The 113,878-nt window shown below is 62.7% G+C and carries 108 protein-coding genes and 1 tRNA gene (2 of these 109 cut by a window edge); 61 read left to right on the top strand and 48 right to left on the bottom strand.

Annotation, left to right across the window (positions count from 1 at the left end):
• The 4 genes from DQ230_RS05505 to DQ230_RS05490 all read left to right on the top strand — a co-directional run.
• Positions 1-726, top strand: partial view of a molybdopterin-dependent oxidoreductase gene (locus tag DQ230_RS05505; protein ID WP_113911488.1) — the end only. The gene continues 1,944 nt to the left of window position 1, outside the view; only the last 726 of its 2,670 coding nucleotides appear in the window; the start codon falls outside the window, past its left edge; its stop codon occupies positions 724-726.
• 109 nt (positions 727-835) lie between these two features.
• The gene (locus tag DQ230_RS05500; protein WP_113911487.1) at positions 836-2,110 is read left to right on the top strand and encodes a molybdopterin molybdotransferase MoeA; all 1,275 of its coding nucleotides are present in this window, start codon (positions 836-838) and stop codon (positions 2,108-2,110) included.
• Positions 2,110-2,637: a DUF2478 domain-containing protein gene (locus tag DQ230_RS05495; protein ID WP_113911486.1), complete on the top strand. Its 528-nt coding sequence runs from the start codon at positions 2,110-2,112 to the stop codon at positions 2,635-2,637. The genes DQ230_RS05500 and DQ230_RS05495 overlap by 1 nt, the downstream gene beginning before the upstream one ends.
• A 132-nt stretch (positions 2,638-2,769) precedes the next feature.
• Positions 2,770-5,664, top strand: coding sequence for a PAS domain-containing protein (locus DQ230_RS05490; RefSeq protein ID WP_113911485.1), 2,895 nt, complete (start codon positions 2,770-2,772; stop codon positions 5,662-5,664).
• A gap of 69 nt (positions 5,665-5,733) precedes the next feature.
• On the opposite strand, the gene DQ230_RS05485 is transcribed toward DQ230_RS05490, so the two are convergent.
• The 4 genes from DQ230_RS05485 to DQ230_RS05470 form a co-directional block, all read right to left on the bottom strand.
• Positions 5,734-5,810 (bottom strand) — tRNA-Pro (locus DQ230_RS05485).
• An 88-nt stretch (positions 5,811-5,898) separates the two neighbouring features.
• Positions 5,899-7,005 carry a 3-isopropylmalate dehydrogenase gene (gene leuB / locus DQ230_RS05480; RefSeq protein ID WP_113911484.1) on the bottom strand — a complete coding sequence of 369 codons (1,107 nt, stop codon included), beginning with the start codon at positions 7,003-7,005 and terminating at the stop codon, positions 5,899-5,901.
• 150 nt (positions 7,006-7,155) lie between these two features.
• Complete coding sequence (locus tag DQ230_RS05475) at positions 7,156-7,824, bottom strand: YiaD family glycine zipper/OmpA-like lipoprotein (protein ID WP_113911483.1); 669 nt, start codon at positions 7,822-7,824, stop codon at positions 7,156-7,158.
• 165 nt (positions 7,825-7,989) lie between these two features.
• Positions 7,990-8,820, bottom strand: a complete 831-nt coding sequence (locus tag DQ230_RS05470) for a methylated-DNA--[protein]-cysteine S-methyltransferase (protein ID WP_113911482.1) — start codon at positions 8,818-8,820, stop codon at positions 7,990-7,992.
• 101 nt (positions 8,821-8,921) lie between these two features.
• On the opposite strand from DQ230_RS05470, the gene nth reads away from it, so the two are divergent.
• Positions 8,922-9,566 carry an endonuclease III gene (nth, locus tag DQ230_RS05465; RefSeq protein WP_113911481.1) on the top strand — a complete coding sequence of 215 codons (645 nt, stop codon included), beginning with the start codon at positions 8,922-8,924 and terminating at the stop codon, positions 9,564-9,566.
• Positions 9,563-10,549: an adenosine kinase gene (locus DQ230_RS05460; RefSeq protein ID WP_113911480.1), complete on the top strand. Its 987-nt coding sequence runs from the start codon at positions 9,563-9,565 to the stop codon at positions 10,547-10,549. Before nth ends, DQ230_RS05460 begins: the two co-directional genes overlap by 4 nt.
• A gap of 327 nt (positions 10,550-10,876) precedes the next feature.
• Here the strand turns inward: DQ230_RS05460 and DQ230_RS05455 are convergent, their stop codons facing one another.
• A complete protein-coding gene (locus DQ230_RS05455) occupies positions 10,877-11,695 on the bottom strand; it encodes a sulfotransferase family protein (RefSeq protein WP_113911479.1) in 819 nt (272 codons plus the stop codon).
• 148 nt (positions 11,696-11,843) lie between these two features.
• On the opposite strand from DQ230_RS05455, the gene DQ230_RS05450 reads away from it, so the two are divergent.
• From DQ230_RS05450 to DQ230_RS05400, 11 genes are all read left to right on the top strand, one after another.
• Positions 11,844-13,421: a DUF5928 domain-containing protein gene (locus DQ230_RS05450; protein WP_113911478.1), complete on the top strand. Its 1,578-nt coding sequence runs from the start codon at positions 11,844-11,846 to the stop codon at positions 13,419-13,421.
• Between the two features lie 9 nt (positions 13,422-13,430).
• Positions 13,431-13,811: an HIT domain-containing protein gene (locus DQ230_RS05445; RefSeq protein ID WP_113911477.1), complete on the top strand. Its 381-nt coding sequence runs from the start codon at positions 13,431-13,433 to the stop codon at positions 13,809-13,811.
• A gap of 108 nt (positions 13,812-13,919) precedes the next feature.
• Positions 13,920-14,588 (top strand): 50S ribosomal protein L25/general stress protein Ctc, encoded by a 669-nt coding sequence (locus DQ230_RS05440; RefSeq protein ID WP_113911476.1) that lies wholly within the window; start codon positions 13,920-13,922, stop codon positions 14,586-14,588.
• A 156-nt stretch (positions 14,589-14,744) separates the two neighbouring features.
• Complete coding sequence (pth, locus tag DQ230_RS05435; protein WP_113911475.1) at positions 14,745-15,437, top strand: aminoacyl-tRNA hydrolase; 693 nt, start codon at positions 14,745-14,747, stop codon at positions 15,435-15,437.
• 63 nt (positions 15,438-15,500) lie between these two features.
• Complete coding sequence (locus tag DQ230_RS05430) at positions 15,501-15,878, top strand: DUF2237 family protein (protein ID WP_113911474.1); 378 nt, start codon at positions 15,501-15,503, stop codon at positions 15,876-15,878.
• 182 nt (positions 15,879-16,060) lie between these two features.
• Positions 16,061-16,498 (top strand): pseudoazurin, encoded by a 438-nt coding sequence (locus DQ230_RS05425; protein ID WP_203228003.1) that lies wholly within the window; start codon positions 16,061-16,063, stop codon positions 16,496-16,498.
• A 186-nt stretch (positions 16,499-16,684) separates the two neighbouring features.
• The gene (locus DQ230_RS05420; RefSeq protein WP_113911473.1) at positions 16,685-17,869 is read left to right on the top strand and encodes an ABC transporter substrate-binding protein; all 1,185 of its coding nucleotides are present in this window, start codon (positions 16,685-16,687) and stop codon (positions 17,867-17,869) included.
• Positions 17,870-18,044: 175 nt separating this feature from the next.
• Positions 18,045-18,827 (top strand): ABC transporter ATP-binding protein, encoded by a 783-nt coding sequence (locus tag DQ230_RS05415; protein ID WP_113911472.1) that lies wholly within the window; start codon positions 18,045-18,047, stop codon positions 18,825-18,827.
• A 94-nt stretch (positions 18,828-18,921) separates the two neighbouring features.
• On the top strand, positions 18,922-19,746 hold the full coding sequence (locus tag DQ230_RS05410; protein ID WP_113911471.1) for an ABC transporter ATP-binding protein: 825 nt from the start codon (positions 18,922-18,924) through the stop codon (positions 19,744-19,746).
• A 52-nt stretch (positions 19,747-19,798) separates the two neighbouring features.
• The gene (locus tag DQ230_RS05405; protein WP_113911470.1) at positions 19,799-20,809 is read left to right on the top strand and encodes a branched-chain amino acid ABC transporter permease; all 1,011 of its coding nucleotides are present in this window, start codon (positions 19,799-19,801) and stop codon (positions 20,807-20,809) included.
• Positions 20,806-22,110 (top strand): branched-chain amino acid ABC transporter permease, encoded by a 1,305-nt coding sequence (locus tag DQ230_RS05400; protein WP_113911469.1) that lies wholly within the window; start codon positions 20,806-20,808, stop codon positions 22,108-22,110. The genes DQ230_RS05405 and DQ230_RS05400 overlap by 4 nt, the downstream gene beginning before the upstream one ends.
• A gap of 74 nt (positions 22,111-22,184) precedes the next feature.
• Here DQ230_RS05400 and DQ230_RS05395 read toward each other — a convergent pair whose 3' ends face one another.
• The 11 genes from DQ230_RS05395 to DQ230_RS05350 all read right to left on the bottom strand — a co-directional run bounded on the left by DQ230_RS05395 (position 22,185) and on the right by DQ230_RS05350 (position 32,918).
• On the bottom strand, positions 22,185-22,403 hold the full coding sequence (locus tag DQ230_RS05395; RefSeq protein WP_113911468.1) for a formate dehydrogenase subunit delta: 219 nt from the start codon (positions 22,401-22,403) through the stop codon (positions 22,185-22,187).
• Positions 22,393-23,217, bottom strand: a complete 825-nt coding sequence (gene fdhD / locus DQ230_RS05390; RefSeq protein WP_113911467.1) for a formate dehydrogenase accessory sulfurtransferase FdhD — start codon at positions 23,215-23,217, stop codon at positions 22,393-22,395. Before fdhD ends, DQ230_RS05395 begins: the two co-directional genes overlap by 11 nt.
• A 3-nt stretch (positions 23,218-23,220) precedes the next feature.
• Positions 23,221-26,154, bottom strand: coding sequence for a formate dehydrogenase subunit alpha (gene fdhF, locus DQ230_RS05385; protein WP_113911466.1), 2,934 nt, complete (start codon positions 26,152-26,154; stop codon positions 23,221-23,223).
• Positions 26,151-27,668 carry a formate dehydrogenase beta subunit gene (locus DQ230_RS05380; RefSeq protein WP_113911465.1) on the bottom strand — a complete coding sequence of 506 codons (1,518 nt, stop codon included), beginning with the start codon at positions 27,666-27,668 and terminating at the stop codon, positions 26,151-26,153. Before DQ230_RS05380 ends, fdhF begins: the two co-directional genes overlap by 4 nt.
• Positions 27,665-28,141 (bottom strand): formate dehydrogenase subunit gamma, encoded by a 477-nt coding sequence (locus tag DQ230_RS05375; RefSeq protein WP_113911464.1) that lies wholly within the window; start codon positions 28,139-28,141, stop codon positions 27,665-27,667. The genes DQ230_RS05380 and DQ230_RS05375 overlap by 4 nt, the downstream gene beginning before the upstream one ends.
• Before the next feature lie 92 nt (positions 28,142-28,233).
• A complete protein-coding gene (locus tag DQ230_RS05370; RefSeq protein ID WP_113911583.1) occupies positions 28,234-29,121 on the bottom strand; it encodes a LysR family transcriptional regulator in 888 nt (295 codons plus the stop codon).
• 133 nt (positions 29,122-29,254) lie between these two features.
• Positions 29,255-30,016 (bottom strand): amino acid ABC transporter ATP-binding protein, encoded by a 762-nt coding sequence (locus DQ230_RS05365; protein ID WP_113911581.1) that lies wholly within the window; start codon positions 30,014-30,016, stop codon positions 29,255-29,257.
• An 11-nt stretch (positions 30,017-30,027) separates the two neighbouring features.
• Entirely contained in the window at positions 30,028-30,696 is a 669-nt protein-coding gene (locus DQ230_RS05360) for an amino acid ABC transporter permease (protein WP_113911463.1), read from the bottom strand.
• 116 nt (positions 30,697-30,812) lie between these two features.
• Positions 30,813-31,571: a transporter substrate-binding domain-containing protein gene (locus tag DQ230_RS05355; protein WP_113911462.1), complete on the bottom strand. Its 759-nt coding sequence runs from the start codon at positions 31,569-31,571 to the stop codon at positions 30,813-30,815.
• Positions 31,572-31,793: 222 nt separating this feature from the next.
• A complete protein-coding gene (locus DQ230_RS17485) occupies positions 31,794-32,084 on the bottom strand; it encodes a hypothetical protein (RefSeq protein ID WP_338050496.1) in 291 nt (96 codons plus the stop codon).
• Between the two features lie 24 nt (positions 32,085-32,108).
• The gene (locus DQ230_RS05350; RefSeq protein ID WP_338050498.1) at positions 32,109-32,918 is read right to left on the bottom strand and encodes a polysaccharide biosynthesis/export family protein; all 810 of its coding nucleotides are present in this window, start codon (positions 32,916-32,918) and stop codon (positions 32,109-32,111) included.
• 273 nt (positions 32,919-33,191) lie between these two features.
• On the opposite strand from DQ230_RS05350, the gene DQ230_RS05345 reads away from it, so the two are divergent.
• The gene (locus DQ230_RS05345) at positions 33,192-34,172 is read left to right on the top strand and encodes an NAD(P)H-dependent glycerol-3-phosphate dehydrogenase (RefSeq protein ID WP_113911579.1); all 981 of its coding nucleotides are present in this window, start codon (positions 33,192-33,194) and stop codon (positions 34,170-34,172) included.
• Between the two features lie 4 nt (positions 34,173-34,176).
• Here DQ230_RS05345 and DQ230_RS05340 read toward each other — a convergent pair whose 3' ends face one another.
• The 11 genes from DQ230_RS05340 to DQ230_RS05290 all read right to left on the bottom strand — a co-directional run bounded on the left by DQ230_RS05340 (position 34,177) and on the right by DQ230_RS05290 (position 44,721).
• Positions 34,177-34,782, bottom strand: a complete 606-nt coding sequence (locus DQ230_RS05340) for a sugar transferase (RefSeq protein WP_113911461.1) — start codon at positions 34,780-34,782, stop codon at positions 34,177-34,179.
• Positions 34,779-35,633, bottom strand: a complete 855-nt coding sequence (locus tag DQ230_RS05335) for an NAD-dependent epimerase/dehydratase family protein (RefSeq protein WP_162497372.1) — start codon at positions 35,631-35,633, stop codon at positions 34,779-34,781. Before DQ230_RS05335 ends, DQ230_RS05340 begins: the two co-directional genes overlap by 4 nt.
• Before the next feature lie 69 nt (positions 35,634-35,702).
• Positions 35,703-36,311: a tetratricopeptide repeat-containing protein gene (locus tag DQ230_RS05330; protein WP_162497371.1), complete on the bottom strand. Its 609-nt coding sequence runs from the start codon at positions 36,309-36,311 to the stop codon at positions 35,703-35,705.
• Positions 36,262-36,969, bottom strand: a complete 708-nt coding sequence (locus DQ230_RS05325; RefSeq protein WP_113911458.1) for an ABC transporter ATP-binding protein — start codon at positions 36,967-36,969, stop codon at positions 36,262-36,264. Before DQ230_RS05325 ends, DQ230_RS05330 begins: the two co-directional genes overlap by 50 nt.
• Positions 36,959-37,726, bottom strand: coding sequence for an ABC transporter ATP-binding protein (locus DQ230_RS05320; protein WP_113911457.1), 768 nt, complete (start codon positions 37,724-37,726; stop codon positions 36,959-36,961). The genes DQ230_RS05325 and DQ230_RS05320 overlap by 11 nt, the downstream gene beginning before the upstream one ends.
• Positions 37,723-38,676: a branched-chain amino acid ABC transporter permease gene (locus tag DQ230_RS05315; RefSeq protein WP_113911577.1), complete on the bottom strand. Its 954-nt coding sequence runs from the start codon at positions 38,674-38,676 to the stop codon at positions 37,723-37,725. The genes DQ230_RS05320 and DQ230_RS05315 overlap by 4 nt, the downstream gene beginning before the upstream one ends.
• Positions 38,669-39,538, bottom strand: a complete 870-nt coding sequence (locus DQ230_RS05310; protein WP_113911456.1) for a branched-chain amino acid ABC transporter permease — start codon at positions 39,536-39,538, stop codon at positions 38,669-38,671. The genes DQ230_RS05315 and DQ230_RS05310 overlap by 8 nt, the downstream gene beginning before the upstream one ends.
• Before the next feature lie 69 nt (positions 39,539-39,607).
• Positions 39,608-40,900, bottom strand: coding sequence for an ABC transporter substrate-binding protein (locus tag DQ230_RS05305; protein WP_113911455.1), 1,293 nt, complete (start codon positions 40,898-40,900; stop codon positions 39,608-39,610).
• A 412-nt stretch (positions 40,901-41,312) separates the two neighbouring features.
• The gene (locus DQ230_RS05300; RefSeq protein ID WP_113911454.1) at positions 41,313-42,596 is read right to left on the bottom strand and encodes an ABC transporter substrate-binding protein; all 1,284 of its coding nucleotides are present in this window, start codon (positions 42,594-42,596) and stop codon (positions 41,313-41,315) included.
• 120 nt (positions 42,597-42,716) lie between these two features.
• Positions 42,717-44,267: an alanine/glycine:cation symporter family protein gene (locus DQ230_RS05295; protein ID WP_113911453.1), complete on the bottom strand. Its 1,551-nt coding sequence runs from the start codon at positions 44,265-44,267 to the stop codon at positions 42,717-42,719.
• Positions 44,268-44,283: 16 nt separating this feature from the next.
• Entirely contained in the window at positions 44,284-44,721 is a 438-nt protein-coding gene (locus DQ230_RS05290) for a universal stress protein (RefSeq protein WP_113911452.1), read from the bottom strand.
• A gap of 227 nt (positions 44,722-44,948) precedes the next feature.
• Between DQ230_RS05290 and DQ230_RS05285 the strand changes: the two genes are divergently transcribed.
• Positions 44,949-45,983, top strand: a complete 1,035-nt coding sequence (locus DQ230_RS05285; RefSeq protein ID WP_113911576.1) for a succinylglutamate desuccinylase/aspartoacylase family protein — start codon at positions 44,949-44,951, stop codon at positions 45,981-45,983.
• A gap of 18 nt (positions 45,984-46,001) precedes the next feature.
• Here the strand turns inward: DQ230_RS05285 and DQ230_RS05280 are convergent, their stop codons facing one another.
• Positions 46,002-46,664 (bottom strand): hypothetical protein, encoded by a 663-nt coding sequence (locus DQ230_RS05280; RefSeq protein WP_113911451.1) that lies wholly within the window; start codon positions 46,662-46,664, stop codon positions 46,002-46,004.
• 318 nt (positions 46,665-46,982) lie between these two features.
• Between DQ230_RS05280 and DQ230_RS05275 the strand changes: the two genes are divergently transcribed.
• From DQ230_RS05275 to dctP, 3 genes are read left to right on the top strand one after another with little or no spacing between them, the layout of a single operon-like run.
• Entirely contained in the window at positions 46,983-47,495 is a 513-nt protein-coding gene (locus DQ230_RS05275; protein WP_203228002.1) for a TRAP transporter small permease subunit, read from the top strand.
• Positions 47,492-48,817: a TRAP transporter large permease gene (locus DQ230_RS05270; RefSeq protein WP_203228001.1), complete on the top strand. Its 1,326-nt coding sequence runs from the start codon at positions 47,492-47,494 to the stop codon at positions 48,815-48,817. Before DQ230_RS05275 ends, DQ230_RS05270 begins: the two co-directional genes overlap by 4 nt.
• A 26-nt stretch (positions 48,818-48,843) precedes the next feature.
• The gene (gene dctP, locus DQ230_RS05265; protein ID WP_113911450.1) at positions 48,844-49,923 is read left to right on the top strand and encodes a TRAP transporter substrate-binding protein DctP; all 1,080 of its coding nucleotides are present in this window, start codon (positions 48,844-48,846) and stop codon (positions 49,921-49,923) included.
• Positions 49,924-50,003: 80 nt separating this feature from the next.
• On the opposite strand, the gene DQ230_RS05260 is transcribed toward dctP, so the two are convergent.
• The 3 genes from DQ230_RS05260 to rpsU all read right to left on the bottom strand — a co-directional run bounded on the left by DQ230_RS05260 (position 50,004) and on the right by rpsU (position 51,982).
• On the bottom strand, positions 50,004-50,519 hold the full coding sequence (locus DQ230_RS05260) for a cysteine--tRNA ligase (protein ID WP_203228000.1): 516 nt from the start codon (positions 50,517-50,519) through the stop codon (positions 50,004-50,006).
• Positions 50,512-51,579 (bottom strand): AAA family ATPase, encoded by a 1,068-nt coding sequence (locus tag DQ230_RS05255; RefSeq protein WP_113911449.1) that lies wholly within the window; start codon positions 51,577-51,579, stop codon positions 50,512-50,514. Before DQ230_RS05255 ends, DQ230_RS05260 begins: the two co-directional genes overlap by 8 nt.
• Before the next feature lie 196 nt (positions 51,580-51,775).
• Entirely contained in the window at positions 51,776-51,982 is a 207-nt protein-coding gene (gene rpsU, locus DQ230_RS05250; protein ID WP_113911448.1) for a 30S ribosomal protein S21, read from the bottom strand.
• Positions 51,983-52,087: 105 nt separating this feature from the next.
• Here rpsU and DQ230_RS05245 point away from each other — a divergent pair, with 105 nt between their 5' ends.
• From DQ230_RS05245 to DQ230_RS05230, 4 genes are read left to right on the top strand one after another with little or no spacing between them, the layout of a single operon-like run.
• Positions 52,088-52,765 (top strand): COQ9 family protein, encoded by a 678-nt coding sequence (locus DQ230_RS05245; RefSeq protein WP_113911447.1) that lies wholly within the window; start codon positions 52,088-52,090, stop codon positions 52,763-52,765.
• A gap of 9 nt (positions 52,766-52,774) precedes the next feature.
• Complete coding sequence (locus DQ230_RS05240; protein WP_113911446.1) at positions 52,775-53,758, top strand: NAD(P)H-quinone oxidoreductase; 984 nt, start codon at positions 52,775-52,777, stop codon at positions 53,756-53,758.
• Entirely contained in the window at positions 53,758-54,861 is a 1,104-nt protein-coding gene (locus DQ230_RS05235) for an exo-alpha-sialidase (protein WP_113911445.1), read from the top strand. Before DQ230_RS05240 ends, DQ230_RS05235 begins: the two co-directional genes overlap by 1 nt.
• Entirely contained in the window at positions 54,858-55,409 is a 552-nt protein-coding gene (locus DQ230_RS05230; protein ID WP_113911444.1) for a hypothetical protein, read from the top strand. Before DQ230_RS05235 ends, DQ230_RS05230 begins: the two co-directional genes overlap by 4 nt.
• Positions 55,410-56,458: 1,049 nt before the next feature.
• Here DQ230_RS05230 and rplT read toward each other — a convergent pair.
• The 4 genes from rplT to DQ230_RS17045 all read right to left on the bottom strand — a co-directional run bounded on the left by rplT (position 56,459) and on the right by DQ230_RS17045 (position 60,777).
• Positions 56,459-56,824 carry a 50S ribosomal protein L20 gene (rplT, locus tag DQ230_RS05225; protein WP_113911443.1) on the bottom strand — a complete coding sequence of 122 codons (366 nt, stop codon included), beginning with the start codon at positions 56,822-56,824 and terminating at the stop codon, positions 56,459-56,461.
• A 12-nt stretch (positions 56,825-56,836) separates the two neighbouring features.
• A complete protein-coding gene (rpmI, locus tag DQ230_RS05220; RefSeq protein ID WP_108692490.1) occupies positions 56,837-57,037 on the bottom strand; it encodes a 50S ribosomal protein L35 in 201 nt (66 codons plus the stop codon).
• Between the two features lie 564 nt (positions 57,038-57,601).
• Positions 57,602-60,058, bottom strand: a complete 2,457-nt coding sequence (locus tag DQ230_RS05215) for a DUF4214 domain-containing protein (protein ID WP_162497369.1) — start codon at positions 60,056-60,058, stop codon at positions 57,602-57,604.
• Positions 60,055-60,777: a hypothetical protein gene (locus DQ230_RS17045; RefSeq protein ID WP_162497368.1), complete on the bottom strand. Its 723-nt coding sequence runs from the start codon at positions 60,775-60,777 to the stop codon at positions 60,055-60,057. The genes DQ230_RS05215 and DQ230_RS17045 overlap by 4 nt, the downstream gene beginning before the upstream one ends.
• A 233-nt stretch (positions 60,778-61,010) precedes the next feature.
• On the opposite strand from DQ230_RS17045, the gene DQ230_RS05205 reads away from it, so the two are divergent.
• From DQ230_RS05205 to phoB, 7 genes are all read left to right on the top strand, one after another.
• Positions 61,011-62,069: a sensor histidine kinase gene (locus DQ230_RS05205; RefSeq protein WP_238987433.1), complete on the top strand. Its 1,059-nt coding sequence runs from the start codon at positions 61,011-61,013 to the stop codon at positions 62,067-62,069.
• Between the two features lie 168 nt (positions 62,070-62,237).
• Positions 62,238-63,275 carry a substrate-binding domain-containing protein gene (locus tag DQ230_RS05200; RefSeq protein ID WP_113911440.1) on the top strand — a complete coding sequence of 346 codons (1,038 nt, stop codon included), beginning with the start codon at positions 62,238-62,240 and terminating at the stop codon, positions 63,273-63,275.
• A 94-nt stretch (positions 63,276-63,369) separates the two neighbouring features.
• Positions 63,370-64,533, top strand: a complete 1,164-nt coding sequence (pstC, locus tag DQ230_RS05195) for a phosphate ABC transporter permease subunit PstC (protein WP_420820884.1) — start codon at positions 63,370-63,372, stop codon at positions 64,531-64,533.
• Positions 64,530-65,858 (top strand): phosphate ABC transporter permease PstA, encoded by a 1,329-nt coding sequence (gene pstA / locus DQ230_RS05190; protein ID WP_113911439.1) that lies wholly within the window; start codon positions 64,530-64,532, stop codon positions 65,856-65,858. The genes pstC and pstA overlap by 4 nt, the downstream gene beginning before the upstream one ends.
• Positions 65,859-65,872: 14 nt before the next feature.
• The gene (gene pstB / locus DQ230_RS05185) at positions 65,873-66,655 is read left to right on the top strand and encodes a phosphate ABC transporter ATP-binding protein PstB (RefSeq protein WP_113911438.1); all 783 of its coding nucleotides are present in this window, start codon (positions 65,873-65,875) and stop codon (positions 66,653-66,655) included.
• A gap of 3 nt (positions 66,656-66,658) precedes the next feature.
• Positions 66,659-67,366: a phosphate signaling complex protein PhoU gene (gene phoU / locus DQ230_RS05180; RefSeq protein WP_113911437.1), complete on the top strand. Its 708-nt coding sequence runs from the start codon at positions 66,659-66,661 to the stop codon at positions 67,364-67,366.
• A 1-nt stretch (position 67,367) separates the two neighbouring features.
• On the top strand, positions 67,368-68,057 hold the full coding sequence (gene phoB / locus DQ230_RS05175; RefSeq protein ID WP_113911436.1) for a phosphate regulon transcriptional regulator PhoB: 690 nt from the start codon (positions 67,368-67,370) through the stop codon (positions 68,055-68,057).
• Between the two features lie 6 nt (positions 68,058-68,063).
• Here the strand turns inward: phoB and DQ230_RS05170 are convergent, their stop codons facing one another.
• The 8 genes from DQ230_RS05170 to DQ230_RS05135 all read right to left on the bottom strand — a co-directional run bounded on the left by DQ230_RS05170 (position 68,064) and on the right by DQ230_RS05135 (position 76,423).
• Complete coding sequence (locus DQ230_RS05170) at positions 68,064-69,131, bottom strand: quaternary amine ABC transporter ATP-binding protein (RefSeq protein WP_113911435.1); 1,068 nt, start codon at positions 69,129-69,131, stop codon at positions 68,064-68,066.
• Positions 69,132-69,140: 9 nt separating this feature from the next.
• Positions 69,141-70,175 (bottom strand): ABC transporter permease, encoded by a 1,035-nt coding sequence (locus DQ230_RS05165; RefSeq protein ID WP_113911566.1) that lies wholly within the window; start codon positions 70,173-70,175, stop codon positions 69,141-69,143.
• 139 nt (positions 70,176-70,314) lie between these two features.
• Positions 70,315-71,286: an ABC transporter substrate-binding protein gene (locus tag DQ230_RS05160; protein ID WP_113911434.1), complete on the bottom strand. Its 972-nt coding sequence runs from the start codon at positions 71,284-71,286 to the stop codon at positions 70,315-70,317.
• 246 nt (positions 71,287-71,532) lie between these two features.
• On the bottom strand, positions 71,533-72,342 hold the full coding sequence (locus DQ230_RS05155) for an ABC transporter permease (protein ID WP_113911433.1): 810 nt from the start codon (positions 72,340-72,342) through the stop codon (positions 71,533-71,535).
• A complete protein-coding gene (locus DQ230_RS05150) occupies positions 72,339-73,160 on the bottom strand; it encodes an ABC transporter permease (protein WP_113911432.1) in 822 nt (273 codons plus the stop codon). The genes DQ230_RS05155 and DQ230_RS05150 overlap by 4 nt, the downstream gene beginning before the upstream one ends.
• A 53-nt stretch (positions 73,161-73,213) precedes the next feature.
• Entirely contained in the window at positions 73,214-74,335 is a 1,122-nt protein-coding gene (locus DQ230_RS05145) for an ABC transporter substrate-binding protein (protein ID WP_113911431.1), read from the bottom strand.
• A 29-nt stretch (positions 74,336-74,364) separates the two neighbouring features.
• The gene (locus DQ230_RS05140) at positions 74,365-75,432 is read right to left on the bottom strand and encodes an ABC transporter ATP-binding protein (RefSeq protein WP_113911564.1); all 1,068 of its coding nucleotides are present in this window, start codon (positions 75,430-75,432) and stop codon (positions 74,365-74,367) included.
• 100 nt (positions 75,433-75,532) lie between these two features.
• A complete protein-coding gene (locus DQ230_RS05135) occupies positions 75,533-76,423 on the bottom strand; it encodes a LysR substrate-binding domain-containing protein (protein WP_113911430.1) in 891 nt (296 codons plus the stop codon).
• A 147-nt stretch (positions 76,424-76,570) separates the two neighbouring features.
• On the opposite strand from DQ230_RS05135, the gene DQ230_RS05130 reads away from it, so the two are divergent.
• The 3 genes from DQ230_RS05130 to DQ230_RS05120 are packed head-to-tail and all read left to right on the top strand — an operon-like array spanning position 76,571 to position 80,145.
• Positions 76,571-78,151 (top strand): zinc-binding metallopeptidase family protein, encoded by a 1,581-nt coding sequence (locus DQ230_RS05130; protein WP_113911429.1) that lies wholly within the window; start codon positions 76,571-76,573, stop codon positions 78,149-78,151.
• Positions 78,152-78,164: 13 nt separating this feature from the next.
• Entirely contained in the window at positions 78,165-79,082 is a 918-nt protein-coding gene (locus DQ230_RS05125) for a dimethylarginine dimethylaminohydrolase family protein (RefSeq protein WP_203227999.1), read from the top strand.
• Between the two features lie 40 nt (positions 79,083-79,122).
• The gene (locus DQ230_RS05120; protein ID WP_113911428.1) at positions 79,123-80,145 is read left to right on the top strand and encodes an aminoglycoside phosphotransferase family protein; all 1,023 of its coding nucleotides are present in this window, start codon (positions 79,123-79,125) and stop codon (positions 80,143-80,145) included.
• A gap of 6 nt (positions 80,146-80,151) precedes the next feature.
• On the opposite strand, the gene DQ230_RS05115 is transcribed toward DQ230_RS05120, so the two are convergent.
• Positions 80,152-81,081 carry an ABC transporter ATP-binding protein gene (locus tag DQ230_RS05115; protein WP_113911562.1) on the bottom strand — a complete coding sequence of 310 codons (930 nt, stop codon included), beginning with the start codon at positions 81,079-81,081 and terminating at the stop codon, positions 80,152-80,154.
• 75 nt (positions 81,082-81,156) lie between these two features.
• Here DQ230_RS05115 and DQ230_RS05110 point away from each other — a divergent pair, with 75 nt between their 5' ends.
• From DQ230_RS05110 to DQ230_RS05100, 3 genes are all read left to right on the top strand, one after another.
• Positions 81,157-81,336: a zinc-finger domain-containing protein gene (locus DQ230_RS05110; protein WP_113911427.1), complete on the top strand. Its 180-nt coding sequence runs from the start codon at positions 81,157-81,159 to the stop codon at positions 81,334-81,336.
• A gap of 87 nt (positions 81,337-81,423) precedes the next feature.
• Complete coding sequence (gene polA, locus DQ230_RS05105; protein ID WP_113911426.1) at positions 81,424-84,219, top strand: DNA polymerase I; 2,796 nt, start codon at positions 81,424-81,426, stop codon at positions 84,217-84,219.
• Positions 84,216-84,950: a glutamine amidotransferase gene (locus DQ230_RS05100; protein WP_113911425.1), complete on the top strand. Its 735-nt coding sequence runs from the start codon at positions 84,216-84,218 to the stop codon at positions 84,948-84,950. The genes polA and DQ230_RS05100 overlap by 4 nt, the downstream gene beginning before the upstream one ends.
• Positions 84,951-85,052: 102 nt before the next feature.
• Here the strand turns inward: DQ230_RS05100 and ribA are convergent, their stop codons facing one another.
• The gene (ribA, locus tag DQ230_RS05095) at positions 85,053-86,156 is read right to left on the bottom strand and encodes a GTP cyclohydrolase II (protein WP_113911424.1); all 1,104 of its coding nucleotides are present in this window, start codon (positions 86,154-86,156) and stop codon (positions 85,053-85,055) included.
• A gap of 177 nt (positions 86,157-86,333) precedes the next feature.
• On the opposite strand from ribA, the gene DQ230_RS05090 reads away from it, so the two are divergent.
• The 8 genes from DQ230_RS05090 (at position 86,334) to DQ230_RS05055 (ending at position 96,780) form a co-directional block, all read left to right on the top strand.
• The gene (locus DQ230_RS05090; RefSeq protein WP_113911423.1) at positions 86,334-87,020 is read left to right on the top strand and encodes a response regulator transcription factor; all 687 of its coding nucleotides are present in this window, start codon (positions 86,334-86,336) and stop codon (positions 87,018-87,020) included.
• Between the two features lie 219 nt (positions 87,021-87,239).
• The gene (locus DQ230_RS05085; protein WP_113911422.1) at positions 87,240-88,028 is read left to right on the top strand and encodes an exodeoxyribonuclease III; all 789 of its coding nucleotides are present in this window, start codon (positions 87,240-87,242) and stop codon (positions 88,026-88,028) included.
• A gap of 129 nt (positions 88,029-88,157) precedes the next feature.
• Positions 88,158-89,081 carry a thioredoxin family protein gene (locus DQ230_RS05080; RefSeq protein ID WP_113911421.1) on the top strand — a complete coding sequence of 308 codons (924 nt, stop codon included), beginning with the start codon at positions 88,158-88,160 and terminating at the stop codon, positions 89,079-89,081.
• A gap of 49 nt (positions 89,082-89,130) precedes the next feature.
• Positions 89,131-89,778 (top strand): LON peptidase substrate-binding domain-containing protein, encoded by a 648-nt coding sequence (locus DQ230_RS05075; RefSeq protein WP_113911420.1) that lies wholly within the window; start codon positions 89,131-89,133, stop codon positions 89,776-89,778.
• Positions 89,775-89,966: a Trm112 family protein gene (locus DQ230_RS05070; RefSeq protein WP_113911419.1), complete on the top strand. Its 192-nt coding sequence runs from the start codon at positions 89,775-89,777 to the stop codon at positions 89,964-89,966. The genes DQ230_RS05075 and DQ230_RS05070 overlap by 4 nt, the downstream gene beginning before the upstream one ends.
• Positions 89,967-90,144: 178 nt before the next feature.
• Complete coding sequence (locus tag DQ230_RS05065) at positions 90,145-91,962, top strand: autotransporter assembly complex protein TamA (protein WP_238987431.1); 1,818 nt, start codon at positions 90,145-90,147, stop codon at positions 91,960-91,962.
• A gap of 11 nt (positions 91,963-91,973) precedes the next feature.
• Complete coding sequence (locus DQ230_RS05060) at positions 91,974-96,173, top strand: translocation/assembly module TamB domain-containing protein (RefSeq protein WP_203227998.1); 4,200 nt, start codon at positions 91,974-91,976, stop codon at positions 96,171-96,173.
• Between the two features lie 103 nt (positions 96,174-96,276).
• Positions 96,277-96,780, top strand: coding sequence for an SRPBCC family protein (locus DQ230_RS05055; RefSeq protein ID WP_113911417.1), 504 nt, complete (start codon positions 96,277-96,279; stop codon positions 96,778-96,780).
• On the opposite strand, the gene DQ230_RS05050 is transcribed toward DQ230_RS05055, so the two are convergent.
• Positions 96,773-98,002 (bottom strand): flavin monoamine oxidase family protein, encoded by a 1,230-nt coding sequence (locus DQ230_RS05050; RefSeq protein ID WP_113911416.1) that lies wholly within the window; start codon positions 98,000-98,002, stop codon positions 96,773-96,775. The genes DQ230_RS05055 and DQ230_RS05050 overlap by 8 nt on opposite strands.
• 125 nt (positions 98,003-98,127) lie before the next feature.
• On the opposite strand from DQ230_RS05050, the gene DQ230_RS05045 reads away from it, so the two are divergent.
• The 11 genes from DQ230_RS05045 to DQ230_RS04995 all read left to right on the top strand — a co-directional run bounded on the left by DQ230_RS05045 (position 98,128) and on the right by DQ230_RS04995 (position 106,844).
• Entirely contained in the window at positions 98,128-99,057 is a 930-nt protein-coding gene (locus DQ230_RS05045) for an ABC transporter ATP-binding protein (RefSeq protein WP_113911415.1), read from the top strand.
• Positions 99,054-99,815: an ABC transporter permease gene (locus DQ230_RS05040; protein WP_113911414.1), complete on the top strand. Its 762-nt coding sequence runs from the start codon at positions 99,054-99,056 to the stop codon at positions 99,813-99,815. The genes DQ230_RS05045 and DQ230_RS05040 overlap by 4 nt, the downstream gene beginning before the upstream one ends.
• 85 nt (positions 99,816-99,900) lie before the next feature.
• Positions 99,901-100,713 carry a S49 family peptidase gene (locus DQ230_RS05035; RefSeq protein WP_238987430.1) on the top strand — a complete coding sequence of 271 codons (813 nt, stop codon included), beginning with the start codon at positions 99,901-99,903 and terminating at the stop codon, positions 100,711-100,713.
• A 4-nt stretch (positions 100,714-100,717) separates the two neighbouring features.
• Positions 100,718-100,885, top strand: a complete 168-nt coding sequence (locus DQ230_RS05030; RefSeq protein WP_238987429.1) for a hypothetical protein — start codon at positions 100,718-100,720, stop codon at positions 100,883-100,885.
• Complete coding sequence (locus tag DQ230_RS05025; RefSeq protein ID WP_113911412.1) at positions 100,886-101,833, top strand: calcium/sodium antiporter; 948 nt, start codon at positions 100,886-100,888, stop codon at positions 101,831-101,833. It begins immediately after the preceding gene.
• Positions 101,830-102,633 (top strand): SDR family oxidoreductase, encoded by an 804-nt coding sequence (locus tag DQ230_RS05020; RefSeq protein WP_275263521.1) that lies wholly within the window; start codon positions 101,830-101,832, stop codon positions 102,631-102,633. Before DQ230_RS05025 ends, DQ230_RS05020 begins: the two co-directional genes overlap by 4 nt.
• A gap of 303 nt (positions 102,634-102,936) precedes the next feature.
• Positions 102,937-104,808: an excinuclease ABC subunit UvrC gene (gene uvrC, locus DQ230_RS05015; protein WP_113911410.1), complete on the top strand. Its 1,872-nt coding sequence runs from the start codon at positions 102,937-102,939 to the stop codon at positions 104,806-104,808.
• 85 nt (positions 104,809-104,893) lie between these two features.
• Positions 104,894-105,478, top strand: coding sequence for a CDP-diacylglycerol--glycerol-3-phosphate 3-phosphatidyltransferase (pgsA, locus tag DQ230_RS05010; RefSeq protein WP_113911409.1), 585 nt, complete (start codon positions 104,894-104,896; stop codon positions 105,476-105,478).
• Complete coding sequence (moaD, locus tag DQ230_RS05005; RefSeq protein ID WP_113911408.1) at positions 105,478-105,723, top strand: molybdopterin converting factor subunit 1; 246 nt, start codon at positions 105,478-105,480, stop codon at positions 105,721-105,723. Before pgsA ends, moaD begins: the two co-directional genes overlap by 1 nt.
• A gap of 4 nt (positions 105,724-105,727) precedes the next feature.
• On the top strand, positions 105,728-106,174 hold the full coding sequence (locus DQ230_RS05000; RefSeq protein ID WP_113911407.1) for a molybdenum cofactor biosynthesis protein MoaE: 447 nt from the start codon (positions 105,728-105,730) through the stop codon (positions 106,172-106,174).
• A gap of 136 nt (positions 106,175-106,310) precedes the next feature.
• Positions 106,311-106,844, top strand: coding sequence for a hypothetical protein (locus tag DQ230_RS04995; RefSeq protein ID WP_113911406.1), 534 nt, complete (start codon positions 106,311-106,313; stop codon positions 106,842-106,844).
• Here DQ230_RS04995 and DQ230_RS04990 read toward each other — a convergent pair whose 3' ends face one another.
• Positions 106,845-108,062 (bottom strand): UbiH/UbiF/VisC/COQ6 family ubiquinone biosynthesis hydroxylase, encoded by a 1,218-nt coding sequence (locus tag DQ230_RS04990; protein WP_113911558.1) that lies wholly within the window; start codon positions 108,060-108,062, stop codon positions 106,845-106,847.
• Positions 108,063-108,153: 91 nt separating this feature from the next.
• On the opposite strand from DQ230_RS04990, the gene DQ230_RS04985 reads away from it, so the two are divergent.
• The 3 genes from DQ230_RS04985 (at position 108,154) to DQ230_RS04975 (ending at position 113,645) form a co-directional block, all read left to right on the top strand.
• Positions 108,154-109,482 (top strand): amidase, encoded by a 1,329-nt coding sequence (locus DQ230_RS04985; protein ID WP_113911405.1) that lies wholly within the window; start codon positions 108,154-108,156, stop codon positions 109,480-109,482.
• Between the two features lie 388 nt (positions 109,483-109,870).
• Positions 109,871-112,816, top strand: coding sequence for a DNA translocase FtsK (locus DQ230_RS04980; RefSeq protein ID WP_113911404.1), 2,946 nt, complete (start codon positions 109,871-109,873; stop codon positions 112,814-112,816).
• 217 nt (positions 112,817-113,033) lie between these two features.
• A complete protein-coding gene (locus DQ230_RS04975) occupies positions 113,034-113,645 on the top strand; it encodes a LolA family protein (protein ID WP_113911403.1) in 612 nt (203 codons plus the stop codon).
• Between the two features lie 33 nt (positions 113,646-113,678).
• On the opposite strand, the gene DQ230_RS04970 is transcribed toward DQ230_RS04975, so the two are convergent.
• Positions 113,679-113,878 carry the end of a transglycosylase SLT domain-containing protein gene (locus DQ230_RS04970; protein ID WP_113911402.1) on the bottom strand. Its footprint extends 388 nt past the window's final position, so 200 of the gene's 588 nt are visible here — the last part of the coding sequence; its start codon lies beyond the right edge, outside the window — the gene reads right to left on this strand; the stop codon is at positions 113,679-113,681.

Raw genomic sequence — 113,878 nt, 5'->3', positions numbered from 1 at the left:
GAATATCTGGGCAACGCCAAGGAAGGCCAGTTGCACGTCGTGTCGCCCCACCCGTGGTTCCGCCTGCACAGCCAGATGGACCAGTCCAAGAACCTGCGCGAGCTTTACAAGATCCAGGGCCGCGAGCCTGTGCGCATCAACACCGAGGACGCCGCATCGCGCGGCATCGAAGAAGGTGATCTGGTCGAGCTGTACAACGATCGCGGCACGGTGATCGCCGGTGCTGTGATCAGCGATGAAATCATGCCGGGCGTGGTGTCGATCTACGAGGGCGCATGGCCGTCGCTGGACAGCAAGGGGCGCTGCAACTCGGGCCTGGTCAACTTCCTGACCTCGACACAGCCCTCTTCGGGTCTGGCGCAGGCGACTACAGCGAACACCACGCTGTGCTCCATGCGCAAATGCGAAGACCCCGAAGGTCCGAACCAGGCGTATGAAAAGCCGGCGATCATCGAGGATTACGAGCTGGCGGAAATCGATCAGGACAAGCTGGAGCTGGACCGGATCTATGCGCTGACCGAAAATCTCTATGCCGATATGGGACCGGGCGAGAAGCTGTATTACGAGCGTTGCACAGTCTGCCACGCGCCGCGCGAAGTGACCCACTTCTCCAAGCAGCAGTGGAACGGCATCATGCCTTCGATGTTCCCGCGTGCCGGTTTCAACGAAGCCGAGGCTGATCTGGTGAAAGAGTACCTGATGATGAACGCCTCCGACGCCAGCTAAGGCGCGGACAGCAACATTCGGGGGGCCGTACACTGCGGCCCCCCGATTTGATAAACGACCAGCGACCACCCCGGAAAACTCATGCCCCGCAATATCAGGGAGAGGACGGATGCACATTAGTCCCCTGGCCGCGCATGGCGGCTGTAGCTGTGACAGCCTCTCTGATGCGGCCCCGATGATGAGCGTGGCAAGCGCGCTGGACCGCGCGCTGGCGCAGGTCGCGCCGATCACGGACACTCAAACAGTTTCGCTGGAACATGCGCCGGGCCGCACGACCGGCGCATCCGTCTGTGCCGCCGAGGCGCTGCCGTTTTTTGAAAATTCCGCAATGGATGGCTTTGCGCTGCGCCTGTCTGATCTGGCGGGGCGCTGCTGCCTGCCGGTCGCCGGAACGGTTGCCGCAGGCGATCCGCCGCGCGATCTGCCCGGCGGCGCCGCGCTGCGGATCTATACCGGCGCGCCGCTACCCAAGGGCGCGGATGCGGTGGCCATGGTCGAGGCGTGCATCGACAAGGGTGACAAGGTTCACTTTGCAGCGCCCCCCGCGCCGGGCGATAATATCCGCCGCCGGGGCAGCGAACAGGACGCGGGGCAGGTGCTGCTGCGGGCCAATACGCGCATCGCGGCACATCATATCGGCCTGCTTGCGGCCAACGGGATCGCGGCTGTGGACGTTCTGCGCAAACCGCGCGTCGCCGTATTTTCGACCGGGGACGAGCTGCGCAGCGGTCCGCGCGCGCCGGGCCAGATCCCGGATGCGAACCGTCCCATGCTGCTGGCGCTGGCGCGGCAGGCCGGGGCGGATGTCACCGATCTGGGCATCCTGCCCGATGATGTGGAGGCCACCGCCGCCATGCTGCACGGGCTGGGCGATGCCCATGATCTGATCGTGTCCTCCGGCGCGGTTTCCATGGGCGGCAAGGATCACATCCGCGCGGCCCTGACGGCCGCGGGCGGCGTGGTGGAGGGCTGGCGCGTGGCGCTGAAGCCGGGCAAGCCGGTGATGTTTGGCCGCCTGCGCGATGCCGCATTTACCGGCCTGCCGGGCAATCCCTTTGCGGTGCATGTGGGGTTTCATATGTTCGTGCTGCCGCAACTGGCCCAGCTGCTGGGCGCGCGGCCTGCGCCCTTTGCGCCTGTGCCTGCGATCGCGGGCTTTGACTGGACGCGCAAGGCGGGCCGGGCCGAGGTGTTCCCGGTGCGCCTGAACGCCTACACCCCCGCCGGCCTGCCGGTGCTGGAGCGTCTGGGCCGCAGCGTATCGGCCACCTTGCTGCCGCTTGCCGGTGCGGATGGTCTGGCGATTGTGCCGCCAGAGTGCAGTAGCATATCCTTCGGCGCGCCTTTGATGTGGCGCCCGCTTTGCCCTACAGGAGATCTGTGATGAGCGTTTTTCCACTGGCCGCCGTGCGACTCGAGCATGGCGATATTGACGGATTTCTGGGCGAGATTGCCCAGACGCTGGCCCGGACGGGCATCCGCGTGCGCGGCGCACTGCAAACCCGCGGCGCCGAGGGCGGCGAATGTCACTGCGCCGATATGGACCTGACGACGCTGGGATCGGGCCGGGTCTTTCGCATCTCGCAGCCGCTCGGCAATGGCTCGCGCGGGTGCCGATTGCATCCCGGCGCGCTGGCCGACTGCTCGACCTTTATCGAGGCCGAGCTGGAGCAGGGGGCGGATCTGCTGATCCTCAACCGGTTTGGGCGCGGCGAGGCAGAGGGGCGCGGTTTTCGCGATCTGATCGGCAAGGCGATGGCGCTGGAGGTGCCGGTGCTGATGGCCGTGCGCCCAACCTATCAGGAGGCATGGGCCGAATTTGGCGACGGGCTTGCCTGTGATTTACCAATGACCCACGACGCCGTTCTGACGTGGTTCCATCAAACGCGGCAGGCGCGCGACGCCGCGTGATACCGGCCCAGCGCCCATGCCGATCGATATGGATTGCATGTTTTGCCGGATTGCCCCGCAACCGGCGCACACTTCCTCTTGTCAGGAAACGGGTGTGCCGCTACGCAGTAAACAAAAGCTGTGGACCCGGCCATGCAGATTGATCTGGACGCGCTTTTTGAAAAGGCGCCGACACCTTACATGCTTCTTGATCCGGATTTGCGAATAATCTGGGCCAATGACGCTTATCTCGATGTGACGGATCGCAGCCGCGATGACATCATCGGCCGCCTGCTGACCGAGGCGTTTCCGGCGCCTGCGGAGTCTGTATCGGATCAGATGCTGCGCGCATCGCTGCGCCGCGTGCTGACAACCGGGCAGGCCGATCATCTGGCCCTGATCCCCTATCCGATCAAAACGGCAAACGGTCCCCTGACCGCGCGATACTGGAGCGTGACGCACACCCCCATTTCGGACGCAGAAGGCCGGGTCGAGTACATTTTGCAAAACACCGCCGATGTGACCGATCTGTATCGCGGCGAACAGGTGGCGAATTTTGACGGTATTTCCCGCCAGGCCGAGCTGCTGCATCGCGCCGAGGCTGTGACAACGGAAAATCTGGCGCTGGGGGAAATGGCGGAGTTTTTCCAGTCCACGTTCGATCAGGCGCCCAGTTTCATGGCGATTGTTCAGGGGCCGGAACATGTGTTTCGGATCGTGAACCAGTCCTATACCGACCTCATCGGTCGCAAGGACATCATCGGCCTGCCGGTCCGCGAGGCATTGCCCGACATTCAGGGGCAGGGTTTTTTCGAGCTGCTGGATCAGGTCTTCCAATCGGGCGAGCCGGTGTCCGTCCGGGCAATGCCCGCAGAAATTCAGCCGGCGCCGGACAGGCCGCCAGAGAAGCGATTTGTCGATTTCATATTTCACCCGCTGAAGGATGCCTCCGGCGCGACGTCGGGAATATTCGTGCAGGGGCATGATGTCACCGGCCAGAAAATCGCCGAAGCCAAGCTGACGGCGGCGCGGGAAAAGTTTCGCACAATGGCACAAACGATGCCGGTGCATGTCTGGACAGCGGCCAAAAACGGTGGGCTGGATTGGCTGAACGAGCGGCTGTATGACTTCACCGGTTACAAACGGGGTGATCTGTACGGCGCGCAGTGGATACGCGTGCTGCATCCCGATGACCTGGACGCAGCAGCCGGCCAGTGGGCCGCCGCGCTGGAGCAGGGCCAGGCCTATGAGGCCGAATTCCGCATTCGCAAACATGACGGCACATATCGCTGGCATATCGTGCGCGCCTTGCCCCTGCGCGACCCCGGCGGCGCGGTGACCGGCTGGGTCGGAACCAACACCGATATCGAGGACCGCAAGAATACCGAGGCCGAGATTGCCAAGCTGAACGCGACGCTGGAGGCACGCGTGGCCAAGCGCAACCGCGAGCTGGAGGAGCTGAACGCAGCCTTGCGGCAAAGCCAGAAGCTGGAGGCAGTTGGCAGCCTCGCGGGCGGCATTGCGCATGATTTCAACAACCTGCTTCAGGTTATCATGGGCAATTTGCAGCTTGCGACGCGCGGCATGCCAGACGAGGCGCCCGGCCGTGCGCAACTGGATCAGGCGATGCGCAGCGTCAAACGCGGCGCAACGCTGGCTTCACAGCTTTTGTCCTTTGCGCGCAAGCAGCCGCTTGCGCCCGTCGTCACCGACCTCAGCCGCCTTCTCGGCGTGGCGTCCGATATCCTGCTCAGCGCCATAGGCGAGGGGATCGAGCTGGAGACGCATTTTGACGAGGATCTGTGGACCACAAGTGTTGACCCGCACAGCATGGAAAACGCCCTGCTCAACCTTGCGATCAACGCGCGCGATGCGATGGACGGGCAGGGCAAGCTGACCGTCGCACTGAGCAACGCCGAGCTGGACCCCGCTTTTGCGCAGGCCCATCCCGACGCGGAGGTTGGGCAATATGTCAGGCTGGCGGTGACCGATACCGGCTGCGGCATGTCGCCCGAAACCGTCGAGCGGATCTTCGAGCCGTTTTTCACGACCAAGGAAGACGGCCACGGCACCGGTCTGGGCCTGTCGATGGTCTACGGCTTTGCCAAGCAGTCGGGCGGTCATGTCACGCTGGACAGCCAGATTGGTGTTGGCACCACGATGAACATCTATCTGCCCCGCTCGCACGAGGCCGCGCAGACGGTGCGCACTCCCCAAGCCGCCGGCCTGTCCGGCGGGTCCGAGACGATATTGCTGGTCGAGGATGACGAGGACGTGCGCGAAACCGCCGTCAACATGCTGGCGGATCTGGGATATACCGTGGTGCAGGCGCCGGACGCCGATCACGCGTTGGACATTCTGGAAGCGGGCCAGCATATCGACCTTTTGTTTACCGATGTGGTCATGCCCGGATCGACCACCAGCCACTTGCTGGCCGAGCGGCTGCGACTGTTGCGCCCCGATGTGCCGGTGCTGTTCACCTCCGGTTTTGTACAGGATTCCATCGTGCATGACGGCCGGCTGGATGCGGGCGTGCAGCTGATCGGAAAACCCTACACCCAGCTGGAGCTGGCGCAGAAAATACGCGAAGTTCTGGGCGGCACCGGAATGTCGGCCCCGCCCGTGACGCCCGCCCCGGCGGCGCGCCCCGCAGACGCGGTTTCGGCAGATGCGCCCCTATTTGACGGCCTGCGCGTTCTGGTTTGCGAGGATGACATCCTGATCCGCACCGATCTGGCCGAAGGTTTGCGCGAAGCCGGCTGCGCGGTTCTGGAGGCTGGCAGCGCGGGCGCGGCGCTGGACCTGCTCAATAGCGATCCGGTGGATATTCTGATCACCGATGTCGGCCTGCCGGACCGCACGGGCGAAGATCTGGCACAGGACGCGCGGGCGCTGGATGCCAACCTGCCGGTGATCTTTGCAACCGGCGGCGTGGATGTGCCGTCTGCCGCCGCGCTGGGCAAATGCATGATATTGAGCAAACCTTTTGCCGAATCCGCGCTGCACGACGCGATCCGGGATGTCTTGCGATACCGTACCAGCGCCTGACGCAGCGCAGGCGGAGGCCAAGGGCAAAGCCCTGGGCCGGTGTGACGAAATAGACTGTTCTGGAAAAACTGGTCGGGCTGAGAGGATTCGAACCTCCGACCCCCTGCTCCCGAAGCAGGTGCGCTACCAGGCTGCGCTACAGCCCGACCTTGGCGCGACCGATAGACGAGGGGCGCGGCGTTTGCAATCCCTCAAATGCGGCGCCCGTGGTGAATACGGGCGCCGCGCGCCGACTTAAAGGCTGGCGTCCAGGGCAGCGATGATTGCATCGCCCATCTGCGTGGTGGTCAGCGGGGTGCCGCCATCGGGGCCCATCAGATCGGGGGTGCGGGCGCCATCCGCCAGCACGGTTTGCACCGCATTTTCCAGCCGCGTCGCCTCGTCCCCCTGATCGAAGGAATAGCGCAGCGCCATGGCAAAGCTGAGGATGCAGGCAATCGGGTTCGCCTTGCCCTGACCGGCGATATCGGGGGCCGAGCCATGCACCGGCTCGTACAGCGCCTTGGGCCGGCCATTGGCCATCGGCGCGCCAAGGCTGGCAGAGGGCAGCATCCCCAGGCTGCCGGTCAGCATCGCGGCGGCATCCGACAGCAGATCACCGAACAGGTTGTCGGTGACGATCACATCGAACTGTTTGGGGTTGCGGCACAGCTGCATTGCGCCCGCATCGGCATACATATGCGACAGCTGCACATCGGCATAGCTTTCGGCGTGAACGGCTGTGACGACCTCGCGCCACAGGATGCCCGATTCCATCACGTTGGCCTTCTCCATCGAGCAGACCTTGCCCGAACGGCGGCGGGCCAGCTCGAACGCGGCGCGCGCGACACGGTCGATTTCGGACGTGGTGTAACGCTGGGTATTGATGCCCACACGCTCGCCGTTTTCCTCGAAAATGCCGCGCGGCTCGCCGAAATAGATGCCCGAGGTCAGCTCGCGCACGATCATGATATCAAGGCCCGCGACGACCTCCTTTTTCAGCGAGGAAAAATCCGCCAGTGCGTCAAAGCATTGCGCGGGGCGCAGGTTGGCGAACAGGTCCATTTCCTTGCGCAGGCGCAAGAGGCCGCGCTCGGGCTTGTCGCAGAATTCCAGATCGTCGTATTTCGGGCCGCCCACGGCGCCCAGCAGGACCGCGTCCACCTCTTGCGCCTTTGCCATCGTGTCATCATGCAGGGGCGTGCCGTGCTCGTCATAGGCGCAGCCGCCGACCAGATCGGTGGTCACGTCAAATGGCAGGTCGCGCTTGGCGCCGTACCAGTCGATGACCTTGGTCACTTCGGCCATGACTTCGGGGCCGATCCCGTCACCGGGCAGAATAAGAAGCGAAGGGTTGCTCATGTGGGCTGTCCTTTTCGGGATGATGCGCTGATGGGCATTGCGGTAGCGCGGTGGGCGGCAATGGTCAAGAAAGCGGGCGCGGATGAGGCGCGCAGAAAAAAGCCCCGGACAGGTGCCGGGGCTTTTTCATCTGCTTGCGCGGGGCGCGGATTACGTGCGCGCGTTGGGCAGGATCACGATTTCGACGCGGCGGTTCTGCGCCTTGCCCTCGGCGGTCAGGTTGGATGCGACGGGCTGATCCTCGCCGCGGCCAAAGGCATTGATGCGGTTGAACGCAACGCCGCCATCCATCAGCACATCGGCCACCGCATTCGCGCGCCGCTCGGACAGTTTCTGGTTATAGGCGGCGGCGCCGGTGTTGTCCGTATGACCCACCACCTGAACCGAGCTGGCAGGATAGTTTTGCAGGCTGTCGGCCACCGTCAGCAGATCATTGCGCAGGCCGCGATTGACGGTCGAGCTGTCGACGGCAAACAGGATATCCTGCGGCAGCGTTACGATCAGACGGTCGCCGGTATTGTTGATCTGCACGCGGTCATTGTCCAGATCGCGGCGCAGCTCGGCCTCCTGCTTGTCCAGCGCGTTGCCGATTGCGGCGCCGCCGATGGCACCGATGGCGCCGCCGATCAGCGCGCCCTTGCCCTTCTTGTCGCTGGCCGCTGCGCCAGTCAGCGCCCCGGCAAGACCGCCGATCAGCGCGCCCTGCTGCGTGCGGTTGGTGCCGCCCATACCTTGCAGGTTCTGCGGCCCGTCGCAGGCCGCGGTAAAGGCCAGCGCGGCGCCGGCCGCGATCAGGATGGGTGTTCTTGCTCGGATCATGGTTGGGTCGCCTCGTGTTTTGTTCGGAGTTGGGTGTCCGGACTGCCCCGGACGTGGCCGTGATTATGGGCGCACTATAGGCGCAGGCGCGGCGATGCCCAACACGGAAAAGCGCGCAAATCGGCAGGTATCCGCGCAATTTTATGTGTCATGCGTCCTTTTGCATCAGGCGTCGGCGCGGGCGCTCTCATAGGCCAGCATCGCGCGCTTGACCGGCAGGCCCCAATGATACCCGCCCAGTGCGCCCGATTTGCGCAGCGCGCGGTGGCAGGGGATCAGCAGGCCAATCGGGTTGCGCCCCACCGCAGTGCCAACGGCGCGCACCGCCTTTGGATGGCCGATGGCGCCGGCAATCTGGCTGTAGGTGGTGACATGGCCGGGCGGCACGGCCAGCAGCGCCTCCCACACCTTGATCTGGAAGGGCGCGCCTATCAGGTGCAGCGGAGTCTGACCGCGCGCGCCCAAAGCGGCCTCTACCCACGGGCGCAAACGCTCGGGCGCCTCGATGAATGTGGCCTTGGGCCAGCGGGCGGTGAGGTCGGCCATGACCGCCGGATCGCCCGGTTCAGCGGCAAAGCCGATGCCGCAGATCCCCTTGGCCGTGCCCATCACCAGCGCGGGGCCAAAGGGGCTGTCGAACCAACCCCAATGCACGGCCAGCCCGTCCCCCTTGCGGGCAAAATCGCCGGGGCTCATCGCCTCCCACCGCACGAACAGATCGTGCAGCCGCCCGGTGCCGGACAATCCTGCCTCATTTGCCACTTCCAGCATAGTGCAGCGATCGTCCAGCAGCGCCTTGGCATGGCCAAGCGTCAGATATTGCTGGTAGCGTTTTGGCGAAACCCCGACCCAAGCCGAGAAAATACGCTGAAAATGTGCCGCGCTCATCCCCATCTGCGCGGCGATCTGCTCCAGCGTCATGGCCGGGCCGCCCGCGTCGATCACCGCGATGGCGCGGCGCATGACATCGAAATGATAGCTTTGCTGTGACGGCATTTGGCGGGCTCCCTGATGATGGGGTCAATTTAGGCACGCACGGCCACCGCCGCGACCCGAATGTTGCGCAATGGCGCAAATCCGGCCATAGGGTTGCACCTATGAGCAAGCAACTCGACTATCACACGATCCGCGCCATTTTCGAGCGGTTTCAAGAGGCGCAGCCGCACCCCGAGGGCGAGCTGCACCACACCAACGCCTATACGCTGGTCGTGGCTGTCGCGCTGAGCGCGCAGGCCACCGATGCGGGCGTGAACCGCGCCACGCATGATCTGTTCCGTATTGCCGATACCCCGCAGAAAATGCTGGATCTTGGGCTGGAGGGCGTGACCGATCATATAAAATCCATCGGCCTCTACCGGCAAAAGGCAAAAAACGTCATCAAGCTGAGCCAGATCCTGGTCGATGAATATGACGGCGAAGTGCCCAATTCCCGCGCCGCGCTGCAATCGCTGCCGGGGGTGGGGCGCAAGACGGCAAATGTGGTGCTGAACATGTGGTGGAACATGCCCGCGCAGGCCGTCGATACGCATATATTCCGCGTCGGCAACCGCACCGGCATCTGCCCCGGCAAGGATGTCGTCGCGGTCGAGCGCGCGCTGGAGGATCATATCCCGGCAGATTTTCAACACCATGCGCATCACTGGCTGATCCTGCATGGCCGCTACCACTGCAAGGCGCGCAAGCCCATGTGCCCCACATGCCTGATCCGCGACCTGTGCCCCTATGAGGACAAGACACCATGAAAAACTATCAGGCCGTCGGCATCGGGAATGCCGTGGTGGACGTGATTTGCCGCAGCGACGATGCGTTTCTGGCGCAGATGGGCATCGACAAGGGTGTCATGCAACTGATCGACGCCGAGCGGGGCGAGGCCCTGTATGCAGCGATGGACAACCGCGTTCAGATGGCGGGCGGATCGGTCGCCAACACCATGGCCGGGCTTGGCGCGCTGGGGCTGAGCACCGGATTCATCGGCCGCGTGCGCGATGACGAACTGGGCCGCGCCTATGCGGACGATCTGGCGCGCGTCGGCACCGATTTTGTCAATACGCCGGTCGCGCAAGGCGAACTGCCGACCTCGCGCTGCATGATTTTCGTCTCGCCAGATGGCGAGCGGTCAATGAACACCTACCTGGGCATCTCGACCGAACTGGGCGCAGCCGACGTGCCGGATGCGATCGTGGTGGGCGCGGATCTGCTGCTGCTGGAGGGGTATCTGTTCGACAAACCCAAGGGCAAGGCGGCCTTGGCGGCGGCGGCCGAGGCATGCCGCAACGCGGGCGGCATGGCCGGCATTTCGCTGAGTGATCCCTTTTGCGTCGACCGGCATCGCAGCGATTTTCGCAGCCTGATCCGGGGGCTGGATTACGTGATCGGAAACGAACACGAATGGTCCTCGCTATACGAAACCGAGGATCTGGACAGCGCGCTGGCGCAGGCCGCCGCCAAGACGGGGCTTGTGGTCTGCACACGGTCGGGCGCGGACGTGATCATCATGCGCGGTGACAGGCGCGTCGATGTGCCGGTCGCGCGCATCTCCCCTGTCGACACCACCGGCGCGGGCGATCAATTCGCCGCAGGTTTCCTGTATGGCCTGACCACCGGAAAATCGCTGGCTGTCGCCGGGCGCATGGGCTGCATTGCCGCAGCCGAAGTCATCTCGCATTATGGTGCACGGCCTGAGGCGGACGTCAAGGCGCTGTTCGCCGCCGAAGGCCTGATCTGATCGCAGCGCCGCGCGCAATTCCAAGCTTTAGCGCGCGGTGCAGCCGGTGGATTTGGGTATTTTCACCAAGAAAAAACCCAAGGTGCGCACCCCGGTGTCCGGCGTCGGTCGCAGCGTTCGCGATGCAAACCGGATGCCGGGGCGCGGCTTTTCCTTGGGCGGTCATCGGCTCCCCAGCCTGTACCGCACGGCTGAGTATGGCAGGTGCAGGTGAAGAAGTAGTTAAAGCGCGTAAAAAAGAAACCGCAGGGTCTTTGGGAGACGCATTAAGGCTTTTCTTGGTGAAAATACCCAAATCCATCGCCTGAAACGGGCGCGCGGCTGGAATTATTCGCCCAGCTTTGCGTGCACCTCGTTCAGGTCAATCTCGCCGATGGGCATTTTGTTCGATGGGTCTTCGAAATCGTATTTGAACAGCTCGAAGTCGCGTTTGTAGATTTCGTACATCAGGTGCATTGACAGATCGTCGAAATAGTCCGCAACCGGGTGGGCGCGCTTGGGGCCGTGCCCTTCGCTTTCGTTGAAGCGGGGAATGGCGGCCAGATCCACCTGATACGGCGTCTGAATCGCGTCCAGAACGTCCTGCATTCCGTCATTGAACGTTTCGGTCCAGAAGATGCGGTCATAGGTGCCGCCATTGGCGATATAGGTGCCGATATGGCCCGACATGGCCGACCAGTGGATGTCCGGCTCCATCGGGCGGCGCCAGCGGATGGTGTCGCGCGCGAACAGCAAAAACCGGCGGAAGCTGGCGATCTGGTCAAACTCCTGCTTGCCGTCGTCGCCGCCCACCTCGATCCCGTATTTCTGCACCAGCAGCGGCACGAGTTTGCCGCGGTAGCGTTTGCCGTTGCGCTGGATGCCGCAGATCTTGTCGAAAAAGCTGCTGAGAATGCGGGTGTACGGGTTGCGAACGCAGGTGAACGCATAGGAGGTATGTGTGCGCACATTGGCCGAGATCAGCGGCTGGCTGTCATCCATCGCCCATTTATGCAGGCCCTGTTTGGCGTCATGGATATCGCCGTCGTAAAAGCTGCCATGGTCGGAGTAGTACATGATCTGGCCAATGGTGGAGCAGGCGCATTTGGGCACCACGCGGTACACCACGCTTTCGCTTTGTGTCATCCATGTGCCGGGAAACCCCATGATCGCCGCCCTTGCCCAACCTGCCATGTCCTGTTCAGGACTTATTAGCTACCGCTGTGGTAAAACGCGCATATTGCGGTTTAATCGGTGTTTGATCAAGATTATCATTGCAAACAATCGGCAGAGCAAGGGGTAGTCTGTTTCCCATATGGCGAAAATTGCCTACATTCTTTTGTGTCACAAGGACCCCGAGGCCGTCATTGCTCAGGCTGAAATGCTGACAGCTGTGGGCGATTGCATTTCCATCCATTTTGACGGGCGCGCCGATGCGTCCCAGTTTGCGCAGATAAAGGCGGCGCTGGCGGATAACCCGAATGTCTGCTTTGCGCGCAGGCGTGTCAGATGTGGCTGGGGCGAATGGACGCTGGTGCAGGCGACGCTGTTGGCGGTTGAGGCCGCTGTTCAGGCATTTCCGCGCGCCACACATTTCTACATGCTGTCCGGCGACTGCGCGGCGATCAAATCGGCCCGTTATGCGCATGAGTTTCTGGATGCGCGCGACGTCGACTACATCGAAAGCTATGATTATTTCGAAAGCGACTGGATCAAGACCGGCATGAAGGAAGAGCGGCTGATTTATCGCCACTTTGTCAACGAACGCAAACACAAGCGGGTGTTTGATGCCGCGCTGAACCTGCAAAAGCGTCTGGGGCTGAGCCGGGAAATTCCGCATGATATTCAGGTGCAGATCGGCAGCCAGTGGTGGTGTTTGCGGCGCCGCACGGTGGAGTGGATCCTTGATTTTGTGCGCGAACGGCCGGATGTTGTCCGCTTTTTCCGCACCACCTGGATTCCGGATGAGACGTTTTTTCAGACGCTTGTGCGCCATATCGTTCCCGGCACGGAAATTGAGACGCGGACGCTGACGTTTTTGATGTTTACCGATTACGGGATGCCGCAGACCTTCTACAATGATCATTACGATCTGCTTTTGGGGCAGGATTTTCTGTTCGCCCGCAAGATCAGCCCCGAGGCGACCGAGCTGAAGGCGCGGCTGGCGGCGCTATATGCCAATGATGCCGCGACGTTCAAAATCTCGAACGAGGGGCGCAATCTGTTCACGTTTCTGACCGGGCGGGGCCGGATCGGCCGCCGCTTTGCCCGCCGGTTCTGGGAAACAGAAAGCACGCTGGGGCGCCACCGCGAGCTGATGATACTGGTGTGCAAGAAGTGGCACGTTGCCAAGCGGTTGCTGCACAGTATCCGGCAGGTCACGAATCTACCGGCGGCTGAATACCTGTTCAATGAGGAGGGCGGCGATCTGCCCGACCTGGGCGGTATTCAGGCCAGTCTGGGCAAGCGGACGCGCCATCGCCGCGCCTTGATGCGGATGCTGTTTGATTATCACGATACCGACCGAATGATTGTCTGCATGGACCCCGGCAATCTGGATCTGTTGCAGGATTTCTACGGTGACAGATCCACCACGCGCCTGCTGGAGATCCAGTGCGATTTCACCGATGACTACCTTATCGGCCATGCGCGGCGCGTTGGCCTGGCGGGAGAGCAGACATCACCGGAAACGCTGGAACGGCTGTTGCCCACCATCCGGGGCGAGACGACATATGAAAGCGACAAGATCCGCGATGCCGAGTTTGAGCATCACTACATCATGCGCCAAGGCGCGCGCCCCGAAGAGAACGCCGTGCCGATTTCTAAATTCCTGAGCATCGGCTATGATCCCGCATTACGCATTGCGCACACCGACCACCTGTTTGCAGATTGAGGAAACACGATGAGCTTTGAGTATGACGACCAGAATATCTTTGCCAAGATCCTGCGCGGCGAGATCCCGAACAGCACCGTGCTGGAAACCGAGCATAGCCTTGCCTTTCATGATATTGCTGCGCAGGCGCCGGTGCATGTTCTGGTCATCCCCAAGGGGGCGTATGTCACCTATGATCACTTCATCGCCGAAGCGAGCGACGCTGAAATCGTCGATTTCAACCGCGCCATTGGCGAGGTCTGCCGCCTGATGAAGCTGAGCGGCGCCGATACCGATGGCGGATTCCGCATTATCGCCAATGCCGGCGCGCACGCGTTGCAGGAGGTGCCGCATCTGCACATGCATGTGCTGGGCGGGCGCCCTCTGGGCCTGTTGCTGGACCGGGGCTAGGCGCGGTATATTTGCTCTTCCCCTTTGGGCAGAATTCGACTAAGCGGGCGACTTCACGCGGGGCTACAGCCTTGGAGGAGCCCCGCCTTTATGTATGGAGAATTACACATGGCTGGAGAAATTCCTGATCTTCAAGCCCAGGAACGCACGGGGACAGGCAAGGGCGCCGCTCGTGCCGCACGCCGCGCTGGCATGGTTCCGGGTATCGTTTTTGGTGGTGACAACGACCCGTTGCCGATCAACATTCCGTTCAACGAGCTGCTCAAGAAGCTGAAGAAGGGCCGTTTCAAGTCGACCCTGTTCAACCTCAAGGTTGACGGCCACGACGATGTGCGCGTCATCTGCCGCGATGTTCAGCGTGATGTGGTCAAGGATCTGCCGACGCATCTGGACCTGATGCGCCTCAAGCGGACGACCAAGATCAACCTGTTCATCCCCATCGACTTCCAGCACGAGGACGAGTGCCCGGCCATCACCAAGGGCGGTGTCATGACAACCGTTCGCGGCGAAGTCGAGCTGATCGTCACGGCGGGCGACATTCCCGACGCGCTGATTGTTGACATGCGCAAGCTGGTCAATCTGGGTGACACGATCACGATTTCGGATATCGAGCTGCCCGAGGGCGCGGAACTGGTGATCAAGGACCGTGACTTCATGATTTGCAACGTGACAGCACCGTCGGCGCTGAAATCGGATGGCGATGACGAAGACGATGTCGATGCAGGCGAAGTGCCGACCATCGAGCAGGATGCGGACGTCCCCCCGACGGACGAGTGATCTTCGGCCAAGGCTGATTTCCCGAAACGCGGCCCTTGGGGGCCGCGTTTTTCGTTTCAGGGTCTTGCCCAGACGGATATGCCTGACAGGGGGCTGCTATTGCTTCCGGGCGCGGCGCCGCCTAAACCCGATAGAGGGCAATCGACGAGGCATCCCATGCTGATCTTTGCAGGGCTGGGAAATCCCGGCGCGAAATATGCGGGCAACCGGCACAATATCGGGTTCATGGCGTTGGACCGGATCGCGGCGGATCACGGCTTTGGCCCATGGAAGGCGCGGTTTCAGGGGCACGCCTGCGAGGGCAAGCTGGGCGGTGCCAAGGTGCTGCTGCTCAAACCCGGCACATTCATGAACCTCAGCGGGCAATCGGTGGGCGAGGCGATGCGGTTCTACAAGCTGGAGCCGACAGACATCACCGTGTTCCATGACGAGATTGATCTCGCCCCCGGCAAGCTGCGGGTAAAGGATGGCGGTGGCCATGCGGGGCATAACGGGCTGCGGTCCATTCACCAGCATATCGGCCCGCATTACAGCCGGGTGCGCATGGGTGTCGGCCATCCGGGCCGCAAGGAGGCGGTGCCGGGCTATGTGCTGAACGATTTCGCCAAGGCGGATCGGGATTGGCTGGATGACGTGCTGCGCGGCATCAGCGACGGCGCGCCCTATCTGGCTGACGGCGACGCGGGCCGTTTTCAAAATGCGGTGGCGCAGCGCACGGCGCCTGCGCGGTCCTCTGGCGGCAAGCCGGGGGACGCCAAACCACCCGCCAGCGCCCCCCAGCCCGAAAAGACGCCGGAGGCACCGGACAACCGCAGCGCCCTGCAAAAGCTGGCAGACCGGTTTCGCTAGGCGCCGCTTGCCGACCGCGCCGGGCGTGTTAGGCTGGCGGGCAGCAGCAAAGGGGTGATGCAGATGCAAAAGGACGATCCTGTCAACGTTTTGGGCGGGCCGCTGGCGCCCTGTTCCCAGACCGATCCTGTCACCGGATTTTTCCGCGATGGGCATTGCAATACCTGCGCCGAGGATCGCGGCAGCCACACCGTTTGCGCGCAGATGACCGCCGAATTTCTGGCGTTCTCGAAATATGTCGGCAATGATCTTAGCACGCCGCGCCCCGAGTTCGGCTTTGCCGGGTTGGCGCCGGGCGACCATTGGTGCCTGTGCGCCGCGCGGTTCGCGCAGGCCCATGACGAGGGCTGCGCGCCCAGGGTCCGACTGGACGCCACGCATCTGCGCGCGTTGGATATCGTACCGCTTGAGGTGCTGCGCGCAAACGCGGCCGCCGAGTGATGCAGGTCGCGCCGGGTGTTGCAGTCACCTGGAATACCTGATTTCTGGCGATGCGACACTTTGTGCCGGCATGCGGGCATGGAAATTCCTCCAGTCGCGCTTAGGTCCCGGTACAGGCGTTTGAAAAAACGGCTCCGCCGTGATGCATCGCGGCGGATATACCACCTGAAAAAGGACACTATATGACTTTCAAGACAATGATCGCCGCGTCGGTTCTGGCGCTTGTCCCTGCCTTGGCCATGGCCGAGGTGCACGAGGTCAAGATGTTGAACAAGGGCGAGGCCGGCGTCATGGTTTTCGAGCCGCGCTTTGTATCTGCCGAAGTGGGTGACACCATCAAGTTCCTGCCCACCGACAAGGGCCACAATGCCGAAAGCATGAAAGGCATGCTGCCCGAAGGGTACGAGGCGTTCAAGGGCAAGATCAACGAAGAGATCGACGTCGAGCTGACCGCCGAGGGCGTTCTGGGCGTCAAATGCACGCCCCATACCGGTATGGGTATGGTCATGGTCGTTCAGGTCGGCGACGCCCCCGTTCCGGACGATTTCATGGACGCCAAGATGCCAAGAAAGGCCAAAGAAGCCTTTGAGGAGATTCTGGCCGAAGCCGATCTGGGCTGATCGCGTCCACATCTGAACGCCGCGCGCCCTGTCCGGAACATCTCCGGGCAGGGCGTTTTTGCACCATGTGCGGCGATATTGGCCGACAAGACTATAAGCGGCGCCGCTGTGGAAGAGGCTTTTCTTCTTCCTGCGCTCTGATTACGCTCCGGATCGGACCTATGTTCCAACGAATGGGAGACGATAATGAAAAAACTAATGATGGCCACCGCCGCGACCGCCCTGATGGCCGGTGCCGCCCACGCCGAAGACGTCAAGCTGGGAATCCTGCTGGGATTCACCGGACCGCTGGAATCGCTGTCGCCGAATATGGCCGCTGGTGCGAAACTGGCGATCGCGCAAATCAACGAGTCGGGCAACTTCATGGACGGCCAGACGGTTGCCTCCGTCGAGGGTGACACCGGCTGCATCGATGCCAGCCTCGCCGTCGCCTCGGCCGAGCGGTTGATTACGTCAGACGGGGTTGTCGGCATCATCGGCGGCATGTGCTCGGGCGAGACGGGCGCGGTCCTGCAAAACGCGGCCATTCCGAACGGCGTTGTGATGATTTCGCCCTCGGCGACGTCCCCCGCGCTCAGCACGGTCGAGGATAACGGCCTGTTCTTCCGCACGTCGCCGTCCGATGCCCGCCAGGGTCAGGTCATGGCCGACATCCTGAACGAGCGCGGCATCAGCGAAGTCGCCGTGACCTACACCAACAACGACTATGGCAAGGGTCTGGCCGACGCGTTCGAGGCGTCGTTCACCGAATCGGGTGGCACTGTCACGCTGAATTCGGCCCATGAAGACGGCAAGGCGGACTATTCCGCCGAAGTCGGCGCGCTGGCCTCGGCCGGCGGCGAAGTTCTGGTCGTGGTCGGTTACATCGATCAGGGCGGAGCGGGGATCATCAACGCGGCGCTGGATTCGGGTGCGTTCGATACCTTCATGTATCCCGACGGCATGGTGTCCGAAACGCTGGAGAAAAATTTCGCCAGCGCGACCGAAGGCTCCTTTGGCCAGCATCCCAACGCCGACGGCGAAGGCGCGGACCGCTTTACCGAAATGAGTAAAGAGGCCGGTTTTGATTCAACCAGCGCGTTTTCCGCCGAATCCTATGATGCCGCCGCGATGATCCTGTTGGCGATGCAGGCCGCCGGATCAACCGATCCGTCCGTCTACAAGGACAAGATCATGGATATCGCCAACGCGCCGGGCGAGGAAATCCTGCCCGGCGATCTGGGCAAGGCATTGCAGATCCTCAAGGACGGCGGCGAAATCGACTATGTCGGCGCCGCTGCGGTCGAGCTGATCGGTAACGGCGAAACCGCCGGCAGCTACCGCGAGATCGAAATGAAGGATGGCAAGATGGTCACGGTCGGCTTCCGCTGATTGGCCGGTACTCGCAGCAAAACTGTGGTTCGGATGCACATCCGGGCCACTTTTGGACGCTTTACCGCAGGCAGAGGGTAACGCCACTGTTGCGAAACAAGCCGGGCTTTCTATAAGCGGCACAGATTGAAAAGGCCCCGCCACGCGCGGCGCCCCTGGGGCAAGAGGCACGTTGATGATCGCTGTTGACAATCTGCACAGGCATTTCGGCGGATTTCACGCCGTGGACGGTGCCAGCCTGACCTTCGAGGAGGGCGCGATCACCGGTTTGATCGGCCCCAACGGCGCGGGCAAGACGACACTGTTCAACGTGATTGCAGGGGTTCACACACCAACGTCCGGCCGCGTCACCATGGGCGGCGAGGATATCACCGGCCTTGCGCCGCACGAGCTGTTTCACAAGGGCGTCCTGCGCACGTTTCAGATCGCTCACGAATTCCACTCGATGACCTGCCGCGAGAACCTGATGATGGTGCCGGGCGGCCAGTCGGGCGAGCGGCTGTGGAACACCTGGTTCGGGCGCAAGCGTATCGCGGACGAGGAGCGCGCACTGCGCGCCAAGGCCGACGAGGTGCTGGAGTTTCTGACCATTCAGCATCTGTCCGAACAAAAGGCGGGCCAGATTTCTGGCGGCCAGAAAAAGCTGCTGGAATTGGGCCGCACCATGATGGTCGATGCGCGCATCGTGTTTCTGGACGAGGTTGGGGCCGGCGTGAACCGCACGCTGCTGAATGTCATCGGCGACGCCATCCTGCGCCTGAACGCCGAGCGTGGCTATACCTTTGTGGTGATCGAGCATGACATGGATTTCATCGGCCGCCTGTGCGGTCCGGTTATCTGCATGGCCGAGGGCCGTGTTCTGGCCACCGGCAGCCTGGCCGAGATCAAGGCCAATGAGCAAGTGATCGAGGCATATCTGGGCACCGGGCTGAAGAACCGCGACAAGGTGACGGCGTGACGCGCCGCTGTCGCCGCCTTGGGGGCGCTGCCCCCTGCGTTGAATTTCCGGGGAAATTCAACGCTCCCCCGGGATATTTGGAGCAAGAAGAAATATGAGCAGCGATCCCTATGGCGACCGGGGCAACAAGGACGTGTCCATCGCCAATCCGCGCGGTGGCGGCAGCGCCGAGCCGGTTCGCGGTGGCGGCACGGCAACGGCGGCGCCGGGCGGGCCGTTTCTGATTGGGGAGGCGATGACAGGCGGGTACGGCAAGGGGCCCGACATCCTGCATGACTGCACGATTTCGGTGGATAAGGGCGAGATTGCGGTGATCGTCGGCCCGAATGGCGCAGGCAAATCGACCGCGATGAAGGCGGTTTTCGGAATGCTGGATCTGCGCGCCGGGAATGTGCGACTGAACGGCGAGGATATCACCGCCCTGTCGCCGCAGGACCGGGTTGCCAAGGGCATGGGATTTGTGCCGCAGACGAACAACATATTCGCCTCCATGACGGTGGAGGAGAATTTGGAGATGGGCGCCTTCATCCGCACGGATGACTATTCCGGCACGATGGAGCAGATTTACGATCTGTTCCCGATCCTGCGCGACAAGCGCCATCAGGCCGCGGGCGAATTGTCCGGCGGGCAGCGCCAGCAGGTGGCCGTGGGCCGTGCGCTGATGACGCAGCCCAAGGTGCTGATGCTGGACGAGCCGACCGCGGGGGTCAGCCCCATCGTGATGGACGAGCTGTTTGACCGTATCATTGACGTGGCGCGCACGGGCATTCCGATCCTGATGGTCGAGCAGAACGCGCGTCAGGCGCTTGAGATTGCCGACAAGGGGTATGTGCTGGTGCAGGGGGCGAACGCCTATTCGGGCACTGGCAAAGACCTGTTGGCGGACGAAGACGTGCGCAAAAGCTTCCTCGGGGGATGACGATGCAGCATTTCATTGCGAATAACTGGCTGACCAGCGGAGAGAGTGACTGATGGATTTTCTCAACGCAATCATCGCAGTTGCGAATTACGTGCTGGTCCCCGGCATCGCCTATGGCAGCCAGCTGGCGCTGGGTGCGCTGGGGGTCACGCTGATATATGGCATCCTGCGTTTCTCCAACTTTGCCCATGGTGACACGATGGCCTTTGGCGCGATGGTGACAGTGCTGGCAACCTGGTGGTTGCAGTCGATTGGCGTCAGCCTGGGGCCGCTTCCGACGGCGCTGTTGGCGCTGCCCATTGGCATTTTGGGCTGTATCGGCCTATTGTTGGCGACGGATCGGCTGGTTTATCGCTTTTACCGCGAGAAAAAGGCGAAGCCGGTGATCCTGGTGATCGTGTCGATGGGCGTGATGTTCATCATGAACGGCATCGTGCGGTTCATCATCGGGCCGGACGATCAGCAGTTTCTGGATGGCGAGCGGTTCCTGATTTCGGCCCGCACGTTCAGGGAAATGACCGGGCTGGACGAGGGGCTGGCGATCAGATCGACGCAGGCAATCACGCTGGTGACGGCGGTTGTCGTGGTGGCGCTGCTGTTTTGGTTTTTGAACCGCACCCGCGCGGGCAAATCCATGCGCGCCTATTCCGATAACGAGGATCTGGCGTTGCTGTCGGGGGTGAACCCGGAGCGGGTGGTGATGCTGACCTGGATCATCGTAGCGGCGCTGGCGACGACTGCGGGGGTGCTGTACGGGCTGGATAAATCCTTTAAGCCGTTCACGTATTTTCAACTTTTGTTGCCGATATTTGCCAGTGCCATTGTTGGTGGCCTGGGCAATCCGTTGGGCGCCATTGCGGGCGGGTTTGTGATCGCGTTTTCGGAGGTGACGATTACCTATGCGTGGAAAAAGGTGCTGGGCTATTTGTTGCCTGACAGTCTGGCGCCGGATGGTCTGGTTCAGTTGCTGAGTACGGATTACAAGTTTGCCGTCAGCTTCGTGATCTTGCTGATCGTTCTGCTGTTCAGGCCAACGGGATTGTTCAAGGGGCAGTCGGTATGAACACCACGGTCAAAAATGTCAGCCTGTTTGCCATTGTCGGCGTTCTGATCCTGCTGACCGGATTTTTGCAAAGCTGGAATGCCGCCATTCTGATCCTGAATATGGGGTTGATTTCCGCCATCATGGCGCTGGGCGTTAACCTGCAATGGGGCTTTGCGGGGCTGTTCAACATCGGGATCATGGGCTTTGTCGCGCTGGGCGGGCTGGCGACGGTGCTGGTGTCGATGCCGCCGACCGAAGGCGCGTTTGCCGCCGGCGGCGTGCGCGTCGTTCTGGCCATGGTGATGGGTGCGGCGACCATTACGGCCGCTGTGCTGCTGTATCGGGCGATGGCCAAAGGCTGGCCGCGGACGGTTGCCATGATTGCCCTGCTGGTGGTGGGATTTTTCATCTATCGCGCGGTGCTGGACCCCGGCGTTGCGGCGATCGAGGCGATTGATCCGGCGGCGACCGGGTATCTTGGCGGGCTGGGCCTTCCGGTATTGCTGGCCTGGCCGGTGGGCGGCGTTTTTGCGGCAGGGGCCGCATGGCTGATCGGCAAGACGGCGCTGGGACTGCGTTCGGACTATCTGGCGATTGCGACGCTGGGCATTGCCGAGATCATCATCGCCGTGATGAAGAATGAGGATTGGCTGTCGCGCGGGGTGAAAAACGTGATCGGCATCCCGCGTCCGGTGCCTTACGAGATTGATCTTCAGGGTGATTCCGGATTTGTCGAGCGTGCGGCGGGTTTGGGTCTGGATCCGGTCATGGCCTCGACGCTCTATGTCAAGCTGCTCTATGCCGGGCTGTTTCTGGCGGTTCTGCTGGTGCTGCTATGGATGGCACAGAAATCGCTGGCCAGCCCGTGGGGGCGCATGCTGCGCGCGATCCGCGATAACGAGGTTGCAGCGGAGGCGATGGGCAAGGATGTCAAACGGCGGCACTTGCAGGTGTTCATTCTGGGCAGCGCCATTTGCGGCATCGCAGGCGCAATGATGACCACGCTGGACAGCCAGCTGACGCCGAGCGCGTATCAGCCGCTGCGGTTTACCTTCCTGATCTGGGTGATGGTGATTGTCGGCGGGTCCGGCAATAACTTTGGCGCTGTTCTGGGTGGCTTCCTGATCTGGTTCCTCTGGGTTCAGGTCGAGCCGATGGGCAGGTTGCTGATGGATATCATCACTGCGGGGATGACGGATGGCTACTGGTTGAAGACCCACATGCTGGATTCGGCGGCGCATATGCGGCTGTTTACCATGGGGCTGGTGCTGTTGCTGGTCCTGCGGTTCAACCCGCGCGGCCTGATCCCCGAGAAATAGGACAAAAAAGCAGGGCCATTTCCGCAATGATGCGGGAATGGCCCTGAGGTGCACGGGAGGGTGTTGGTGGTGGCCTATTCGGCCGGAACACGGATAAACGCGCAGGCGTCCAGTGCCAGCGGCGACAAACCCTTGCCACCGGCCGCAACATGATCGGCCAGTTTGGCGCGCATCCGGGGTTCCCAGAAATCATTGATGTGAGCGGCAACACTTTCGGCCTGACCTGTGCCGGGCTGCGTTTTGAAATAGGTGGCGATCTGGTTGATCATCATGATCAGTTTGTCAGGCTGCATTGCAGGCTCCTGTCTGGATACGGTCTGGATGGGAATAAAGATCAAACCCGCCTTCGCGCGCAAACGCCGCCAGCGTCAGCCCGGCACGGTCGGCCAGGCGCAGCGCATGGGCTGTCGGCGCGGATACGGCGATCAGAACCGGGCAGCCGGCGATCACCGTCTTCTGCACCATTTCGACCGATACGCGCGACGTCAGCACGATCGCACCCTCGCGCGGATCGATGCCCTGATGTGCCATCGCGCCGATCAGCTTATCCAGCGCATTGTGGCGGCCCACATCCTCGCGCGCGCACAGGATCTGTCCGCCGGGGCGCATGAAACCGGCAGCGTGAACCGCGCGGGTCAAATCATGCAGCGGCTGGTGGGCGCGCAACGCATCGGTCGCGCGCGCCACGTCGCATTGGCTGACTGCGGTTTTGCCGGGGGCAAGCACGGGCAGGCTGCGAATGGCCTGCTCCAGGCTGTCGATACCGCAAAGCCCGCATCCGACGGGACCCAGCATATTGCGCCGCCGGGTTTTCAGCGCTTCCGAGCGGTCGCCGGTCAGCCAGAACCGCGCCTCGATGCCCAGATCATGGGGGACGATCTCGAATTCGGCCACATCCTCGGGATGCGTGATGAACCCTTCGGTCAGGGCAAAGCCTAGGGCGAAATCGGCCAGATCATCGGGCGTCGCCATCATCACCGCCGCCGTGGTCCCGTCAAAGACCAAGGCGACCGGCGTTTCTTCGGGGAGGGAACGGTTGATGTCGCGCACGCCCTCCCGGCGGACCGAAAGGCCCGCCGCACTGTGTGTAACCCACGGGGAAACCATGGCTTATTCCGCCGCTGGCAGGATGCGGCGCGATTGCGCTGCCTGTGCGTTATACTCCTCCTGCCAGTCTGTCGGGCCGTTGGAGTGCGACACCTGCACCGCCGTCACCTTGTATTCCGGGCAGTTGGTGGCCCAGTCCGAAAAATCGGTGGTGATGACGTTGGCCTGCGTGTCGGGATGGTGGAAGGTGGTATAGACCACACCCGGCGACATGCGGTCCGACACCTTGGCGCGCAGCGTGGTCTCGCCCGAGCGCGAGGCCAGCTTGATCCATTGGCCGTCCTTCAGGCCGCGCAGTTCGGCGTCATGCGGGTGGATTTCCAGCAGGTCCTCGTCATGCCACAGGCTGTTATCGGTGCGCCGCGTCTGCGCACCGACGTTATATTGCGACAGGATGCGCCCGGTGGTCAGCAGCAGCGGGAAGCGCGGGCCGGATTTTTCCTCGGTCGCCACATATTCGGTGACGATGAACCGCCCCTTGCCGCGCATGAACCCGTCCACATGCATCAAGGGCGTGCCATCGGGATGCGCCTCGTTGCAGGGCCACTGGACGGAGCCTTTCTCCTCCAGAACGTCATAGGACACGCCGGCAAAGCTGGGCGTGGTCAGCGCGATTTCGTCCATGATTTGCGTCGGGTGGGTATAGGTCCAGCCCGCGCCCATCGCATTTGCCAGAAGCTGCGTCACCTCCCAGTCGGCATAGCCGTTCAGCGGTTTCATCACCTCGCGCACGCGGTTGATCCGGCGTTCGGCATTGGTAAAGGTCCCGTCCTTTTCCAGAAAGGTCGAGCCGGGCAAAAACACATGCGCGTAATTCGCCGTCTCGTTCAGGAAAAGGTCATGCACGATGACGCATTCCATCGCGGCCAGGCCGGCGGCGACGTGTTTGGTGTCCGGGTCCGATTGCAGGATATCCTCACCCTGGCAGTAAAGCCCCTTGAACGTACCCTCGACCGCGGCATCCAGCATGTTGGGGATGCGCAGCCCCGGCTCGCTGTCGATCTGGACGCCCCAAATCTGTTGATAAATGTCGCGCACGTCCTGATTTTTGACGTGGCGGTAGCCCGGCAATTCGTGCGGGAAAGATCCCATATCGCAGGAGCCTTGCACGTTGTTCTGGCCGCGCAGCGGGTTCACGCCCACGCCGCGGCGGCCGATATTGCCGGTCAGCATGGCAAGGTTGGCGATGCCGATGACGGTGGTGGAGCCTTGGCTGTGTTCGGTCACGCCCAGCCCGTAATAGATGGCGCCATTGCCGCCCGTCGCGAACTGGCGCGCGGCGGCGCGCAGATCGGCGGCGGGAACGCCGGTCAGCAGCTCGGTCGCCTCGGGGCTGTGGCGCGGGTCGCTGATGAATTCGGCGTATTCGCTGAATTCATCCCAGTCGCAACGCTCGCGGATGAAATCCTGATCCATCAGCCCTTCGGTCACGATCACATGCGCAAGGGCCGAGACAACGGCCACGTTGGTGCCGGGACGCAGCGGCAGGTGATAGGACGCCTCGATATGGGCCGAGCGCACCAGATCAATCTTGCGCGGGTCGATCACGATGATCTTGGCGCCTTCGCGCAGGCGCTTTTTCATGCGGCTGGCAAAGACAGGATGCGCGTCGGTCGGGTTGGCGCCGATCAGGATGATGACATCGGTGTCCTCGACCGAATCGAAATCCTGCGTGCCGGCCGATGTGCCAAAGGTCTGGCCCAATCCATAGCCGGTGGGTGAATGGCACACGCGCGCGCAGGTGTCGGTGTTGTTGTTGCCGAAGACCGCGCGGGTCAGCTTCTGCACCAGGTAGGTTTCTTCGTTGGTGCAGCGTGACGACGTGATGACGCCGATGGATTTCTTGCCATACTTGTCCTGAAGGCCGCGCATCCGCTGGGCCGCGAATGTCAGCGCCTCGTCCCAGCTGACCTCCTGCCACGGCTGATCAATGCTGTCGCGGATCATCGGGTTCAGGATGCGGTCCTTGTGGTTGGCATAGCCATATGCGAACCGGCCCTTGACGCAGGAATGGCCGCGATTGGCCTTGCCGTGCTTGTAGGGGACCATGCGCACCAGCTCGTCGCCGTTCAGTTCGGCCTTGAACGAACAGCCAACGCCGCAATAGGCGCAGGTGGTGATCACCGACCGCTCGGGCGTTCCCAGCTCGATGATGGATTTTTCCTGAAGCGACGCGGTCGGGCAGGCCTGCACGCAGGCGCCGCAGCTGACGCAATCGGAGGCCATGAAATCATCGCCTGTCATGCCCGCCGACACGCGGCTTTCGAATCCACGCCCTTCGATGGTCAGCGCGAAGGTGCCCTGCACTTCCTCGCAGGCGCGCACGCAGCGCGAGCAGACGATACATTTGCTGGGGTCATAGGTGAAATAGGGGTTGGATGTGTCCTGCGGGATGTATTCGGGGTTGCCCAGATCCGCCGCGACCGAGCGCGCGCGGGTGTCGCCCTGCGCCAGCGTGCCAAGGCCCGATGCGTCGTAATGGTTGCGCCCGGCCTCGTACCGCTGGTCGCGCAGGCCGACGACGCCGGCCATGTCCTGCAATTCGCAATCGCCGTTGGCGCTGCATGTCAGGCAATCCAGCGGGTGGTCGGAGATATAAAGCTCCATCACGCCCTTGCGGATCTTCTTGACCTTGGAGGACTGGGTGGTGACGGCCATCCCCTCGGCCACTGGCGTTGTGCAGGAGGCGGGCGTGCCGCGGCGGCCCTCGATTTCCACCACGCAGAGGCGGCAGGAGCCGAACGCTTCGATATTGTCAGAGGCGCAGAGCTTCGGGATCTGCATTCCGATTTCGGCAGCCGCGCGCATGACCGATGTACCCTCGGGAACGGTGACGGAAAACCCGTCGATGGTCAGGGTGACGGGCGCGCCGGTGCGGGCGGGGGTGCCCATGTCGATATCGTCGTGAACGGATTTGGGTATGATGAAATCTTTCATTCTGCAGCCTCCTGCTGACGCGCGAAATCGTCGGGGAAATGGGTAAGGGCGGACATGACCGGGTAGGGCGTGAACCCACCCAGCGCGCAGAGCGAGCCTTCGGTCATCGTGTTGCACAGGTCTGTCAGCAGCGGGATCGCGGCGGCATCACCGCGCGCGATACGGTCGATGGTTTCGACCCCGCGCACCGATCCGATGCGGCAGGGCGTGCATTTGCCGCAGCTTTCGACGGCGCAGAATTCCATGGCAAAGCGCGCCATTTGCAGCATGTCCGCGCTGTCGTCGAAGATCACCACGCCCGCATGGCCGATCAGCCCGCCGTTTTCGCCGAATTCCTCATAGGCAAACGGTGTGTCGAATTTCGACTGTGGCATATAGGCGCCCAGCGGGCCGCCGACCTGCACCGCCTTGACCGGGCGGCCCGTCGCGGTGCCGCCGGCGATGTCGTTGACCAACTCGCCCAGGGGCATGCCAAAGGCCGTCTCGAACAGGCCGCCATATTTCACATTGCCGGCGATCTGCACCGGCATCGTGCCGCGCGAACGGCCAAGGCCGAAATCGGCATAATGCTGCGCGCCGCGTTCCATTATCACCGGTACGGTGGCCAGGCTGATGACGTTGTTCACGACTGTGGGTTTGCCCAGAAACCCCTCCAGCGCGGGCAGGGGCGGTTTGGCACGGACGACGCCGCGCTTGCCCTCCAGCGAGTTCAGCAGCGACGTTTCCTCGCCGCAGACATAAGCGCCCGCGCCGACACGGATTTCCATGTCAAAGCTGCGGTCTGTTCCCAGAATGCCTGCGCCCAGAACGCCGTTTTTGCGCGCCGTCACCACGGCGGCGTTCATCACGTCGATGGCGTCTGGATATTCCGAGCGCAGATAGACGTAGCCCTTGGTCGCACCGACGGCGAGGCCGGCGATTACCATGCCTTCGATCAGTGTAAAGGGGTCGCCCTCCATGATCATGCGGTCGGCAAATGTGCCACTGTCGCCCTCGTCGGCGTTGCAAACGATGTATTTCTGGCTGGCCTCGGCGCCCAGCACCGTGTTCCACTTGATCCCGGTGGGAAAACCCGCGCCGCCGCGTCCGCGCAGGCCGCTATCGGTGACTTCGGTTACGATGTCGGCAGGGCTCATCGTCAATGCGCGGCGCAGACCAGCAAGGCCGCCATGCGCCTCGTAATCTGCCAGATCCAGCGGGTCGATCACACCGCAACGGGCAAAGGTCAGGCGGGTCTGCCGCGCGAAAAAGGGGATATCCTCGACCTTGCCGAGGCTGTCCAGCTTGCCATCCAGCAGGGCCGGCACATCGTCCACCGTGACGGGGCCAAAGGCGCGGCGGCCATCGCCGGTGTCGATTTCCACCAGCGGCTCCAGCCAGATCATGCCGCGGGTGCCGTTGCGGATGATGGTCGCGTCGATGCCGCGGGCCGCGGCCTCAAGCTGGATCGCGGCGGCCACGTCATCGGCGCCCAGTGCCTTGGCCGCGCTGTCGAGGGGGATATAGATTTTCATGCGCCTGCCTCCTTCAAGAGCTTGCTCATGCGGGCGGCGTCCAGACGGCCGACCACCTTGCCGTCGATCATTGCGGCGGGTGCGCAGGCGCACAGGCCAAGGCAGTAGACCGGCTCGATCGTGACGTTTCCGTTGGGGGTGGTGCCGTGCCACGCGACGCCCAGTTCAGCCAGCGCGCCTTCGGCCAGTGCGGTGCCGCCCATGGACTGACACGCCTCGGCGCGGCAGATCCTGACGACGTGGCGCCCGGCGGGAACCTCGCGGAAGTCGTGGTAGAAGGACATCACGCCATGCACTTCGGCCTTGGTGATGTTCAGCGCCACGGCGATCAGCGGCACGGCTGTCTGGGGGATGTGGCCGAACGCGGCCTGAATGGCGTGCAGGATCGGAAGAAGCGGACCTTCCAGATGCAGGTGGTCGGCGATGAGCGCCTGAATGTCGGGGTCTGCCGGGGCTGGCGTCGAATGTTGCATGGCTGGCCTTTTCTGCTGTGCTTGCAGAAGGCTACCTGTGGGCGTGATCTTTATTCAATATCGCATTCTCGTCAAGCGATAGGGAATACCAATCACCGGATATCTGACATCATCCGCGCCTCGTTCAAAAGAGCCTGCAAAGTGGGCGTGTGCGGCTCGCGATAAGGGGCGACAAGCCCAACGCTGGGCGCGGTTGTGGTGCCTGACAGCGGGATCAGACGCAGCGCCTTGCCATGGGTCAGAAAGGCGGCGATGTCGGCGGCAAGGATGGTCAGCCAGTCGCCTTTTTCGACATTTGCCACCAGAACAATGGGCGAATCTGATTCGATCCACGCATCCGGCGTGGCGCCGGCATCCTGAAAATGGCGGTTGATGATTCGGCGGTTCTGGTTTTCGGGCGTCAGAAGGGCCAGCCGCTCCTTCTCCAGCTCTTTCCAGCCGACGGATTCGCGGCCCGCAAATTGCGAGTTTTCACTGCAAACCAGCATATATCGCTCGCGATAGAGCGGTTCGGTACTGACGCGGCCGGTCGGCTCGTTGTCCAGATAGGTGATGCCCGCATCCACATCCAGATTCTCGATCATCGACAGAATCTCGATCGAGGTGCGCGACAACAGGGTCAGCCGGACGCGCGGATTTCGTTCGCTGAACCGCGCCGATAACTGCGCGGCCCAGGTCAGGGCCGTGGGGATGACAGCAACGCGCAGCTGCCCGGTCAAGCCATTCTTTTTAAATCGCATTTCGTCTTTCAGCTGCCGCGCATCCCCAACGATGCGGCGTGCCCATTCCAGTGCGCTGTGCCCTTCGGGCGTCAGCCCGCCGTATTTTGACCCGCGAAAGACCAGCTTGACCCCCAGCTGATCCTCAAGGGTTTTGATGCCCGTGGACAGGGTTGGCTGGGTGATGCCCATATCCTCCGCCGCCTTGCCGAAATGCCTGGCCTTGGCGAGGGCGATGAACATCTCCAATTTGTCCAGCATGACAGCATCTTTCGCGTGATTGAAATCCTCAATCAGCATGACGGTTCTTTGAATATTAATCAAATACAACCGCAGCACGCACGAAAAAGCCCGGCTGGGTCCAGCCGGGCCTGTTGCCGCAAAGAGGCGCTGCCTAGTGCGTCAAAACCCGCGCAAGGAAGCTTTGCGTGCGTTCGTTCTGCGGGCTGTCAAACACGGCGTCGGGCGTGCCCTGCTCGACGATTTCGCCCTTGTGAATGTAAATCACACGGTCCGCGACCTCGCGCGCGAAATTCATCTCGTGGGTGACGATCACCATCGTCATCCCCTCGCGGGCCAGCTCGCGCATGGCGTCCAGCACCTCGCCGATCATCTCGGGGTCGAGCGCCGATGTCGGCTCGTCAAACAGCATCAGGCGTGGCTCCATCGCCAGCGCACGGGCCAGCGCGACGCGCTGTTGCTGGCCGCCCGACAACTGCGTCGGGTGCTTTTCGGCCTGATCGGAAATGCCGACACGTTCCAGCAGGCGGCGCGCGGTTTTCTGCGCCTCCTCGCGGCTGGCGCCGCGTACCTTCATCGGGGCCAGCGTGACGTTGTCCAGCACCGTCATATGCGGGAACAGGTTGAACTGCTGGAACACCATCCCGACCTCGGTGCGGATCTGCTGCAACGCCTGAGACGCCTTGCCATGCGGCTCCAGCTTCTTGCCGTCCACATCGAGGCTGCCGGACTGGAATTCCTCCAGCCCGTTGATGCAGCGGATGAGCGTCGATTTACCCGATCCGCTGGCACCGATGATCACGACCACCTCGCCGGGGGTGACGGACAGATCCACGTCCTTGAGCACGTGCAGGGTGCCGAAATGCTTGTTCAGTTTCTCCATCTTGACGATGGGCTTGGCGTCCTTGTCTGTCATGTTTTTCACGCTCATTGTCCAACCAGCCCCTTGCGTTCCAGAAGGCGCAGGCACACCGACAGCGTCAATGTGATCGCCAGATACATCAGCGCAACCATCAGGTAGACCTCAAGCGCGTTGAAGGTGGTCGCGATGTAGATTTGCCCCTGCCGGACCAGTTCGCCCACGCCGATCACGGCAAACAGCGACGTATCCTTGATGCTGATGATGGCCTGATTGCCCAGCGCCGGGATCATCCGGCGAAACCCCTGCGGCCAGATGATATAGCGGAACGTCTGCGCCCGCGTCAGGCCCAGCGAGACGCCGGCCTCGCGCTGGCCGCGTTCGATGGATTGCACGCCGCCGCGCACCACCTCGGAAATATAGGCGCCGGAGTTGACCGCGATGGCCGCAATACCGGCTGTCAGCGCGTCAATCGGTGACCCCAGCAGCTGCGGCAGGCCGTAGAAGATGAACAAGACCTGCACCAGAACGGGCGTGCCGCGAAACACCTCGATATAAGCGATGGCAGGCACGCGCAGCCATGCGGTGGGGCTGATGCGCATGAGGCCGAAAAGTATGCCGATCAGGAAACCGATGGCGAGGCCGCCGAACGAGATCATCAGCGTGTAAGGCACGCCCTTGAGCAGATAGGGGATGGAGGCGAAAGCCGCCTGCCAGTCAAATTGAAATGAATTCACAAGTCAGGCTCCGGTAGGGAAATATCCGTTGACGTGAAAACCTCCCCGAAGATGCATCCTCGGGGAGGCAGGGCCGCGCATTATGCGGCCATGATCGCAATGCCCGTGGGCAAGGCTTATTCTTCGGCTTTGCCGAACCACTTGGCGTGGATTTCGTCATAGGTGCCGTCTTCGCGCATGGAGGCCAGCGCCTCGTTCACGGCGTCCACACGGTCGCTGCCCTTGGGGAAGGCGATGCCGTACTGCTGGCCCTCATAGAGGGGGCCGACAACCTTGACCCGGCCTTCGCCGCGCGTCTGCGAGAAGTAGCCGACGTTTGGCGCGTCATAGAATACCGCGTCAACGCTGCCGCCGACCAGCGCCATATACATGTCGGCAGAGCCGGGATAGGGCGTGATCGTGGCGTCACTGCCGAATTTTTCGGTCAGGAAATCAAAGCTGGTCGAGCCGATCTTGGTGCCGATCTTCAGCCCGGCCAGATCTTCGACGGCTTTGACGTCGGTGTTGTCCTTGCCAACCAGCAGCTGGAGGCCGCTGTCATAATAGGGATCGGAAAAATCGACGACTTCGCGCCGCTCGTCCGTGATGGTCATGCCGGCAATGGCGATATCCACGTTCCCTGTCTGAAGGGCAGGGATGATACCGTTAAAGTCCATCGTGTTGATATTGGGCGTGAAGCCGGCGCGGTTGCCGATTTCGCGGATGATGTCCATGTCAAAGCCGACCATCTCGCCGGATTCCTGATCCATCATTTCAAACGGAACAAAGCTGGGATCGGTTGCCACGCGCACATCGTCTGCGTTGGCCATTGCGCCCACGGCCATTGCGGCGCTTGCCACGCTGGCCAATGCCATTTTCTTAAAGCTGAATTTCATGTCTCTCTCCCTTTCCAAGGTATTGGCGAGGTCTTAGGTACAGACGGCCCGGACCATGACGAAGCGGCCAGATGGCGTCAAGCCGAAAGCCTGCCGTCAAACGCGGCACAGCCGTACCCCGCGCTGGCATGGTAACCCGGCGCCGCGCCCATCGGTTCCGTGTTTTTGTGCCTCAAAAGGCCGTAAGCGCGGCGTCTTGGGCTGTACGCGGCGCCATCTGCGTCAGTAGTTCTGAACCGTGTTGGCCACACCGAACACGGATCCGACCAGACCCAGAACCGTGCGAACCGATGCAACAGCGGATTCGGTTGCCATAACTGTGTCTTCCGGCTGAATCTGGAATTTGCGCGCGGCAAACAGGCCATCCGCACTGGTGATGTCAAAGGCAAACACGACCTGCGGTTTGCTGGGTCCGGTGCCATCCGGGCGCAAGGCGGAAACGCTGTAATCGCGCAGTACCAGAACGCCCTTGGGGTTGGCACGGCTTTCGGACAGGCCGCCAATGATCGACAATGCCTCAAGCGCTGTGATCTGGTCCTATTCGAATTTGATCAACCGTTCACTGCCGGTTGCGCCAAACGCGGTAAAGTATCGCTGGTCCTCGGTCACAACCACGCTGTCGCCGCCCCGCAGGGTGATGTTATGCGCCCCGTTTCCAAACAGCTGTTCCGCGCGAATGCGGTAGGTGGTGCCGCCCCGTTGCAACTGCACCTGCGGGTTGCGCAAGGTGGGCGCGATGCCGCCGCCCTGCGCGATCAGGCTGAGGATCTTGTAGTTGCGGTCCGGCAAGGGAAAGCTGCCCGGCCGCGCCACGCCGGATACCAGATTGACCGAATTGTTCTGACCCGGCTCCAGCTCCAGCTGGACCTGCGCGGACGGCACGATCAGGCTGAGGCGGTTTTGCACTTCGCGGCGGGCTTGCGCTGGGGTTTGCCCGGTGACCACCACCTCTTCGAGATAGGGAACGAAAATCGTACCGGTCGGCGATACGGTCAGGCCGGGCATGGCAACGGTTTTGCCATCGGCCTGCGTCAGAAGCGAGTTGTCCTGGTTGTCCCAGATCGCCAGGCTGATCTTGTCACCCGGCTGGATAATTGCGCTGCGCGGACCATTCGACGCCTTCGGCCAGTGAAAGCTGTCATTTGTGCCGGTGCTGGGCCAGGTTGCGATTGCCGCTGCGTTGGCGCGTCCCACGCGGATCACTTCATATGTCGGCGTCTCGGCGCGTTCTTCGTTAACGATTTCCGAAGTGATCGCCGCGCCGCGCGGCAGGCCGCAGGCGGGCACGGCAAGCAACATGATCCCCAGAACAGCCCATTTGGCATATTGCCGGGTGGATTTGATCATCTGGCCCACGTCTGAAGTCCTCGCAAAGATGCCGGGCGCCGGGCGCCTGTTATGTCACCTCTACCCTTTGGCCCATACGTCCGACAACCTAAAAAGCCCCAATAAGACCCAACCATCGGCCTGTGGGGCCTGCTGACCACAACGGATAGTGGTCACGCCGGTTCAGCTTTGGCTGGCTAGCCTTTGATCCGGTGCGATTTTTGCGTGGCCGGGGGCAAGGCGCGGCGTTAGCATATGGCGCAGCGGAGTGGCATGAAATGGGCGGAAAGCGGCATGACAGAGAACACGGTGGTTGTGGTTGGCGGCGGGGCGTGGGGCACGGCGCTGGCCTGCGTTGCGGCGCGCGCAGGCCGGCAGGCGATTCTGCTTTGCCGCGATTCTGCCGTGGCAGAGGCGCTGAATACCCGGCGATGCAACCCGCGCTATTTGCCCGATATCATCCTGCCCGACCGGGTTGAGGCGGCGACCGATCAGGCGGTGTTGCAGGGCGCGCCGACCGTCATTCTGGCCATTCCCGCGCAAAGCCTGCGCGGCGCGCTGCCCGCCCTGGCGCGGCAGCTGGCGCCGGGCGCGACATTGATCAACACTGCCAAGGGGATCGAGCTGGGCAGCGGGCTGCCGCTTAGCCGGGTCATTGCGGACATCTGCCCCGATCATCCGCAGGCGATCCTGTCCGGTCCCAGCTTTGCCAGCGATGTCGCGCGGGGCAAGCCGACGGCCGTGACGCTCGCCGCGGGGGACGAGGCGGCGGCGCTGGCGCTGTGCCGCGCGCTAAGCTCGGACAGTTTTCGCGCCTATGCCAGCGACGACATGACGGGCGTTGAAACGGGCGGCGCACTGAAAAACGTCTATGCCATCGCGGCGGGCGTGGTCATCGGCCTTGAATTCGGTGAAAGCGCCAAGGCCGCGCTGATCACCCGCGCCTTTGTGGAACTGCGCCGCATCGGCGCGGCGATGGGCGGGCGGGCACAGACCTATCTGGGCCTGTCGGGCTTTGGCGATCTGATGCTCAGCTGCTCGTCCCCGCAATCGCGCAATTTCGGCTATGGCGTGGCGCTGGGCCGGGGGGAGGATCTGGCCGGGCGCCCCCTGGCCGAGGGGGCGGCAACGGTTCAGATCGCCGGGCGCATCGCGGACGATCATGGCGTCAGCGCGCCCATCCTGAAGGCGACGCGCCAGCTGATCGCGGGTGAAATAGCGCCCAAAGACGCCGTTGAGGGGCTGCTTTCGCGCCCCATCAAGGAGGAGTTCTGACACCTCAGCGCAGGCGGCGGAACACCGTTTTCAGCATGATTTCCCAATCGTAGCAGAACGATCTGTTGCGCTGATATATCAGGTCGATCGCCGCCTTGCGCGGCACGCAGCGCCGGGAATAAACGCGGTCCGTCTCGGCCGCGTCCCGGCAGGGGGCCAGCAGATATTCCTCATGCTCGTGGAAATAAAGCGTGGCCAGCCCGGTGATGCCGGGCCGCGATTTCAGCACCTGCGCATAGATTTCGGGGAACCGCTCGACATAGAGGCGCAGCGGCGGGCGCGGGCCGACGAGGCTGATATCGCCCTTCAGCACGTTCAGGATCTGCGGCAATTCGTCCAGCCGCTTTGCCCGCAGCATCGCGCCGGTGCGCGTCAGGCGATCCCGCTTGTCGCCGCCCGATACGCCGCTGTCGCCCGGATCGGGGCGCATGGTGCGAAATTTGATCAGGCCGAACGCCTGCGTCGGCGTCTTCATCCGCTCGGCAATATAGAATATCGGGCGCCCGTCGCGCACAAGGATCATCACCGCGACCACGATCATCACCGGCAGCAGCAGGGTGCCCAGAAAGATGGCTGATATGATGTCGAAAAACCGCTTGAAGGGGGTCATGCGCGGTCCCTTACCCGGTGGCATTCGTCCAGCATCCGCGCCGCATCGGACGCATCATCGCCAAAGCTGTGCAACCTGCCCAGTGCGGTGCAGTCCAGCGTGATGTTCTGAACAGCATCCGGCGGCGCGGGGCGCGTGACGTATGGCGTGCCGCTGACTTCCAAAAGGGTCTGCATCGCCACCGGCGCGGGCGCGCCGATGTTCAGAACATCGGGGAGCGCCGCGCCCTTGCGCAGCAGCGTCTCAAGCACACGCGCCAGTGTTTCGGGGCCGATATAGCTGCGCAGGGGGCCGTTGCCGTCGCTGAACTGGTCCAGCGCCACGGGATGTGCGTCACTGGCATTCGCGGCGTTCAGCATCAGCGCATCGGCGCCCAGAACATTGCCGATGCGCATCGCACATGCAGGCGCAGTATCCGGCGCCAGCGCGGCGCGCTCGGCCTCATGTTTGGCCTTGGCATAAGGGGTGGCGGGGTTTGGCGCGTCGTCTTCGGTAAAGGGGCGTGCGCTGTCTGTGCCGTAAACGGCAGAGCTTGAGGCGAGCAGGACATGCGCCGCGCTCATCCGCTCTGCGGCATCCATGGCGGCGCGGGCGATCACGGCGTTCTGGTCCAGATCGGCCTCCTCGGACGGGGTGACGCCGGCCAGCACCAGCAGCCGATCGAACGCGCCCTGCGCGGCCAGCGCATCGGCGCCATCCGCCGCGTCCCACTGGATATCGCCGCTGCCGTCCCGCGCCTGCCAGATCAGGTTGAGGGCACGCGGCGGCGCGGCATCCCAGTAGCGGCGCAGCATCCGCCCGACGCGGCCTGTGCCGCCAAGGATCAGCACCCTCAGATCGTCTGTCGCCATGCACCGTCCCTTTTGCAGCATCGGTCGGCACTTTAGCGTAAATCGCGGGCGCCGCCAGTGGCCTGGCGGTCACGGCGCCGCGTCGGGGATCAGCAATGCGGCAGCCAGAACCTTGCGCGTGCCGTCATAGACGGTGGGTTTTTCGCCGCGCCAGCGCGAAAAATGGCGGTGCGGGGCCGGGATGCCATCCATTTGGGCCAGAGTTTCGCTGGTTTCCTCGGCGATGCGCGTCAGTCGCAGTCGCAGGTTGTCCTGATATTGCCCGCGATGCTTGGCCTCCAGCCGCAGGTGGAAGAGGGACGACCGGATGCGCGGGCGGATCTCCATTTCCGCGACCGCCGCCGGGGCCATCTGCCAGCCCTGCCGCGCCAATGCGATCAGCGCGCCGGCGTTGCGCCCGCGCGCAAGCCGCACCATGGCGCGGGCGGCGGGCGCGGTGGCGCGGCGCAGATCGCGCGCATCGAAGCGGCCCCGCGCCAGCGCATCGGCGGCAAAAAACAGCCGCGCGGCGCGGGCCATCCGGCCCGCGCAATACGCCTGATTGCCCGCCTCCATCAGCCGTTCCCACATCAGATCGGCGCGGGTCCAGCCCGATTTCTGCGCCAGCAGCCAGTCGGGATCGCTGCGCTTAAATGCCCAAGTACGCGGCACGGACGGTTTCATTATCGTGTAGCTCATGGGCGGGGCCCTCCATCGCGCAGTTTCCGGTTTCTAGAACATAGGCGTAATCGGCCAACTCCAGCGCCAGCTCGGCGTTTTGTTCGACCAGTACGACAGACAGGCCAGCCGCGTTGATTTCCTCGATAATCACGGCAATCTCCTCGACGATGACGGGGGCAAGGCCCATAGACGGCTCGTCCATCAGCAAAAGCCGCGGCGCGGACATCAAAGCGCGGCCAATCGCCAGCATCTGCTGTTCGCCGCCCGACATGGTCTGCGCGCGCTGGGTGCGCCGCTCGCGCAGCCGTTCGAACCGTTTGAACACATCCTCCAGATCGTTTTCAACGCCGTCCTTGTCACGGCGCAGGAACGCGCCGGTGCGCAGGTTTTCCTCCACCGTCATCTGGGGGAAAATGCGCCGCCCCTCGGGGACATGCGCGATGCCGTGGGCGACCACCTTGGACGCGGGCAGGCCGTCGATGCGCTTGCCCTCAAACGTGATTTCCCCTTTGGTGATCGGCACCATGCCGGACATGGCGCGCAAGGTCGTCGTCTTGCCCGCGCCGTTTCCGCCGATGATGGTGACGATCTTGCCCTCCGGCACCTGAACCGAGATATCGCGGATCGCGTTGATCTTGCCGTAGTTGACGGCGATGTTCTTCATCTCAAGCAACATGGCGTGCGCCCCCAAGATAAGCCTCGATCACGGCGGGATGGTTGCGGATCTCCTTGGGGTTTCCTTCGGCCAGGAATTTGCCAAAGCTCATGCAGGTGATCTTGTCGCACAGACCCATGATGGCCTGCATGTCATGTTCGACCAGCAGGATGGTGGTGCCCGCCTCGCGCAGGCGGCGCATCAGCTCCATCATCTGGCGGGTTTCCTCGGGGTTCATGCCGGTGAACGGCTCGTCCAGCAGCATCAGGTCAGGATGGCTGGCAAAGCAGATCGCCATGCCCAGCGCGCGCTGGTGGCCATGGCTCAGATCGCCGGCGCGCTCGGTCGCCAGATCGCTGAGGCCGAAGAATTTCAGCGCCTCGCGCGCGCGCCCTTCGGCACCTTCGCGGTCCTCCTTGTCCCAGCCGACGATGGCGGCAAAGATGTTCGGGCGGAATGGCATATGGGTGCCGACCAGCACGTTTTCCATCACCGTCATTTCGGCAAACAGCGTCGAGTGCTGAAAGGTGCGCACGACGCCGCGCCGGGCGACCTCGTGCATTTTCAGGCCCGATATATCCTCCTCATGCAGCAGAACCTTGCCGCTGGTGGGGGTATAGAAGCCTGAAATCATGTTGAACGTGGTGGTCTTGCCCGCGCCATTGGGGCCGATCAGCCCGTGGATGGTGCCGTGATCGACCGAAAAGTTCAGCGCATCCACCGCGACCAGACCGCCAAAGCGCATGGTCAGGTCTTCGACTTTGAGAAACTGGGTCATGGTTTGGCTCTCCGCTTGGTGAATTTCTGGACGATGCTTTCCAGCCCGTTGGGCAGGAACAGGATCGAGGCGATCAGGATCGCGCCGTAGATCAGCGGGCGCAGCTGTTCGAACCCCATTTCGCGCAGGACCACCTCATTCAGGATGGTCAGCACGACGCAGCCCAGAATGGGGCCGTAGAACGTGCCGGTGCCGCCGACAATGGCCCATGTCAGCACGAAGACCATGTAATCCAGATCGAAACTGCCCGGATTGATCGTGCCGATATAATGCGCCAGCAGCGCGCCGCCGATGCCCGCAAACCCGCTGGCGACCGCAAAGGCCAGCGTGCGGTAGGCGCGCAGGTTCACGCCCGACGCCTCGGCCAGTTTGTCCTGCCAGTGAACGGCGTGGAAGGTCAGGCCGATGGGGCTGCGTTCGATCCGCCACAGGATCCACAGGCAGATCAGCACGATGAAGCCTGCAAAGTAGAAATAGCTGATCGGCTCGAAGAAATCGAAATTGTAGATGCCGATGCTGAAATCGGGCATCGGGTCGATCCCCTTGATCCCCTTGGCGCCGCCGAACGGGTCGCGGAAATGCTTCCACAGAAGGCGGATAATCTCGCCCGCGGCAAAGCTGCCGATGAGGAAGTAAAACCCCTTCATCCGAAACAGCGGGAAGCTGAGGATGACCGCGATCAGCGCCGCCGTAATGCCGCCCAGCAGCATCGAAATGGGCACATAGATGCCAAGGTTCTTGGTCATCATCGCGCTGGCATAGGCGCCGACGCCCATGATCACCACATGCGCCAGCGACCATTCGCCGGTCAGCGTCAGCAGGCGGTAGGACGACACGACAAGGATGTTGATGGTCAGGAAGACAAGGATTTCCTGCTGCGAAAAGCTGAGGCCATGCGGCAGGGCAAGCAGGGCGACGCCGAAGACGATCCAAATGAGGGCTTTAAGCACGATCCGCACTCCCGAACAGGCCCGTAGGCTTGACGATGAGGACAATCAGCATCAGCGACAGTCCGGTGATATCGGCGATGACACCGCCATAAAACGTGGTCACGAACGTATGTACAAAGGCATAGACGACCGATGCGATGATCGCCCCCTCCAACGATCCGACGCCGCCGACGATGATGACGATGAACGCCGTCACGATTACCGAGTGGCCCATATGCGGATTGACCGAAATCAGCGGTGCGGTCAGCGCGCCGGCGATCCCGGCCAGCCCGGCGCCGATGAACATGGCGATCTTGGCCGTGGCCGCGATGGAAATGCCCTGCAATTCCGCCGCTTGCGGATCCTGCGCCGAGGCGCGCAGCGCCCAGCCGAACCGCGTACGCTTCAGGAAATACCACAGCGCCGACAGCAGCAGCACGGCGGCAATGATCACGTAAACGCGCGCCAGCGGGATGCTGATCGTATCAGACAGCCAGACCACATGTTGCGTCACCGGTGGAATGAACTCCATCCGCACGCCAAAGCCCATGCTGGCCAGTGCCTGAAGGATCATCAGGAACCCGATCGACGCCACCAGACCGCCCAGCGGATTATCCCGCAAGGGGCGGAACAGCGCCCGCTCCATCAAAAGGCCCAGACAGCCGACGAACAGCAGGCCGACAACAACGGCCAGGAAGAACGGCATGTGCATGTCAGCATAGACCGCCACCACGACATAGGCGCCGGCCATGAACAGCTCGCCATGGGCGAAGTTGATCACGCCCATGACGCCGAAGATCAGCACAAGGCCGACCGCAACGAGCGAGATATAGCTTGCCGCATAGACGGCATTCAGGCCTGTCTGGGCCAGAAGATCCAGCATGGGGAAATACTCTCAAATGTGGGGGAAGTGCGGCGCAGGGGAATGCGCCCCCGCGCCGCGAACATGCGATCAGCCGCGCTGATCGTACATCTGGTTATAGGCCTGCATATGCTTGATCAGCAGGTCGCCATGCTGGTCGTACCACTCGGGGATCGACTTGAACGCCTTGATCACCGCCTTGCCATCCTCGATCACGACCACGGGCCAGTCACCGACCAGCGCGTTGTCGATGCCGAACAGCTCGGTGCCCCACCAGACGGCATCGCCAAAGGCATGTTTGCCCTTGCCGCCCTCCTTCATCGCCTCGATCACGGCGTCGGGATCGGCGCTGCCTGCCTTTTCGGCGGCGGCCTTCCACAGGTCCATGATCGACGCATATTCCCAACTGACCGCGCCCCATTCGCCGGGGTGCCGTTCGGCGTAGGTTTGGTAGAACCCGTTCGCATCCTCAAAATTGATGTTGTCGCCCGCCAGCGCCGGATCGTCGAAATCGGGGAACTGGAAGATAAAGCCTTCCATGAATTCCTTGGATGTCTTGGCGATCATCTGGTCGTAGAAATCAGCGGTCGCGCTGATCATCTTGCCCTTGTAGCCCTGCTGGAACAGCTGTTCGCAGATCGGATGCACGAAATCGGAATAGCAGGTATCAAGGCAGATGATATCGGGATTTGCCGACAGCATGCGCGTCACGATCGGCGCAAAATCGGTGGTCGCGGGGTCAAACAGCAGCGGCTCTTCCAGAACCTCGATCCCGCGCGCCTCGAATGCGGCCAGATAGGTGGCGACCGATGGCAGGCCCAGCGCATCGTCCTGCGCGCAGATCACCGCCGTCTTGGCGTCGGGATATGTGTCGGCCAGATAGTCAACACCGGTGACCACATAGATCGGGTGGACCTCTGCGGGGGCCACCAATGTTTCGCTGTCCGGGCTCAGGTCAGACGGCAGCAGGGTTGAAAACAGCATGCCTGTCTTGTCGGCGACCGGCTGCACGCCCGGCCATGTATCGCCGCCCAGCATCATGACAAAGCTGACACCATCCTCGCGGATCAGCTTGGTCGCGCCGGTGCGTGCCTTGGCCGGATCGTATTCGTTGTCGTAGCTGACAAATTCAACCGGGTGTTTGCCATCCGACAGCTCGATCCCGCCGGCGGCATTGACCCGCTCGGCCCAGATCATGCAGCCGTCAAGGCCGGGCTTGCCCCAGGCCGCCGTCGCGCCGGTCAGGGGCGCCAGAAAGCCGATCTTGATCGGCTCGCCCGCGGCCAGCGACACGCTGGGCAGGGCGGCGCCGACGGCGGTGATCGCGGTGCTTTTCAAAAAGGTCCGGCGCGACAGGCCGGCGGCCATAATCTTGGAAATCATTTGGTTTCTCCCCGTGTTGAGGCCGCGCATGGACGCGGCGCATATTTTGGACACCGGGCGATGTGATGCGGTCAGCCTCCGGGGCGCAGGGGTGCGCCCGGCAAGTCCGAGGGTCAGTTCGCGCCGATCTCGATCAAAGCGTAACAGCGGGTTGGTTGCGCAATCAAGAAACTTTGTTTCACTTTGGTTCATAAAATTGAACCAATTATGCCAGCGGCGATGCCGCGCCGGAATAAAATTTTCACAAAGGTCAGTTATTATATAGACTTAGGACAAAATGACGCAGGGCGTGATGGTCGCGTCGGGGGAACCAATTTTTATACCGAAAATCCCCGATATCGCCTGTCGCCCTGTGCCAATGGCAGCGCCCGGCGCCCCGGAGGCGCAGAATCCAGCGCCTTCGGGCGCAGACTCAGCCACCGCCGAATGCCCATCCGCCCTTGGTCAGGCGCTGCTCCCATAGCTGGCCCAGATCGGACATCTCGCTGCGCAGCAGGCTTTCGTGCCGCTTCAGCCATGCGGGGATCGAGCCGAATTCGGTAATGCGCGCCTTGCCGTCCTGCACGGTGACAACCGGCCAGTCGCCCACCAGCGCATTCGAGATGCCGAACATCGCGTCGCCCCACCACTGCGCGGGGCCAAAGGCGTGCGTGACCTGCCCGGATTGTTTCATGGCCGCCAGAACCGAACCGGGCGCAAGGCTGCCCGCCTTCTCGACGGCGGCCTGCCAGATTTCCAGCGTGGCCACATATTCCCACGAAACCGCGCTCCAACTGTCTGGAAAGCGGCGCTGATACTCCTCAAAAAACTTGTCAGGCTGGTGAAAGAAAAACGCCTTTTCGCGCAGCATCGGGTCGTCAAAGTCCGGGAACTGAAACACCGTGCCTTCCATGAATGCGGCTGACGTGTGCGCCACCAGTGCCGGGTAATTGTCCAGCGTGCAGGAAACAATCTGACCATCAAAACCCTTGGCGTGGGCATATTCTGTCAGTGCATGGACCATCGGTGTATAGCTGGTGGACCAGCACAGGATGTCGGGCGCCTCCTCCAGCATGGCATCAACGATGGCGGCGGCATCGGTCTGGTCCGGCGGGTACTGAATTTCCTTGACCAGATCGATCCCCGCCGCCTTGAACGCGGCGCGGTACGTGGCCAGCGATGGCAGGCCCAGCGCATCGGTCTGACTGCAAATCGCCGCCGTCTTCAGCGTGGGCCGGGTTCGCGCCAGCCAGTCGATGCTGGTGACGTTGTAGATCGGGTGCAATTCGCTGGGCGCGATCAGCAGGGGCGTGTCAGGCGACAAATCTGACGGAAGCAGCGTTGAGGTCAACACCTTTGACCGCATCAGAAAATCCCGCACCGGGGTAAACGTGTCGCCGCCCAGCATCATCAGCAGCGCCACATTGTGCCGCTGCACCATCAGCCGCGCGCCTTCCATCGAATGATCGGGGTCATAGCCGCAATCGAACGCGTGGATGCGGACCGGATGACGCTGCCCGTCGATCAGCAGCCCGCCCGCCGCGTTCAGCCAATCCTCCCAGATGCGCGCGCCGTTCAGGCCGGGCAGGCCCCAGCTTTGGACCGGGCCGCTCATCGGCCCCAGAAACCCGATATTCACGACATCGCGCGCGCCCGCGCTGAGGCGGGGCAGGGCGCTGCGCACGGCAAGCCGATGGGCGAAACTTGATCCTGACATATCTCGGCTCCTACCGGCGCGCGCTGTCATGCTGCGCCATATCTTTCATCTTCCTTGAGATACTCAAAAAACACCCGCGCTGAAACGCGGGTGTTTTCGCTGGTATGAACAGGCCGTCCGTCAGTGAGCGTAAGACTTGATTTCGCCCGATTTCAGCCGCCCCGAATAGGAGTTCAGCTCGCGCCGGACCAGCTTCATCATGAAGTAGAGCGAGAAGATGTTCACAACCGCCATGGAGAAGATGGCCGCATCCGAAAAGTCGATGACAGGCCCCAGATTGGCGGCGGCGCCGATCACGACAAAGACGCAGAAGATCACCTTGAAGGTCAGCTCGGATCCCTTGCCCTCGCCAAACAGATAGGTCCACGCCTTCAGGCCATAATAGCTCCACGATATCATGGTGGAAAAGGCGAACAGAACCACCGCAATGGCCAGAACATAAGGGAACCAGCTGATCGACGATCCAAAGGCCGCCGACGTCAGCGCGACGCCGGACGTGTCGCCAACCGTGGCAATAGCCGTACCCGCCTCGTTCAGCATGTAGGTGCCGGTGGCGTCGTCAATCAGCAGCTGGCCCGAAATCGTGATGACCAGCGCCGTCATCGTGCAGATAACGACCGTGTCGATAAGTGGCTCCAGCAGCGATACGAAACCTTCCGTGATCGGCTCTTTGGTGCGCACGGCGGCGTGCGCAATCGCGGCCGAGCCGACGCCGGCCTCGTTGGAGAAGGCCGCCCGCTTGAACCCCTGGATCAGCGCCCCGACAAAGCCGCCGGCAACCCCCAGACCGGTGAACGCCCCGACAAAGATCTGGCCAAAGGCCCAACCGATCATGTCATAGTTCATCGCGATGATGATCAATGACGCGCCGACGTAAAGGATGCCCATGAACGGCACCACCTTTTCGGTGACACGCGCGATGGATTTGATCCCGCCGACGATGACGGCAAAGACAACCCCCGCGAAAATTATGCCGGTGATCCAGCCGGGAAACTCCCCGACGATCCCCTCGATCTGGGCATGAGCCTGATTGGCCTGAAACATGTTGCCGCCGCCCAAGGCGCCAAGGATGCAGAAGATCGAAAACAGAATGGCCAAAAATCCGCCGCCCGGCAGGCCCAGCTCGCTGAAACCCTTCTTCATGTAATACATCGGGCCGCCCGACACGGTGCCGTCCGGATATTCGTTGCGGTATTTTACCGCCAGCGTACATTCGGTAAACTTGGACGCCATGCCCAGCAGCCCGGCCAGGATCATCCAGAACGTCGCGCCCGGCCCGCCGATCCCCACCGCCACTGCAACGCCCGCGATATTGCCAAGGCCCACAGTACCCGATAGCGCCGTGGTCAGCGCCTGAAAGTGACTGACCTCACCCGCGTCATTCGGGTCGGAATAGTCACCCTTGACCAGCTTGATCGCGTGGCCGAAAAACCGAAATTGAACAAAGCCGAAATAGAGCGTGAAAACAGTCGCGCCCACAACCAGCCACAGCACGATCCATGGGAAGGACGTGCCGGGAAACGGCGCAAAGATAAGGTTTACAAAGGGTCCCGTGGCGGTGGCAAAGGCGGCGTTGACCTTCTGGTCAAGCGTTGCTGCCTCCTGCGCGATGGCGCCAGCGGGGGCGATGATGGCCGCTGCGGTCAGCAGGGCCTTGTGAAATACACTCATAGGTAGGTTCCTGACATCAGCTGACGACGGTGACGGGCACGGGCGAGCTCATCACGAGGTTTGAGGTGGAGCCGCCGAAAATCCGCTTGGCAAAGCCGCCTTCGGAGGCGCGCGCGACAATGATCTGATCCGCGTTTTCCTGCTTGGAAATTGCGATCAGCGCGTCTGACACATCGCCGTGGCGCACCACGCCGCGGATGGTTCTGCCGCTGCCGCTGACCTTTTCGATGGCGGGGTTTATCACCCGGTCCAGCGCGATCTGGATCTCTTCTTCGCGGCGTTTATGGCGCGCGGCGTTCTCTTCTGCCGTCTGAAATGAAAATGGCGACCATTCGATAATGTAGGCCACCACCAGCTCGCAATCTCCGATAAGTTCGGCCAGCCGTCGCGCATGGTCCAGCGCCCGCTCGCCCGAGGCGTGGCCATCAAGGCCCACCAACAGTGTCGTTGTCATTGTGCATACCCTCCCGGTTCAACGACCGCTTGGCCTTGTGCCGGCCCCTGCTGTGCAGCGCGTCTGGTGGCGCAGCTTGAAGGGTCGAAAGCGGCGGACGACTCGGACGGTAGCAGAAAAACAGCAATCGCGATCTTGTTTTATTGACCGGGGCGCACGGTTGGGCGCATAGACAGGCGCGGTCAAAGGGCATGCGCCCTGCACCGGTCGCCGCAGTCGGAGGGATTATGCCGGACATCACGCCGTTTCAGATCGCAGGCCACAGCATCGCCGCCGGCACGCGCGAGACTGTCGAAATTCCGGTCAGCACGCTGTCGGATCACACGCCCGTCACGCTGTCCGTGCATGTGATCCACGGGCGCAAACCCGGCCCGGTCATGTTTGTCTCGGCCGCCATTCACGGCGACGAGGTGATCGGCGTCGAGATTGTGCGCCGCCTTTTGCGCGCCGCGCCGATGAAATCGCTGGCGGGGACGCTGCTGGCGGTGCCGATTGTCAACACTTATGGATTCCTGAACCATTCCAGATACCTGCCGGACAGGCGCGATCTGAATCGCTGCTTTCCGGGCGGGGCGGGCGGGTCCATGGCGTCGCGGCTGGCGGATATTTTCATGCGCGAGGTCGTCTTGCGCGCGGATGTCGGGATTGATCTGCATTCGGCGGCGATCCACCGCAGCAACCTGCCGCAAATCCGCCTGACCCCCGGTAACGAACGGATTGCCGCGCTGGGCCGGGCGTTTGGCGCGCCGGTCATGCTGAAGTCGAAACTGCGCGACGGATCGCTGCGCATGGCCGCCGAGGAGGCGGGCATCGACGTGCTGCTGTTCGAGGCCGGCGAGGGGCTGCGATTTGACGAACTGGCGGCACGGTCGGGCATGGCGGGCATCCTGCGGGTGATGCAATCCTTGGGGATGGTGGGGCAAAAAGGCGTGCCCAAGGCCCGCACGCCGACGGTGATGTGCGCCGGATCACGCTGGTTTCGCGCGCCTGTCGGCGGGCTGTGCCGCAGCTACCGCGCCATTGGCGATGCGGTGGATGCGGGCACCGTTCTGGGCGCGATTTCAGACCCCTTTGGCGAGGTCGAGCAGGAGGTGATCTGCGACGAGGCCGGTATCGTCATCGGGCGCAGCAACATGCCGGTTGTCTATGAGGGCGAGGCGCTGTTTCACGTTGCCAGCACCCCGCGCGGCGAGGCGGCGGCGGACGGCGTCACCGCGCAGATGGACGCGGCGCCGCTGTTTGACGAGGACGAGATCCTCTAACGCGTTTCGCGAAACGCGCTAGCGCGTCTTGCCGGGGTTCTGCGGTATCAGGAAAATCGACAGGACGACCATGCTGAAGATCAGCTCGTAGACTTCCCATTTCCGCTCCACGTCCAGCACCGCGATGATGATGCTGGCCACCAGCGCGATGACCGCATGTTTCATCCATGGCACGGGCACGGCCATGCGGTCGGCCAGCGCCGCGATGCGCCCGCCCTTGGGATAGACCAGCGGCAGACCGACCAGATACAGCAGGATGCAGATCGTCAGCACCGGCCCGAACAGCGATTTGGTCAGATGGACATCGCCAACCACCAGATTGTGCAGGTTCGTCTCATACTGCTTGTTGTTTTGCTGGAAAAATTCGCCCGACTCCCAGCCGACAATGCGCTGGCCCCAGGATATCTCCTCGCCCGCGGCCATGAAGAACAGCAGCGCATAGAACACGGTCAGCCCCGCCGCCCCGCGCCGCCCGCTGCGCCACAGTGACGCGGCATGGGTGGCCAGAACGATGCTGGCGATCAGCAGGAACAGGGCGGTGGCATACTCCACCGGTCCGTCTTCGGCCGCGAAAACCAGCGTAAAAAACGATGGATTGGCGAAGGCCAGAACGATGGTGGCAATCAGGATCAGCGCGATCGCAGGTATCAAGGCGCTGTCGATTTTGCGGATAAGGCTCATGGCGCATCCTTTGACGTCAGAATATGAGCGTGTCGGCCAAGCGCCGCGAATGCAGCAAAAGCCGGGGCTTGTAACCGCCAGCGTGTAAGCCAGCCCGCGCCGCGCATCAAGACCATTCGCCGCCTGCCCGCCTGCCTTCCCCTAGGGAAGCCGCACTGCGGCGTCTTGCAATCGCGCGCAGAAACAACAAGATTGCCCCCAAAGCGGGACAGCCGCCGCGGCGCGCCCGGTGCGGCGCATATGGGCGCGCAGGTTACGCAAGGAAAAACGGCCCCAAAGAGGCCGATCCGCCATCGGAGAGACAAAAGTGGACCATAAATGCTGATAGTAATCCGGGCCATAGATGCCCTGAACGAAGTTGTCGGGCGCATCGTGTCGGTTGTCGCGATTTTATTTGCAAGCATAATCATTTACGATGTGGTCATGCGTTATGCGTTCAACGATCCGACGCGCTGGGCCTTTGATATCTCCAAGCAGATGTTCGGTTTTTATTTCGTGATGCTGGGCGGCTATGCGCTGCGCCACAAGGCGCATGTGCGGGTCGATATCCTGACCGAACGGTTCAGCCGCGGCGCGCAGCGGATTGTCGACATTCTCGGTTATCTCATCTTTTTCTTCCCGTTTACCTATGTCTTTACCACCCGGTCATGGGATTTCGCCATGAAATCATGGAACCAGGGCGAGACGACATATGGCGCCATCCAGATGCCGGTCTATCCGCTGAAAATTGCCATGTTCGTTGCGGCGGTCCTGCTGCTGCTTCAGGGCATCGCAGAGGTTTTGAAAATCATCCTCGACGTTGACACGACATCCGAAGAGGTGATGCAATGAACCCCGAACTGATTGCCCTGCTGATGTTTGGCCTGTTGCTGACGGGTCTGTTCATGGGCCACCCGCTGGCCCTGGTTCTGGGCGGCACGGCCGTTCTAACGGCTGTGATCACCGGCAAAACCATGGTGCTGGGCATCGTCATCAACCGTATTTTCGGCGATGTGCTGGACAATTACACCCTGATCGCCATTCCGCTATTCGTTCTGATGGCGCGGTTTCTGTCGGATTCCGGCGTCACCGACCGAATGTTCGAGGCGCTGCGCCTGCTGCTGAGCAATGTGCGCGGCGGACTTGCGCTGGCGGTGGTGTTCATTTCCATCCTGCTGGCCGCGACCACCGGCATCATCGGCGCGTCGATCACCGTGATGGGCGTGATGGCGCTGCGGCCCATGCTGCAATACGGCTATGCGCCGACGCTGACGACCGGCGTGATCGCCGCTTCGGGCTGCCTTGGCATCCTGATTCCGCCGTCGATCATGCTGATCCTGATGGCCAGCTATTCACCGCTGACGGTGGGCGATCTGTTTGCCGGCTCGATGATTCCCGGCGTCTTGCTGGGCCTCAGCTATGCCGTCTATGTCTATGTCATTTCGGTGTTCCGCCCCGATCTGGCCCCGTCCGTTCAGCAGGAAGAAAAGATTTCACGCCCCGCCCTGATCCGCATGCTGCTGGTCGAGGCGATGCCGCCGCTGGTGCTGATCTTCGGCATCCTCGGCTCGCTTCTGGCGGGGATCGCCACGGCGACCGAGGCATCGGCGATTGGTGCGGGACTTGCCCTTCTGATCGTCATATCGCGGGGCCGTTTCCGCCTGCGCACCTTCTACGGCGCCATGCTGGAGACCGGGCGCACCTCGGCCATGATCCTGTTCATCGTCGTCGGCGCGACCGCCTTCACCGGCGTGTTCAACATCACCGGCGGCCTGCGCGCCACGCAGGAAATCATCCGCGCGCTGGATATGGAGCCGTGGCTGCTGATCGCGATGATGATGTTCATCGTCTTCATTCTGGGCGCGTTCCTTGACTGGACCGGCATCGTGCTGCTGTCCTTCCCCATCTTCCTGCCGATCGTGCAGGAAATGCCGGATGTCAGCCTGCTGTGGTTCGTCGTCCTGATGGCCGTCGTGCTGCAAACATCGTTCCTGACGCCGCCATTTGGATATGCGCTGTTCTACTTGCGCGCCATCGCGCCAAAGGAAGTGCGCACCGGCCACATCATCCGCGGCGTGCTGCCGTTCATCGGATTGATCGTGGCGATGTGTGTGCTGGTCGCTGTCTTTCCGCCGCTGGTGGAATGGCTGCCAAGCGTTCTTTACGCCAATTAAAATGCTACCAAAAAGGGAGAGTAAGCATGACTAAACTCACAATTCTGGCCGCCGCTGCCAGCGCCGCAATCGCGGGGCAGGCGATGGCACAGGACAGCTGGACCATGACCACCACATGGCCCTCGTCGCTGGAGCTGATCGAAACGGACAAGAAATTCGTCGAGCTGGCCAACAAGCTGACCAAGGGCGAGCTGACCATCGAATTCTTCGAAGGCGGATCGCTGGTGCCCTCGGGCGAGGTGTTCGGCGCGGTCGAATCCGGCACCGTGCAGGCGGGCGCCGACTGGCCCGGTTACTGGGCCGGCCGTGATGCGGCATTTTCCGCGCTGGCCACCACGCCGTCGCTGTTCAACGCGGTGGATTACGCCAACTGGATCCTCGAATGGGGCGGCGCGGAAATCTACAATGACATCTACGGCCAGTTCGGCATGGTCTATCTGCCCTACGGCCTGACCAACAACGAATCGGGCTTCCGCACGAACGAGCCGATCCGCAACCTGGACGACCTGCAAGGCAAGCGCCTGCGCCTGTCGGGCCTTGAGCAGGGCAAACTGCTGGAGCGTCTGGGCGGCAATCAGGTGTCGATGGCGGGCGGCGAAATCTATCAGTCGCTGGAGCGCGGCGTGATCGACGGCGCCGAATTCTCCACCCCCAACGTGGATTGGTCGGGCGGCTTTCAGCAGGTCACGAAATACTGGGCGACACCGGGCTGGCACCAGTCCGCATCGGTATTCGGCGTGATGATCAACAAGGACGCGTGGGACGCCCTCAGCGAGGAAACCCGCGAGAAACTGCAAATCGCGGCAGACGCCACGATGATGTGGTCGCTGGCCTTCACCGAAAAGCGCGCGACCGAAGCCTACGCCAAGTTCGACGAGGCGGTCGAAATCAACCGCTACGACGACGAGACGCTGGCGAAAGTGCAGGAAATGGCCAACGAGGTGATCGTCGAAGTCTCCTGCGAGAACCCCAACTCGGCCAAGGTCTATGTGTCGATGCTGGAGTATCTGGCCGACTATTCCCAGTGGCGCGACGCCTCCGCCCCGTTCAATCTGGGTCGGACACCCAATGGGCCGGATGTGCAGGCGATCAAGGACTGCATGTAAGCGGTTTGAGGCGCTTCGCGTAAGAGATGGAGAGGCCCCCGCGATGAGCGGGGGCTTATTTAAGTTTAGAAATTCCCAAACTAAATACTAACAACTGTCCCGAGGTCGGGTGGAAAGCTGCGAATGTTGGTGATTACCGTATGTGGATCGGCAAATCTAATTTTTTGTTTGAGCTTTATTGACAAGTTTGCTGGGTCAATCGAAGTGGGGAAAAGACGGCTTGGATTTTTGGGCTGTTCAAGGTGAAGAGCAATACGCAACTTTTTGCATTTCAAAGCAGCTCGAGAGATACTACTCTCTTCTAGGTTTGTGGCGAAATGCTTTGCGCTCATTAAACCGGCCATTGTATCTCTGACCTTCTCTGCAATATCGTCAGCTAGTTCACTAGGGTTGGTTCGAGGATGTCTACGGAAATCCTTCACTTCAATCAGCCACAAAGTGGACCCTTTTGAAACTAAGAAATCAACTGCTTTGGAAGAACCGCAAGCTCTTTGAAATTGGTTGCGATAATGCGACCAATCATCATATTTCGAAGCAAATCCGACATCAGTGAATCGGAAGGATAAACCTCCTTCATCAATAGTAATATCAGGCATTGTTCTGAGCTTCTAGATATCTGTCTGATTGGTATAGTTCCTCATCCAGTAGCACAAGTGTTTTTAATTCTTCTATTGTGCTGCCTTGCTCGAGTGTGGAGATCTCATCATCTCCCGATGCTGCAAGCGAGAAATATTTTGAATAGCTTTTTTTTGCTTTATTGTCTGTAAGTATAGATATTTCACGCAACAAGAAAACTGAGTGAGTTGCCATAAAAACCTGAATTCCCTGTTCTGCTAATCCAACAATAACTGAGGCGAGAACTTTTATTAGTTTTGGATTTAAGTTAGTTTCAGGTTCGTCCCAGAATAAATAGCCTTGCTCTAATAGTATTCCTGTACTAATCAGCCTCGCTAGCATAGCAAACTTGCGCAGGCCCTCCGCAACTAGCGCGGCTTCCATTCGCCCACCATTAACTCTCAGAAAGAAACGACCATTCGCGTCCACTTCGACTTTTCCACCCATCGCATTTTCGATTGGCAAAAGAACATCCCTGATTTTTGATTCTCGAGGGCCACGTAAACTCGGTGAGCCGAGCAAACTAACTGTATCTCGCCAAGTCTTTTCAAAAGGAACGCTATACGAATCGTACAAAGGAACGAACCAAGGGCAAAGAGTGATGAGTTCTCTTGTGGGAATGAACACTGGATATCTATCAATATCCCCTGTAGGTACTTGGAGTAAATCAACTTGTGATCTGGAGTTGGTCGCAAATCCAAACTTTATATCCTGAGATGCATCTTTAAAGCAAACTGTGACCTCCGCTCGACTTCTTCCCTGCTGTCGCTTCACTAGTCGGCCAAGGCTGTCGGGTCGCATGTTGCCAATCAGTTCCTCGGCCAATCGTTTCTCAAGTTGGCTCTTGCTACCTCTGTCTGTCTGTACGCCGTGAATCAGATTGGATTCCGGTGAGCGCGCTTTGAGAACGGAATATAGTGCCTTTAAAACATGCGATTTTCCCAGCCCGTTTTCTCCAACAATGATGTTGAGGCCTCGTGAGAAAGTCCATTCCCCACTGGGAACGCTTGTAAAGTTAGAAAATGTGGCGCTTTTAAGCATGGTGCGTTCAAATTTGATACCGGTTACTGCACCTTGACGTGTAATTAGGAGTGATGCAACCGCAGTCCTGCGATAGCCTCAGTCGATGGCTCATTAGGCTATACCCAACCCCCCAAACAAAAAACCCCCGAAGCCAACGCTCGGGGGTCCTTCAATCTCATATCGTGTCGGTCAAAACCGCACTCGATAGGGTGACTTACATCATCCCTTCGCGTTGCGCTTTCTTGCGTGCCAGCTTCCGGGCGCGTCGAATCGCCTCGGCGCTTTCGCGCGCTTTCTTCTCGGACGGCTTCTCGAAATGTTGCTTGAGCTTCATTTCGCGGAATACGCCTTCGCGCTGCAGTTTCTTCTTCAGGGCACGAAGCGCCTGATCGACATTGTTGTCGCGAACACTAACCTGCATGTGGTGTCACCACCTTCCTAAGTTGAAATTGCATGATTTGCAGGAAGTGCGTGTATAGCAAACCGTGCGCTCTATGTCTAGGGTGGATGATAACAGGAGGATGCCATGCAAACCGATATCATTGACCAGTTGCTGGACGCCGCCGCCGCCCATGTGCCCTTTGACGGGTGGAGCGAGGCCGCCTTTGCCGCCGCCGCCCGCGATGCGGGGATCGACATCGCCGTGGCGCGCGCCGCCTGCCCGCGCGGGGCCGTGGATCTGGCGCTGGCCTATCATGCGGCGGGTGATCGCGCCATGCTGAAGCGGCTGGCGGAGGCGGATCTGGGCGATATGCGGTTCCGCGACCGGATCGCCGCCGCCGTGCGCTGGCGGCTGGAGGGGGTCGATGCCGAAATGGTGCGCCGGGGCATGACGTTGTTTGCGTTGCCGCAGCACGCGGTCGATGGCACCCGCGCCCTGTGGCAGACCGCCGATCATATCTGGACCGCTTTGGGCGATACCTCGGACGATGTGAACTGGTACACCAAACGCGCAACGCTCTCGGGGGTTTACGGGTCCACCGTGCTGTATTGGCTGGGCGATGACAGCCCCGATCATGCCGCGACCTGGGAATTTCTGGACCGGCGTATTGACGACGTCATGCAGATCGAAAAGATCAAGGCGCAGGTGCGCGGCAACCGCGTCGCCGCCGCGCTGATGGCCGGGCCGATGGCGCTGCTGGGGCAGATCCGCGCACCGCGCCGGGATGATGATCTGCCGGGCCACTGGTCCGGCAAGCGCTGAGGAGGCGTTATGAGCGAGTCCATGCAAGCCGTCGAAATTACCGAGGCGGGCGGGCCTGACGTCCTGCGCCTCTGCACCCGCAGGCGCCCCGAGCCGCGCGCCGGGGAGGTGGTGATCCGCGTTGCCTATGCCGGCGTCAACCGCCCCGATGCGCTGCAACGCGCCGGCGCCTATGCGCCGCCAAAGGGTGCCAGCGACCTGCCGGGGCTGGAGGCATCGGGCGAGGTTGTCATTGTCGGCGACGGCGTGACAGATTGGAAGGTGGGCGACCGGGTCTGCGCCCTGCTGCCCGGCGGCGGCTATGCCGAATATGTTGCGACCCCCGCCGCCCATTGCCTGCCGGTGCCGGACGGGATGGACATGGCGCAGGCCGCCTGCCTGCCCGAGACGTTTTTCACCGTCTGGTCGAACGTGTTTCAGCGCGGCGGGTTGCAAGCGGGCGAGCGGTTTTTGGTGCATGGCGGATCGTCTGGCATCGGCACGACGGCGATACAGCTGGCCAATGTGATTGGCGCGCGGGTGTTCACCACGGCCGGCTCGGATGAAAAATGCGCGAAATGCGTCGAGCTGGGCGCCGAGCGGGCGATCAACTACAAGACCGAGGATTTTGTCGATGTGCTGAAGGCCGAGGGCGGGGCGCACCTGATCCTCGACATGGTTGGCGGCGATTACATCCCGCGCAATGTGCGCAGCCTTGCCGATGACGGACGGCTGGTGCAGATCGCGTTCCTGAGCGGTCCCAAGGTCGAGCTGAACTTTGCCCATGTGATGATGCGCCGCCTGACGATCACCGGCAGCACCCTGCGCCCGCAGAGCGATATCGCCAAGGCCGCGATTGCCGACGCTTTGCTGCAAAACGTCTGGCCACTGCTGGCGGCAGGCCGGATCGCGCCGGTGATGGACAGCGAATATGCGCTGGCCGATGCCGCCAAGGCGCACGCATATATGGAAAGCAGCGCCCATATCGGCAAGATCGTTCTCAAGGTCGGCTGATGGTGCAGATCGCCATTCTGGCGCTGGCCGCGCTTAGCGTCGCGCTCAGCGCGTGGGCAATCGGGCGCGATGTGCCGCTGGTTTGGGAATGGGCGCCGCCCGCGCCGCTGACGGGTGGCAGCGCGCCGCTGTTCCGGACGGTGCTGGATTATACCGCCCCCAGCGGGCAGGCCCATTCGCCGGGTATCATGCTGCGCGAGGATGGCTATAGCATTCTGTGGTTCGAAGGCACGGCTGAGGCGCGCGCCGATGTTGATATTGTCGGCGTCGATATTGCGGAGGCCACGGTTTCGCCCGTCACGCACCGCGTCACGCGCGGCGGTCTGTCGGATGTGTTTGAACCGGCGCAGTTGGTCGTCACCCTTGGCAACACGGTCCAGAATGACAACGCGCAGGATGCGCTCTATGCCACGGTCGTATCTGTTGGCGGATGGGCCATGGCGTCTGTCGCTGATGTTCGCATGGGGCCTCGCGGCCCGGCCTGGGCGCGCAAGCTGAACCTGTCGCCTTTGCTGAACCGGTCGTTTCTGGTGAAATCACCGATGATCACGATGGCGGATGGCACTCATGCCTTGCCGGCATATTTCGAGATGGGGCAGACCTATGGTGCCCTTGTGCGGCTGGACGGGCAGGGGCGTGTGCGCGACATGCGCCGGATGGCGGGGGCAATGAAAGCGATTCAGCCGATGGTGGTGCCACTGGACGCGCAGCGCGCCGTGGCGTTTCTGCGCAATTTTGACAGCGCGGGCCGACGGCTGCTTATCACGCGCAGCGAGGATGGGGGCCAGACCTGGGATGAGGTGCGCGAGACCGATATCGCCAATCCGTCGGCGCCGGTCGCCGCACTGGGGCTGGGCGATAATCGCATCGTGATGGCGGTCAATGACGACGCGGGCGACGGCAGTGTTCTGAACCTGACGCTAAGCGAGGATGGCGGCGCCACTTGGCAGCATCTGCACCGCTTGGAGGGGGGCGACGGCGATGCGCGTTATCCCATGATGCGCGCATTGCCGGACGGCCGCATCGTGCTGGCCTATAGCGTGGGGGCCAAGGGCGGAATCAGGGTGCATGAATTCAATCTGGCATGGGCGCTGGACGCATGAGCGCGCTGGCCTCGACCGCGTGGCTGGCGCTGCTGCTGGGCTGGATGGCGTGGGGCGCGTTCAGCCTGGGGCTGGAAATGCCGGTCAGTCTGATGCTGGGTCTGGCGCTGGGCGTGGTCTGCGCGGCGCTTTTTCGTGACAGCGTGCCACTGCGCGGGCTGGTTGCAGTTTTGGGGCCGGTAGGGCTGGTGTTGCCGCTGCTGATCCTGCGCCAGATGGCGGGGCATCTGGGGGCGCCGGTGCAGCCGTTTGGCAGTCTGGAATTGTTGATCTTCGTCGCGCTTTATATCGGGTTTCTTGCCTGCGCAGCAGGAGCGATGCCTGTCGATTTTTATCGCGTTGGATATGCGCCGTGGCCTGTAGCGATCATGGTGCTGGCGCTCTGTGCGCTGGGGTTCTGGCAGGGTGCGCTGTTTTTGCCCGGACTGGCGGTGGCGGCGCAGGCGGTCTGGATCATGGGGTGGGGTAGCAGCAACTGGTTCGACCATGTGCTGCACCCGCTGCTGATCCCGGCGGCAATCATCGTTTTGATACTGCGATTGTTTTAGACTTGGCGGGAGGTGCCCCCCCCCGCGACAAATGAGCGCTTGCATTCGCTTGATCGCATTGAGGACGGTTTTGGCGGTATTGCCTGTGCCGCCGGAAACTTTGTGCAATGAATTCATCGGGCGGGATTTGAGGTTTTGGGCGGGTTTGCGGGCGATCCACAACCCGGACAATGGTCGCGATGTGCCCCCCCCGAACGTACCTGAATTTCGGTGATGCGTTGTTGGCGATAAACTCGGAAAGCATCTTCGATGCGGGTTGCGCGCGCCTCACGATATTCCGTGATGGTCAGTTGCTCTGTCTGACTGGTATTCGTATCCGAAAGTACTTCAGGGCTGCGGCTTCTACAGCTTTCAATGTCAGGTTTTCAACATCGCTGTCTGGCACCGGATCGCCCCCCCAACAGCCAATCGATCGGCACCTTTTGTACCCGCGAGATCGCCAAAATAGCCTTTAGGCTGGGCGCGTAACCTTTGAAACAGGTTTCCGTTGTTCGGCTGGGCCGTCCATTGAGGTGTGCGGCGTTCGCCTTGGCGATGCGTTTCAATGAAAAAGCAATTCCACGCGACCTTGAAACCGCGGCTTGCAAGTCCGCTTTATCCGCTGCCAATATTCCACATGACGGCTTATTGAGCGAGTTTTCGAGGCGGCCGCGACCGGCAGACCTGCCCGAACCCGAACGACGCGGGGCCATGGTGCGGCTGCTGAAACTTGTCGGGCCTGAGCAAGCCTGGGCGCGCGCCTTCTTCCTTGCCCGCATACGTCGAGGCCAGCGGACGGACGCGGGCAGACCGCAATTCGGGATACGCATCGCAAGACCCATGGTCGCAACCAACACTGCCGAATGTCATCGGGCGGTTCCGATACTCCTGCGGATTGCTGCCGTTACGATTGAAACGGCGTGACAGGGCAACTGAAAAGCAACAGTAACCTCTCTGGCGATCACCGCCCCCGAAAGATATTTCCGGCACGCGGAAAAAGCCCGGCTGCGACACGAAAAACGCCGCCGGAGGGTGATCCGGCGGCGTCTGGAATTCTGATTGAACCCGGTTCAGGCTGCGAGGGCGCTCTTGGCCTGCTCGACGATGGCTGAAAATGCCTCGGGCTCATGCACGGCCAGATCGGCCAGAACCTTGCGGTCAACCTCGACACCGGCCAGCGCCAGTCCGTTGATGAAGCGGCTGTATGTCAGCGCCTCGTCATGGCTGCGCACGGCGGCGTTGATCCGCTGAATCCACAGCGCGCGGAAGCTCCGCTTGCGGTTCTTGCGGTCGCGCGTTGCATATTGGTTGGCCTTGTCGACGGCCTGTGTTGCCACCCGGAAGGTGTTCTTGCGGCGGCCATAGTAACCCTTGGCTGCCTTGATGACCTTCTTGTGACGGGCGTGCGTGACGACACCACTTTTAACTCGGGACATGTATGATCCTCCTTAACGCGCGTAGGGCATCATCGGCTTGATGATCTGTTCATCAGCCTTTGACAGGGTTGTGGTTCCGCGCGCATTGCGAAGGAATTTATTGCTGCGCTTGATCATGCCGTGCTGTTTTCCGGCCTGACCTGCAATGATCCGGCCTGTGGCCGAGATCTTGAACCGCTTTTTGCAGCTCGATTTTGTCTTCATCTTGGGCATTTCCGGCTCCTTTTGAAGTTCGGTCGAACGCGCGACTCGGCATGCCACTTCGGGCCGGACGCGCGGGTGAAGCCTGCCTTTTAGGGGGGATGGCCGATGCGTGCAAGGGACAAACTGAATTGGCCCGGCACGATTGGACCGTGCGCCCGGATGCGTCGGAACGTGACGGCAGGATACACACATCACGAACAGACGCAGTTTTCCGGGCAGCTGCAAGGCCATAGTCGCGCCTGAAACGCTGCGTCGTGACCAGACAGCGCAAGAGATAGCGGTCACGCACAAGGTCCAGCCAAGACAGGTCACGAGATGGAAAAAGGCCGTTAATTGGTATGGGCAGGCAAATGATGGTCTGGGCGCGCTGCGCATTGCGTAGATGCCGCAGCCATGCGCCAAAGCGTTGTGACGCGGAAGATGGGGCAGTCTCTGGCACACGCGGCCTGGGCGTGAAACGCGCAAATCATCCATGTTGCCGGTGGCGCGCCAATTCGCGACCCGGAACAGGGTTTGTGTGCCAGTGTGCCAGCTGATTAAGTCTGACACTCTGGCACACAGGTTGCTGTCACCTCACACCAAAATCATGTCATCGGTGATCTGACCCAGCAGCGTATTCTCAAACGTGATCTGCACGCCCTGGTCGTCAAAGACGACGCTGTTGCCGACCTGGCTCATCTCGGCGCGGGCCTGACCTGCGCCGGTGTAGCCAAAGTTCCGCAGCTCGATGAAATCCCACGCTTCCAGATCGCGCACCACGGTTGCGCCGTCGTCGCTTGCGCTGAACACGAAGGCGTCCGCGAATTGCCCGCCTGCGACCACGTTGTTGCCTGCGCCCGGCGTTATCGTGTCGTCCACGCCCTGCGCGCGCATCCAGTCCTTCAGCGGGCCTCGGGTTTCGGTATTGAATTGCGGGCTCTCGGAGAAGCCCAGCAGCACCTGCGCGCGGCTGACACCTGCCGCCAGCTCGCCGGTCCAGCGGGCCAGGCCGTTGGCATCGGGCGTGCTGTCCAGCACGTTGTCATAAAGCAGCGTGACAAACTCGCTGTCGCTCAGATTCTTGTAGGTGTTCTGGAATTGCGGCGACCCGACAAAGCCCTCGGCCACCTCCAGCAGCGTCTTCTCGCCGCGGGCCAGGCGCCCGGCCCAGTTGGTCTGGCCCATCACATCGGGCGCATTGTCGAACGACGCCTGATAGAGCCGGAACACCTCGTCGCTCCAGGTGGTGGACAGGCTGCGCGCGGCAAACCCGTTGGCGGCGGCGGTGGTTTCGGCAACGAATTGCGGGCTTTCGGCAAAGCCGACCACCACCTGCGCGCGGCTGACACCTGCCGCCAGCTCACCGGTCCAGCGGGCAAGGCCCTGCGCATCGGGCGTGCTGTCCAGCACGTTGTCATAGAGCAGCGTGACAAACTCGCTGTCGCTCAGATCCTTGTAGGTGTTCTGGAATTCGGGCGAGCCGACAAAGCCCTGGGTGACTTCCATCAACGTCTTCTCGCCGCTGGCGATCCGCCCTGACCAGGCCGCGTGACCGGCCACATCGGGCATCCGGTCCAGCGTCGCCTGATACAGCCGGTAGACCTGATTGGCCACGCCCGCACCATAATACACCGCCGCCGCGCCATCGCCAAAGATCCAGTCGTTGCCGGTGCCGCCGGTCAGCGTGTCCTTTACCATCGCAGTGCCGAACAACCGCATATCAGGGTCGATCGCAGGCGGCTCGACAACGCCGCCGCTGTCGCCCAGACCGCCCGAAGGCAGCGATGCGGTGGCCTGCAATTTTACCGTTTCGTCGCCGAACCGGATTTCCTCGATCGAGCGCAGGATCATCGTGTCGCGCTCGCGGATTGTCGGCTCCGGGTTGTAGTAATCCGTGAAAAAGCTGCTCAGCTTGTAATGATCGCCGTGAAAGGTCAGCTCGTATTTGTCGCGGGTCTGGCTGGTGGTCATGATGTCATAGCCGCTGCCCCCGTCCACGGTGCCGCCGTTCCCGATATTGAAGCGGATCGTGTCATCACCGCCTTCGGTGTGCAAAAGCGGCGCTTTTGGCAGCGGATCATCGGGATTGGCGGGGACATTGACGAAGCCGGGTGCCGTGACCGTATCATCAAGCGAGGTGCCGATGATCGCCTCGAACCGGTTTTGCGATCCGGCTCTTTCCCGAAAATCGACAATCGGCTGAATATACATATTCAGCGCTGTGGTTGATCCGCTAAGGTCCAGCGTGTCATACCCCAGTCCGGCATAAAGCGGCATGGAGGCCAGCGAAGCTGCATCATTCAGGGCAAAGCGGTCATCGCCGTTCATGCCGTATACGCCTTGGATCGACGTCGCCGCGCCCTGTATCCAGACGTCATCACCGTCCAGCAAGTACAGTTTCGGCACCGGCACGAAATCGACCGGCGCGGGGCCGACGACCGTATCGTCGCCATCGGTGGCCAATGTACCCGACGGCGTGTCGCCGCCCTTGGCGTAGGTGGGCACGTCAAAGACGCCGCCCATTATCTCATTCGTGCCGGCGCCGTTACGGTCGGTTGTGCCGGTCCAGCCGATGAACAGCTTGTTGTCCGCGCCCGCGCTGACGAATGGCGGCGCCAGGCTGCTGCCCTGTACGTTCTGATCCGCAATCAGGGTGACATCGGACAGAATGATTCCCTCGGGGCTGAGGATCTGGGCAAACACGGAAAATTCCGGCACGGTGACATTGCCGCCGGTTACGCCGGTCCAGACCACGGCCAGATTGCCGTTCGGCATATAGGTGGCGGCGACCGCAGGCACATGAAACCCATCGGGCGTAAAGGGCAACTGCCCCGGACCGTTGCCGATGGTGATATGGCTGAGCGTGATACTGGACAGGCCCACCGCCTCGGGATCTGCGTTCAGGCCCGTCATGGTTTCGGCAAATGGGGTGCCGTCGGAAAAACTGCCGACCTGGTTGTTCCTGACGGTTTGCGGGGCCTGCAGCGTCACAGTCACCGAGGTCCGGCCACCCGGCTGGACCAGCGCCACGTGTCCGTTACCGTCGGTCACGGCGTCCGAATAAAATGTACCTCCGCCGACGGCACTGCCGGTGAAGTTGGTCGAGCCGTCGATATCGCCAAGATACGCAAAGCGTTCGTCAATGTTGACCGTGCCGCCCTTTTTGGCAACCAGTGCGTAAAAGCCGTCATTGAGATGCAGAAGTTCGGCATCTTCGCTGCTGCTGTCCAGATCTCGGCGTCCAGACGGTTGCCGCTGGCATCGAATTCCTGCCCGATCCACTGTTCCTTGGTATTGGACCAGGGTGCGCGTCCGTCGCTCCATGTTGTGAAAAACCCGCCCTTGTCGTTGGCGGTCACTTGCGGAACGTTCTGGTCCCGGTCGGTGGTGGTGGCCAGATCAAATTCGTCCGTGATCGGCGCGCCGGTAGGCGACAGGATGCGCCCGCGCGCGGCAACGTCGAAATTTTCAAAGTTGGGTCCGTCGGTCCAGACCGCAACGACATTGCCGTTGTTCAGAACCGCAATATCCGCGTGCCCCTGACCCGAATTGACAAGTGACTGGTTGACCTGAAACACCGCGCCGCGCGGGGTGCCGTCGGCGTTGAACACGCGCCCCAGCACAGCCGCGCCATCCTCGTCCGCGACATTGGGAATCGGATAGATGGAAAGGGTAAGATGTTGCCAGACGACCATGAAGCCGCCATCGGCCAGCCGGACAGCCTCGCCAACGTTCGAACCACCACCCACGGGGGCCAATACTTGTGCCATCTGCGGCTCCTTTTTGTCAAAACTCTGATGCCCGGTCCGTGGCAAGGCGCTGGTCCCGGCGGAATTGCCATATTATCGGTGGTTTTGATATGTTGCGCCCTCCCCTGATCAGGGGAGACGTGGGAAAAACGATCACCGCAGATGGTGTCTGCATTCGCTGCTGCCGCGCGGCGCTGTTGGCGGCGCCCTTGGTCGGGTATCTGTTGGTCAATAAAACCGCAGGAGCAGGGCCTATGACCGTGGACGCGATGGACGATATGCCAAACATGGACAGCCTGATTGCCGCATTGCCGTCACCGACGCTGATCATCGGACGAACAGAGCGGGTGGAGCGGCTGAACAGCGCCGCCGAAACGCTGCTGGGCAAAAACGTGGCGGGACGGCATTTCACCACCGCGCTGCGCCATCCCAAGCTGGTGGACGCGGTAGAGCGGTCCCTGCTGGACGGCGCTGCCCGCCAGATTTCCGTGCAGCTGGTCGTCCATGGCAGCGATGCGGTGTACGATGTGCATCTGGCAATGGTTCAGCGCAGCGGTCTGCTGCTTCTCAGCTTTCAGAATGTTGCGGATATCGCTCAGGCTGAACAGATGCGGCGCGATTTCATTGCCAATGTCAGCCATGAATTGCGCACCCCGCTCACGGCGGTCATTGGGTTTATCGAAACGCTGCGCGGGCCTGCGCGCGACGATGCGGCAGCACGGGACAGGTTTCTGGACATCATGGCCGGGGAGGCGGACCGGATGAACCGGCTGGTTGGCGGCTTGCTGTCGCTCAGCCGGGTCGAGGCGGACGAGCGTGTGCGCCCCAGCGCGCGCGTTGACGTGCGGCAAATCCTGTACACCACGTTGGACAATCTTGCGCCGCTGGCGCGCGACAGCGGCGTGACGCTCTGCTGTGATGCGGGTCAGGCCCCGCTGGAGGTGATCGGGGATGCGGACCAGCTGGTGCAGGTGTTCACCAATCTGGTCGAGAACGCGATAAAATACGGCGGCGCGGATCGCAGCGTGGAAATTTCCCTGGGCGAGGCTGCACATGATCCGGTCCTGCGCGGCCCTGCGACGGAAATCACCGTCACTGACCACGGGCCGGGGATCGAGCCCATCCACCTGCCGCGCCTGACCGAGCGGTTTTATCGGGGCGACGCGCATCGCGGCCGCGCGCAGGGCGGCACCGGTCTGGGGCTGGCGATAGTAAAGCATATCCTGAACCGCCACCGCGGGCGGCTGAAGGTCGCCAGCGTGCCGGGGCAGGGCGCGCAATTTACCGTGGTTTTGCCGCCTGCGCCCGCCTGACTGCGCGCGAAATGCCTGCGCGCGAAATACCTGCGTAAAAATCCGGCTATCTGCCGAACTGTCATAAAACTGTAATCTTCCTGTCACAAAACCGAAACAGGCGGCGCCGATAAGCGCGGCAGGGTCGCCAAGGGGGCGGTCCTTGATCCGGATATGACAGGAGTTTTCATGTCACTCGCAAATACCACCGCACTGGGCCTTGCCATTGCCGCGCTGACAGCCACAACCGCCGCCGCCCGCGATAATGTGCAGGTCGCAGGATCGTCCACCGTGCTGCCTTACGGCGCCATCGTCGCCGAAGCCTTTGGCGAGAATTTCGACTATCCCACGCCGGTGGTTGAATCGGGCGGATCCTCTGCCGGGCTCAAGCGGTTCTGCGCGGGCGTTGGCGAAAACACCATCGACATCGCCAATTCCAGCCGCCCCATCAAACCGTCGGAGCGCGAAATCTGCGCCGAAAACGGCGTCACGGACATTGTCGAGGTGCGCATCGGCTATGACGGGATCGTGTTCGCCAGCGATATTCAGGGCAACGCCTTCGCCTTCACGCCCGCAGACTGGTATCAGGCGCTGGCTGCCGAGGTGCCTGTGGATGGCGCCATGGCCGCAAACCCGCATACAAGCTGGAACAGCGTGAACGCCAGCCTGCCGGACCAGCCCATTCAGGCATTCATTCCCGGCACCAAACACGGCACGCGCGAGGTGTTCGAGGAAAAAGTGCTGCTGTCGGGATGCAAGACCAGCGGCGCGTGGGATGCGATCATGGCGCTGAATGGCGGTGACACGGACGCTGCCGAAGCGGCCTGCATGGCTGTGCGCACCGATGGGCTGTCCGTTGATATCGACGGCGATTACACCGAAACGCTGGCCCGGATCGAGGCGGACGCGAATGGCATCGGTGTGTTCGGCCTGTCCTTTTACGAGAACAACACAAACCGCTTGCAGGTTGCCCCCATGTCCGGCGTCGTGCCGACATCGGGCAGTATCGCCGCTGGCGAATATCCGGTGTCCCGCCCGCTGTATTTCTACATCAAGGCGGCGCATCTGGACGTCATCCCCGGCCTTCAGGACTTCGCCGCCTTCTTCGTCAGCGATGAAATCGCCGGCCCGGATGGCCCGCTGGCCGAATACGGTCTGGTGTCTGATCCCGACCTTGCCGCGACGCAGGATGCGGTGGCCAATGTGGCCCTGATCGGCGGGATTTAATGCGCGCGGCCAGGCGCAAGGAGCGGGCATGATGTGGGTCTTTGACACCATTTTATCCCTGCCGGTTCTGGTTATCGGTCTGGCCGTTCTGGCCATGATCGGTGCGCAGGTCCGGGCCCGTCTGGCGGCGGGCGGCGACCTGCGCCGCCTGGCCGCACTGCCGCGCGCGCACGCAGTGAACGCCGCGCTCAGCGTGCTGATCCCCGTGCTGGCCTGCTACGCCGCCTTGTCTGTCGCCCGCATGATCGGGCGCCAGCAGGGCGCGCAGATACTGCCGGATCGCACGCTGTTCTGGGCGGTCTTGGCCGTTGCGCTGATCGGGTGTATCGACGCAATCCTGCGCGCGTCCGCCCGGTTTCGCGCGCGGGCGGCGTCCGAGGCGTGGATCAAGGCCCTCTTGATCGCGGCGTCGACCACCGCGATCCTGACCACCGTCGGCATCGTATTTTCGATGGTGTTCGAGGCGGCGAATTTCTTTGGGCAATATGGCTGGCGCGATTTTTTCCTGTCCACCGAATGGGCGCCCAATTTCCGCGGCAACAGCGCGCTGGGCATCCTGCCGCTGCTGTGGGGCACGCTTTACGTCAGCTTCATCGCGCTGGCGTTTGCGGTGCCGGTGGGCCTGTTTGCCGCGATCTATCTGTCTGAATATGCCGGGCCGCGACTGCGCGGCATTGCCAAACCGCTGATCGAAATCCTTGCCGGTATTCCGACCATTGTTTACGGGCTGTTCGCGCTGATCACCATCGGTCCGATGCTGCGCGACTATTTCGCGCAGCCGCTGGGGCTGGGTGACAGCGCGTCATCGGTGATGACCGCCGGGCTGGTGATGGGGATCATGCTGATCCCGTTCGTGTCGTCGCTGTCCGATGACGCGATGGGCGCCGTGCCGCAGGCGATGCGCGACGGGTCATCGGCGCTGGGTGCGACGCGGTCGGAAACCATCCGGCAGGTAGTCCTTCCCGCCGCCCTGCCGGGTATCATGGGCGCCGTGCTGCTGGCCGCCAGCCGCGCCATTGGCGAGACGATGATCGTCGTTCTGGGCGCCGGGGCCGCCGCGCGGCTGTCGCTGAACCCGTTCGAGGCGATGACGACCATCACCGTCAAGATCGTCAGCCAACTGACCGGCGACACCGATTTTGCCAGCCCCGAAACGCTGGTGGCCTTCGCACTGGGCCTGACGCTGTTCACGCTGACGCTGTGCCTGAACGTGGTCGCGCTGATGATCGTGCGCAAATACCGGGAGCAATACGAATGAGCGAGCCTGCAAATTCGCTACTGGCCCAGGGTGCGCGCACCCGGCGCCGCCGCGCGTCCGAGGCACGGTTTCGCGCCTGCGGGCTGGCCGCCATCGGCATCGCTGCGCTCGCGCTGATCGTGCTGTTGACGTCCGTGATCTCAAGCGGGGTCGGCGCGTTCAAACAGACCTACATCACGCTGGAGATCGCGCTGCCCGAGGCCAAGCTGGACAAAACCGGCCAGCGCGATCCGGCGCAAATGGCCAAGGTCACCACTTTCGGCTACGCGCCGCTGCTGGGCGATGCGCTGCTGGCGCAGGTGGATGCAGTCGGCATCACCACGCCCCTGCCAACCAAAGAGATCGCCGGCATGATCAGCAAGGAGGCGGTGGCGACCTTGCGCGATCACGTGCTGGCCAATCCCGGTCTGGTCGGAGGGACCGTTACGCTGGACGTGTTGGCGGACGGGCGGATCGACGGGTATTTCAAGGGCCGCGTGACAATGCAAAGCGCCGCGCTGGACGGCAACACCTCGCCCGAGGCGCTGCGCGTGGCGCAGGCGCTGGCCGATGCGGGCGTGATTGAAACGCGGCTGAACTGGCGCTTTCTGACCGCCCCCGACGCCAGCGACCAGCGCCCCGAGGCAGCGGGGCTGGGCGTGGCCATTCTGGGATCGCTTTACATGATGGCGGTGGTGCTGGTGCTGGCGCTGCCCATCGGCGTGGCCGCGTCGATCTATCTGGAGGAGTTCGCGCCCAGAAACCGCATATCGGACCTGATCGAGGTGAATATCAGCAATCTGGCGGCGGTGCCGTCGATCGTCTACGGCATCCTTGGCCTTGCGATATTCATCAACTTTGCGGGCCTGCGGCAATCCTCGCCGCTGGTCGGCGGCCTGGTGCTGACGCTGATGACGCTGCCGACGATCATCATCTCGACCCGCGCCGCGCTGAAATCGGTGCCGCCCTCGATCCGCGATGCGGCGCTGGGCGTCGGGGCCAGCAAGATGCAGTCGGTGTTCCACCACATTCTGCCGCTGGCCGCGCCCGGCATCCTGACCGGCACCATCATCGGCCTTGCGCAGGCGCTGGGCGAGACCGCGCCGCTTTTGCTGATCGGCATGGTCGCCTTTGTGCGTGAATATCCGGCCGCCTACAGCGACGCCGCCGACCTGTTCGGAGAGGCGGCAACCGCGCTGCCGGTGCAGGTGTTCAACTGGACCCAGCGGGCCGATCCCGGCTTTGCCGAGCGCGCCTCGGGCGCAATCATCACGCTGCTGATCTTCCTTGCGGTGATGAACATCGCAGCGGTTCTGCTGCGCCGCCGGTTCGAGCGGCGCTGGTGAGCAAGGACATTGACATGAAAGAGGCATCCATGATCCAAACCGGCCAGAAAATCTCTGCCAGAAACGTGCAGGTCTGCTATGGCGACAGCCCCGCGATCCGGGGCGTGTCGGTGGATATCGCGCCCAACACCGTGACCGCCTTCATCGGCCCCTCGGGCTGCGGCAAATCCACGTTCCTGCGTTGCCTGAACCGGATGAACGACACGATTGATATCTGCCGCGTATCCGGCGATATCCGCATCGACGGCGAGGATATCTATGACCGGCGCGTCGATCCGGTGCAGCTGCGCGCCAAGGTCGGCATGGTGTTTCAAAAACCCAATCCGTTTCCCAAATCCATCTTCGACAATGTCGCCTATGGCCCGAAAATCCACGGACTGACGCGGAGCAAGGCAGAACTGGCCGGCGTCGTCGAAAACGCCCTGAGGAAAGCGGCGCTTTGGGACGAGGTGAAGGATCGGCTGGGCAGCGCCGGCACCGCGCTGTCGGGCGGGCAGCAGCAGCGACTTTGCATCGCGCGCGCCATCGCCACATCGCCCGAGGTGCTGCTGATGGACGAGCCTTGCTCGGCGCTGGACCCGATTGCGACCGCGCAGATCGAGGAATTGATTGACGACCTGCGGCAGAATTTCTGCGTGGTGATCGTCACCCATTCGATGCAGCAGGCGGCGCGGATCAGTCAGAAAACGGCATTCTTTCATCTGGGATCTTTGGTTGAATATGGCGATACTGACCAGATATTCACCGCGCCCCATGATCCGCGCACCGAAAGCTATATCACCGGCAGGATTGGATAAATCATGACAGACGCGCATATATCATCCGCCTTTGACAGCGATCTGGAAGCCGTTCAGGCGCAGATCATGAAAATGGGCGGGCTGGTCGAGGATGCGATCCGCCTTGGCATGCAGGCGCTGGAGACGCGCGATGCGGAGCTGGCCTTGCAGGTGCGCCGCGCCGACGCGGCCATCGACGCGCTGGAGGAGACGATCAACGAGGGCGCCGCGCGCATTATCGCCCTGCGCGCGCCCACGGCGATTGACCTGCGGCTGGTGCTGAGCGTGATCAAGATCAGCGGCAATCTGGAACGCATCGGCGATTATGCAAAAAACATGGCAAAACGCTGCGAGGTGCTGGCGCAGGCCGCGCCGATCAGCGACAGCACCGGCACCCTACGCCGCATGACGCGCGCGGTCGAGGGCATGCTGAAGGATGCGTTGGACGCCTATATTCACCGCGATGCGGCGCTGGCGGCGGATGTGATCGCGCGCGATGTCGATGTGGACCAGATGTATAATGCGCTGTTCCGCGAATTGCTGACCTTCATGATGGAGGATCCGCGCAACATCACCGCCTGCCTGCATCTGCATTTCATCTCGAAAAATACCGAACGGATGGGCGATCATGTAACCTCCATCGCCGAACAGGTGATTTATTTGTCGACCGGCAAACACCCCGATGAGGATCGCCCAAAGGCCGATACGACAACCACGGTCACCGGCGCGTAGGGTGGCGGCGATGCAACCCCAGGTGCTGCTTGTCGAGGATGAGGCGGCCCAGCGCGCGGTTCTGGCCTATAATCTGGAGGCCGAAGGATACGCCGTGCGCTGCGCCGAAAACGGCGAAGAGGCGTTGTTGATGATCGCCGAGGCGCCGCCCGATCTGGCAATTCTGGATTGGATGATGCCCCTGATGAGCGGGATCGAACTGTGCCGCCAGATGAAAACCCGCGATGACACCCGGCACATTCCCGTCATCATGCTGTCCGCCCGGTCCGAGGAGGTCGATTGCGTGCGCGGGCTTGAGACGGGGGCGGATGATTACGTCATCAAGCCCTATTCGGTGAAGGAGCTGATGGCACGCGTTCGCACACAGCTGCGCCGCACGCGCCCGGCGCTGGCCGGGCAGGCGCTGCGCTATGCGGATATCACGCTTGACCCCGTGCGCCACCGCGTCACGCGCGGCGATGACGAGGTCAAGCTGGGACCGACCGAGTATCGCCTGCTGATCAAGCTGATGGAGCGGCAGGGCCGCGTATTCAGCCGCGAACAGCTGCTGGATCTGGTGTGGGGGCGCGATATTTTCGTGGATACGCGCACGGTGGATGTGCATGTGGCGCGGCTGCGCAAGGCGCTGACGCGCTCGGGCGGCAGCGATCCGATCCGCACCATTCGCGGTGCGGGCTACGCGCTGGGGTGAGTGCGCTCAGCCGCTGCGGCGCGCGCTTTCGGTATCGCCCGATTGCTCGGACGGGACCAGCGCCTTGACCAGATTGCGCATGTTCAGAACGCCGACGGGCGCGCCGTTCTTCATCACGCGGTAGCTGCGCAGCGTGTCGCCTTCGGACCGGGCGATGACCGATTCCAGCGTATCGTCATGGTCGATTTCGCCCGCGTGATCGCCGGTGTCGGCAGTCGTGCGCTCCATCACCGAGCGGACGCGCAGGACGCGCGCGCGATTGATATCGCTGACGAAATCCTCGATATAGGGGTCCGCCGGGTTCAGCAGAATGTGCTGCGGCTCGCCCTGCTGGACCACCAGACCGTCCTTCAGCACCACCAGATGATCGGCCAGTTTCAGCGCCTCGTCCAGATCGTGGGTGATGAACACCACCGTCTTTTGCAGCTCGGCCTGCAATTCGATCAGCAGGTTCTGCATGTCGGTGCGGATCAGCGGGTCGAGCGCGGAAAACGCCTCGTCCATCAGCATGATGTCCGAATTGCTGGTCAGCGCCCGCGCGATGCCGACGCGCTGCTGCATGCCGCCTGACAGCTGGTGCGGATATTGATCGCCCTGCCCATGCAGGCCAACGCGGTCCAGCCATTTGCGCGCCTCGTCGGCATAGTTGCGTTCCTTTTCGCCCTCGACGGAGGGGGCAAGACCGGCATTTTGCAAAACCGTGCGATGCGGGAACAGCGCGAATTTCTGGAACACCATCGACATTTTATGTTGCCGCAAATGGCGCAGCTGCTTGTCGTTGTAGTCAAGAATATTCTCGCCATCGACCCACACCTCGCCCGCTGTCGGTTCGATCAGACGGTTGAGGTGGCGGATCAGGGTGGATTTGCCCGACCCTGACAGGCCCATGATCACCGTCGTCTTGCCCGCCGGGATATCGACGTTGATGTCATTGAGGCCCAGCACATGCCCATGCGCCTGCAACAGCTCGGTCTTGCCCATGCCGTCCTTGACATGTTGCAGGGCGGGCAGGGGTTTTTCGCCGAAAATCTTGTAGAGGTTACGGATCGAAATCTTGATGTCAGTCTCTGTCATATCCGCCCCTTATGATTGGCTGGTGTTGATGCGGGCCAGCGCGGCCTTGGTCACGCGGTCCAGAATGATCGCCAGCAGGACGATGCCCAGACCCGACAGCAGGCCCACGCCCAGCTCCAGCGACCGGATTCCGCGCAGCACCAGAACGCCCAGACCGGGGGCCGATACCAGCGATGCGATGACGACCATCGCAAGGCTCATCATGATGGTCTGGTTGACGCCGGCCATGATGTTGGGCAGCGCCAAGGGGATCTGCACGTTGAACAGTTTCTGCCGCTGCGTCATGCCAAAGGCGTCGGCCGCCTCGATCACGTCCTTGTCGACCAGACGGATGCCCAGATCGGTCAGGCGCACCACCGGCACGATGGCGTAGAGGATGATGGCAATGCCGTAGAGCTTGGGTTCGGTGACGGAAAATAGGAAAATCAGCGGAATTAGATAGACAAAGGGCGGCAGCGTTTGCAGCATGTCCAGAATGGGGATCATCGACCGCTGCACCCGGTCATTGCGCGCCATCGCGATGCCGATGGGCACCCCGAACAGCACGCATATGAAGGCGCAGACGAAGATGATCGCCAGCGTCTGCATGGTGTAGTCATAGTAATCCACGAAGGCCAGAAACCCGAAGCAGAGCACGATCAGCCCGACCAGTTTGGCCGAGCGGCTGACGGCATAGGCGACCAGCATCAGCAGCGGAATCATGATGAACCACGGCGTGGCCTGCATCAACCAAAGCGCGTTGTTCAGCGCCCAGCTCAGCGGTTGCGTCAGAGGATCGACGACGATTTTCAGCACATCCTTGATCGACAGGAAGCCTTCTTCCAGTCCCGAGGTCAGCTCGCGCGATTGAGGGAAGGCGGGGCACGCCTCGTGCAGGGCGTCCATTGATGGAAATGGCGTCTCCCACATCGATTTCTCCACCTCCTTGCCCGAGGTCTGCGCCAGAAGCTGCGCCATGGAGGTCATGCCGCCCGCGGCGTCGCCGCTGTCGCCGCACCAGCCGCGCAATCCAAGATTGTCGAAAATGAAGTCGTAAGTCGCCATGCATCCCTCAATCGGACCGCCGGGGCGGTCCATTTTCATCGGTTAAATCGGGAAGGGCCGGATCACTGGATCCGGCCCTGCCGTTTATCTGCGCGTCTGCGATTGTCTGGTGCGTCGCTTGCAGCTCATGCGCGCTGGATTACTTCAGCAGCGGCGCCAGCTTTTCGGCGGCGGCGTCGTTGATCCAGTTCTTCCACTCATCGGGGTTGTTTTGCAGGAAATACACCGCCGCTTCCTCGTTCGAGGCGTTGTTGTCTTCTTTCCATGCCAGAACCTGGCTCATCGTGTCGGTCTTGAAGCTGACCTTGCTCATCAGTTCGGCGATGTCAGGCTTTTCTTCCATGAAATCCTTGGTGACGATGGTCAGCACCGGCGCCGAGGGGAAGGCGGACGGCTGCGGGTCCGGCGTTTCGACGTTCTGGTTGGCCGCATGGGCCGCCTCGTCGAATTCGCCCAGATCAATGCTGGTCATGTCGAATTTGCCCAGCGGCGTTGTGGGGCCCCAGTAATAGCCGAACCACGGCTCTTCGTTCTGGTAGGCCGAGGCCATGGAGGTGCCCAGCGTTTCGCCCGACCCGTGATTGAAGATCTCGATCCCGGCGTCTTCCATGCCGAAGGCGCGGATCAGGTTGTCATTGGCGATCCGGCAGCCCCAGCCATCGGGGCAGTTGTTGAACATGCCGCCGACCAGCTCGGGATTGTCCAAGACGCCCTGAATGGTGGCCAGCTCCGGATGCTCTTCGACCAGATAGGTGGGCAGCCACCAGCCTTCGACCCCGCCGGGGTCCAGCACGCTGCCGACTTCCTCGATCTTGCCGTCTTCCTTCAGCTTTTTGTAGACGTCGCCGGTGGAGTTGGTCCACAGCTCGGTCACGATGTCAGGCTCGTTGTTTTCGGCCAGCGATGTGACGGCGGGCGTCGTGTCGGACGGAACCGCCGTGACGTTGCAGCCGTAACCCTGTTCCATCAGGAATTTGGACACCGCCGTGACAATGGCCGACGAGTCCCAGTTCATCTGGGTGATCGTGACGTCGCCGCACTGATCCTGCGCCATGCTTGCGGTGGGGGCGGCAAGGGCCGCAAAGGCGGCGGTGTATAGAATGCGTTTCATATCATATCTCTCCTCTGTTCATTTCGGGACGGGTGCGCGATCTGGCGCCGTGCCACCCAAAGCCCCCAAGGGCCTGAACGCAGCGCCCGCTGCCATCGTGCCTGCGGCACAGATCGCTAAAAACAGGGGCGGCGCCGGGCCGTGACGTCACTTTCAGCCGTTACGGTAACGGCCTGCGGTATGACGTCAACCGGCTAAATTCCCGAATACGACATTTTTGGTGTCGCATTCAGACAGCGGCGCCGGTCAAGCGTTTCGCGCCCGAACCGCGGTGATGACCGCGCGCCCGATGACTGCCAGCGCCACGATGACGATCAACACCACGGAAATCGCGGCAATGGCGGGGTCGATATTGTCGCGCAGGCCCTGCCACATCAGGCGGGGCAGGGTGACGGCCTCGACCGAGGTGATGAAGATGGTCACGGCGATCTCTTCCCATGACAGCACGAAGGTCAGGAAAAACGCGGCGATCACGCCGAACTTGATGTTCGGCAGGATCACCTTGAAAACCCGCGTTCCCAGACTGGCGCCCATCGCGCGCGCGGCCCGGTCCCAGCGGCGGTCCACCTGCGCCAGCGACACGCTGACCAGCACGACCGCAAAGGGCACGATCATCACCGAATGGGCCAGCGCAACGCCCAGCATGGTGTCATAGGCAAACACGCCGTTATACTTGGTCAGGGTGATCAGGAAAAAATACAGCGTCAGCGCCGATACCACCGGCGGCGCGACCATCGGCAGCAGGGCGACACCCATCAGCAGCCCGGCAAAGCGGGGCCGGAACATCCATAAGCCAAGGCTGAAAAACGTTCCCAGCGCCGTGGCAAATCCGGCGCTCAGCAGCCCGATGCGCAGCGACAGCCAGATCCCTTCGGCCCATTCGCGGTCCTCGTAAAGCGCGCGGTAATGGCGCAAGGACAGCTCGTCCGTCGGGATCGAAAGGAACCGTTTCGGCGTGAACGACACCGGCACCACCGCCAAGAGCGGCATCAGCATGAAGATCCCCACCAGCACGGCCAGGATCGTGGCCATCAGGCCGGGGCGCAGGCGGATCATCTTGCACCTTTGGGGCTGAGTTGTTTCAGCAGCAAGGCCAGCAAGGCCGAGATGGCGACCATAAGGATCACGCTGACAGCGGCGGCAAGGCCCCAATCAGGGCTTTGGAAAATGCGCAGGTAAATCAGCTCGGCCACCATGACGCTGCGTCCACCGCCAAGGATTGCGGGCGTGATGAAGAACCCGATGGCAAAGACGAATACCAGCAGCGCGGCGCCCATCAGGCCCGCCGCCGTCATCGGCACGAACACCTGCCAGAAGGTGCGTGTGCGGCTCGCGCCCATGCCGCGCGCGGCCAACAGCACACGCTCGTCCACGTTGCGCATGGCCGAGGCCAGCGGGAACACCGCGAACGGGATCATGAAATGCACCATGCCAATGACAACGCCAAATTCGTTACGCACCATGCGCAGCGGATCGTCGATCACGCCCATCGCCTCAAGCCAGCCATTCACCAGCCCGCGATGCGATAGCAGCGCCAGCCAGCCAAACGCCCGCGTCAGAACGGAAATCCAGAACGGGATCAGGATGCACAATTCGGTCAAGGTGCGCACCACGGGCGTGCCGCGCACCCAGAGCAGCGACAGGATGTAGCCCATGACGACCGATACCACCGTGACGATGACGCAGATGCGCAAGGTCCGCCAGAACACCGACAGGATCAGCGGATCGCTGACGGCGGCGGCGTAGTTCTGCAATCCCGGCTCGGGGAGCGTGACGCTCCACCCGATGACGCCCGCAAACGGCAGCACATAGGCCAGACTGAGGAAGGCCAGGAGCGGCGCCAGCAGGATGAGGGGGCGGGTGATCCGGGTCATGGGGTATCCTTGGTGAAGGCCGCCCCCACCGGGGGCAGGGGCGGCGAAGGCCGTCAGGCCGAAACGATGGCGAGGTATTCGTCCAGCGCCGGGCCGTAGTTTTCCTCGTACCACGCCACATCCAGCGGCACCTGCACCGCGAAGTTATCGGGCGCCACCGGGTTGAACCGGCGCTCGTCCTCGGGGATCAGATCGTCGGCGGCGGGGTTCGCGGGGCCTTGGGACAGCATGTTGAACATGACCAGCTGCTTTTCGGGGTCCTGCGCGGAGGCGATGAATTTCATCGCGGCATCCTTGCCGCCCGGATTGCCCTTGATCACCGCCATCGCGCCGGGCGAGATGACGCCGTCCTGCCAGGTAAAGCTGACATCGCCATCGGTGTCCTGCTCCAGCAGGCGGGCGCGGGTGGACCAGATCAGCGCCATCGACGCCTCGCCGTTCAGCATCAGCGTCTGGCTTTCGGCGCCATTGCCCCAGAAGCTGATGACATGCTGTTTGAAATCCTTCAGCTTGTTATGCGCGCGCTCCAGATCCAGCGGATACAGATCCGCCTGCGCCACGCCGTCGCCCATCAGCAGCGCCTCCCACATGCCGGCGCCCCATTTGTACATGGAGCGTTTGCCGGGGTATGTGTCGGTATCAAAGAAATCCGCCATGGTTTTCGGGGGATTGTCGCCAAATTTCGTGGCGTCATAGGCGATGATGTAGCTGAAGAAATAGGACGAGGCCGAATATTCCCAGCCGAAGCCTTCGCGCATCTTGGATTTATCAACGATATCGTAATCAATCGGCTCGATCATGCCCTTCTTGCCGAGCGATTCAGCGGAAAAGGCATCGGCGTCCATGATGTCCCATGTGGGGCTGCCGCTTTCAAACTGGGCCTGCATCGCGCCCTCGGTCGGGCCCGATCCGTCCTGCCGCACGCGGATGCCGGTTTCTTCCTCGAACGGCTCGCCATAGGCTTCGCCGTAGGCGTCCACCGCGTCGCCGCCCCAGCTGACGAAGACCAGATGGCCGTCATCGGCCAGCACCGGCGCGCCGCGCGTGGCAACCGCGGTGGCGCCCAGCAGGGCCATGCCCAGCTGGGTGAACCTGCGGCGGCTGATCTTGCCCTGCCGGGCCTTGTCTGCCAGCAGTTCCAGCTGGTCGTCGGTGAAATTATCTGTTGGTTTCATTATTATTCTCTCCCTTGTTGGTCGTCGCGCTACAGAAGGAACCCCTTCTGCTCGGGCCAGCTGGCCCAGATATCGCTGCCGGGGGCGAGGCCCACGGGCAGATCATCGGTCGGGTGGTTCAACGTGATCTGCGTATCCTCCGGCCCGACCAGATCAATGCGCGTGGCGGCGCCCAGATAGGTCAGGTCCAGCACCTTGGCGGGGATGGCATTGCCACTGCCCGGCGCGGTATGACCCAGGCTCATGTATTCGGGGCGCACGGCCAGCGTATGCCCGCCCACATGCCCGGGCGCGCGCAGGCTGCGCCCACCGAAACTGCCGCGCAGCATATCGCCGTCGCGCATCGTGTCGCTGAGCGGCAGCAGGTTGATATCGCCCAGAAATTCGGCAACAAAGCGGTTTTCGGGCCGCTCGTAAATCTCGCGCGGGGGAGCGATCTGTTGCAGGCGACCCTTCTCGAAGATCGCAACGCGCGACGACAGCGCCAGCGCCTCGGACTGGTCATGGGTGACGAAGATGAATGTCGTTCCCGTCTCGCGGTGCAGGCGGCGCACCTCGTCCTGCATCTGGCCGCGCAGGTTCTTGTCCAGCGCCGAAAACGGCTCGTCCAGCAGCATCACGGGCGGCTCGCAGGCCAGCGCGCGGGCCAGCGCGACGCGCTGCTGCTGCCCGCCGGACAGGGCGTCGGGGCGTTTATGCCCATGCCCGCCAAGGCCGACCATTTCGATGATTTCAGACACGCGCGCCTTGATCTCGCGAGCGGGGCGCTTCTGCACCTTCAGCGGAAAGGCGATGTTCTGCGCGACCGTCATATGCGGGAACAACGCATAGCCCTGAAACACCATGCCAAAACCGCGCCGTTCGGCCGGCACATCGGTCATGTCCTGCCCGTCCAGCGTCATGGTGCCGCGCGTCGCCTCCTCGAACCCGGCGGTCAGCATGAGAAAGGTCGATTTGCCAGATCCCGACGGCCCCAGCAGGGTCAGGAATTCGCCCCGTCCAATGGTCAGCGAAATATCGTCCAGCGCGGTGAAGTCGCCAAAATCCTTGCCGATGCCCTGTACGCCGATTTCGGCAGCGCGGGTTTTTATGGTCATGGCATCCTCCCTTTGCGCGTTCAGCGTAGTGGCGCGCGGCAATGCGGCGCAATCGAATTGTTTTCGCATAAGAGGCAAATTTCATTTGCCAATGCCCGGCTCAGCGTTTGCGCTGCGGCAAGGTGGCGATGATCCAGCGGCGAAAGGCCAGCGCCGCAGGCAGCCCGGTTTTCTGCGGCGGTGTGCATAGGTAATAGGCATCGGGCGACGTGATGCGCACATCGCCCACGCGGATCAGCTGCCCGGCCTCCATCGCCGCATTGCCGATCAGAACATCGCCCATGGACACGCCCTGGCCCGCGATTGTTGCGGCATAAACAAGGTTCATATCCGAAAATACCGGCCCCTTGTCTGCCGCCCCCTGAGGCAGTCCGGCGGCCTGCAACCACTGACGCCAATCGGTCGAATCGCCCAGATGCAGCAGATCGGCGCGCAGCACATCCGCCGCAGTTTCGATCCCGCCCAGCCGGTTCGCCAGTATCGGCGCGATCAGCGGCGCAAATTCCACCTGTTGCAGCAGCTCGACCTCGACCCCCTGCATCGCGCCATTGCCAAACGCGATGAACAGATCCGCCTCGGGGTTCGAGACATCGTCCAGCCTGCGAGGCGTCACGATGCGCAGGTCCACCTCGGGGCAGACCGCGCGAAACGCGCCGATTTGTGGCGCCAGCCAGAAGGCGGCGAATCCCGGCGTGCAGCTGATGGTCAGCGTTCCGGACAGCCCCTGTCCCGCATTGCGCGCGGCCGATCCGGCGATGGCCGACAGCGCGGCGCGCACATCGCCGGCATAGGCGCGGCCGCGCTGTGTCAGCGCGATCCTTGTGCCGACGCGGTTGAACAGGGCAAAGCCCAGGTCACGCTCCAGCAGGCGCAGCTGATGGCTGACGGCGCTGCGCGTCAGGTTCAGCTCGTCCGCCGCCGCCCAGACGGTGCCGTGGCGCGCGAAACATTCCAGCGCGCGCAGGGCTTGGGTGGAGGGGATGCGGGGCATGTGGCGGCTCCTTTGGCGGTGCCATGATATCGGCTGTTCGGGGCGCGTCCACTGTTTTAGGTGAGCGAAATTTGCCGATGGCAGGAAAAGGTTTCACTTTGATGCGCGGCCCCGCGGCGCTTAACTGCATGGTGCAGGAGGATGCCCATGACATTGAGTGACGCACAGACCCACGCGCTGGAAACCATCGACGCACGGATGCCGGAGCTGTCCGAGTGGTGCGCCACGATTTTCGACTTTGGCGAGACGGCGTGGCGCGAATACCGCTCGGCCGAATGGTACGTGGCGCGGCTGCGGGCCGAGGGATTTACGGTCGAGGAAGGGTCAGGCGGGATGCCCACCGCCTTTTGCGCCGAATGGTCGAACGGCGACGGGCCTATCATCGGGATGTATGGCGAATATGACGCGATTCCGGGCAACTGTCAGGCCGCCGCGACGCACCGCGCCCCGCGCGAGGGGCTGGGATACATGGCCGGCGGCCATACCGACCCGCATTCGGGGCTGGGCATCGGCGCGCTGGGCGGGCTCTTGGCGACCAAGGCGGCGATGGAGGCGCGCGGGATCAAGGGTGGTCTGCGCTTTACCGGCGAGCCTGCCGAAAAGGTGCGCGGATCGAAACCCATTCACGCGGCCAAGGGGTATTATGACGGGCTGGCGGCGATGCTATCCTTCCATCCGTTCTACATGCTGCCGATGTGCAACACGGTGCGCTGGGATACTCACTGCGGCGCCGCCTATTCGATGATCTACCGCTTCATCTGTGACGCGCCCGAGGCATGGGGCGTGGGCGATGGCGCGCCGATCCCGCAATCTCATTCCGCGATCCGCGCGCCCGGCGCATCCGAGGCGCTGGTGCAGATGTACAGCCTGTCCAAATCCCTGCGCGAATCGATGCTGCCGCATCAAGGCGGCTGGTCCATCTCCGAGGCGATCCTGACCGCCGGGCAGGCCACCGCCGATAACCAGCCCGCCGGGCTGGCCGAATTGCAATACATGATGCGCACCCCCACCGTGGAGATGGCCGAGCAGGTGACAGCCGCGCTGGACCGCAACGCCGAGGCGGTCGCCGCCATGACCGGCTGCCGGTGGGAGCGGCACTGGGTCTGCAAATCGCGCCCCGGTCTGGCCAATCACGCGATGGCGAATGTTGTCTGGGACGCGATGCAAGCCGCCGGCGCACCCGAATGGGGCGACGAGGCCGTAAAGATCGCGCAGGACATACAGGCCAATCTGGCGCAAACGCCGCTGGCCGAGCCGTTCATTGATGAGATGTCCCGCCTTATTTCCCCGCAGGACGCCGAGGCGATCCTGCGCCGCGATCTGGCCCCCAGCCAGCAAAACAGCACGTCGGACGATTACACCGACATGAGCTGGCACGCCCCGCTGGCGCGGTTCTACATCGCGCGCCCGGCGCTGAAATCCAACGGTGCGCCCTATCCCAGTTGGGTGATGAACGCGCTGGGCGGTATCCCCGCCACGATTGACCCGATGGTGCGCACGGCGGCGCGTGTCTGCGCCCTGTCGGCGCTGCGCTTGTTGGAGGACAAGGCGGCGCGCGATGCCGCGATGGCCGAATTCGAGGACCGCACCGGCGGCGGTGTCGGCGGGGACAAGTGGCTGGCCCCGCTTTGCGACTACGAGCCGCCCATCCATTTCCGCTGGCCTGAATATATCGACACCCCGCGCGGGCGCGACTGGTGGATCCCCTCCGCCATGCCCGACGCGTAACAGGAGACTGCAAATGCTGGACAAGACCACAAGCGAATTCACCCTTCAGGCGCGCAAGCGCGGCGGCGGCACGCCGCGCATGAAAAACTGGCACCTGCCCAATGAGACAGACGCGCTGAGCCATGTCCTGCTGGGATCGCCCGCGCATCTGAAACATCTGTCCACCTCCAGCCTGTCCTCCAAGCATCTGCGCGAAAACCCCTGCAACATTCAGGTCGCGCAATCCCAGCACGCCGAAATGGTCGCCGCCTACGAACATTTCGGCGTCAAGGTGAAGATGCACGAGGCGCAGCCGGAATTGCCGATGCAGGTCTATGCGCGCGATTCGTCTGTCATGACGCCCTACGGCGCGATCATCACGGCGATGTCGCAGTGGTGGCGCCGGGGCGAGAATTACGCCGCCATCCGCACCTATGAGGATCTGGGCATCCCGATCTACGACATGGTCACGGCAGGCACGTTCGAGGGCGGCGATTTCAACGTGATCGAGGAGGGCTGCGTCCTGATCGGCTGCGGCGGCGCGCGCACCAACGAGGCCGGCGCGCGGCAGGTCGCGGGCTGGTTCGAGGATGAGGGCTGGGAGGTCAAGCTGGCCTTTATCGACGAATATTACGTGCATATCGACCTGATGGTCGTGCCCATCGCCGAAAAGCTGACCGCCGTTTGCCTCGATTGCACCGATCCCTGGATCGTCGACTGGCTCAAGGGCAAGGGGCACGAGATTATCGACGTGCCGTTCCGCGATACGATGAACCTGGGCTGCAACGTGATGAGCCTTGGCAATGGCAAGATCATCGCGCCCCAAGCCTCGACCGTGCTGGTCGATGCGCTGCGCGCGCGCGGGTTCGAGGTGGCGGCGATTGAGACTGCCGAAATTTCAAAAACCGGCGGCGGTATTCATTGCATGGCGCAGGCGCTGAACCGGGGGTAAAAGGGGCGCAACAGATCCTTTTGGAAGGGGACATGCTGCGATGACCGACCCCGCGACCGTTGATATTCTGCCCGCCTCTGCCGCGCTTTTGGCGCAGCGGGGGCAGGGTGCCGCGCGCCTGACTGCCTTTGTCGCCGACGCGTCGCCGCGCCGATACTACCGGCTGGAAGGGCAGGGGATGCTGCTGATGGAGGATCCGACCGATCCGGTCGGGTTTGACGCCTATCTGCGGCTGTCGGCGCATCTGAACGGTCTGGGCCTGTCGGCGCCGCGCGTCATTGAGGCGGACAAACCCGTCGGCGTCGCGCTGATCGAGGATCTTGGCGATGCGACCTATGCCAACTGTCTGGCGTCGGGGCAGGACGAGGGCGCGCTGTACCGGCTGGCCGTCGATGCCCTGCTGCATCTGCACCATGATGCGCGCGGCGCAGGCGTGGCGCAGCCGCGCTATGACGCGGCGCGGATGCTGGACGAGCTGGCGATATTTGCCGAATGGTTCGTGCCAGCGGTGGCGCCGGGGGGGGATGCGGCGCAATTCGGGCGCGACTGGCGCGCGGCGTGGCAGATCGCACTGGCGCCGGTGGATGGGCGGTTCGACACGCTGGTGATGCGGGATTTCCACGTCGATAACCTGATGCTGCTTGAGGGGCGCGATGGCGTCCGGCGCTGCGGGCTGCTGGATTTTCAGGACGGCGTGCTGGGGCCGTGTGAATACGATCTGATGTCGCTGCTGCAGGACGCGCGCCGCGATCTGACGCCGGGGCTGGAGCAGACGCTGCTGGAGCGTTATCTGGCGGATGCGCCTGCCCGTCTGGGCCAACTTGAGGATGTTCGCCAACGCTACCATTTGCTGGCGGCGCAGCGCCATGCGCGTATTCTGGGCGTTTTCGTGCGGCTGTGCCAGCGCGACGGCAAGCCGCGCTACCTGCAATGGATGCCGCGTGTCTTGCGGCAGTTTCAGACTGCGCTGGAGGCGGCAGAGCTTGGCAATATATCCGCGCTGCTGGATGACCGCCTGCCGGATTGGCAAGGCGGCGTCACCATCGCACCACCGCCGGGCTGATCGGCCCTATCGGCTGCGCGTCAGCTCCAGAAACACGTCCTCAAGATCGGCCTGTTCGGTGCGCACATCGCGGATGCGGATGCCCGCATCGCGCACCGCCTCCAGCACCGCCTCGGCGCTGACCTGTCCGGCGCTGTAGCTGAGCGCCAGCACACCGCCATCGCGGCGCGTCACCTCGATGCCCGGCTTTTCCGGCAGGGCTGTCACGTCGCCTTCGGGGACGATGATCATGCTGCGGGTGTCCAGGCGGGCCAGAAGATTTGCGGTGCTGTCACGCGCGACCACGGCGCCGTGGTCGATGATGGCAATCTGGTCGCACATCTCCTCGGCCTCTTCCAGATAGTGGGTGGTCAGGATGATGGTCATCCCCTCGGCGTTCAGGCGGCGCACGTTTTCCCACAGCATCTGGCGCAGTTCGATATCGACGCCGGCCGTCGGTTCGTCCAGCACCAGAATATGGGGGCGATGCACCAGCGCCTTGGCCAGCAGCAGCCGGCGGCGCATACCGCCCGATAGCGTGCGGGCATAGGCGTTTGCCTTGTCCTCCAGCCCGACGAGGGCGAGGATTTCATCGCTGCGGCGCTGCGATTTGGGCACGCCATATAGCCCTGCCTGCACCTCCAGCGCGGCGCGCGGGGTGAAAAAGGGATCAAGGTTCAGCTCCTGCGGCATGACGCCGATGGCGGCCCGGCTCTGGCGCGGGCTCACGTCCTGATCGAAGCCCCAGATCGTGGCCTTGCCGCTGGTTTTCAGCACCAGACCGGCCAGAATGTTGATCAGCGTCGATTTGCCCGCGCCATTGGGGCCAAGCAGGCCAAAGACCGATCCGGCCGGAATATCCAGATCGACCCCCTTCAGCGCCTCCTTGGCCGGGGCGCCCCGGCTGCCGGCATAGGTCTTGCGCAGGCCGCGTATCTCGATTGCATTGGCTGTCATGGTCCCCTTGCCCCCGCGCTGCTGTTCCATCATATAAGTGGGGTAATCGAGATGCCTGCAAAAGGAAACGCCCAGATGGTGACCAAAGCGCCCGAAATCCGGATCGTGGACGACTATCGTGTATGCTGCGACGGCAGCGGGCCGGGCCTTGGCCACCCGCGCGTCTGGCTTCAGATCCCGGCGGATCGTGGCTGGGTCGAGTGCGGCTATTGCGACGCCCGGATGATCCATCGTGATTTCGAGGGCAAGGTTTAACCATTTGTCGCGGCGCTGTTTGCGCGGTCGGGAGTTGGGTATTTTTACCAAGAAAAAACGCTGAGCGGCGTTCGGGGAGGCTGTGGGATGTCATTTGGAAAAGGATGCCATCTGCATCTGATCGACGGATCTGCGTTTATCTTTCGCGCGTATCACGCGCTGCCGCCGCTGACGCGCAAATCCGACGGGCTGCCGATTGGCGCCGTGTCCGGATTTTGCAACATGCTGCAACGCTATATTGACGGCAATAACGGGTCCGATGCGGCGACGCATGTGGCGGTGATCTTCGACAAGGGCAGTCACACGTTCCGCAATGATCTGTTTCCCGATTACAAGGCCAACCGCGAGGCGATGCCCGAGGATCTGCGCCCGCAGATCCCGCTGACCCGGCGCGCGACCGAGGCGTTCAACATCGCCTGCAAGGAGGTCGAGGGGTTTGAGGCGGACGATATCATCGCCACCCTGTCGGTGCAGGCGCGCGAAGCGGGCGGGCGGGTGACGATCATCTCCTCGGACAAGGACATGATGCAGCTGGTCGGCGGCGGCGTCGAGATGCTGGACGCGATGAAGAACCGGCGGATCGATGTCGAGGGTGTCGAGGAGAAGTTCGGCGTCGGGCCTGACCGCGTGGTGGATGTGCAGGCGCTGGCCGGGGATTCGGTGGATAATGTGCCGGGCGCGCCGGGCATCGGGATCAAGACCGCGGCGCTGCTGATCAACGAGTTCGGCGATCTGGACACATTGTTGGCGCGGGCGAGTGAGATCAAGCAACCCAAGCGGCGCCAGACCTTGATCGATCACGCCGACCAGATCCGCCTGTCGCGCCAACTGGTGCAACTGGACTGCGATATGGCGCTGGATTTCGGACTGGATGATCTGGAGGTGCGCGATCCTGATCCGGATGTTCTGCTGGGTTTTCTGGCGGAAATGGAGTTTCGCACCCTGACCAAGCGCATTGCTGCCGCGATGGATGCGGAAGCGCCCGAGATTGACGATGCGCCGGCCGATTTGCCCGATGCGGACACGCCGGAGATGCCGGCGTTTGACGCCGCTACATACGAACACGTGCAGGATTTGGCCGCGCTGGAGGTCTGGCTGGCCCGGATCCGCGCGCGTGGCTATGTGGCCGTCGATACCGAGACGACATCGCTGAACGAAATGCAGGCCGATCTGGTGGGCATATCGCTCTGCGTGGAGCCGGGGCATGCCTGCTATATCCCGCTGGCCCACAAGGGCGAGGGGGAGGGCGATCTGTTCGGCGGCGCCGCGCTGGCCGAGGGGCAGATGCCCGCGCAGGAGGCGCTGGACGCGTTGAAGCCGGTTCTTGAGGATCCGAGCATCCTCAAGATCGGGCAGAACATGAAATACGACGCCAAGATCCTGGCGCGGCGGGGCATCGAGATTGCGCCTTTTGACGACACGATGCTGATCTCCTACGCGCTGCACGCCGGTCTGCATGGTCACGGCATGGACGCGCTGAGCGAGCGCTATCTGAACCATGCGCCGATCCCGATCAAGACGCTGTTGGGTGGCGGCAAATCCGCCATCACCTTTGACCGGGTGCCGGTTGCGGACGCTGTCAAATACGCGGCCGAGGATGCCGACATAACGCTGCGCCTTTGGACCGTGCTGAAGCCGCAGCTGCACCGCAGCCGCGTCACCCGCGTTTACGAGGCATTGGAGCGGCCTTTGGTGCCCGTTTTGGCGCATATGGAACGGAACGGGATCGCGGTGGACCGCGATACGCTCAGCCGGATGTCGGGGGCCTTCGCGCAGAAAATGGCCGCGCTGGAGGAAGAAATACACACGCTGGCGGGGCGCAAGTTCAATGTCGGCTCGCCCAAGCAGCTGGGCGAGATCCTGTTTGACGAGATGAGCCTGGATGGCGGCAAACGCGGCAAGACCGGCGCCTATGCCACCGGCGCCGACGTGCTGGAGGATCTGGCAACCGAACATGAGCTGCCCGCCCGCGTGCTGGACTGGCGCCAGATATCCAAGCTGAAATCGACCTATACCGATGCGCTTCAGGATCATATCGACCCGGATACGGGGCGCGTACACACCTCCTACATGCAGGCGGGGGCGAACACGGGGCGGCTGGCCTCCTCCGATCCGAACCTGCAAAACATCCCCGTGCGCAGCGAAGAGGGCCGCCGCATCCGCGAGGCTTTTGTCGCGCCCGAGGGCAAGGTTCTGGTCAGCCTCGACTACAGCCAGATCGAGCTGCGCATTTTGGCGCATGTCGCGGATATCGAAGCGTTGAAACAGGCGTTTCGTGACGGGCAGGACATCCACGCGATGACGGCAAGCGAGATGTTCGGCGTGCCGATGGAGGATATGACGCCCGAAATCCGCCGCCAGGCCAAGGCGATCAACTTTGGCGTGATCTATGGCATTTCCGGCTTTGGCCTTGCGCGCAACCTGCGCATCCCGCGCAGCGAGGCGCAGGGATTCATCGACCGCTATTTCGAACGGTTCCCCGGCATTCGCGCCTATATGGACGACACCGTGGAATTCGGCAAAAAGCACGGGTATGTCCAGACGCTGTTTGGCCGCAAGATCCATACACCCGAAATCGGCGCCAAGGGGCCGCGCGCCGGATTTGCCAAGCGCGCCGCGATCAACGCGCCCATTCAGGGCACCGCCGCCGATGTGATCCGGCGCGCGATGATCCGCATGCCGGATGCTATTGCCGATCTGCCCTGCAAGATGTTGCTGCAAGTGCATGACGAATTGCTCTTCGAGGTCGATGAGGGCGCGACTGACGCCGTTATCGACGCGGCCCGCGACGTGATGGAGGGGGCGGCCGAGCCGGTTGTCAAACTGTCGGTGCCGCTGACGGTCGAGGCGGGGCAGGGCGCCAACTGGGCGCAGGCGCATTGAAGCGGTTCCTGATCCTGCAACTGCGGCCCGAAGCCGATGCGTCGGACGCCGAATATGCGGCGTTCTTGCAAAAAGGCGGGCTGGAGGAGGCGCGCGCGCACCGCATCCGGCTGGAGCGCGAGGCGCTGCCCCAAACACTCGACCCGGCGGAGTATGCGGGCGTGATCGTCGGCGGCGGCCCCGGCTGCGTCAGTGATGCAGCGGATGAGAAAAGCGATGAACACGCCCGGATCGAGGCTGCTGTCCTGTCACTGATGCCGCGCATCACGGACAGGGACATCCCATTCCTCGGCTGCTGCTACGGCATCGGTATTCTGGGCAAGCATCTGGGCGGCACAGTCGGCAAGGGCAGGTACGGCGAGCCTGTGGGCACCGCGGATTGCACCCTGACGGGGGCGGGCCGGAATGATCCATTGCTGGCGGACCTGCCCGCGCGGTTCAATGCATTCGTCGGCCACAAGGAGGCGCTGGAGGATCTGCCTGCAGGCTGCACGCATCTGATCGCGGCGCCCAACTGCCCGTACCAGATGGTGCGCTATGGCAGGAATGTCTATGCCACGCAGTTTCATCCCGAGGCGGACGCAGCCGGGTTCGAGGACCGGATCAACATCTACAAGCATCACGGCTATTTCCCGCCCGATACCGCAGCAGACCTGATTGCAATGTGCCGTGCGGCGGATGTGCATGTGCCGGAACTGATTTTGCGAAATTTCGTCCAGCGCTTCGGTTGATCCACCCGCGCGCTTGGCCGGCGCCGGATTTTGGGTATTTGGACCAAGAAAAAGCACCATGGTTTTTTCTTGGTCCAAATACCCGTTTTGCCACGGTTGCGATTACAGCAAATGGCCCGATTTATGCGCTTTGGTGGCCAGGTATCCCTTGTTCTGGTCGGTCTGCCCGACCATCAGCGGCACGCGCTGGGTCACGTCGATGCCGCAGCGTTTCATCATGTCGATCTTGGCGGGGTTGTTGGTCATCAGGCGCACGGACGAAAACCCCATCCGTGACAGGATACCGGCACCGATGCGAAAATCGCGTTCGTCGTCTTCGAAGCCAAGCCTGTGGTTCGCTTCGACCGTGTCAAACCCCTGATCCTGAAGCGCATAGGCGCGCATTTTGTTGGCCAGGCCAATCCCGCGCCCCTCCTGGTTGAGGTAAAGCAGGATGCCCGCGCCCTCGGCGCCCATCTGGGCCAGTGCGGCGCGCAGTTGCGGGCCGCAATCGCATTTGAGGCTGCCCAGCACGTCGCCGGTAAAGCAGGCGGAATGCAGCCGTGTCAGAACCGGCATATCGCGCGGTGGTTTGCCGATTTCGATGGCGTAATGTTCCTCGCTGCCGTCCTCGGGGCGAAAGACGTGGACGCGGCCGGCATGGCTGGCCTCCAGCGGGACGCGGGCATTGACCACCGGGTGGGGCGGGCTGGACAGGCGCATGGCGGCCTCGGCGGCCTCGACGGGCAGGATGGTCAGGCCGGCTCCTGCCGCATATTTTGCGGCAGTGTCCAGCGGCAGGACGAGGGCCGCTGGCAGCAGGCGCGCGGCCTTTGTCAGTGTCAGGGCCAGCCGGTGCAGGGCGACATCGCCGCCCCGCTGGGTGGCAAAGGGGCCTTTCATCGGGCTGTTCAGATCGTCCTCGGGGTTGGCGGTGGCGGCGATCCATGCGCGGTCCGCGTCATCGGGAAGGGTGATGCGGGCCAGATCGCCGTCATAGGCGCGCGCCTTGAGCGTTTCGGCGCGGCGGGCGGTGATGGCCAGTGTCAGCTCGGCCTCTGCCTCGGTCGCCAGCGCGCGCAGGCTGGCAAGGCGCGGCGCGTCCAGCGTTTCGGCCGCAGCGATCAGGGCGCTGCCGCCTGTGCCGCTCAGCGCGATCGGCAGGCCCATGGCCAGATCGCCGCGCGCGCGTGCCAGAAGGTGGGTGATATCGGGTCTGAGGCTCATCTGCGGTCGCGCTTGTATGGGGTCCGGTGGCGGGGTCGCGCTTGGTCTAATCGCTTTCGCGGGGGATTGAAACAAACGCCGCGCGTTTAACACGTGCGCGTGATCGCGGTGTTGCATTCCTTGCTGTTGGGGCAGGCAGTGCGCATCTGATGATCACGCAAACGAGAGGATTGGGCAATGGCGCAGCTGAAAAAGATACTGTTGGTGGACGATGACGAGGATCTTCGCGAGGCGCTGGGCGAGCAGCTGGTGATGACCGAGGATTTCGACGTGTTCGAGGCCGGCACCGGCGCCGAGGCGATGACCCACGCAAAGGATGCCAGTTACGATCTGATCCTGCTGGATGTGGGCCTGCCGGATACGGACGGGCGTGAGCTGTGCCGCCTGATGCGCAAGCAGGGCGTGAAATGTCCGATCCTGATGCTGACAGGTCATGACGGCGATGCCGATACCATTCTTGGGTTGGATGCGGGCGCCAATGATTACATCACCAAGCCGTTCAAGTTTCCTGTCCTTCTGGCGCGCATCCGGGCGCAGCTGCGCCAGCACGAGCAGTCGGAGGATGCGGTATTCCAGCTGGGGCCGTATCGCTTCAAGCCGGCGGTCAAGATGCTGATTGCCGAGGATGGCCGCAAGGTGCGCCTGACCGAGAAGGAAACCAACATCCTCAAATACCTCTACCGCGCGCCTGACGGCGTGGTGGCGCGGGACGAGCTTTTGCACGAAGTCTGGGGATATAACGCGGGCGTGACCACCCACACGCTGGAGACGCATATCTATCGCTTGCGCCAGAAGATTGAGCCGGACCCGTCGAATGCGCGGCTTTTGGTGACCGAAAGCGGGGGATACCGCCTGTCCAGTTAGACGCATGCCGGTCGCATGGAACCGATGCCACTGGCCCGAGTTACGCTGTTACCGCCGCCGTGGCGGCACGTTACCCGTTTGCATATGCGGTTATATATGCACCTCCCTGTTGGACTGGCCCCGGCATCAGACCGGGGCCTTTTTTCTGGGCTGGCTGGCGCGCCGGGGGCGTGCGTGGTAGGGCCGGGGGCAGCGATTTGACCCTTGGAGATGTTCTGTATGACCTTCACGCTTGCCACCTGGAATATAAACTCGGTCCGGCTGCGCGCGCCGCTGGTCTGCAAGCTGCTGTCCGAGGAAGCGCCGGATATCCTGTGCCTTCAGGAATGCAAAAGCCCGGTGGACATGATCCCAATCGATGATTTTGCGGCGCTGGGCTATACCCACATGGTCGCACGCGGGCAAAAAGGGTATAATGGCGTGGCCATACTGTCCAAACTGCCTATGACCGATATGGGTGACAAGGATTTTGCCGCCCTTGGCCATGCACGGCACGTTGCCGGGCAGCTGGAGGATGGCACGATCATTCACAATTTTTACGTGCCCGCCGGCGGCGATGTGGCGGACCGGGCGGTGAACGAGAAATTCGGGCAGAAGCTGGATTATCTGACAGAGATGCGGGACTGGTTCCGGGCCGAGCGGCCGGAGCGGTCGATCCTGGTCGGCGATCTGAACATCGCGCCGCGCGAGGATGATGTGTGGAGCCACAAGCAGTTGCTGAAGGTGGTCAGCCACACGCCGGTTGAGGTTGAGCATCTGCAAGATGCGATGGAGGCCGGCGGCTGGGCCGATGTCACGCGGGCGGATATTCCCGACGGGCAGCTATACAGCTGGTGGTCTTACCGCGCCAGGGATTGGGATGCCGCCGACAAGGGGCGGCGGCTGGATCACATCTGGGCGACCGGCGATATTGCCGGCGCGGGCCACTCCAGCCGGATTTTGCGGGCGGCGCGGGGATGGGAAAAGCCCAGCGACCATGCGCCTGTTTTCGCGACCTTCGATCTGTGAGGGCGCCGGGGGCAGCGGCCCCCGGACCCCCGGAGTATTTCGGGAAAGATGAAAGCAGGGGCGCCCTTGCAAGGGAGGGGGCGCTGCGCCATGTAATTGGAAACGCGCAAATCAGCGAGGCAAGACGATATGATAGAGTTAGGTGGCGGGGCTGCGGCCCCGGCGAGCGATCTGATCAAGGACGTGTCCGAGATCGACTTCATGCGCGACGTGGTCGAGCTGTCGCAAAAAGTGCCGGTGATCGTCGATTTCTGGGCGCCGTGGTGCGGGCCGTGCAAAACGCTGGGTCCGGCGCTGGAGGCCGCGGTGACCAAGGCGGGCGGCGCTGTGCGCATGGCCAAGGTCAATGTAGACGAAAACCAGAGCATTGCCGGGCAGTTGCAGGTGCAGTCGATCCCGACCGTCTACGCATTTTGGCAAGGGCAGCCGATTGACGGGTTCCAGGGCGCCGTGCCGCCGTCTGAGCTGGAGGCGTTTGTGGGCCGGGTTGTTGCGGCAGCCGGGGGCGCCATGCCGGACGGCGATAGCGGGTTCGACGAGGCGATCGTTGCCGCCGATGAGATGCTGGAGGAAGGCGACGCCGCAGGCGCGGCGCAGACCTTTGCCGCGATTCTGGCCGAGGATCCGGACAACGCGGCGGCCTTTGGCGGCATGGCGCGGGCGCATATCGCCCTTGGCGAATTGGAGCAGGCCGACGCGGTTCTGAACGGCGCCCCTGCCGAAATTAGCAACGCTCCCGAAATCGAGGCGGCGCATGCGCAGCTGGCGCTGGCGCGGCAGGCCGAGAATGCCGGACCGATCGCCGAGCTGGAGGCGGCTGTTGCCGCCGATCCCGCGGATTTGCAGGCGCGCTATGATCTGGCTCTGTCATTGGCGGCTGCCGGCCGCAGTGAAGAGGCGGTCGAGCATCTGCTTGAGCTGTTCCGCCGTGATGCGGAGTGGAACGAGGGTGCGGCGAAGGCGCAGCTTTTCACCATTTTTGATGCGCTCAAGCCGAATGATCCGGTGGCGGTGCGCGGGCGGCGTAAGCTGAGTTCGATGATTTTCATGTGACGACCCGGTTGCAGTTGCCGGCCCGCGTGGCAGGACTAGATACCAGTGCATGACGAACAAACCCGAGTTTCCCGATCTGATCCCGATATTTCCGCTGACGGGCGCGCTGCTGCTGCCGCGCGCCCGAATGCCGCTGCACCTGTTCGAGCCGCGCTATCTGGCCATGCTGGATGACGCGCTGAAGACGCCGAACCGACTGATTGGCATGGTGCAGCCCAACAAGGTGCCGGGACGGTCTGGCCATGGGCTTCAGACCATTGGCTGCGCCGGGCGCGTCACCCAGTTTTCCGAAACGGAAGATGGCCGCTACATGATAACGCTGGCCGGTGTGTCGCGTTTTCGCGTGATCGAGGAGGTCGAGGGGCTGACCCCCTACAGGCGCGCGCGCGTGTCATGGTCCGGGTTCGAGCGGGATCGCGGCCCGGAGGAAGAGGACGCGCGATTCAACCGCACCGCGTTCCTGACCACCTTGGCGCAGTATTTCGACAGTCAGGATTTGCAGACAGACTGGGACAGCCTGAAAGAGGCCGATGACGAGCTGTTGATAAATTCCCTGTCGATGCTTCTGGGGTTCGAGCCGGAGGACAAGCAGGCCCTGCTGGAGGCCCCGTCGCTGAGCACGCGGCGCGAGACATTGATGACGCTGATCGAATTCTCCATACGCGGCGGCGACAATAGCGAAGGACCATTGCAATGACGGACGCACAAGGCAGCGCGCAATTTGACCGGCGGATGCTGGAGGCGCTGATTTGCCCGCAGACGCATCAGCGGCTGGACTATGACGCAGCCGCGCAGGAGTTGATCAGCCGGTCGGCAAATCTGGCCTTTCCGATCCGCGACGGTATTCCGATCCTGCTGATCAGCGAAGGCCGCGCTCTGGACTAGCGGCGCCGTATCCGCGCTGCATTTGCCACATTTCGGGTCACGGCAAGTTGAGAATGCGACATTCTTAGGAACTTGCTGGAGGCTGAAGACGTAGTAAGCTACGATGTGCTGCTGAAACGCCCAAACCGCAACCGGTGGTTTGGCTGCACTGTGCCCGGATACGAAGAAGGATGCGCGCGTGAAGTTTTTACCAGATGTGTCGCATCTGCCGAAATCGATGGCCATTGCCCTGTTTTCAATCGCTGCCTCCGGCGCTGCGGCGCTGGACACTGTGCGGTTCGAGGTTGTTGGCGGCAACAAGGATCTGATTGCTGCGTTCAAGGTGGCATCGCTGGTCGTTGCGGCGCGCGAGGATGGGCGCACTGGCGCGCAGGACATCATCGCGGCGGCGAACGCCGATTACGCCAAGTTGCTGACCGTTCTCTACGAACAGGGGTATTACAGCGGTGTCATCAACATATTGGTTGATGGCCGCGAGGCTGGTCTGCTGTCACCTTTCGCCAACGTCAACGGCGTGAACGAGGTGGCGATCCGCGTCAATCCTGGTCCCCCGTTCACATTCGGAACCGCGCGCATCGCGCCGGTCGCGCCCGACACCGAGCTGCCCGAAGAATTTGCCCCCGGCAAGCGGGCGCGCGCGCCTGTCGTGGGCAGCGCGGTAGACGCAGGCATCGCAGGGTGGCGCGAGGTTGGCCGTGCCAAGGCGGAGCTGGCCGATCAGTCCATCATTGCAGATCATAAAACATCCACGCTGGCCGCCGAACTGGCGCTGCGTCCCGGCCCCGTCGTGCGCTTTGGCGAGTTGAAGCAGACCACCCAAAGCGCCGTGCACCCCGGGCGTCTGCAACAGATCGCGGGCCTGCCGACGGGCGAGCGGTTTTCCCCCGACGAGCTGGAGAAATCGGCCAAGCGGCTGCGCCGCACCGGTGCGTTCAAATCCGTGTCCCTGATCGAGGCGGACGAGTTGCGCGCGGGCGATGTCATGGACATCGAAATGAACATCGCCGATGAAAAGCCGCGCCGTTTTGGTTTCGGCGCCGAGGTCAGCAGCAACGAAGGCGCGGGCGTGTCCGCGTTCTGGCTGCATCGCAACCTGTTTGGCGGGGCCGAGCGGCTGCGTTTTGACGCGGCAATCGGCGGGATCGGCAGCCAGACAGGCGGCATTGACGGCGGCATCGACTACGAGGTGGGTGGCCGGTACGAACGGCCGGCCACGTTTGGCGCAGACACAACGCTGTTCATCTTCGGCAAGGTCGCCCGCGAGGACGAGCCGAACTATCTGTCAGATCAGGTCACGCTCGGCTTTGGCTTTAGCCGGATCGTCACGGAGCAGCTGACGCTGGAGGCGGGTCTGGCGCTGCGATACTCGGACGAACAGGATAGCCTGGGCAGCCGCGAGTTTTTCCATCTGCTGCTGCCGTTGAAGGCAACCTATGACAGCCGGGATGATATTCTGGACCCCGCCTATGGAGTCTATGCGCAGGCCGAGGTGATGCCATTTGCCTCGCTCAATGGTCAGGATTCGGGCGGGCGCGTGTATCTGGATGGCCGCACATATTATCAGCTGGACGAGGGCGGCATGTTCACGCTGGCCGGGCGGCTGCAATTTGGCAGTATTCTGGGCGCCAGTCTGGCCGATACGCCGCAGGAATTTCTGTTCTATTCCGGCGGTGGCGACACCGTGCGCGGCCAGCCCTATCAATCGCTTGGCGTGCCGCAGGGCACGGGAATCACCGGCGGGCGCAGCTTTGTCGGGGCGTCGGCGGAAATGCGCGTCGATCTGGCGGGCAACTTTGACCCGGTTGCGTTCTTCGACGTGGGCTATGTCGGCTCCGAGAGCATTTATGACGACAGCGGGCGCTGGCACAGTGGCGCGGGACTCGGAATTCGGTACGCCACCGGGATCGGGCCGATCCGTCTGGATGTGGGCATGCCGGTATTGGGCAGCACCGATGATGGCGTGCAGATCTACATTGGCATCGGGCAAGCGTTTTGAGGATTCAACCAGTGACACACTTGATGACCGCGAAGCTGAAACAGGTCGCGCTGATGCTGCTGATGGCGGTTCTTCCGCTGGCCGCCGCCGCGCAGGATGATCGCGGATTGCTGCAAGGCTTTATCGAGGACAACCTGTCCACCGAAGGCCGCGCGGTGCGGATCGAAGGCTTTGCCGGGGCGCTGTCCAGCGAGGCGACGCTGGAATTGTTGACCATTGCCGATGAGGACGGGATCTGGCTGACGCTGAAGGATGTCACCCTGAACTGGAGCCGCCTTGCGCTGCTACGCGGCCGCCTGGAGGTGACCAAGCTGTCGGCGGGCGAAATTCTGGTGCCGCGTTTTCCAAAACCACAACAAAGTGTCGACATTCCCGATGCGGAGGCAACCGGATTTTCCCTGCCCGATCTGCCCGTTGCGATCAACGTCGAGGAGGTTGCAGCCAACAGGATCGTGCTGGGCGCCCCCTTGCTGGGCGAGGAGGTCAGCCTGTCGCTGGCCGGATCGCTGCAACTGGACGATGGTGTGGGCAACGCCAAGCTGGACGTGACGCGGCTGGACCGGTCCAGCGACAAGGTGGCGCTGGACGTGCGATATTCCAACGCCGATCACCAGCTGGGCGTTGACCTGACCGTGACCGAAGATGCGGGCGGTCTGGCGTCCAGGCTGATGGGGATACCCGGCGCGCCGCCGCTGAAACTGACGGTGCTGGGCGATGATCCGCTGGAGGATTTCACCGCCGAAATCGCTTTGGAAACCGATGGGGAGCAGCGCATTGGCGGCACTGTCGCCGTGCAATCGCCTGCGCCGGACCCTGCGGCGCCGGATGCGCCGACGCCGTTGCAATTTTCCGTCGATATCGGTGGCGATATCGCGCCGGTATTCGCGCCGGAATATCGCGCCTTTTTCGGCCGCGAAATTGCGCTGACGGTGCGCGGGTCCAAGCCGGCGGATGGCGGGTTGGGGATTGACGTGCTGTCGCTGAAATCCGCGGCGCTGACGCTGGACGGCACTTTGCAACTGGGCGCGGATAACTGGCCGCGCAGTTTCGATCTGACCGGGCGTTTGGCCAGCGCGAATGGCGATGCGGTGCTGTTGCCGCTGAGCGGGCCAAAGACGACGCTCGATGGCGCGGACCTGAAGCTGCGTTTCGACCATGAAACCGGCGATGAATGGCGCCTGACGCTGGATGCGACCGGGCTGGTGCGCGATGATCTGACGCTGGACGCGGCGCAGATATCGGGCGGCGGCACGCTGGCAAAGGGCGAAGGCGCCGCGCCGGGGCGCGTTGATGGCGCGCTGGATCTGGCCGCGACGGGCCTTGCGCTGACCGATCCGGACCTGAAGGCGGCGTTGGGCGATGCGCTGAATGGCGATATCGTGTTCGACTGGACCCAAGGAACGCCCTTCCGGCTGTCGTCGCTGTCGGTCAACGGGCAGGATTTCAGCGTGGAAGGCAGCGCCGAAATCGCGGGCCTGTCCAAGCCGATGGCGCCGCGACTGTCCGCTTCTGTCGCGGTCAAGGCGGCTGATCTGGGGCGGTTCGCCGGGCTGGCAGGCGCCGATCTGCAAGGCGCGACGGACGTGCAGATTGATGTGGTCACAACGCCGATGGACGGCGAGATCGAGGTATCTGTCAGCGGCACGGCGCAGGATCTGGCCGTTGGCCAGCCCCGGCTCGACCCACTGCTGACAGGCCGCACCCAGCTGCGGCTGGACGCACGGCGCGGCAAGGACGGCACGTTTCTGGACACCGCGCGCGTGACATCGGCAAATGTCGATCTGGACGCCAGTGCCGCGTGGAAATCTGCCGGCTCGACCGCCGATCTGATGCTGAAACTGGTGGACACCGCCGTGATCGCGCCCGGCCTGAGCGGGCCTGCAACGCTGCGTCTGGATGCCGATCAGGCGGGCGACGTCTGGACCATCAGCGCGGGCGCCTCCGGCCCCGGCGAGGCGGTGATGACGGCCAATGGCACGATTGATGTGGTGGGCGGCAAGCCGGGCCTTTTCGACGGGCGTGCCAGCATCGTCGCTACCGATTTTTCGCGCTACTCCGCACTGGCGGGCCGCGATCTGGGCGGTGCGGCCAGCGTGGTGATTGATGCACGCGGGAATGCCGCCGATCTGAGCGGCCAGGCCGAATTGCAGATGAACGGCCAGGATCTGGCCATTGGTATTGAGGCGGCAGACCGCATTTTGCGCGGCGCCTCCAGCCTGCGCATCGACGCAGAGCGCAGCGCCGATGGTGCGCTGACACTCAGCAAGGGGATCATCACCACGCCGCAACTGGACGCGACGGCGCAAGGGTTCTATGCCTCCGACGGCGCAGGCACGGCAACCGTCGATCTGGCGGGCGATGACCTGAGCATCGGGATTGCGCAGGTCGACCGCCTGCTGCGCGGCAAATCCAGCGCCCATGTCGAGGCGCTGCGCAGTGCGGATGGCGGCATTACCCTGCGCGCCGGGCGGCTGAACACGCCGCAGATTGATGCCACGGCGAACGGGTTCCTTGCAGCAAACGGCGCGGCGCGGGCCAGCGTTGATGTGACCGGCAACAATATCGCCATCGGCATCGCGCAGGTGGACAGCCTGCTGCGCGGCCGATCGACGCTGAACGCCGAGGTGGCGCGCGATGCGGACGGGACATTGGTAATCGACAGTGCGGCGCTCAGAACGCCGCAGGTCACGGCGGATGTGTCCGGCACGCTGGGAACGGGCGGCAATTCGACCGCGCGGATTGATGCGCGCGTGTCCAACGTGGCACTGCTGGCACCGGGTATCTCCGGCCCCGGCACGATCAAGGGGACGGTGCGCGGCGACGGATCGGGCTATGTCATCGACACGGATGCGACCGGTCCGGCGGGGATCACCGCCAAGATTACGGGCCGCATCGGAAATGACCGCAACCTGAATTTGCAGGCGCGGGGCAAGGTGCCGCTGGCGCTTGCGAACTTTGCCATCAGCCCGCGCAGCCTGTCGGGTATTGCCAATTTCGACCTTGCGGTGAACGGCCCGCCCGCGGTGTCCTCGGTGACGGGGACGATCACGACCAGCGGCGCCGGACTGGCCCTGCCCAAGCTGAAGCTGGCGCTTCAGGGCATCAACGCCAATGTGCGCCTGACCGGCGGTGCGGCGCAGATCGATGCCAGCGCCGGCGTTTCCACCGGTGGCCGGTTGGCCGTGAATGGCCGGATTGGCCTGTCGGGCGGGTATCAGGCGGATCTGGCGGCCGATCTTCAGGGCGTGGGCATCACCGATCCGGGCCTTTACACGACCAAGGCCAATGGCCGCATCACGCTGAATGGCCCGCTGACGGGCGGGGCAAATATTGCCGGCACCATCAATCTGGGCAAGGTCAGCATACAGGTGCCCAGCGGCGCGATCACGGCTGGCGCCAATCTGCCCGGTCTTGAGCATATCAACGAACCTGCCGCCGTGCGGCGCACGCGCGCCTTTGCGGATATGCTGAACGGCGGCGGCAATGGCGGTCCGGGCACCGAGGCGAGCGGCCCGGTTTTCGGACTGGACGTGACGGTGAATGCACCGGCGCGGATTTTCGTGCGCGGCAGGGGGCTGGACGCCGAACTGGGCGGTGCGCTGCGGCTGCGGGGCAATACGGCGCAGGTCATTCCCGAAGGGCGGTTCAATCTGCTGCGCGGTCGGCTGGATATTCTGGGCAAGCGTCTGGACCTGACCGAGGGTTATTTGCAAATGCAGGGAAGTTTCGTGCCGTACCTGCATCTGGTGGCTCAGACCACCAGCGGCGATGTGCAGATCATCATCGGCATTGATGGCCCCGCGACCGAGCCGGAAATCACCTTCTCCTCCCAGCCGGATTTGCCGGAGGATCAGGTTGTCTCGCAACTGATCTTTGGCCGCGACCTGAGCCAGATTTCCGCGTTTCAGGCGATTCAGCTTGCCTCGGCAGTCGCGACGCTTGCCGGCAAGGGCGGTGGCGGCGTGGTTGGAAAACTGCGCCAGGGTGTCGGGCTGGACAATCTGGATGTGACCACCGGCGCGGAGGGCAATACCGAGGTGAAGGCGGGCAAGTATCTGTCAGAGAACATTTATTCCGAGGTCGAAGTTGACTCCGAAGGGGAGACCCAGATCAACCTGAACTTGCAGATCAACAAGCGGCTCAAGGCCAAGGGAAGCTTTGGCGCGGGGGGCAACAGCGGCCTTGGCGTGTTTTTTGAAAAAGATTACTGAACTGGCCGCGCCCGAAGCGGGGCGCGCCAAGCTGCGTTTTGCCGTCTTGGCGTAACGAAAACCTTGCGCTAACCTGATCGGAAATGCCGGAGGGGGGCGCCCAATGCAGATGAGCGACACGCGAGAGATTGCAGCGGACAAGGCCACCGTCTGGGCGGCATTGCTGAACCCCGATGTGCTGAAGGAATGCGTGCCGGGCGCCAGCGAGGTGACGGGTAATTCCGGCGACGGGTTCGAGGCGGTCGTCACCCAAAAGGTAGGACCGGTCAAGGCAACGTTTCGCGGCACGGTGACCGTCAGCAACGTGGTCGAGGGCGCCAGCCTGACCCTGACAGGGGAGGGCAAGGGCGGCGCGGCCGGTTTTGCCAAGGGGGCCGCCGATGTGCGGCTGGACGAGGCGGATGGTGTCACAACGCTTAGCTACGACGTAGAGGCCAAAGTGGGCGGCAAGCTGGCCCAGCTGGGCAGCCGGATCGTTGACGGCTTTGCCAAGAAGATGGCCGATCAGTTCTTTACCCGCCTCGAAGAGGTGATAGAGGGGCCGCAAGAGGATGATCCCGAACCCGAGGCCGAGAAGAAAAGCTGGCTGAAAAAGCTGATCAGCTAAGCGGCGTCATACGCGCCGCAACGTCCCGTCCGCTTTGATACGCACCATGCGCGGTTGACTGCCAGTGCAGCGAAAATGCCTCGCCCGCGAAGGCAACGCACCCGGTATCTGCGGCTATCAGATCGCGCCTGAGTTGCGCCGCGCCGGGCCGCGCCTGCGAATAAGAGCCAAGGATCAGCGGATTTTCGGTCCAGCCTGTCGTCGCCGTGCCGACAATCCGCTCGGAAATCCCGGCGCCGAATGCCTGCACCAGCGCGCCTTGGGCGTAATCCGTCAGCGCCGCAGGTCCGGCGGCTGTCAATGCGCGCGCGGTATCGCCTGCGACATGGCACAGCATCATCGGCGCGGCGCCCGGAATGATCTGAAAACTGGTGGCCAGATCGGCGCCCGCCTGCTGAATGGACAAAAACCGCGTGCCGTGCAGTTCGGGGGGCAGCACGTCCATCGCGAAGGCGACTTTCTCATAAGCGCCGCAGGGGATATCGCCAATCTTTGCCACCAGATCAGCGGCCGGGCCGGGGCCAAATCCGATGGCGCCGCTGGCCAGCACGCCGGTGGACACGGTGACGATGACGCCCGATGCGTTCAGCGCGCCCTGATCGGTGATCACGGTTGCACCATTGCTGCGCTGGGTGATCGCGCGCACCGTTATGCCGGTGCGAATGCTCAATCCCGCTGCCATTGCCCCGATAAACGCGCCATAGCCCGACAAAACCGGCCAGTTCTGGCCGGTATCGGCGTAATCGGCATACCCCGCGGCAGAGACGCGCGCCGCGTCCTCGCCCGCCATAAGCGCAAGGATTTGCCGCACGGCGGGCGTCCAGCGTCCGGCATCGGGCAGAACCTCGGGGATCGGCACGTCGCGGCCCGACCGCTCGACCGCATCGAAGGCGGCGGTGACGGCGGCGTCATAGGCGTGCACATCGCTTGCACCCACAAATGCGCCGTCTGTCCAGATCTGGTAGGGGTTGGCCACCTCCGCCGTCCGGTAGGTTGCGCCCAGCTGGTCCGCCCACGCGACCAGCGGATTGACGTCCGCGCAGTGAAGCCAGTGACAGCCGTGATCCCAGGCACCCGGCAGCCCTGACGCAGCGGTGTAGGCGCGCCCGCCAATGCGGTCTGATGCCTCCAGCACCAGATAGGGCGCGCCGCGTGCCGCACATTCCAGCGCGGCACCGATACCGGCTGCGCCCGCGCCGATGATGATGATTGGATCGCTCACGCCAGATACCTCAGGTTGCCCAGCCGTACGATAACGCCGCCGGGCGCCTGCGCAAGGATTCCCCGATTGCCACCACGTCCGATTGCGTTAGGTTCCGCCGGGCAGGAATGGCAGGAGGCCAACGCATGACGGCGATCGTCGACGTGATGAATATGGGCAAGGTCTATGCCGGTGGGCATGCCGCGCTGACCGATGTGTCGCTCCAGATCGAAGAGGGCGAGATTATCGCGCTGCTTGGACCCAACGGCGCGGGCAAGACCACGCTGATTTCGGCGCTGTGCGGCATCGTCACGCCCAGCAGCGGGCGCGCCACGGTGGGCGGCCATGACGTGGTGGCCGGCTTTCGCAAGGCGCGCGCGATGATCGGGCTGGTCCCGCAGGAAATCGCGCTGGAGCCGTTCGAGAAGGTCATCAACACGGTCCGCTTTTCGCGCGGCCTGTTCGGCAAGAAGCGCGACGAGGCGCTGATCGAGAAGATCCTGCGCCAGCTTAGCCTGTGGGACAAACGCACTGCGCGCATCCGCGAGCTGTCGGGCGGGATGAAGCGCCGCGTCTTGATCGCCAAGGCGCTGTGCCACGAGCCGCGCGTTCTGTTTCTGGACGAGCCGACCGCCGGCGTCGACGTGGAACTGCGCCGCGACATGTGGCAAGTGGTCGAAGACCTGCGCAAATCCGGCGTCACCATCATCCTGACCACCCATTATATCGAAGAGGCCGAGGCGATCGCCGACCGTATCGCCGTCATCAACAAGGGCCGGATCCTGCTGGTCGAACCCAAGGCCGATCTGATGGCGCGCATGGGGCAGAAAACGCTGCGCATCGACCTGATGGCGCCTTTGGCAGCTGTGCCGCCTGCGCTGGCCGCGTTTGATGTCACGCTCTCGGCGGATGGCCACGCGCTCAGCTACACCTACGAGGCCGGGGGCGAGCGGACGGGCATCACCCGCCTTTTGCAGACACTGGCCGCCGAGGGGCTGGCGCTGCGCGATATCCAGACCACGCAAAGCAGCCTTGAGGAAATTTTCGTCGGACTGATCAAGGAGGGCGCGGAATGAACCTGCCAGCGGTATGGGCGATATACGTCTATGAAATGAAGCGGTTTTTCCGCACCCTTATGGAAAGCCTGCTGTCGCCTGTCATCTCTACCTCGCTCTATTTCGTGGTGTTCGGCGCTGCCATCGGCAGCCGCATCGACGAGGTGGAGGGCGTCAGTTACGGCGCGTTCATCGTGCCGGGCCTGATCATGCTCAGCGTGATGACACAGGCCATCAGCAACGCGTCATTCGGCATTTATTTTCCGAAATTCATCGGCACGATTTTTGAACTGCTATCGGCGCCTGTAAACTTTTTGGAAATCGTCCTGGGCTATGTCGGGGCGGCAGCGACAAAATCGCTGCTGATCGGGATCGTGATTTTGGTGACGGCAGGGTTCTTTGTGGATATTCAGATCATGCATCCATGGGCGATGCTGGCCTTTTTGCTGCTGACCTGCATCAGTTTCAGCCTGTTTGGCTTTATCATCGGCATCTGGGCGGAAAACTTCCAGCAATTACAGCTGATTCCGCTGCTGGTGATCACGCCGCTGATCTTTTTGGGCGGGGCGTTTTATTCCATCTCGATGCTACCCGAAAGCTGGCAAACGGTGGCGCTGTTCAATCCGGTCGTCTATCTGGTGTCAGGCTTTCGCTGGTCATTCTTTGGCATGGCCGATGTCGGCGTGGGCTGGTCGCTGCTGGCGATTGCCGCGTTCACCGGCCTCTGCCTGGGCGTGGTCTGGTGGATCTTCAAAACGGGGTACAAGATCAAATCCTGACATCCCGTGACGCAAACGCCGGTTAAATCCGCAACAAGTGCCGCCGCGCCTTGTTTCGCAGGGTTCGGGAATATACATCGCACACATGATGAAATGGTCCGCTTTCAAATCCCGCCTGCCGTTTACCAAAAACGACCCGCGCGTTGCGGTCGTCCGGCTGAGCGGGACGATCGGCACCGGCCGCATGGCCCTGAATGACGAGGCGCTGGCGCCAATTCTGGACAAGGCATTCAGCCGCGGCAAGCCAAGCGCGGTTGCCCTGCTGATCAATTCGCCCGGCGGCTCGCCTGTGCAATCGTCGCTGATCGCCTCGCGCATCCGGCGACTGGCGGATGACAAGGGTGTACCGGTCCATGCCTTTGTCGAGGATGTCGCCGCGTCGGGCGGCTATTGGCTGGCCGCGTCGGCGGATGATATCTGGGTCGATTTCGGGTCGATCATCGGGTCGATCGGGGTGATTTCGGCGGGCTTTGGCCTGCCGGTTTTTCTGGCCCGTCAGGGGATCGAGCGGCGGGTTCATACGTCGGGCAAATCGAAATCGACGCTGGATCCATTCCTTCCGCAGAAGGACGAGGACGTGGCACGGCTGAAGCATATCCTTGAGGACATGCACAGCGGTTTCATCGCCTATGTAAAGGAACGGCGCGGTGCGAAGCTGGCTGAAAATCCGGCGCTGTTTACTGGCGAATTCTGGCTGGGCCGCCGCGCGGTCAAGCTGGGGCTGGTGGATGGCGAGGCGCATATGATGCCAAAGCTTCAGCAGCTTTATGGCAAGGATGTCCGGCTGATCCGCTACGGCCCCAAAAAGGGCCTGCTGTCGCGTTTCGGCGCCACCATGGCCGAGGACGCCATGCAGGCGGTCGAGGCGCGGGCGCATTATGCGCGGTTCGGGTTGTGACCCTGTGATTGTCAAGATCGTCGTTCTTTTTCTGGCCGCGATGGCCGTGTTGGCCATGTTCGGGCGCTACCGGTTTCCGGGGCAAAAACGGCTGGCGGCCGCCAAATGCAAACACTGCGGTAAATTCAAGATCGGCAAGGGGCCATGCTCCTGCCAGAAGGGATTGAAATAGATGGTCGTCTGGTTGCTTGCTGCGCTTGGGCTGGTAATCTTGCTGCTGGCGGGTGACGCGCTGGTCAAGGGGGCGGTGAACCTCAGCCTGCGCATCGGCATTCCGGCGCTGATCGTCAGCCTGACGGTTGTGGCCTTCGGCACCTCGGCGCCTGAATTGCTGATTTCGGTCAATGCAATCCTGCTGGACAAGCCGGGGCTGGCGCTGGGCAACGTGGTGGGGTCCAACACCGCGAATGTGCTGCTGGTGCTGGGCATACCGGCGATGCTGTCGGTTATTCGCACCAGTTGCTGTGACACGCGAAAAACCTATGTTATCATGCTGTTGTCCAGCGTCTTGTTCATCGCCCTCGCCTTTGCGGGTGTGTTCACATTCTGGTCCGGGCTGGTATTGCTGGCAGGGCTGGCGCTGGTCATGGGAATACTGGCGCGGGATGCGCAACGACACCGCCGGGCCGAACGTGCAAATCCCGCCGACGACATCGAGGGCGCAGACCCGAACATGCCGTGGTGGCAGATCATTGTTTTTCTGGTGCTGGGGCTGGTCGGCCTGCCGCTGGGTGCCGACATTCTGATCGACAATGCGTCGATCATCGCCGCACAATACGGCGTCAGCGACAGTGTGATCGGCCTGACCTTGGTTGCGCTGGGAACCTCCCTGCCTGAACTGGCGACCACCGTCATGGCGGCGCTGCGCAAGCAGGCGGATGTTGCCTTGGGCAATGTCATCGGGTCCAACATGTTTAATCTTCTGGGCATTATCGGCGTTGCCTCTCTGGTTGGGCCGATCCCGGTCGATCCCGGTTTTCTGACGTTCGATCTGTGGGTCATGCTGGCCGCATCGTTGATTTTGGTGCCGTTCGTATTTTTCAAGGTTGATATTGGCCGGGTCTGGGGCATGCTCTTGACCGGGGCCTATCTGGGCTATGTCACTTACGTATTGATCTGACCCGCACGCAGGAGGCGCATATGGGACGAGCATTGGTAACAGGTGCGGGCCATCGGCTGGGACGTGCAATGGCGCTGGAACTGGCAAAGCAGGGCCATGACGTGGCGGTTCACTATCACAGCTCGGATGAGGGCGCGAAAGAGGTGGTCGCCGAAATTCGCAATCTGGGACGCAGCGCCGTTGCGTTGCAGGCGGATCTGCTGAATGAGGCGGAGGTCACGCCACTGATCCCGGCGGCTGCGTCCGCGCTGGGAGGGCCGGTGACGGTATTGGTGAATTCTGCCTCGATCTTTGACCATGATACGCTGGAAAGTGCGACGCGAAACAGCTGGGACCGGCATTTTGAATCCAACCTTCGCGCGCCTTTCGTGCTGACGCAGGCGCTGGCGCAGCAGGTGCCCGACCCGGTGATGGACGCGCAAGGCGAGCCTGTCGCCCAGGGCCTGGTTGTGAACATGATTGACCAGCGCGTGCGCAAACTGACGCCGGAATTCATGACCTATACGCTGGCCAAGATGGGCCTGTGGGCATTCACCCGGACCGCGGCCCAGGCGCTTGCGCCGCGTGTGCGCGTCAACGGCATCGGCCCCGGACCGACCCTGCGCGCCACCCGCCAGAGCGAGGGGCATTTCGCCGCGCAGCGGGCTGCCACGATCCTTGAGCGGGGCGCAAATACCGACGATATCACTGGCGCGCTGGCGTATTTCCTCAACGCGCCAGCGGTGACGGGGCAGCTTTTGTGTGTGGATGGCGGGCAGCATCTGTGCTGGCAGACGCCGGATGTTCTGGGCGTGGAATGACGCCTGCGCGCACCGCGCCCGGCCAAAGTTTTGCACTGCGTTAAGGTTTGCTCTCCGCACCATCTGAATCCTGTAGCGATATCAACATATTGCAGTGCGGCATAAATATTACCCTTTAAATGCAATGGCTTGGTCATGTGCCTAAAAAATAGGCAGATCGGCGAAGCCTCAATCGAATAAGGGGAAATTGCAGATGCCGCGAAGTTACCCGCAGACTTATCCACAAAAACCGTGGACAGGATTCCCCTTGTATCACCCCGGCCAAGATTGCAGCCGCGCCCATAGAATCATATCTATAGCCCCATGACCGACCAGTCCCCTCAAATGCCTGTGCCGACCGGCCACAAGGTGATCCAGTCCTACCTGCGCACGCTGGACGCGTCGCCGGGTGTTTATCGCATGCTGGATGCGCAGGCGCGGGTTTTATACGTCGGCAAGGCGCGCAATCTGAAGGCGCGGGTCAGCAGCTATGCACGGCCTACCGGGCATACCGGGCGCATCATGCGGATGATCGATGCGACCGCCTCGATGATGTTCCTGACCACCTCGACCGAGACCGAGGCGCTGCTGCTGGAGCAGAACCTGATCAAGCAGCTGAAACCGAAATACAACGTGCTGCTGCGCGACGACAAATCGTTTCCGAACATCCTTGTGACGAAATCGCACGACTACCCGATGATCAAGAAGCATCGCGGCGCCAAGCGCGAGAAGGGCGCGTATTATGGCCCCTTCGCCAGCGCCGGCGCCGTCAATCGCACGCTGGCGCAGCTTCAGCGGGTGTTTCAGCTGCGCAACTGCACGGATTCGGTGTTCGAATCGCGCACGCGGCCCTGCCTGCAATATCAGATCAAACGCTGCACCGCGCCTTGCGTTGGCTACATCTCGAAGGCGGATTATGCCGCTCAGGTCGGGGATGCAGAGCGGTATCTGAGCGGTAAATCAACGGAAATTCAGGAAAAGCTGGCGGGGCAGATGAACGCCGCCAGCGAGGCGATGGAGTTCGAGCGCGCCGCCGCCCTGCGCGATCGGATCAAGGCGATGACGCAGGTGCAGACCGCCCAGGGCATCAACCCGCGCAGCGTGGACGAGGCGGATATCATCGCGTTGCATCTGGAAAACGGACAGGCCTGCGTGCAGGTTTTCTTTATCCGGGGCGGGCAAAACTGGGGCAACCGCGATTTTTACCCCCGTGTCGGCGCTGACGTCGAGGCGCCCGAGGTTCTGGAGGCCTTCATTGGCCAGTTCTACGACACCAAGGAGCCCGCGCGCCAACTGATCCTGTCCGGCGAGATCGAGAACCCCGATCTGATGGCCGAGGCGCTGACCGGCAAGCTGGGCCGCAAGGTGACGCTGCTGGTGCCGCAACGCGGCGAAAAGGCCGAACTGGTGGAGTCGGCCCTGCGCAACGCCCGCGAAAGCCTGGCGCGCAAGATGGCCGAAAGCGCGACGCAGGCGCGCCTGTTGAAGGGCGTGGCCGAGGCGTTTGGGCTGGATGCGCCGCCGCAGCGGATCGAGGTGTACGACAACAGCCATATTCAGGGCGCCCATGCGGTGGGCGCGATGATTGTTGCCGGCCCCGAGGGGATGATGAAAAACCAGTACCGCAAATTCAACATCCGCGGCGACGATCTGACCCCCGGCGACGATTTCGGCATGATGAAAGAGGTGCTTCAGCGCCGCTTCAAGCGTCTGCTGAAAGAAGATCCCGACCGCGCCAAGGGCACATGGCCCGACCTTTTGCTGATCGATGGCGGCGCCGGGCAGGTCAGTGTCGTGCGCGGTATCATGAACGATATGGGCGTCAGCGAAATTCCCATGGTGGGCGTTGCCAAGGGGATCGACCGCGATCTGGGCAAGGAAGAGTTTCACCGCACGGGCCAGCGCCCCATTGCCCTGCAACGCAACGATCCGGTGCTGTATTTCATTCAGCGTCTGCGGGACGAGGCGCACCGCTTTGCCATCGGCACGCACCGTGCCAAACGCTCCAAGGCGGTCAGCGCGACACCGCTGGACGATGTGCCGGGCGTCGGCGCGGCGCGCAAACGCGCGCTGCTGGCGCATTTCGGCAGCGCCAAGGCGGTGAGCCGGGCCAATCTGGCCGATCTCAAGGCCGTGGACGGCGTCAGCGAAGGGCTGGCGCAAAAGATCTTTGACTATTTCCACGACAAGGGATGAGCGCCCGGAAACTTGCGTTTTCGTAGCCGTTTTGCGCAGCAAAACGGGGCTTTCGCAGGTGCCCGTTGCGGGATAGACATGGGGGATGACATGGACCATTCCCAATATCCTGACGCTTTTGCGCCTGTTGGCCGCGCCCGGCGTGGCGGTCATGTTTCTTTATTTCGACCGGCCCTATGCCGACTGGTTCGCGCTGATCCTGTTCGTCACGGCCGCGATCACCGATTGGTTCGATGGCTATCTGGCGCGTTCGTGGAAACAGGAAACCCGGCTTGGCGCCATGCTGGACCCGATCGCTGACAAGTCGATGGTGGTGGTCGCGCTCATGGTGATCGTCGGTTATTCAACAATGTCGCCCTGGCTGGTCCTTCCTGCAACCGTGATCTTGTTTCGCGAGGTATTCGTGTCTGGTCTGCGCGAGTTTTTGGGTGACACGGCAGGCACCCTGAAGGTCACCAAACTGGCAAAATGGAAGACGACCGCGCAGATGGTGGCGATTGCAACGCTGTTCGCGCAGGGCGTGTTCGAGGGGCATGGCTGGAAATTGGCCAGCATGCATTACACATGGTATGCAGGGCTGTGGCTTTTGTGGCTGGCGGCGGTGCTGACGCTGATTTCGGGTATCGATTACCTGCTGAAATCGCTGCCATATCTGAGGGATGATCGCTGATGGATGTGCTTTATTTTGCCTGGGTGCGCGAGCGGATCGGCCTGCCGCGCGAAACGGTACAGACCAGCGCCGCGACAGTGCGCGATCTGGTGGCGGAGCTGAGCGCGCGCGAGGCGCGCTATGAGGCCGCATTTGCGGATACGACGGCGCTGCGCGTGGCGGTGAATCAGGAGCTGGCTGATTTCGACACTCCCCTTGCGGGCGCACGCGAGGTGGCGTTTTTCCCGCCCATGACCGGGGGCTGAGCGCGTGGATATACGGGTGCAGGAGGCGCCGTTTGATTTCGGCGCAGAGGCCAACGCATTTGCACTGCGCCAATCCGGCATGGGGGCGGTCGTGACCTTCACCGGCATCGTGCGCGATCTGGACGGCGCCTTGGATCACATGCAGATTGAGCATTATCCGGGCATGACGGAAAAGGCGCTGCATTCCATCGCCGAGGATGCGCATGGGCGCTGGGATCTGGGCGGCAGTCTGATCATTCACCGCCATGGGCTGTTGCGCGCCGATGACATGATCATGATGGTCGCCACCGCATCGCGCCACCGCAAGGATGCGTTCGAGGCGGCGATGTTCCTGATGGATTACCTGAAATCGCGCGCGCCGTTCTGGAAAAAAGAAACCGCCCACGGCGGGGCCGACTGGGTGGCCGCCAGGTCCGAGGATGAGGATGCGCTGGAAAGCTGGCGCAAGTAATGCGGCGGCCTGTCGGGGCTGATCGTGTCGCCCGGTCGTAATTAACGATAGTCAAAGCCGCTTGACCGGTGCAATCTGGCTGTCAGATCCGCCCGGCCACGCGCCGCCTGTCTTGATACCCGCAAGGACCGCCCTCATGCCGCACATGCCCCGCAATCACCGTCTTGCCCTGAAACTGGCCATCGTTGGTGCGTCGCTGATCGCGCTTCAGGGGTGCGGCGGCGCAATGGCCAACATGTTCGGCCCGCGCGCCCCTGCGGTGGAGCAGATCCGCGTGCCGCAAACCGGCCCGACGCGGCCCCCCGCGGGCGCAGGCGCGGCAGCGCCCGGAATTATCCGAAGCGCTGATATTGCGCAGCGCCGCGACATCGCGTTGAATGTGACCTATCTGGAGCGGATCCTTGTGCCGGTCGGCTCGGATCTGGTGGTGCAGGCGCAATCGGGTGGAAATCGCCCGCCCGCAATCAGAAGGGTCCAGACCCAGGGCGGCCCGCCCTATAGCATAAATTTGCCGGTCGATACGGGGCAGGGGGCCTATCCCATGACGGTTCAGGCAACGCTGCGGTCAACCATCGGCCATGTTCTGACCGGCGCAACCGTGCTTCAGGCCCGCCCGAGCGGTCCTGTCGACATCGTTATGCGCACGCGTAGGGCGGATACTGCCGAGTAATCAGCGCATCAGATCAGGCAGATCGCCGGTCAGGCCAGCCGCCTCGCGCATGAAGGCGCGGCGCACCGGTGCGGCAGCGTTTATTGCCCCCATGCCAATGTCGCGCACCGCGCGCAGTAGTGGATTATCATTCGAAAACAAGCGGTTGCTAAGGTCCGTTGTCATTGCCAACGTGGCAACATCGAACCGGCGCCAGCGCTGATACCGCTCCAGCACATCGGGCGCGGCCAGATCCTCGCCGCGCTGACGGGCGTCCGTCAGCACCTGATGCAGCGCCCCGACATCGCGCAGCCCGGCGTTCAGGCCCTGCCCCGCGATGGGGTGCATGCCGTGCGCCGCATCCCCGATCAGCGCAACACGCGGCGCGACAAAGCTGTTCGCGACGGTCAGGCCCAGCGGATAGGTGTAGCGCTTGCCTGTCAGGGAAATTTCGCCCAGGAAATCGCCAAAGCGCGGGCGCAGCACATGCAGGAAATCGTCGTCGCTGAGCGCGGCGAATTCGGCGGCGGTTTTGTCGCTTTCGCTCCAGACGATGGAGGACATGTTGCCGGGCAGCGGCAAAATGGCCAGCGGCCCCGGCGGCATGAAGAACTGATGCGCGATTCCGTGATGCGGCAATTCGTGCGACAGCGCACAGACCAGTGCGGTCTGCCCATACCCCCAGCCCGTGCGCTGAATCCCCGCCCGCGATGCGGTGCCCGAGCTGCGCCCGTCCGCGCCGACAATCAGCCGCGTGCGCAAGGTTTTGCCCGAGGCAAGCGTAAGCGTTGCCCCGTCCGGCCCGGTTGTCTGCGACACTACCGCATCACCGGAAATCTGCGTGATTTCGGATGTTTCATTCATCTTGGCCAGCAGGGCAGGGCGCAGAACGCGATCCTCGCACATATGGCCCATCGGGCCTTCTTCCAGCTCGGCATGGTCGAAATGCAGGTAAAACGGCGATAGCGGCCCGGCGCCGGCGCGCCCGTCGCTGACCTTGATTTCCAGCATGGGCTGGGTCCGGTCCTCAATGCTGTCCCAGACGCGGATCGCGCGCAGTAACCGCACCGAGGCCAGTGCCAGCGCATAGGCGCGGCCGTCAAACGCGGTGTCGTTGCGCACATCTTCGGGCAGGGCGTCAACGATGGTCACGGTCAGCCCCGAGTGTGCCAGAGCCAATGCAAGGGCAGGGCCGTTCAGGCCGCCGCCGACGATCACGATATCACTGTCATGTTTCATGCGTCCCAATATGGCGGGGAATGCCGGATTGTCCATGCGCCAACGCGCCGCTACTGTCGGCACGATTGCAGCTAAGGGGTGAGGGCGGAACATGCAGGACTGGCTGAAAATGGGCGTTGCGGAGCTGGGGCGCGGCATTGGCGCGGGCAGCATTGACGCGGCGGCGCTGACCGAAACCTATCTGGACGCCATAGATGCGCATCCTGCCGGGCCGCGCATCTATTCGACCGTCACCCACGAACGCGCCCGCGCCGAGGCAGCTGCCGCCGCTGAGCGCGCGCGAGGCGGCCAGCGGCGCGGGCTGCTGGATGGCGTGCCGATCAGTTGGAAGGATATGTTTGACAGCGCCGGCACCGCGACCGAAGCCGGATCGCGCCTGCTGAAAGGCCGCGTGCCCGAGCGCGACGCCGAGGTGCTGCGCCGTGCCACCGCCGCCGGTATGGTGTGCCTGGGCAAGACGCATATGAGCGAGCTGGCGTTTTCCGGCCTTGGGCTGAACCCGATGACGGCCACGCCCCCTTGCATCAATGACGCGGGCGCGGTGGCCGGCGGGTCATCCAGCGGGGCGGCGTCCGGTATTGCGCATGATCTGGCACCGGGCGCCATCGGCAGCGATACGGGCGGATCGGTGCGGGTGCCTGCCGCGTGGAACGATCTGGTGGGGCTGAAGACAACGGCGGGGCGCGTGCCGGCGCGCGGCACCGTTCCGCTGGCGGCGCGGTTTGACACGATCGGCCCACTGGCGCGCAGTGTCGAGGATGCGGCCCTGCTACTGTCGGTGCTTGAGGCGCGGGCCGCGCCCGATCTGCGCGGTGCATCCTTGCGCGGGATGCGCTTTGCCGCGCTGCAAAGCGCGGTGATGAGCGATCTGCGCGACGCACCCGCACGGGCCTATGCAGAGGCCAGCGACCGGTTGGCCGCAGCAGGCGCCACGATCACGCCTGTCACCGCCCCCGAGGTGGACGAGGCAATGGATCTGGCCGCCGTGCTGTTTTCGGGCGAGGCCTATGGCACCTGGGGCGCCGTGATCGAAGCGGACCCCGACCTGATGTTCGGCCCGATCCGTGACCGGTTTCGCGGCGGGCAAGCCTTTGGCGCGCCGGATTTTGTTTCCGCGTGGCAGCGGCTGGACAGCCTGCGCACGGTCTGGGCCGCGCGAATGGCGGGGTTTGATGCGGTTTTGATGCCAACCGCGCCCAATCTGCCCCCGAACGCGCAGCGCCTGCTGGAGGATGGGGCGTATTACGTGACCGAAAACCTGCTGACATTGCGCAACACCCGTGTCGGCAATCTGATGGGCCTTGCCGCGATCACCTTGCCTACCGGCGTGCCAAGCTGCGGCATCATGCTGTGCGGGCAGGCGATGGGAGAGGACCGGCTGCTGCGCATCGCCAGGGCCGCGGAGGCGGCGCTGGGATGAGACGCCGGATTTGGGTATTTTTACCACGAAAAAGCCCGGCGGTGCCTATGATATTGCCCGCTTTGCCATAAATGCCACAATAGGCGCATTGCCGGAATGGTTTTGCTGGACGCACCGGCGGGCAACGGGTAGTTTTGGCGGATACGGGGCGAGAATGATCCCGACCTGAGGCAGTATTTCGATGGTATCCGAGCGGTTTCCGATTATGCGGTGTCTGCTGATGTGCGTGAGTGCGATCCTTTGTGTCGCGCCGTGACCGTCTGATATCGTAATTTCAGCCCCTCAGGGACAGTATTCAATCAGCCGGATCGGGGATGCCGCTGCATCCCTGCCGCGGCAGGCGGGCGTATCGCGGGGCCGATGGGCACGGGTTAGGACGAGGGAAACGATGGCATATCAGACACGCGGGCGCGATCCTTTGCTGGACAGCAACATGGCGCAGGCCATCGAAAAACGTGGCAAGGAATTGCTGGGTCTGGCGCTGTTGGGGCTGGCGGTGTTGGCCACGATGATGTTCGCATCCTACAGCGCCGACGATCCCAGCTGGCTGTCGGCGGTCGATACGCCTGTGCAGAACTGGCTGGGCCAGACCGGCGCGACCATTTCGGCGACGCTGTTCATGGTCGTCGGCTGGGGCGGCTGGGGAATTGCCGTGGCGCTGGCCGCTTGGGGTGTCAGGTTCGTTCTGCACAAGGGGCAGGACCGGGCCATGGCGCGCGTGATTTTCATTCCGATCTGGATTGCTGTTCTGTCGCTTTATTCTGCGTCGCTGACGCCGGGGGCAGACTGGTATGCCAGCCACAGCTTTGGCTTGGGCGGTATATTTGGCGATACGGTCCTGGGCGCCGTTCTGGGTGTCTTGCCGATTGGCGCGGCAATCGGGCTGAAGCTGCTGTCGCTGCTTTTGGGCGTGGTGATGTTGGGTCTGGGTGCGTTTGTCATGGGGTTTGAGCGTGCTGAAATGGCGCGCGGTGTGAAGCTGGCCTTGCTGGGTTGCATCATGGCGTATTCGGCGCTGATCGCGCTTGCCACGCGCGGCGCGTCTGGCGCGGCAGTGGCGGCGCGCAGTGCGCAGGCGCGGCGGATGGACCGCCGGGCCGAGGCGCCAGAGCCGGCCGTTCAGGCGCCGCAGCCGCGCGTTGGCCGCAGCGCGCATGCCAAGGTCTATGACGAGGCGGAGGCGCCGGTACTGCACGCCCCTGCGCGCCATGCGCCCGAACGGGCGCCTGAAAAGGCATCGGGCGGGTTGCTGGGGCGGATGCCATCGCTGATGCGCAAGCCCGAGCCGTTGCCGCAGGCCGAATGGGTCGATCAGCAGGCGACGGCGCAGGACCGTCCGATGCCCGGCGAGGACCGCATAAAGGAGAAGATTGCCGACGTGATCAAATCGCGCGTGCGCAAGGCGCCTGCGATGCATGTGCCGCTGAGCAGTGGGGCAGGGCGCGGCGTTCGGCGCGGGCCTCAGCCGCTGGTTCTGGACACGGCGCGCGCTGCGCGCCTGCCGGAAGAGCCGCCCTTGACCGCCGCGGCCGCGCTGCCCGCGGAGCCGCCCCTGACCGCACCGTCCTTGCGCGTTCCGCCCGCGCCGCGCGTTGCAGAACCCGAGCCGCAGGTCGAGGTCGCCGCGCAGGAAGATGCGTTTGAGGATGAGGCCGTCATTCTGGACGATACCGCCCCTGCGCCACCCGCGCCCCGAATCGCCCCGGCGCCCGAGGCAAAGAAGGTGGTGCAGCACACCCAGCGACGCGTTGTCGCCCCGTCCGCCCGTGCAGTTGCCGAGGCGCAGCCCGCGCTCGAATTCGAGGAGAGCACCGGCACCCAGTACGAGCTGCCGCCGCTTAGCCTGCTGTCCAGCCCGGACACCATCACGCGCTACCACCTCAGCGACGAGGCGCTGGAGGAAAACGCGCGCATGCTGGAGGTTGTGCTGGACGATTACGGCGTCAAGGGCGAGATCGTATCGGTCCGCCCCGGCCCCGTCGTGACCATGTACGAGCTGGAGCCGGCGCCGGGCCTGAAGGCCAGCCGCGTCATCGGCCTGTCGGACGATATCGCGCGGTCCATGTCGGCGCTGTCGGCGCGCGTTTCCACCGTGCCGGGCCGTACCGTGATCGGGATCGAGCTGCCAAACGACAACCGCGAGATGGTGTCCTTGCGCGAGATTCTGTCGACCCGCGACTTTGGCGATGGCAACCACAAGCTGCCGCTGGCGCTGGGCAAGGATATCGGTGGCGATCCGATGGTGGTCAACCTGGCCAAGATGCCCCACCTTCTGATCGCGGGCACAACCGGGTCAGGCAAATCGGTGGCGATCAACACGATGATCCTGTCGCTGCTCTACAAGCTGACGCCGGATGACTGCCGGATGATCATGATCGACCCCAAGATGCTGGAACTGAGCGTTTACGACGGTATCCCGCATCTGCTCAGCCCGGTCGTGACCGATCCGAAAAAGGCGGTCGTCGCCCTGAAATGGACCGTCGCCGAGATGGAAGAGCGCTATCGCAAGATGTCCAAGATGGGCGTGCGCAACATCGACGGCTACAACAGCCGCGTCGCCGATGCGCTGAGCAAGAACGAGATGTTCAGCCGCACCGTGCAGACCGGATTTGACGACGACACCGGCGAGCCGGTCTTCGAGACGGAAAAATTCGCGCCCGAAAAGATGCCCTATATCGTCGTCATTGTCGACGAAATGGCCGACCTGATGATGGTCGCGGGCAAGGAGATCGAGGCCTGTATCCAGCGCCTCGCCCAGATGGCGCGTGCGTCCGGCATCCATATCATCATGGCCACGCAGCGCCCGTCCGTCGATGTCATCACCGGCACGATCAAGGCGAACTTTCCCACGCGCATCAGCTTCCAGGTGACGTCGAAGATCGACAGCCGCACCATTCTGGGCGAAATGGGCGCCGAGCAGCTGCTGGGCATGGGCGACATGCTGTATATGGCGGGCGGCGCGAAAATCACCCGCTGCCATGGCCCATTCGTCAGCGATGAAGAGGTCGAGGAGGTCGTCAATAACCTCAAGGCATATGGACCGCCTGCCTATGTCGGCAGCGTTCTGGAAGGCCCGGACGAGGACAAGGCCAGCAGCATCGACGCCGTCCTGGGCCTGTCCACCGGCGGCAATACCGAGGGCGAGGATGCGCTGTACGATCAGGCGGTTCAGATCGCGATTACCGACCGCAAATGTTCGACCTCCTATATCCAGCGCAAGCTGGCCATCGGCTATAACAAGGCTGCGCGTCTGGTTGAACAGATGGAGGATCAGGGCGTGGTGTCAGCGGCAAACCACGTGGGCAAACGCGAAATTCTGGTTCCCGAACGGTAGTGCCTGCAAATGCGAAACCCGGCGATCCGGCACCCGTTGCGGTGCCGGTTTGCGTTTTGAGCGTCATGTGCCGCCACCTTCCCCTTGATAACCGGTACAAATCTGCCGATATCGACATGATGCGCGGTTGTTATCGCATAGCAGCACCGGCATTGGCATGAAGGGCAACGCATTCGCGCCATCCGGCACGCCACCCGATTCGAGGAGGATTCGACTCATGAGATATATCACCGCCGCCATCACGGCGACCGCAGCCTGCCTGGTTCTGGCCTTGCCTGCTGCCGCAGAAAAACTGTCTCTTGGTGAAATCTCGCGCTATCTGAACAGCTTTCAGACCGCCAGCGGAGCCTTTACGCAAATAAACGACGACGGCACCATCAGCCAGGGCCGTATCCTGATCAAGCGGCCGGGGCGCGTGCGCTTTGAATATCAGCCGCCCGAGGATATGCTGGTGGTCGCGGATGGCGATACGGTGGGCATCATCGATGGCAAATCCAATGATGGGCCCCAAGGGTATCCGCTGAACCGCACGCCGCTGTCGATCATTCTGGCGCGTAATGTCGATCTGACGCGCGCCCGCATGGTGACCGGCCACGCCAGCGATGGCAAAACGACAACCGTGCGCGCGCAGGATCCCGAGCATCCTGAATATGGCAGTATCGAGCTGGTCTTTACCGCCGCCCCGACCGAACTGCGCCAGTGGGTCATCAATGACAGCGGCGGCAGCCGGACAACGGTTATTCTGGGGGATCTGGAAACGGGCGTGCGGCTGGGAAATGACAGTTTTGTCATTCCCGGCATCGGGTCCAGCGGTCCACGGGATCGTTAACGCGTTGCCGCCCCGGTGGGGCGGCGCATGCTGTCAGCGTCCGCAGCGACGCAGCTGGGATTGGTAGGTGGCGGCGCGGGATTCGACCGTGCCGGCCACGCGCACCAGCCATGCCTTGTTATTGTATGTCCCGCGGCGATATCCGCTGCGGCCTTCGTGATAGGCCAGATACTGATTGCGCGCGTCGTACATCTGGATTCCCAGCTCGTCGCGCGATTTGGACATGTACCAGC

This window comes from Roseovarius dicentrarchi (assembly GCF_003316635.1).
Classification (GTDB): Bacteria; Pseudomonadota; Alphaproteobacteria; order Rhodobacterales; family Rhodobacteraceae; genus Roseovarius; species Roseovarius dicentrarchi.
This window is presented reverse-complemented; position numbering and strand designations above follow the sequence as displayed.

What these genes read in the sequence shown, in the direction of transcription:
- DQ230_RS05245 (WP_113911447.1), top strand. Translation starts at nt 52,088, where the DNA reads ATGCAAACCGATATCATTGACCAGTTGCTGGACGCCGCCGCCGCCCAT.
- DQ230_RS05200 (WP_113911440.1), top strand. Translation starts at nt 62,238, where the DNA reads ATGTCACTCGCAAATACCACCGCACTGGGCCTTGCCATTGCCGCGCTG.
- DQ230_RS05500 (WP_113911487.1), top strand. Translation starts at nt 836, where the DNA reads ATGCACATTAGTCCCCTGGCCGCGCATGGCGGCTGTAGCTGTGACAGC.
- DQ230_RS05130 (WP_113911429.1), top strand. Translation starts at nt 76,571, where the DNA reads ATGACATTGAGTGACGCACAGACCCACGCGCTGGAAACCATCGACGCA.
- DQ230_RS05150 (WP_113911432.1), bottom strand. Translation starts at nt 73,160, where the DNA reads ATGACCCGGATCACCCGCCCCCTCATCCTGCTGGCGCCGCTCCTGGCC.
- DQ230_RS05455 (WP_113911479.1), bottom strand. Translation starts at nt 11,695, where the DNA reads ATGGGGTTTCCCGGCACATGGATGACACAAAGCGAAAGCGTGGTGTAC.
- DQ230_RS05300 (WP_113911454.1), bottom strand. Translation starts at nt 42,596, where the DNA reads ATGTCAGGATCAAGTTTCGCCCATCGGCTTGCCGTGCGCAGCGCCCTG.
- DQ230_RS05075 (WP_113911420.1), top strand. Translation starts at nt 89,131, where the DNA reads ATGACGAACAAACCCGAGTTTCCCGATCTGATCCCGATATTTCCGCTG.
- DQ230_RS05440 (WP_113911476.1), top strand. Translation starts at nt 13,920, where the DNA reads ATGGCTGGAGAAATTCCTGATCTTCAAGCCCAGGAACGCACGGGGACA.
- fdhD (WP_113911467.1), bottom strand. Translation starts at nt 23,217, where the DNA reads ATGGTTTCCCCGTGGGTTACACACAGTGCGGCGGGCCTTTCGGTCCGC.
- DQ230_RS05260 (WP_203228000.1), bottom strand. Translation starts at nt 50,519, where the DNA reads ATGCCTGATATTACTATTGATGAAGGAGGTTTATCCTTCCGATTCACT.
- DQ230_RS05270 (WP_203228001.1), top strand. Translation starts at nt 47,492, where the DNA reads ATGAACCCCGAACTGATTGCCCTGCTGATGTTTGGCCTGTTGCTGACG.
- ribA (WP_113911424.1), bottom strand. Translation starts at nt 86,156, where the DNA reads ATGAGCCTCAGACCCGATATCACCCACCTTCTGGCACGCGCGCGCGGC.
- rplT (WP_113911443.1), bottom strand. Translation starts at nt 56,824, where the DNA reads ATGTCCCGAGTTAAAAGTGGTGTCGTCACGCACGCCCGTCACAAGAAG.
- DQ230_RS05365 (WP_113911581.1), bottom strand. Translation starts at nt 30,016, where the DNA reads ATGACAGACAAGGACGCCAAGCCCATCGTCAAGATGGAGAAACTGAAC.
- DQ230_RS05080 (WP_113911421.1), top strand. Translation starts at nt 88,158, where the DNA reads ATGATAGAGTTAGGTGGCGGGGCTGCGGCCCCGGCGAGCGATCTGATC.
- DQ230_RS05450 (WP_113911478.1), top strand. Translation starts at nt 11,844, where the DNA reads ATGGCGAAAATTGCCTACATTCTTTTGTGTCACAAGGACCCCGAGGCC.
- DQ230_RS05345 (WP_113911579.1), top strand. Translation starts at nt 33,192, where the DNA reads ATGACAGAGAACACGGTGGTTGTGGTTGGCGGCGGGGCGTGGGGCACG.
- DQ230_RS05275 (WP_203228002.1), top strand. Translation starts at nt 46,983, where the DNA reads ATGCTGATAGTAATCCGGGCCATAGATGCCCTGAACGAAGTTGTCGGG.
- DQ230_RS05445 (WP_113911477.1), top strand. Translation starts at nt 13,431, where the DNA reads ATGAGCTTTGAGTATGACGACCAGAATATCTTTGCCAAGATCCTGCGC.
- DQ230_RS05330 (WP_162497371.1), bottom strand. Translation starts at nt 36,311, where the DNA reads ATGAGCTACACGATAATGAAACCGTCCGTGCCGCGTACTTGGGCATTT.
- DQ230_RS05255 (WP_113911449.1), bottom strand. Translation starts at nt 51,579, where the DNA reads ATGCTTAAAAGCGCCACATTTTCTAACTTTACAAGCGTTCCCAGTGGG.
- DQ230_RS05040 (WP_113911414.1), top strand. Translation starts at nt 99,054, where the DNA reads ATGAACCTGCCAGCGGTATGGGCGATATACGTCTATGAAATGAAGCGG.
- DQ230_RS05140 (WP_113911564.1), bottom strand. Translation starts at nt 75,432, where the DNA reads ATGACCATAAAAACCCGCGCTGCCGAAATCGGCGTACAGGGCATCGGC.
- leuB (WP_113911484.1), bottom strand. Translation starts at nt 7,005, where the DNA reads ATGAGCAACCCTTCGCTTCTTATTCTGCCCGGTGACGGGATCGGCCCC.
- DQ230_RS05335 (WP_162497372.1), bottom strand. Translation starts at nt 35,633, where the DNA reads ATGGCGACAGACGATCTGAGGGTGCTGATCCTTGGCGGCACAGGCCGC.
- rpsU (WP_113911448.1), bottom strand. Translation starts at nt 51,982, where the DNA reads ATGCAGGTTAGTGTTCGCGACAACAATGTCGATCAGGCGCTTCGTGCC.
- dctP (WP_113911450.1), top strand. Translation starts at nt 48,844, where the DNA reads ATGACTAAACTCACAATTCTGGCCGCCGCTGCCAGCGCCGCAATCGCG.
- phoU (WP_113911437.1), top strand. Translation starts at nt 66,659, where the DNA reads ATGACAGACGCGCATATATCATCCGCCTTTGACAGCGATCTGGAAGCC.
- DQ230_RS05430 (WP_113911474.1), top strand. Translation starts at nt 15,501, where the DNA reads ATGCAAAAGGACGATCCTGTCAACGTTTTGGGCGGGCCGCTGGCGCCC.
- DQ230_RS05495 (WP_113911486.1), top strand. Translation starts at nt 2,110, where the DNA reads ATGAGCGTTTTTCCACTGGCCGCCGTGCGACTCGAGCATGGCGATATT.
- DQ230_RS05425 (WP_203228003.1), top strand. Translation starts at nt 16,061, where the DNA reads ATGACTTTCAAGACAATGATCGCCGCGTCGGTTCTGGCGCTTGTCCCT.
- DQ230_RS05285 (WP_113911576.1), top strand. Translation starts at nt 44,949, where the DNA reads ATGCCGGACATCACGCCGTTTCAGATCGCAGGCCACAGCATCGCCGCC.
- DQ230_RS05230 (WP_113911444.1), top strand. Translation starts at nt 54,858, where the DNA reads ATGAGCGCGCTGGCCTCGACCGCGTGGCTGGCGCTGCTGCTGGGCTGG.
- DQ230_RS05305 (WP_113911455.1), bottom strand. Translation starts at nt 40,900, where the DNA reads ATGATTTCCAAGATTATGGCCGCCGGCCTGTCGCGCCGGACCTTTTTG.
- DQ230_RS05470 (WP_113911482.1), bottom strand. Translation starts at nt 8,820, where the DNA reads ATGCCGTCACAGCAAAGCTATCATTTCGATGTCATGCGCCGCGCCATC.
- DQ230_RS05240 (WP_113911446.1), top strand. Translation starts at nt 52,775, where the DNA reads ATGAGCGAGTCCATGCAAGCCGTCGAAATTACCGAGGCGGGCGGGCCT.
- DQ230_RS05090 (WP_113911423.1), top strand. Translation starts at nt 86,334, where the DNA reads ATGGCGCAGCTGAAAAAGATACTGTTGGTGGACGATGACGAGGATCTT.
- pgsA (WP_113911409.1), top strand. Translation starts at nt 104,894, where the DNA reads ATGACATGGACCATTCCCAATATCCTGACGCTTTTGCGCCTGTTGGCC.
- DQ230_RS04990 (WP_113911558.1), bottom strand. Translation starts at nt 108,062, where the DNA reads ATGAAACATGACAGTGATATCGTGATCGTCGGCGGCGGCCTGAACGGC.
- pth (WP_113911475.1), top strand. Translation starts at nt 14,745, where the DNA reads ATGCTGATCTTTGCAGGGCTGGGAAATCCCGGCGCGAAATATGCGGGC.
- DQ230_RS05070 (WP_113911419.1), top strand. Translation starts at nt 89,775, where the DNA reads ATGACGGACGCACAAGGCAGCGCGCAATTTGACCGGCGGATGCTGGAG.
- DQ230_RS05350 (WP_338050498.1), bottom strand. Translation starts at nt 32,918, where the DNA reads ATGATCAAATCCACCCGGCAATATGCCAAATGGGCTGTTCTGGGGATC.
- DQ230_RS05320 (WP_113911457.1), bottom strand. Translation starts at nt 37,726, where the DNA reads ATGACCCAGTTTCTCAAAGTCGAAGACCTGACCATGCGCTTTGGCGGT.
- rpmI (WP_108692490.1), bottom strand. Translation starts at nt 57,037, where the DNA reads ATGCCCAAGATGAAGACAAAATCGAGCTGCAAAAAGCGGTTCAAGATC.
- DQ230_RS04985 (WP_113911405.1), top strand. Translation starts at nt 108,154, where the DNA reads ATGCAGGACTGGCTGAAAATGGGCGTTGCGGAGCTGGGGCGCGGCATT.
- DQ230_RS05415 (WP_113911472.1), top strand. Translation starts at nt 18,045, where the DNA reads ATGATCGCTGTTGACAATCTGCACAGGCATTTCGGCGGATTTCACGCC.
- DQ230_RS05400 (WP_113911469.1), top strand. Translation starts at nt 20,806, where the DNA reads ATGAACACCACGGTCAAAAATGTCAGCCTGTTTGCCATTGTCGGCGTT.
- DQ230_RS05055 (WP_113911417.1), top strand. Translation starts at nt 96,277, where the DNA reads ATGCAGATGAGCGACACGCGAGAGATTGCAGCGGACAAGGCCACCGTC.
- DQ230_RS04980 (WP_113911404.1), top strand. Translation starts at nt 109,871, where the DNA reads ATGGCATATCAGACACGCGGGCGCGATCCTTTGCTGGACAGCAACATG.
- DQ230_RS05355 (WP_113911462.1), bottom strand. Translation starts at nt 31,571, where the DNA reads ATGAAATTCAGCTTTAAGAAAATGGCATTGGCCAGCGTGGCAAGCGCC.
- DQ230_RS05045 (WP_113911415.1), top strand. Translation starts at nt 98,128, where the DNA reads ATGACGGCGATCGTCGACGTGATGAATATGGGCAAGGTCTATGCCGGT.
- pstB (WP_113911438.1), top strand. Translation starts at nt 65,873, where the DNA reads ATGAAAGAGGCATCCATGATCCAAACCGGCCAGAAAATCTCTGCCAGA.
- DQ230_RS05160 (WP_113911434.1), bottom strand. Translation starts at nt 71,286, where the DNA reads ATGAAACGCATTCTATACACCGCCGCCTTTGCGGCCCTTGCCGCCCCC.
- DQ230_RS05475 (WP_113911483.1), bottom strand. Translation starts at nt 7,824, where the DNA reads ATGATCCGAGCAAGAACACCCATCCTGATCGCGGCCGGCGCCGCGCTG.
- DQ230_RS04975 (WP_113911403.1), top strand. Translation starts at nt 113,034, where the DNA reads ATGAGATATATCACCGCCGCCATCACGGCGACCGCAGCCTGCCTGGTT.
- DQ230_RS05405 (WP_113911470.1), top strand. Translation starts at nt 19,799, where the DNA reads ATGGATTTTCTCAACGCAATCATCGCAGTTGCGAATTACGTGCTGGTC.
- DQ230_RS05125 (WP_203227999.1), top strand. Translation starts at nt 78,165, where the DNA reads ATGCTGGACAAGACCACAAGCGAATTCACCCTTCAGGCGCGCAAGCGC.
- DQ230_RS05325 (WP_113911458.1), bottom strand. Translation starts at nt 36,969, where the DNA reads ATGTTGCTTGAGATGAAGAACATCGCCGTCAACTACGGCAAGATCAAC.
- DQ230_RS05395 (WP_113911468.1), bottom strand. Translation starts at nt 22,403, where the DNA reads ATGCAGCCTGACAAACTGATCATGATGATCAACCAGATCGCCACCTAT.
- DQ230_RS05170 (WP_113911435.1), bottom strand. Translation starts at nt 69,131, where the DNA reads ATGACAGAGACTGACATCAAGATTTCGATCCGTAACCTCTACAAGATT.
- polA (WP_113911426.1), top strand. Translation starts at nt 81,424, where the DNA reads ATGTCATTTGGAAAAGGATGCCATCTGCATCTGATCGACGGATCTGCG.
- DQ230_RS05420 (WP_113911473.1), top strand. Translation starts at nt 16,685, where the DNA reads ATGAAAAAACTAATGATGGCCACCGCCGCGACCGCCCTGATGGCCGGT.
- pstC (WP_420820884.1), top strand. Translation starts at nt 63,370, where the DNA reads ATGATCGGTGCGCAGGTCCGGGCCCGTCTGGCGGCGGGCGGCGACCTG.
- DQ230_RS05280 (WP_113911451.1), bottom strand. Translation starts at nt 46,664, where the DNA reads ATGAGCCTTATCCGCAAAATCGACAGCGCCTTGATACCTGCGATCGCG.
- DQ230_RS05290 (WP_113911452.1), bottom strand. Translation starts at nt 44,721, where the DNA reads ATGACAACGACACTGTTGGTGGGCCTTGATGGCCACGCCTCGGGCGAG.
- DQ230_RS17045 (WP_162497368.1), bottom strand. Translation starts at nt 60,777, where the DNA reads ATGGCACAAGTATTGGCCCCCGTGGGTGGTGGTTCGAACGTTGGCGAG.
- DQ230_RS05460 (WP_113911480.1), top strand. Translation starts at nt 9,563, where the DNA reads ATGAAAAACTATCAGGCCGTCGGCATCGGGAATGCCGTGGTGGACGTG.
- DQ230_RS05235 (WP_113911445.1), top strand. Translation starts at nt 53,758, where the DNA reads ATGGTGCAGATCGCCATTCTGGCGCTGGCCGCGCTTAGCGTCGCGCTC.
- DQ230_RS05380 (WP_113911465.1), bottom strand. Translation starts at nt 27,668, where the DNA reads ATGAAAATCTATATCCCCCTCGACAGCGCGGCCAAGGCACTGGGCGCC.
- moaD (WP_113911408.1), top strand. Translation starts at nt 105,478, where the DNA reads ATGGATGTGCTTTATTTTGCCTGGGTGCGCGAGCGGATCGGCCTGCCG.
- DQ230_RS05375 (WP_113911464.1), bottom strand. Translation starts at nt 28,141, where the DNA reads ATGCAACATTCGACGCCAGCCCCGGCAGACCCCGACATTCAGGCGCTC.
- DQ230_RS05340 (WP_113911461.1), bottom strand. Translation starts at nt 34,782, where the DNA reads ATGACCCCCTTCAAGCGGTTTTTCGACATCATATCAGCCATCTTTCTG.
- fdhF (WP_113911466.1), bottom strand. Translation starts at nt 26,154, where the DNA reads ATGAAAGATTTCATCATACCCAAATCCGTTCACGACGATATCGACATG.
- DQ230_RS05490 (WP_113911485.1), top strand. Translation starts at nt 2,770, where the DNA reads ATGCAGATTGATCTGGACGCGCTTTTTGAAAAGGCGCCGACACCTTAC.
- DQ230_RS05165 (WP_113911566.1), bottom strand. Translation starts at nt 70,175, where the DNA reads ATGGCGACTTACGACTTCATTTTCGACAATCTTGGATTGCGCGGCTGG.
- DQ230_RS05205 (WP_238987433.1), top strand. Translation starts at nt 61,011, where the DNA reads ATGACCGTGGACGCGATGGACGATATGCCAAACATGGACAGCCTGATT.
- DQ230_RS05145 (WP_113911431.1), bottom strand. Translation starts at nt 74,335, where the DNA reads ATGAAACCAACAGATAATTTCACCGACGACCAGCTGGAACTGCTGGCA.
- uvrC (WP_113911410.1), top strand. Translation starts at nt 102,937, where the DNA reads ATGACCGACCAGTCCCCTCAAATGCCTGTGCCGACCGGCCACAAGGTG.
- DQ230_RS05155 (WP_113911433.1), bottom strand. Translation starts at nt 72,342, where the DNA reads ATGATCCGCCTGCGCCCCGGCCTGATGGCCACGATCCTGGCCGTGCTG.
- DQ230_RS05120 (WP_113911428.1), top strand. Translation starts at nt 79,123, where the DNA reads ATGACCGACCCCGCGACCGTTGATATTCTGCCCGCCTCTGCCGCGCTT.
- DQ230_RS05370 (WP_113911583.1), bottom strand. Translation starts at nt 29,121, where the DNA reads ATGCTGGACAAATTGGAGATGTTCATCGCCCTCGCCAAGGCCAGGCAT.
- DQ230_RS04995 (WP_113911406.1), top strand. Translation starts at nt 106,311, where the DNA reads ATGCCGCACATGCCCCGCAATCACCGTCTTGCCCTGAAACTGGCCATC.
- DQ230_RS05115 (WP_113911562.1), bottom strand. Translation starts at nt 81,081, where the DNA reads ATGACAGCCAATGCAATCGAGATACGCGGCCTGCGCAAGACCTATGCC.
- DQ230_RS05035 (WP_238987430.1), top strand. Translation starts at nt 99,901, where the DNA reads ATGATGAAATGGTCCGCTTTCAAATCCCGCCTGCCGTTTACCAAAAAC.
- DQ230_RS05025 (WP_113911412.1), top strand. Translation starts at nt 100,886, where the DNA reads ATGGTCGTCTGGTTGCTTGCTGCGCTTGGGCTGGTAATCTTGCTGCTG.
- DQ230_RS05410 (WP_113911471.1), top strand. Translation starts at nt 18,922, where the DNA reads ATGAGCAGCGATCCCTATGGCGACCGGGGCAACAAGGACGTGTCCATC.
- DQ230_RS05310 (WP_113911456.1), bottom strand. Translation starts at nt 39,538, where the DNA reads ATGCTGGATCTTCTGGCCCAGACAGGCCTGAATGCCGTCTATGCGGCA.
- DQ230_RS05295 (WP_113911453.1), bottom strand. Translation starts at nt 44,267, where the DNA reads ATGAGTGTATTTCACAAGGCCCTGCTGACCGCAGCGGCCATCATCGCC.
- nth (WP_113911481.1), top strand. Translation starts at nt 8,922, where the DNA reads ATGAGCAAGCAACTCGACTATCACACGATCCGCGCCATTTTCGAGCGG.
- DQ230_RS05085 (WP_113911422.1), top strand. Translation starts at nt 87,240, where the DNA reads ATGACCTTCACGCTTGCCACCTGGAATATAAACTCGGTCCGGCTGCGC.
- pstA (WP_113911439.1), top strand. Translation starts at nt 64,530, where the DNA reads ATGAGCGAGCCTGCAAATTCGCTACTGGCCCAGGGTGCGCGCACCCGG.
- DQ230_RS05135 (WP_113911430.1), bottom strand. Translation starts at nt 76,423, where the DNA reads ATGCCCCGCATCCCCTCCACCCAAGCCCTGCGCGCGCTGGAATGTTTC.
- DQ230_RS05110 (WP_113911427.1), top strand. Translation starts at nt 81,157, where the DNA reads ATGGTGACCAAAGCGCCCGAAATCCGGATCGTGGACGACTATCGTGTA.